Raw genomic sequence first — 109,878 nt, 5'->3', positions numbered from 1 at the left:
GGCGCCCAGGGCGGCCCGCTGATGCACGTGATCGCGGCCAAGGCGGTGTGCTTCAAGGAAGCGCTGGAGCCGGGCTTCAAGGACTACCAGGCGCAGGTGATCCGCAACGCCAAGGCGATGGCCGAGGTGTTCATCGGGCGCGGCTACGACGTGGTTTCCGGTGGCACCGACAACCACCTGATGCTGATCAGCCTGGTGCGCCAGGGCCTGACCGGCAAGGAAGCCGACGCCGCCCTCGGCCGGGTCGGCATCACGGTGAACAAGAACGCCGTGCCGAACGATCCGCAGAGCCCGTTCGTCACCTCCGGCATCCGCATCGGCACCCCGGCCATCACCACCCGCGGGCTGCAGGAAGCGCAGAGCCGCGAACTGGCTGGCTGGATCTGCGACATCCTCGACCACCTCGGCGATGCCGACGTGGAGGCCAAGGTCGCCACCCAGGTCGCCGGTCTCTGCGCGGACTTCCCGGTCTATCGCTGAGCCCCCCCGAAGACGGTCGGGGAGCCCGACGCGCCCCGGCCCAACCCTCTCCGCGGGAGAGGGAGCAACAGTTCAGGAGCATCCACATGCAACGCTACTCCGGCTTCGGCCTGTTAAAGCATTCACTGAGCCATCACGAGAACTGGCAACGCATGTGGCGCACGCCCACGCCGAAGCCGGTCTACGACGTGGTCATCGTCGGCGGCGGCGGGCACGGCCTGGCCACCGCCTACTACCTGGCCAAGGAACACGGCATCAGCAACGTGGCGGTAGTCGAGAAAGGTTGGCTGGGCGGCGGCAACACCGCGCGCAACACCACCATCGTGCGCTCCAACTACCTGTGGGACGAGTCCGCGCTGCTCTACGAACACGCGATGAAGCTGTGGGAGGGCCTGTCCCAGGACCTCAACTACAACGTGATGTTCTCCCAGCGCGGGGTCTACAACCTCTGCCACACCCTCCAGGACATGCGCGACGGCGAGCGCCGGGTCAGCGCCAACCGCCTCAACGGCGTCGACGGCGAATTGTTGAACGCGCAGCAGGTGGCGGAGGAGATTCCCTACCTGGACTGCAGCAAGAACACCCGCTACCCGATCATGGGCGCGACCATCCAGCGTCGCGGCGGCGTCGCCCGCCATGACGCGGTGGCCTGGGGCTTCGCCCGCGCCGCCGATGCCCTCGGCGTGGACCTGATCCAGCAGACCGAAGTCACCGGCTTCCGCAAGCAGGACGGCGCGGTGATCGGCGTCGAGACCAACCGCGGCTTCATCGGCGCGCGCCGTGTCGGAGTGGTCACCGCCGGCAACTCCGGGCACATGGCCAGGCTCGCCGGCTTCCGCCTGCCGCTGGAGTCGCACCCGTTGCAGGCGCTGGTCTCCGAGCCACTGAAGCCGATCATCGACAGCGTGATCATGTCCAACGCCGTGCATGGCTACATCAGCCAGTCGGACAAGGGCGACCTGGTCATCGGCGCCGGCATCGACGGCTACAACGGCTACGGCCAGCGCGGCTCTTACCCGGTGATCGAGCACACCCTGCAAGCCATCGTCGAGATGTTCCCGGTGCTCTCGCGGGTACGCATGAACCGCCAATGGGGCGGCATCGTCGACACCACCCCGGACGCCTGCCCGATCATCGGCAAGACTCCGGTGCAGAACCTGTTCTTCAACTGCGGCTGGGGCACCGGCGGCTTCAAGGCCACTCCCGGCTCCGGAAACGTCTTCGCCGCCACCCTGGCCAAGGGCGAACCGCATCCGCTGGCCGCGCCCTTCTCCATCGAACGCTTCCACAGCGGTGCGCTGATCGACGAGCACGGCGCGGCAGCAGTGGCGCACTGACAAAAGCCGCCCGAAGGGCGAAATCCGCTGCCCCTCGCCCTTCAGGGAGAGGGTGCCGGTCAACCGGCAAGAACAGTTTCCGGAGGCTACAAAATGCTGAATATCTTCTGCCCCCACTGCGGCGAACTGCGTTCCGAAGAGGAATTCCACGCCAAGGGTCAGGCCCACATCCCGCGCCCGCTCGACCCGAACGCCTGCAGCGACGAGGAATGGGGCGACTACATGTTCTTCCGCGACAACCCGCGCGGCCTCCATCACGAGCTGTGGGTGCACGCCGCCGGCTGCCGCAAGTACTTCAACGTCACCCGCCATACGGTGACCTACGAGATCCTCGAGACCTACCTGATCGGCGAGCAGCCCAGCGTCGTCGCCGACGGTGAGAAGAAACCCGCCGTACAAGGGGAACCGGCATGAGCCAGATCAATCGCCTGTCCAGCGGCGGCCGCATCGACCGCAACCGCCCGCTGACCTTCAGCTTCAACGGCCAGCACTACCAGGGCTATGCCGGCGACACCCTGGCCGCCGCGCTGCTGGCCAACGGCGTCGACATCGTCGGCCGCAGCTTCAAGTACTCGCGGGCGCGCGGCATCGTCGCCGCCGGCGCCGAGGAGCCCAACGCGATCCTGCAGATCGGCTCCCGCGAAGCCACCCAGATCCCCAACGTGCGCGCCACCCAGCAGGCCCTCTACGGCGGCCTGGTGGCCACCAGCACCAACGGCTGGCCGAACGTGCAGAACGACCTGATGGGAATCTTCGGCAAGGTCGGCGGCAAGCTGATGCCGCCCGGTTTCTACTACAAGACCTTCATGTACCCGCAGTCGATGTGGATGACCTACGAGAAGTACATCCGCAAGGCCGCCGGCCTGGGCCGCGCGCCGACCGAGGTCGATCCGGACAGCTACGACTGGATGAACCACCACTGCGACGTGCTGGTGGTCGGCGCCGGCCCGGCCGGCCTGGCTGCCGCCCTCGCCGCCGCTCGCAGCGGCGCGCGGGTGATCCTCGCCGACGAGCAGGAAGAGTTCGGCGGCAGCCTGCTGGACACCCGCGAGACCCTCGACGGCAAGCCCGCCGCCGAGTGGGTCGCGGACGCCGTGGCCGAGCTGCAAGGCCTGCCGGAGGTCATCCTGCTGCCGCGCTCCACGGTCAACGGCTACCACGACCACAACTTCCTCACCATCCACGAGCGGCGCACCGACCACCTCGGCGAGGTCGCCCCGCTCGGCCAGGTCCGCCAGCGCGTGCACCGCGTACGCGCCAAGCGCGTGGTACTGGCCGCCGGCGCCCATGAGCGGCCGCTGGTCTACGGCAACAACGACCTGCCCGGCAACATGCTCGCCGGCGCGGTTTCCACCTATGTACGGCGCTACGGCGTGGCACCGGGCAAGAAACTGGTGCTGGCCACCAACAACGACTACGCCTACCGCGTCGCCCTCGACTGGCAGGAAGCCGGCCTGCAAGTGGTGGCCATCGCCGACGCTCGGGCCAATCCGCGCGGCGAGTGGGTCGAGGAAGCACGCCAACGCGGTATGCGGGTGATCACTGGCAGTTCGGTGATCGAGGCTCGCGGCGGCAAGCGGGTCAGCGGCGCCAAGGTCGCCCGGATCGACCTGCAGGCCATGCGCGCCAGCGGCGGCGAATGGCTGGACTGCGACCTGATCGCCAGCTCCGGCGGCTACAGCCCGGTCGTGCACCTGGCCTCGCACCTGGGCGGCAAGCCGGAATGGCGCGAGGAAATCCTCGCCTTCGTCCCCGGCGAAGGCCTGCAGAAGCGCATCTGCGCCGGCGCCGTGAACGGCGTGTTCGGGCTCGCCGAGGTGCTCGCCGACGGCTACCAGGCCGGGAGTCGCGCCGCCCTCGACGCCGGCTACAAGACCGCCGCCGGCAGCCTGCCGAAGGTCCAGCCGCGCCGCGAGGAAGCGTCCGTCGCGCTGTTCCAGGTGCCCCACGAGAAGCCCACGGCACGCGCACCGAAGCAGTTCGTCGATCCGCAGAACGACGTCACCGCCGCCGCCATCGAACTGGCCTGCCGCGAGGGCTTCGAGTCCATCGAGCACGTCAAGCGCTACACCGCGCTGGGCTTCGGCACCGACCAGGGCAAGCTGGGCAACATCAACGGCCTGGCGATCGCCGCGCGGGCCCAGGGCAAGAGCATCGCCGACACCGGCACCACCATGTTCCGTCCGAACTACACCCCGGTGACCTTCGGCGCCGTCGCCGGCCGCCACTGCGGGCACCTGTTCGAACCGGTGCGCTTCACCGCCCTGCACGCCTGGCACGTGAAGAACGGCGCCGAGTTCGAAGACGTCGGCCAGTGGAAGCGGCCGTGGTACTTCCCGCGCCGCGGCGAGGACATGCACGCCGCCGTGGCCCGCGAATGCCGCGCGGTGCGCGAGGCGGTCGGCCTGCTCGACGCCTCGACCCTGGGCAAGATCGACATCCAGGGCCCGGACGCGCGGGAGTTCCTCAACCGGGTCTACACCAACGCCTGGACCAAGCTCGACGTCGGCAAGGCGCGCTACGGCCTGATGTGCAAGGAAGACGGGATGGTCTTCGACGACGGCGTGACCGCTTGCCTGGCCGACAACCACTTCGTCATGACCACCACCACCGGCGGCGCCGCCCGCGTACTGGAGTGGCTGGAGCTGTACCACCAGACCGAATGGCCGGAGCTGAAGGTGTACTTCACCTCGGTCACCGACCACTACGCGACCCTCACCCTGTCCGGCCCGAACAGCCGCAAGCTGCTCGCCGAAGTCACCGACATCGACCTGGACAAGGATGCCTTCCCCTTCATGACCTGGAAGGAAGGCAAGGTCGCCGGGGTGCCGGCGCGGGTGTTCCGCATCTCCTTCACCGGCGAGCTGAGCTACGAGGTGAACGTCCAGGCCGACTACGCCATGGGCGTGCTCGAAGCGCTCGCCGAGCACGGCGCGAAGTACGGCCTGACGCCCTACGGCACCGAGACCATGCACGTCCTGCGCGCCGAGAAGGGCTTCATCATCGTCGGCCAGGACACCGATGCCTCGGTCACCCCGGACGATCTCAACATGGGCTGGGCGGTGGGCCGCAGCAAGCCGTTCTCCTGGATCGGCTGGCGCGGCATGAACCGCGCCGACTGCCTGCGCGAGGATCGCAAGCAACTGGTCGGACTCAGGCCGAGCAACCCGCAGGAGGTACTGCCCGAAGGCGCGCAACTGGTGTTCGACACCCAGCAGGCGATCCCGATGAAGATGGTCGGCCACGTCACCTCCAGCTACATGAGCGCCAGCCTCGGCCACGGCTTCGCCCTGGCGGTGGTGAAAGGCGGCCTCAAGCGCATGGGCCAGAAGGTCTACGCGCCGCTGGCGGACGGCCGCTTCATCGAGGCGGAGATCTGCTCCTCGGTGTTCTACGACCCCAAAGGGGAGCGGCAGAACGTGGATTGACCGGAGAGGGATGCGCTCCTCTCCCCGGCCCTCTTCCCGAAGGGAGAAGGCAGACAGGCTACCAGGGCGCGCGGCGCCCCAAGGTGAAAACGAATGAGCAAGGCAAACGTCTACCAGCAACGCCCCGAACCCGGCGTCCACGCCGAATCGCCGCTGCACCATGCCGAGCTGCACAAGCTCGCCGGCAAGACCGCCGCGAAGGCCGGTATCGTCCTGCGCGAGAAGAAGCTGCTCGGCCACCTGGTGCTGCGCGGCGATGCCGCCGACCCGACCTTCGCCGCCGCCGTGCACCAGGCCCTCGGCCTGGAACTGCCGGTGGCCCTGACGCTGGTCGCCAGCGGCGAGACCTCGCTGCAATGGCTGGCCCCGGACGAATGGTTGCTGATCGTCCCCGGCGGCGAGGAATACGCCGTCGAACAGCGCCTGCGCCAGGCCCTGGGCGAGGAGCTGCACTACGCGGTGGTCAACGTCAGCGGCGGGCAGACGCTGCTCGAACTGAGCGGAGCGAACGTCCGCGAACTGCTGATGAAATCCACCAGCTACGACGTGCATCCGAGCAACTTCCCGGTGGGCAAGGCGGTCGGCAGCATCTTCGCCAAGTCGCAATGCGTGATCCGCCATACCGGCGAGGACACCTGGGAGCTGGTCGTGCGCCGCAGCTTCGCCGACTACTTCTGGCTCTGGTTGCAGGACGCCAGCGCCGAATACGGCCTGCAGGTAGCGGCATGAGCAGCCTTCCCCTCTCCCCGAGAGGGGATACCGGACCCGGAGCCTCGCGATGAGCCGTACCCCCGACACCTGGATCCTCACCGCCGACAGTCCCAGCCTGCTGGGCACCGTCGACGTGGTGACGCGCTACCTCTTCGAGCAGCGCTGCTACGTCACCGAGCACCACTCGTTCGACGACCGCCTGGCGCAACGCTTCTTCATCCGCGTGGAGTTCCGCGCCGGCGACGGCTTCGACGAAGCCTCCTTCCGCGCCGGACTGGCCGAACGGGTGGCACCGTTCGGCATGCGTACCGAGCTGACCGCGCCGGGCTACCGCAGCCAGGTGGCGATCATGGTTTCCAAGGCCGACCACTGCCTGAACGACCTGCTCTACCGCCAGCGCATCGGCCAGTTGCCGATGGACGTGGTGGCGGTGATTTCCAATCACCCGGACCTGGAGCCGCTGGCGCGCTGGCACGGCATTCCCTACCACCACTTCCCGCTCGACCCGAACGACAAGCCGGCCCAGGAAGCCAGGGTCTGGCAGGTGCTCGAAGAGAGTGGCGCCGAGCTGGTGATCCTCGCTCGCTACATGCAGGTGCTGTCGCCGGAACTGTGCCGGCGCCTGGACGGCTGGGCGATCAACATCCATCACTCCCTGCTGCCCGGCTTCAAGGGCGCCAAGCCGTACCACCAGGCCTACCAGAAGGGCGTGAAGCTGGTCGGCGCCACCGCCCACTACATCAACAACGACCTCGACGAAGGGCCGATCATCGCCCAGGGCGTCGAGACGGTCGACCACGCCCACTACCCCGAGGACCTGATCGCCAAGGGCCGCGACATCGAGTGCCTGACCCTGGCGCGGGCGGTGGGCTACCACATCGAGCGGAGGGTATTCCTCAACGCCAATCGGACCGTGGTGCTGTAAGCGCGCCCTCTCTTCCCAACCCTCGCTGAAGGAAGAGGGCCAGGGAGAGGGGCGCTTCCCACGGCCTCGCGACCCGAGCAACACCGACAGCCCGCCGGCTGCCAGCATTCTCCGGCCCTGTCGCGCAACAGACGACTTTCCAGTGCAAAGCCGCGCGGCCGTGGACGCCGCGCATTTGTACCCACAACGACAAAGAGGAAACGCGTATGTCTGGCAATCGTGGTGTGGTCTATCTCGGCCCGGGCAAGGTCGAGGTGCAGAACATTCCCTATCCGAAGATGCAGGACCCGCAGGGCCGGCAGATCGACCACGGGGTGATCCTGCGGGTGGTCTCCACCAACATCTGCGGCTCCGACCAGCACATGGTGCGCGGCCGCACCACCGCGCCGGAAGGCCTGGTGCTTGGCCACGAGATCACCGGCGAGGTGGTGGAGATCGGGCGTGGCGTGGAAACCATGAAGATCGGCGACCTGGTCTCGGTACCGTTCAACGTCGCCTGCGGCCACTGCCGTACCTGCAAGGAACAGCACACCGGCGTCTGCCTGACGGTCAATCCGGCGCGTGCCGGCGGCGCCTACGGCTACGTCGACATGGGTGGCTGGGTCGGCGGCCAGGCCGAATACGTGCTGGTGCCCTACGCCGACTTCAACCTGCTGAAACTGCCCAACCGCGAAGCGGCGATGGAGAAGATCCGCGACCTGACCTGCCTTTCGGACATCCTCCCCACCGGCTACCACGGCGCGGTCACCGCCGGCGTCGGCCCGGGCAGCACGGTCTACATCGCCGGCGCCGGTCCGGTCGGCCTGGCCGCGGCGGCCTCGGCACGCCTGCTCGGCGCGGCGGTGGTGATCGTCGGCGACGTCAACCCGACCCGCCTGGCCCATGCCAAGAAACAGGGCTTCGAGATCGCCGACCTGTCCAAGGACACCCCGCTGCACGAACAGATCGCCGCTCTACTGGGCGAGCCGGAGGTCGACTGCGCGGTCGATGCGGTCGGTTTCGAGGCGCGCGGCCACGGCCATTCGGGCTCGCAGCAGGAAGCCCCGGCCACCGTGCTCAACTCGCTGATGGGCATCACCCGGGTCGCCGGCAAGATCGGCATTCCCGGCCTGTACGTCACCGAAGACCCGGGCGCGGTGGACGCGGCCGCCAAGCACGGCGCCCTGAGCATCCGCTTCGGCCTGGGCTGGGCCAAGTCGCACAGCTTCCATACCGGCCAGACCCCGGTGATGAAGTACAACCGCCAGCTGATGCAGGCGATCATGTGGGACCGGATCAAGATCGCCGACATCGTCGGGGTGGAAGTCATCACCCTCGACGATGCGCCGAAAGGCTATGGCGAGTTCGACGCCGGGGTGCCGAAGAAATTCGTCATCGACCCGCACAACCTGTTCCGCGCGGCCTGAACCACCGGCAACAACCGACGCGGCCCACGGGCCGCGTCGTCGTTGGCGCTATCCGGGGGAACTGCCGGCGATAAAATGGATCGGTGATACTGCTGCCATCCATTCGCGTCCCGGAGACCGCCATGAGCACCGATAGCCCGATCAACCGCGTCGAACAGGTACAGGTCGACGACCTGGCCTGCTGGCGCATCCACACCGCCCATGGCGAGGCGCTGATCGCCCAGCAGGGCGCGCAACTGCTCAGCTACCAGCCCCACGAACAGCCGCCGCTGGTCTGGCTCAGCGACGAGGCCGGCTACCGGCGCGGGCAGTCGGTACGCGGCGGGGTGCCGGTGTGCTGGCCGTGGTTCGGTCCGCTGGAGCGCAACCCGCAGGAAGTCCGCGGCCAGGTGGAAGATGGCCTGAAGGCGCCCGCCCACGGGCTGGTCCGGGCGGTCGACTGGGAAATCGACGACATCGCCGAGGAGGACGGCGACCTCTGCGTCAGCTTCCGCCTCGACGCCCCCGATGGCCTCCCCGGCTGGCCGCACCCGGCGGCGCTGCGCATGCTGTTCCGCTTCGGCGAGCGCCTGACCTTGCGACTCACCAGCGAGAACCTCGGCAGCAAGCCGCTGGTGCTCAGCCAGGCACTGCACACCTACTTCGCGGTCAGCGATAGCCGCGAGATCGCCATCGAGGGCCTGGAAGGCGCGCGCTACATCGAGACCCTGGAGAACTGGGAAGAACGCACTCAGCACGGCGCGGTACGGGTCAAGGGCGAACTGGACCGCATCTACCTCGGTCTCGAACGCGACCTGCTGATCAAGGACCCGCGCTGGGAACGCAGCATCCACCTGCACGCCCTCGACTCGCGCTCGGCGGTGGTCTGGAACCCCTGGGTGGACAAGTCCCGGCGTCTCTCGCAGTTCGCCGACGACGCCTGGCAGCAGATGCTCTGCATCGAGACCGGGCGGGTCTGGGACGACCTCATGGTGGTCGCCCCCGGGCGCAGCGAAAGCTTTGGCGTGCAGATCTGGAGCGAGCCGCTGAAACGACCCTGAGCGGAACGGCGAGCGGACGGGGCGGCTCGCGTCGTCCGCCATGGACCGTTGCGCAGGTGCCGGCCCTACAGGTCCGCTTCCTCCACCACCTTCACCCGCGCCTTGTCGATGGCGTAGGCGGCATCGGCCAGGTCATTGCTCACCTGCTCGATCTTCAGCGTGCCGCTGACCCACAGCGGGGTGTAGATATCGGCCAGCTTCAGCCCCTGTGGATAACGCACCAGGACGATCTGGTTCGGCGGCGGCGGCGGCACGTGGATGCAGGCGCCCGGATAGGGCACCAGGAAGAATTCGGTGACGCGGCCCTTGGCGTCGTTCTCCAGCGGCACCGGGTAGCCGCCGAGGCGGATCGCCTTGCCATCCAGGCTGGCGACGGTCTTGGCCGAATACATCACCGCCGGCATCTTTCGGTCCGACTGCTTCAGGCCACCCTTGCTGGTGAAGGTGCCGGCGGCCTCCGGGGTGTCGTGGACGATGTCGGGCATTTCTTCCAGCGCCTTGCGGTCGGCCGGCGGCATCAGTTCCAGCCAGTCGGTCTCGGGCAGTTCGGCGTGGGCCAGGGGTGAGGACAACAGGGCGAGCAGCAACAGGCGGGCGAACGGGAAGCGGCGCATGATGGCGGGAATACCGGCGAAGTGAGGAAACGCCGGCCCCCGCGGGGGCCGGCCAGAGCCATCAATTCTTCTTGATCAGGCCGTAAATGACCAGCAGTACGACGGCGCCGACCACCGCGCCGATGAAACCGGCCGCCTGGCCAGCCTGGTAGAAGCCGATCGCCTGGCCGCCGTAGGTGGCCAGCAGCGAACCGCCGATGCCGAGCAGGATGGTCATGATCCAGCCCATGCTGTCGTCACCTGGCTTCAGAAAGCGTGCAACGAGACCAACGATCAGTCCGACGATGATGGTTCCGATTAATCCCATGACAGTCCCTCCTTACGGGTGTATGCGCATGTATTGCGCCTGCCATGGGACAGTGTAGAAAAGCCTTGGGTTCAGTGCCGCCCGCCAACCCAAGGATGGGCGGACGGCAATCGCTCACGCCTCGATCAGCGCCTCGACCTCGGCGATGCGCGCCTGCAGCGTCGCCCGGTCGGCACAGCGCAGGGTGGCGTGGCCAACCTTGCGGCCGTTCTTGAAGGCCTTGCCGTAGTGATGCAGGTGGCAATCGGCGACGGCGACCACCTGATCCACCGGGGGCACCGCGCCGATGAAATTGAGCATTGCGCTCTCGCCGACCTTGGCGGTCGAGCCCAGCGGCAGGCCAGCGACGGCGCGCAGGTGGTTCTCGAACTGGCTGCACTCGGCGCCTTCGATGGTCCAGTGCCCGGAGTTGTGCACGCGCGGGGCGATCTCGTTGGCCTTCAGGCCGCCGTCCACCTCGAAGAACTCGAAGGCCAGCACGCCGACGTAGTCGAGCCGGGCCAACACGCGGCCGACGTAGTCCTCGGCCAGCGCCTGCAACGGATGCCCGCTGCTGGCCACGGAGAGCTTGAGGATGCCGCTGTCGTGGGTGTTGTGCACCAGCGGGTAGAAACGCGTCTCGCCATCGCGGGCGCGCACCGCCACCAGCGAGACTTCCCCGGTGAACGGCACGAAGCCCTCGAGGATGCACGGCACGCTGCCCAGTTCGGCGAACGCGCCCTGCACGTCGGCCGGCTGGCGCAGGACCTTCTGGCCCTTGCCGTCGTAGCCCAGGGTGCGGGTCTTGAGCACCGCCGGCAGGCCGATGGCGGCCGCGGCGGCATCGAGGTCGGCCTGGGACTGGACGTCGGCGAAGTCCGGAGTGGGAATGCCGAGGTCCTTGAACATCGACTTCTCGAACCAGCGGTCGCGGGCGATGCGCAGCGACTCGGCGTTCGGGTAGACCGGCACGAACTGGGAGAGGAAGGCCACGGTTTCCGCCGGCACGCTCTCGAACTCGAAGGTCACCAGGTCGACCTCGTCGGCCAGTTGCCGCAGGTGCTCCTGGTCGCCGTAGTCGGCGCGGATGTGCTCGCCCAGGGAGGCCGCGCAGGCGTCCGGCGCCGGGTCGAGGAAAGCGAAGTTCATGCCCAGCGGGGTTCCCGCCAGGGCCAGCATGCGGCCCAGCTGGCCGCCACCGATGACACCGATTTTCATGGTTCGAGCCTTACCTTCTCAGAGCCTGTCTCACGCATCGCGCGGGTCGGGATTGTCCAGCACGGTTTCGGTCTGGTTGGCGCGGAACTGCTTCAGCGCCTCGTGGTACTGCGGGTGCTTGGCGCCGAGGATGCTCGCCGAGAGCAGCGCCGCGTTGACCGCGCCGGCCTTGCCGATGGCCAGGGTGGCGACCGGTACGCCGGCGGGCATCTGCACGATGGAGAGCAGCGAGTCGACACCCGACAGCATCGACGACTGTACCGGCACGCCGAGTACCGGCAGGTGGGTCTTGGCCGCGCACATGCCCGGCAGGTGGGCGGCGCCGCCAGCGCCGGCGATGATCACTTCGAGGCCGCGGCCTTCGGCTTCCTCGGCGTACTGGAAGAGCAGGTCCGGGGTGCGGTGGGCGGAAACCACCTTCACTTCGTAGGGGATGCCCAGCTTGTCCAGCATGTCCGCGGTGTGACTGAGGGTGCTCCAGTCCGATTTGGAACCCATGATCACGCCAACCAGTGCGCTCATCGTCGTGCCTCTCTCAAATGCGCCGTCCGGCGCGTCAGAAACCAACAAGCCACGCTTCGTCGAGGGGCGTGGCTTGTACTGGGCCGAGCCGGCGGGCAGTGCCGGTTCGAAGGCGGCGCAGTATACCGCAAAGGCAGGCCGGGCGCGCGCCGGGGGCTACCGTCCGTCCCGTTTTTTCGCGCCATGGCGGGAAACTTGCCGCAACTCAATGCGCGCCTGCCACGAGCGGCCAGACTGGTTGTCGCGGCGCGCTCCGAGGGAGCGGCGGCCGCGCCGGTTCCGCAGCCTGTCGCGGTGCCCGTCAAAGGCGCCGCGACAGGCGCTCAGCCCCGTCCAAGGAGATGACCATGACCCTGCCACAGACCATGAAAGCCGCGGTCGTGCACGCCTACGGCGCGCCGCTGCGGATCGAGGAAGTCAAGGTTCCGCTGCCCGGCCCCGGGCAGGTACTGGTGAAGATCGAAGCCTCCGGCGTCTGCCACACCGACCTGCATGCCGCCGAGGGCGACTGGCCGGTGAAGCCGCCGTTGCCGTTCATTCCCGGTCACGAAGGCGTCGGCTACGTCGCCGCGGTGGGCAGCGGAGTGACCCGGGTGAAGGAAGGCGACCGGGTCGGCATCCCCTGGCTGTACACCGCCTGCGGCTGCTGCGAGCACTGCCTGACCGGCTGGGAGACCCTCTGCGAGAGCCAGCAGAACACCGGCTACTCGGTGAACGGCGGCTATGCCGAATACGTATTGGCCGACCCGAACTACGTCGGAATTCTGCCGAAAAACGTCGAATTCGCTGAAATCGCGCCGATCCTCTGCGCCGGCGTCACCGTCTACAAGGGGCTCAAGCAGACCAACGCGCGCCCCGGCCAGTGGGTGGCGATCTCCGGCATCGGTGGCCTCGGCCACGTCGCCGTGCAGTACGCCAGGGCCATGGGCCTGCACGTCGCCGCCATCGACATCGACGACGCCAAGCTGGAACTGGCGCGCAAGCTCGGTGCCAGCCTGACGGTCAACGCCCGGCAGGAAGACCCGGTGGAGGTGCTCCAGCGCGACATCGGCGGCGCCCACGGGGTGCTGGTCACCGCGGTATCCAACAGCGCCTTCGGCCAGGCCATCGGCATGGCGCGCCGCGGCGGCACCATCGCCCTGGTCGGCCTGCCGCCGGGTGACTTCCCGACGCCGATCTTCGACGTGGTGCTCAAGGGCCTGCACATCGCCGGCTCAATCGTCGGCACCCGCGCGGACCTTCAGGAAGCCCTCGACTTTGCCGGCGAAGGCCTGGTCAAGGCGACCATCCATCCGGGCAAGCTGGACGACATCAACCAGATCCTCGACCAGATGCGCGCCGGGCAGATCGAGGGGCGCATCGTCCTTGAGATGTGACCTGCGGGGCGGCGTCCCGGCGCCGCCCTTGCCTGTCTACTCGACGCTGCCCAGCCCGCCTTCCAGCTTGCGCCAGAGCAGGCGGATCGCCGCCTTGCGTACCAGCGCGCAGCGGTACAGGCGGATTTCCTGCGGCACGAACCATTGCGGCCCGCCACAGATCGCCAGCTCACCGCGCTCCAGTTCGTTGACCACGCTCAGCCGTGGCACCCAGGCCACGCCCATGCCTTGCAGCGCCATGCTCTTCAGGCTGTCGGCCATCGCCGTCTCGTAGACCGTGGTGTAGCGCAGGTTGCGCTGGCGCAGCAGCAGGTTGACCCCGCGGCCGAGGAAGGCGCTGGCGCTGTAGGCGAGCAGCGGCACGCTCTGGCCGTTCTCCAGGTCGAACAGCGGCTGGCCCTCGGCGTTCACCGCGCAAACCGGCAGCATCTCGGTGCGCCCCAGGTGCAGCGAGGGGAAGATCTCCGGGTCCATCTGCAACGCGGCGTCAGGGTCGTAGAACGCCAGCATCAGGTCGCAGCTACCCTCGCGCAGGGAATGCACCGCCTCGCCGACGTTGGTGGCGATCAGCCGGCTGGCGATGTTCAGCCCCTCGTTGCGCAGCCGCGCGATCCACTGCGGGAAGAAGCCCAGCGCCAGCGAGTGGGCGGCGGCGAACTGCAGCACCTCGCCCTGCCCGCCTTCCAGGTGGTGCAGGTGGCGCACCACCTGGCCGAGCTGCTCGACCACGCTGCGCGCGGTGACCAGGAACAACTGCCCGGCCTCGGTCAGTTCCACCGGCGTGCGCTGGCGATTCACCAGGGTCAGGCCGAGGGCGTCCTCCAGGCTGCGAATGCGCCGGCTGAAGGCCGGCTGGGTGACGAAGCGTTTCTCCGCCGCCTGGGAAAAGCTGCGGGTGCCGGCCAGGGCGATGAAATCCTCCAGCCACTTCAGTTCGAGGTTCACGACGGGAAAGGCTCCGGTAATGCGATGACACGTCCGCCATCATACCAGCGTCACATCCAACATTATGCCGTTTGTGCATGAGGCAGCGTTTAACAGCATTGGCCACGAAATCGTCACATCCTTAGTCTAGTGGGCATCGCGGCACTGGCCGTGTCCCTCTGAGACAAATCCCGTCATGTCCCCCGTTGCATCTTCCCGTATCGAGAAAGACCTGCTCGGCACCCTCGAAGTGCCCGCTGACGCCTACTACGGCATCCAGACCCTGCGCGCCGTGAACAACTTCCGCCTCTCCGGGGTGCCGCTGTCGCACTACCCGAAGCTGGTCGTTGCCCTGGCCATGGTCAAGCAGGCCGCCGCCGACGCCAACCGTCAGCTCGGCCATCTCCCGGAAGACAAGCACGCCGCCATCAGCGAGGCCTGCGCCCGCCTGATCCGCGGCGATTTCCACGAGCAGTTCGTGGTGGACATGATCCAGGGCGGCGCCGGCACCTCCACCAACATGAACGCGAACGAAGTGATCGCGAACATCGCGCTGGAAGCCATGGGCCACACCAAGGGTGAGTACAAGTACCTGCACCCGAACAACGATGTGAACATGGCGCAGTCGACCAACGACGCCTACCCGACCGCCATCCGCCTGGGCCTGCTGCTCGGCCACGACACCCTGCTGGCCAGCCTCGACAGCCTGATCCAGGCCTTCGCCGCCAAGGGCGTCGAATTCGCCGGCGTACTGAAGATGGGCCGCACCCAGTTGCAGGACGCCGTGCCGATGACCCTCGGCCAGGAATTCCACGCTTTCGCCACCACCCTCGGCGAAGACCTCGACCGCCTGCGTCGCCTGGCGCCGGAGCTGCTCACCGAAGTGAACCTCGGTGGCACCGCCATCGGCACCGGCATCAACGCCGACCCCGGCTACCAGAAGCTCGCCGTCGAGCGCCTGGCCGCCATCAGCGGGCAGCCGCTGAAGCCGGCCGCCGACCTGATCGAAGCCACCTCCGACATGGGCGCCTTCGTGCTGTTCTCCGGCATGCTCAAGCGCACCGCGGTCAAGCTGTCGAAGATCTGCAACGACCTGCGCCTGCTCTCCAGCGGCCCGCGCACCGGCATCAACGAGATCAACCTGCCGCCGCGCCAGCCGGGCAGTTCGATCATGCCGGGCAAGGTCAACCCGGTGATCCCGGAAGCGGTCAACCAGGTCGCCTTCGAAGTGATCGGCAACGACCTCGCCCTGACCCTGGCGGCCGAAGGCGGCCAGTTGCAACTGAACGTGATGGAGCCACTGATCGCCTACAAGATCTTCGACTCGATCCGCCTGCTGCAACGCGCCATGGACATGCTCCGCGAGCACTGCATCACCGGCATCACCGCCAACGTCGAGCGCTGCCACGAACTGGTCGAGCACAGCATCGGCCTGGTCACCGCGCTGAACCCGTACATCGGCTACGAGAACTCCACGCGGATCGCCAAGACCGCCCTGGAGAGCGGCCGCGGCGTACTGGAACTGGTACGCGAGGAAAAGCTGCTGGACGAAGCCACCCTGGCCGACATCCTGCTGCCGGAAAACATGATCGCGCCGCGCCTGATTCCACTGCGCGCCTGATCCGATACGAGATCGAGCGCGCCCAGGTCCGGCTATCGACGCAGCCGGGCCGCAGCGCAGCCGATCGAAGAAGGCTCACCGGTAGAGGGGGAGTACTACCCCCTCGACCTTTAGGGATGGATACCCTTCATCCCTTCTTTTATACCCGGCGCCCCGGCCCAGCCGCGGCGCCACGCTCACCGGTCGAGAGGGATACCAACTTTCCCTCTCTACACTCTGAGGGACACGGCGACCTGCGGTGTCCCTTCTTTTTTTCACCGCTCAAGACGGCCCGCAGATCTTCCCCGTTGCCGAGGTGCTGTGTGGCTGCGCTCACCTGTGGATAACGTCCGCGTCATACGTCCTACGAAGGCATATCCCCTCTCAACACCCCGTCAACCCTTGCTCCCGCCGCTCCTCCGGGAAGAAATAGGGCCTCAATACCCGTACCCCGACGCTGTTGCCGGCAAACGCCGCCACCAACCACAACCAGCCATGCAGGCTGCCGGACGCGATCCCGCTGAAATACGCGCCGATGTTGCAGCCATAGGCCAGGCGCGCGCCGTAGCCGAGCAGCAGCCCGCCGATCACCGCCGCCGCCAGCGAACGGCGCGGGATGTCCAGGTTCGGCGCGAAGCGTCCGGCCAGGCCGGCGGCGAGCAGCGCGCCGAGGACGATGCCGATGTCCATCACGCTGGTGATGTCTTCCCACAGCGGCGCGGCCAGCGCCTTGGCGTTCGCCGGCGTCTGCCAGAAGGCCCAGGCGCCGACGTCCAGGCCCACGCCCTGGGCGATCTTCGCGCCCCACAGGGCGAAGGCCGACGTGATGCCCCAGGGGCGTCCGGCGAGGTACAGGGTGAGGAAGTTGAGCAGCGCCAGCGCCAACGCGCCCCAGACCAGCGGCCAGGGGCCGCGGAGGAAGCGCCGCCAACCCCGCCATTCGGCGCTCGGCGGGGTTTCCAGGGTGCCGTGGCGGGCCTTCTCCATGCGTACCGTGACCCCGGCGATGCCGATGAACACCGCCAGGCTCAACACCAGCGCCGGTGCCAGGCCCAGTTCGGCGACCAGCGAGATCGGCGGCAGCGACGGCAGGGCGAACCACCAGCCGACATGCTGGGTGGCGATCAGCGAGCCGAGGATGAAGAACAGCAGGGTCACCAGCATCCGCGCGTTGCCGCCGCCGACGGTGAACAGGGTGCCGGAGGCGCAGCCGCCGCCCAGTTGCATGCCGATGCCGAAAATGAAGGCGCCGACGATCACCGAAGTACCGACCGGCGAGACGAAACCGCTCACCGGCTGGCCGAACAGGCTGCCCGCCGCCAGCGCCGGGAAGAACAGCAGCACCGCCAGCGCCAGCATCACCATCTGCGCGCGCAGCCCGGCGCCGCGCCGTTCGCGGATGAATACCCGCCAGGCGGAGGTGAAGCCGAAGGCGGCGTGGTAGAGGGTCAGGCCCAGGGCGCCGCCGACGATGAAGAGGATGGCCTGGCGCGCGCTGACCGCGTTGAACAGGAACAGCCCGCCGAGCACCAGCAGGGCGAAGGCGATCAGGGGGGCGGCGAGCTTGCGCTCGGGCGCGGCGGAAAGGGCGACACTCATGGCTACTCCTGGGCGCGAGGGTGATCCGGGGGCATTCTAGTCAGTCGCGACGACGGGTCCAACCAGGGCCTCCCGCCGCCAGGCCTTGCGCAACGCCCGCAGCGCCTCATCGATACGCGCCTCGGGTACTGCCGCGAAGCCCAGCACCAGGCCCGCGCGGTCGTCTGGCGCAACGCTGGAGTCGTCCATCCAGTAGTCGCTCAAGGCGCTGACTTCCACCCCGGCGGCTGCCGCCGCGGCGATCAGGGCCCGCTCCCGCGCCAGGCTGTCGACCCGCACGCACAGGTGCAGCCCCGCCTCCACCGCCGGCAACGGCTGGCAACCCGGCGCCTCTGGCCAGCCCCGCAGCAAGGCGTCGCGGCGGGCGCGGGCGGCGCGGCGCATGCGGCGGACGTGGCGCTGGAAATGCCCCTCGGCGATGAAGTCGGCCATGACCCGCTGGGTGCCCACCTCCGAATGGCGTACCTCGATGGCCCGCCGCTGGCGGAAGCGCTCGACCAGCGCCGGCGGGACCACCAGGTAGCCCAGGCGCAACGCCGGGAAGGCGATCTTGCAGAAGGTCCCGACGTAGAGCACCCGGCCCTGTCGGTCCAGCGCGGCCAGCGGCGCCAGCGGCGTACCGCTGTAGCGATACTCGCCGTCGTAGTCGTCCTCGACGATCCAACCGTCGGCGCGCTCGGCCCACTCCAGCAGCTCCAGGCGCCGCGCCAGCGACAGGGTGACGCCGGTGGGGTACTGGTGTGACGGCGTGACATAGGCCAGGCGGCAGCCGGCAATGCCCGCGAGCCGGTCGCTGCGCAGCCCCTCGGCGTCGAGGTCGATCCCGTGCGGTACCGCGCCGGTCGCGGCGAAGGCCAGGCGCGCCGCGCGGTAGCCAGGGTTTTCCACAGCCACCGGATCGCCGTTCTCGAGCAACACCTGGGCGCACAGGCGGATGGCCTGCTGCGCGCCATGGGTGACGATCACCTGTTCCGCCTCGCAGCGCAGGCCGCGCGCGCTGCGCAGGTAGGCGGCGATCAGCTCGCGCAGGCGCGCCTCGCCGGCCGGGTCGCCGTAGCCCAGGCAGTCCGCCGGTGGGTTGCGCCAGAAGCGCGCCTGTAGCCGCGCCCAGGTGTCGAAGGGGAACAGGTCGAAGGCCGGCACGCCGACGCGGAACGCTCGCGGCGCGCCTTCCGGTGGCGGCGCCAGGGCCGCCGGGCCGCGCGGCGCGGGAGCGCTCGGGGCGACGGCGGGGGCCCTGCCTGGGATTTCCTGCAACTCGGCAACGTAGGTGCCGTCGCCTGTGCGCCCGTCGATATAGCCCTCGGCGTGCAACTGTTCATAGGCCCGCACCACGGTGTTGCGCGAGACCTTCAGGGCCTGGGCCAGTTCGCGGCTGGCGGGCATCCGCGTGCGGCTGCCGAGGCGGCCGTCGAGGATCCGTTCGCGCAGCGCGGCGTAGAGCTGGCGGGCCAGGCCCTGGGCGGGGTCGAGGTGGATGCCGGCGGCGTCGAAGGGCAGTACGGTGGCCATGGCGGTCTCGGAGGGAAGAAAGCGCCAGTGTGGATTGGACCTGTGGAATTGACCAGCAATGGATCTTCTAGCGGACCATTTCCCGGCCTAGTCTGGAGGCACCTTTACCCGGACATGGAACCGAGCCATGAGCACGTCCCTGCAGATTCGTCCCGTCGGCGCCGGCGACCACGCCGCCTGGCTGCCGCTGTGGGAGGGCTACCAGCGCTTCTACAAGACCGAGATCGCCGCCGCTACCAGCGACGCCACCTGGCAGCGCTTCCTCGACGCCGACGAACCGATGAACGCCGCCCTCGCCTGGCTCGACGAGCGCGCCGTAGGCCTGGTGCACTGGATCTACCACCGCTCCTGCTGGACCGTCGGCGACTACTGCTACCTGCAGGACCTGTTCGTCGCCGAGGGCCTGCGCGGCGAAGGCATAGGGCGCCGGCTGATCGAGCATGTCTACGCCGAGGCCGGCGCCGCTGGCTGTTCGCGGGTGCACTGGCTGACCCACGAGAGCAACAGCGACGCGATGAAGCTGTACGAGCGCATCGCCGACAAGTCCGGTTTCCTTCAGTACCGCAGGATTCTCTGAGGCCCACCATGCGCGAACCCTTGAACTGGCGCCCCGTCGCCACTCCACCCCACGCCCCGCTCGACGGCCGCTTCGTCAAGCTCGAACCGCTCGATCCGCAACGCCACGGCGACGACCTGTGGGACGCCCTGCAAGGGCCTGGCGCCGACCCGTTGCTGTGGGAATACCTGGCCTACGGCCCGTTCGCCGAGCGCCCGGCGTTCGACGCCTGGCTGGCCGGCCAGGCGGCCAGCCGCGACCCGCTGTTCTTCGCCGTGCGCGAGCGGCGCACGCAGCGCGCCGTCGGCCTGCTCAGCTACCTGCGGATCACGCCGAAGGATGGCGTCATCGAAATCGGCCATATCGCCTTCGGCGCGCCGATGCAGCGCACACCGGGGTCTACCGAGGCGGTCTACCTGCTCGCCGAACTCGCCCTCGGCCGCCTCGGCTACCGCCGCCTGGAGTGGAAGTGCAATGCCGGCAACGCCCGTTCGATGCGCGCCGCCGAGCGCCTGGGCTTCACCTACGAAGGCACCTTCCGCCAGCACATGGTGGTCAAGCAGCGCAACCGCGACACCGCCTGGTTCTCCCTGCTCGACAGCGAATGGCCGGCGCGACAGGCGGCGTTCGAGCGCTGGCTCGATCCTTCCAACTTCGACGCCGAAGGCCGCCAGCGGCAGACGCTGGAGGCGCTGCGCGACTAGCCCCTGGCAGGGACTGCCGGTCGCTCAACGGTACTCCGGCAGCCAGTGCAGGCTGGCCAGGATGTGCGCAACCGCGTTGGCCACGCCGAACAGCAGCACCAGCACGATCGCCGGCGTGCCGCCCCAGGCGCGGAACAGCGGGCTGCCGAAGCGCTTGCGCGAGGCCCGCGCCATCAGCGCCGGAACGATCACCGCCCAGAACGCCGCGGCCAGCCCGGCGAAACCGATGGCGTAGATGAAGCCGTTGGGGAACAGCAGCCCGCCGATGGTCGGTGGGACGAAGGTCAGCAACGCGGTCTTGAAGCGCCCGAAGTGGCTGTCGTCGAACCTGCACAGGTCGGCCAGGTAGTCGAACAGGCCGAGGGTCACGCCGAGGAAGGAGCTGGCCACCGCCAGGTTGGAGAAGGTGGTGAGCAACGCGTTCAGCGAATCCGACGCGGTGATCCGGTGCAGGTATTCCACCAGGGTGCCGACGTTGCTGCCGCCGGCGATGATGCCCTTGAACTGCTCGCGCGGGATGGTGCCCAGGGTGCTGGCCTGCCACAGCAGGTAGATGGCCAGGGCGATCAGGGTGCCGATCCACAGCGAACGGCTGATCCGCTGCGGGTCCTTGCCGTAGTACTTCATCAGGCTCGGCACGTTGCCGTGGTAACCGAAGGAAGTCAGGCAGAACGGTAGGGTCGCCAGCAGGTAGGGCCAGTAGACCGCGTCCGGCTCGCCGCTGTTGAACAGGATCGCCGGCTGGATGCGCCCGAGCAGGCCGCTGATGGAGAGGCCGAAGGTAATGATCATGCCGCCGAGCATCAGCGTGGTGATGCGGTCCACCGCGCGGGTGCTCCACCACACCACCAGCGCCACCGCCAGGGCGAACAGCAGCCCGGCGAGCTTTTCCGGCAGGGTCACGCCGAGGCCGCTGGACAGGGTGTAGCCGATGATCGAGCCGCCGCCGGAGATATAGGCATAGGTGAGGATATAGAGGACGAAGGCGATGCTCAGCCCGTTGACCACATTCCAGCCCTGGCCGAGCAGGTCGCGGGTGATGGTCGAGAAGCTCGAGCCCACCGGGTAGTTGAGGTTGGCTTCGAGGATCATCATCCCCGACAGCAGCATGCAGAACCAGGTGAGCAGGAACACCGCCACCGACCAGCCGAACCAGATGCCGGACATGGCGATGGGCAGGGAGAACATTCCGGCACCGACGGCGGTGCCGGCGATGATCATCGAACCGCCGAGCAGCGAGGGCCGGCGGCTGGGCGTTTGAGCTGGAGAGGACGACACCTGGACTTCCCGATAGTCAGCGCCTGCGGCGCGACGCGCCGTTGGGCAGAGGCGGCATTCTAGGCGGCGCGCGCGCCGGGCGCACCCTGGCAGGGCGAACAGCCGGCCGACGCGGCAACCGATGCCGATAAAAAAAGGGGAGCATCATGCTCCCCCAGGGACTTTAACCGTCTGTCGCGGTCAGCCCGCAATCTCGATCAGGATCTCGCCCGGGTTGACCCGGTCGCCCTTGGCCACGTGGATCGCCTTGACCGTACCGGCGATGCCGGCCTGGACCTCGGTTTCCATCTTCATCGCCTCGGTGATCAACACCGCCTGGCCGGCCTTGACGCTATCGCCTTCCTTCACCAGCACGTCGACGATGTTGCCCGGCATGGTGGTGCTGACGTGGCCCGGCTCGCTGGCATGCTTGCGGCCGCTGGCGGAGCCGGCGACATATTCGTTGAGCGGCTCGAACACCACTTCTTCCGGCATGCCGTCGATGGACAGGTAGAAGTGCCGCTTGTTGTCGCTCTTCACGCCGACCCCGGTGATGTCGACGCGGTAGGTCTCGCCGTGCACGTCGATGACGAACTCGGTCGGGGTGCCTTCCGCGCCAGCGGCGGCGACGCCCTTGCCGGTGGGAATCGGCAGCAGTTCCTCGGGCTTCAGGGTGCCGGCCTCACGCTCTTCGAGGAACTTGCGCCCGATGTCCGGGAACATCGCGTAGGTGAGTACGTCTTCCTCGGACTTGGCCAGGTTGCCGATCTCGCTGCGCAGCTTGTTCAGCTCCGGCTTGATCAGGTCGGCCGGGCGCACGTCGATAACTTCCTCGCTGCCGATGGCCTGGCGCCGCAGTTGCTCGTTGACCTCGCCGGGGGCCTTGCCATAACGGCCCTGCAGGTACAGCTTCACTTCGTTGGTGATGGTCTTGTAGCGCTCGCCGGCGAGCACGTTGAAGAACGCCTGGGTGCCGACGATCTGCGAAGTCGGCGTCACCAGCGGCGGGAAACCGAGGTCGGCGCGGACCCGCGGGATTTCCTCGAGCACCTCGCCCATACGGTTCAGCGCGCCCTGCTCCTTGAGCTGGTTGGCCAGGTTGGAAATCATCCCGCCCGGCACCTGGTTGACCTGCACGCGGGTATCCACGCCGGTGAATTCGCTCTCGAACTGGTGGTACTTCTTGCGCACCGCGTGGAAGTACATGCCGATCTCCTGGATCAGCTCCAGGTCCAGGCCGGTGTCGTAGGGGGTACCGCGCAGCGCCGCGACCATCGACTCGGTACCCGGGTGGCTGGTGCCCCAGGCCATGCTGGAGATCGCCGTGTCGATACGGTCGGCGCCGTTTTCCACGGCCTTCAGCTGGCACATGCTGGCGACACCGGCGGTGTCATGGGAATGCACCACCACGTCCAGCGGCAGGGCGTCCTTCAGGGCCTTGACCAGGTCGCCGGTGGCATAGGGGGTGAGCAGGCCGGCCATGTCCTTGATGGCGATGGAGTCGACGCCCATGTCGGCCATCGCCTTGCCCTGGGCGACGAAGGCCTCGATGGTGTGCACCGGGCTGGTGGTGTAGCAGATGGTGCCCTGGGCGTGCTTGCCGGCGGCCTTCACCGCCTCGATGGAGACGCGCAGGTTACGCACGTCGTTCATCGCGTCGAAGATGCGGAACACGTCGATGCCGTTGACCGCCGCCTTGGCCACGAAGGCGCGCACCACATCGTCGCTGTAGTGGCGGTAGCCGAGCAGGTTCTGCCCGCGCAGGAGCATCTGCAGGCGGGTGTTGGGCAGCGCCGCCTTGAGCTTGCGCAGGCGTTCCCACGGGTCTTCCTTGAGGAAGCGCACGCAGGCGTCGAAGGTGGCGCCGCCCCAGACTTCCAGCGACCAGTAGCCGACGCGGTCGAGCTTGTCGCAGATCGGCAGCATGTCCTCGGTGCGCATGCGGGTCGCCAGCAGCGACTGGTGGGCATCGCGCAGGATGGTATCGGTGACGCCGGTCTTCTTCGCTTGGATGGTGTTGCTCATGTTCTGCTCCTTCCCTTACAGGCCGGCGTGGGCCGCGATGGCGGTGGCGATGGCGATGGCCAGGTGCGACGGGTTGCGCTTGATCGAGTACTGGGTCAGTTCCGGGTGGCTTTCGACGAAGCTGGTGTTGAACTGGCCGCTGCGGAATTCCGGGTTGCGGAGGATTTCCTGGTAGTACGGCGCGGTGGTCTTGACCCCTTGCACGCGCATGTCGTCGAGGGCGCGCAGTCCGCGATCGAGGGCCTCTTCCCAGGTCAGCGCCCAGACGATCAGCTTCAGGCACATCGAGTCGTAGTACGGCGGGATGGTGTAGCCGGTGTAGATCGCCGTGTCGGTACGCACGCCGGGGCCGCCGGGGGCGTAGTAGCGGGTGATCTTGCCGAACGAGGGCAGGAAGTTGTTCTTCGGGTCCTCGGCGTTGATGCGGAACTGCAGGGCGTAGCCGCGATGGACGATGTCGTCCTGCTTGACCGACAGCTCCAGCCCGGAAGCGATGCGGATCTGCTCGCGGACCACGTCGATGCCGGTGATTTCCTCGGTGATGGTGTGCTCCACCTGGACCCGGGTGTTCATCTCCATGAAGTACACCTCGCCGTCGGCGAGCAGGAACTCCACGGTGCCGGCGTTCTCGTAGCCCACCGCCTTGGCCGCGCGCACCGCCAGGTCGCCGATGTAGGCGCGCTGCTCGGGGGTGAGCTGCGGGCTCGGGGCGATCTCGATGAGCTTCTGGTTGCGGCGCTGGATCGAGCAGTCGCGCTCGAACAGGTGCACGGTGTTGCCGAAGGAATCGGCGAGGATCTGCGCCTCGATGTGCTTGGGATTGACGATGCACTTCTCGAGGAATACTTCGGCGCTGCCGAAGGCCTTGGTCGCCTCGGAGATCACCCGCGGGAACGCCTGTTCCAGCTCCTCGCGGCTGTTGCAGCGACGGATGCCACGGCCGCCGCCGCCGGAGGTGGCCTTGAGCATCACCGGGTAGCCGATCCGCTCGGCTTCGCGCAGGGCCTCGGCGAGATCGGCGACGTTACCTTCGGTGCCGGGGGTGCAGGGCACGCCGGCGGCGATCATGCTGCGGCGGGCTTCGGTCTTGTCGCCCATGCGGCGGATCACTTGCGCCGACGGGCCGATGAACTTGATACCGCGCTCGGCGCAGATTTCCGCCAGCTCGGCATTTTCCGAGAGGAAGCCATAACCGGGGTGCAGGGCGTCGCAGCCGCTTTCCACCGCCAGGTTCACCAGGGCGCGCGGGTTGAGGTAGCCGGCCAGCGGGTCCGCGCCGATGCTGTGGGCTTCGTCGGCGCGCTTGACGTGCAGCGCGTGGCGATCGGCCTCGGAGTAGACGGCCACCGAGCGGATGCCCATCTCGGCGCAGGCGCGCACGATGCGGACGGCGATCTCGCCGCGGTTGGCGATCAGGATCTTCTTGATCACGGAGGTCTCCCTCTTCGGGGTTGGGAACCTGGTACGGTCGATCCGGATATTCCGGTCGCTGCATGACCGGCAGGCAGCTCCCGGTCGCGCTTTTACCCTACCCCCGTGAGGGTGATTAACAAAAATCAATAATTATTGGGATAGCCATTAGAAAAGCTTTATAGTCGCCCGACCGATCTCGGTCAGAGTGTGACTGGAATGCGTAAGTCGTTGATGCGTATGACATTACGGCAGCTTCAGGTTTTTCGTGCCGTATGCGAGAGCCGCTCCTACAGCCGGGCGGCGGAGGAAATGGCCCTGACCCAGCCGGCGGTCAGCCTGCAGATCCGCCAACTGGAAGAGCTGGTCGGCCAGCCGCTGTTCGAGTACGTCGGCAAGAAGCTCTACCTGACCGATGCCGCCGAAGCCCTGCTGAAGACCAGCACCGACCTGTTCCAGCGCCTGGAAAGCCTGGACATGCAGCTCTCGGACCTGAAGGGCTCGCTGCAGGGCCAGTTGCGCCTGGCGGTGGAGTCCAGCGCCAAGTACATCACCCCGCACCTGTTCAAGGCGTTCCAGAACCTGCATCCGGAAGTCAGCCTGAGCCTGACGGTGGTCAACCGCACCCAGGTGATCAAGCGCCTGGCCGACAACCGCGACGACCTGGTGATCATGTCCCTGGTACCGCAGGACATGGCCCTGGAGTTCCTGCCCTTCCTGAACAACCCGATCATCGCCGTGGCGCCGCCGGACCATCCGCTGTGCAACGCCGCGAAGCTGGCCCTGAAGGACCTGGAGCCCTTCCCGCTACTGGTCCGCGAACCGGGCTCCGGCACCCGCAAGGCTTGCGAGGAGTTCTTCCAGCAACGCCGCGCGCACTTCTCGCAGATCCAGGAGATCGCCTCGCTGGAGTCCCTGCGCGAAGGGGTGATCGCCGGCCTCGGCCTGGCCCTGCTGCCGCGCCATGCGGCGCACCAGGAACTGGCCAACGGCCTGCTGCGCGAACTACCGGTGGAGGAATTGCCGCTCTATCGCAGCTGGTGCCTGGTGCACGCCAAGGGCAAACGCCTGAGCCCGGTGGCCCAGGCGTTCGTCGCCTTCGTCCGCGAGGAGCGGGCGCTGATCAGCCAGCTCGCTGGGCGCTTCGCCGGCCCTGGCGGTTCGAGCTGAGGTAGGCGGCGGCTACCAGCTCGGGGTAGTCGGCCAGTTCCTGGCGCAGGCGCAGTTCTTCGCAGTGGTCCTCGATCGCCCGACGGAATTGCATGCGCCGCTGGTCTTCGAGCTTGCGGCGGGTTTTCGAATCCACGTGCTGGGCATTGGCATCGCTATGACGGGGCATCTCGCGTCTCCCATGGCCGACTGGCTGGAGTCGCGAGCATCGCGCAGCAATGTGACGGTTTGGCGGCAGGCCGGTGAAGACTGCGTTATGCCTTCCCGGCGGCGCCTCAGGACGGCTCGCCGCGCTCTTCCTGGTTCTTCATCACCTTCGGCGACAGGCGCAGGCTGCGCAGGCTGCGCTTGACGCTCTTGAGGTGGTTGACCAGGTCCGGGCCGCGGGCCATGGCCACGCCCATCGCCAGCACGTCGATCACCACCAGGTGGGCGATGCGCGAGGTCAGCGGGGTGTAGATGTCGGTGTCCTCGTGCACGTCGATCGCCAGGTTGACCGTGGCCAGGTCGGCCAGCGGGGTCTGGCTCGGGCACAGGGTGATCAGCGTGGCGCCGGCCTCGCGCACCAGATTGGCGGTGATCAGCAGGTCCTTCGAGCGACCCGACTGGGAAATGCAGATGGCCACGTCGCTGGGCTTGAGGGTCACCGCCGACATCGCCTGCATGTGCGGGTCGGAGTAGGCCGCCGCCGACAGCAGCAGGCGGAAGAACTTGTGCTGGGCATCCGAGGCCACCGCGCCGGAAGCGCCGAAGCCGTAGAACTCCACGCGCTGGGCGTGGGCGATGGCGGCGATGGCGCGCTCCAGGGCGTGGGTGTCCAGGTGCTCGCGGACTTCCATCAGGCTGTGCAGCGTGGTGTCGAAGATCTTCAGGCTGAAGTCGGCCACCGAGTCGCTCTCATGGATCGAGAACTGGCCGAAGCTGGCGCCGGCCGCCAGGCTCTGCGCCAGCTTCAGCTTGAGGTCCTGGAAGCCGCTGCAGCCGATGGCGCGGCAGAAGCGCACGATGGTCGGCTCGCTGACCCCGACCCCATGGGCCAGTTCGGCCATGGAGCTGTGCATGACCGACGCCGGATCGTTGAGAACGTGATCGGCGACCTTGAGTTCCGACTTGCGGAGCTGTTGGCGGGACTGGGCTATGTGCTGCAGCAGGTTCACAGGCTGGGCTCGATTCTCTGTAGTAACCTTGTAGTTATACTACAAACAGTCAGCCACGCCCAGCCAACGCCGTCGGGAGCTTACCTTGAGTACACCAGCCACTCCAACGTCCTGCGACATCCTGGTCTTCGGCGGTACCGGCGACCTGGCCCTGCACAAGCTGCTGCCGGCGCTCTATCGCCTGCACCGGGAGGACCGCCTGCCGGCCGATACGCGGATCTTCGCCCTCGCCCGCAGCGCGCTGGACAACGCCGCCTTCCTCGCCCTCGCCGAGCGCAACGTCCGCGCGGTGGTGGCGCGCAGCGAGTTCGCCGCCGAACAATGGAAAGGCTTCGCCGCGCGCCTCGACTACCTGGCCATGGACGCCTCGCAGAGCGCCGACTTCGGCCGTCTCGCGCGGCACCTGAAGAGCAGCGAGGGCCGGGTGCTGGTGCACTACCTGGCGACCTCGCCGAGCCTGTTCGCGCCGATCGCGCAGAACCTCTCCATCGCCGGCCTCGCCGGGCCGCAAGCGCGCATCGTGCTGGAAAAACCGCTGGGCCATTCGCTGGACTCGGCGAGGGCGATCAACCAGTCCATCGGCCGGGTGTTCGACGAGTCGCGGGTGTTCCGCATCGACCACTACCTGGGCAAGGAAACCGTGCAGAACCTGATGGCCCTGCGCTTCGCCAATGCGTTGTTCGAGCCGGTCTGGCGCGCGGCGCACATCGACCATGTGCAGATCAGCGTCAACGAGACCCTTGGCGTGGAGAACCGTGGCGGCTACTACGACCACGCCGGGGCGATGCGCGACATGGTGCAGAACCATCTGCTCCAGTTGCTCTGCCTGGTGGCGATGGAGGCGCCGGTGCGTTTCGACGCCGAGGCTGTGCGCAACGAGAAGCTCAAGGTGCTGCAGGCGCTGAAGCCGATCTCCGGGCTCGACGTGCAGGACAAGACGGTACGCGGCCAGTACGCCGCCGGCAGGATCGGCGGCCAGGAGGTGCCGGCGTACTACTTCGAGAAGAACGTCGACAACGACAGCGATACCGAGACCTTCGTCGCGCTCCAGGCCGAGGTCGAGAACTGGCGCTGGGCCGGGGTGCCGTTCTACCTGCGCACCGGCAAGCGCATGGCGCGCAAGTGCTCGGAAATCGTCATCCAGTTCAAGCCGGTGCCGCACAGCCCGATCGACGGCGGCGGCGGGCCGGCCAACCGCCTGTGGATAAGGTTGCAGCCGGAGGAGCGGATCAGCGTGCAACTGATGGCCAAGACCCCGGGCAAGGGCATGCAACTGGAACCGGTGGAGCTGGACCTCAACCTGGCCGAGGCCCTCAGCCGCAACAAGCGGCGCTGGGACGCCTACGAGCGCCTGCTGCTGGACGTGATCGAGGGCGACTCGACGCTGTTCATGCGCCGCGACGAGGTAGAGGCCGCCTGGGGCTGGGTCGACCCGATCCTCGCCGGCTGGCGCGAGCACTACCAGAGCCCGCGGCCCTACCCGGCCGGCAGCAACGGCCCGGAACAGGCGCAACTGCTGCTGGAACTGCAGGGTCGACGCTGGCTGGAATGACGCGGACATTGATCCGGCTCAGGATCGCCCGGCGCGCGCTCGGCTAGAGTCGCGCGCCCACGTCGTTGCGAGCCCGAACCATGACAGCCACCACCCTCCGCCCCGAACTGCTGTGCCCCGCCGGCACCCTGAAAAGCATGCGCTATGCCTTCGCCTACGGCGCCGATGCCGTCTACGCCGGGCAGCCGCGCTACAGCCTGCGGGTGCGCAACAACGATTTCGACCACGCCCAACTGGCCGAAGGCATCGCCGAGGCCCACGCACTTGGCAAGCGCTTCTACGTGGTGGTCAACATCGCCCCGCACAACGCCAAGCTGAAAACCTTCCTGCGCGACCTGGAGCCGGTGGTCGCCATGGGTCCGGATGCGCTGATCATGTCCGATCCCGGCCTGATCATGCTGGTTCGCCAGCATTTCCCGCAGATGCCCATCCACCTGTCGGTGCAGGCCAACGCGGTGAACTGGGCCGCGGTGCAATTCTGGCGGCAGCAGGGCCTGACCCGGGTGATCCTTTCCCGCGAGCTGTCGCTGGAGGAGATCGAGGAAATCCGCCAGCAGGTGCCGGACATGGAGCTGGAAGTGTTCGTCCACGGCGCCTTGTGCATGGCCTATTCCGGGCGCTGCCTGCTGTCCGGCTACATCAACCGCCGCGACCCCAACCAGGGCACCTGCACCAATGCCTGCCGCTGGGAATACAAGGCGGTGGAGGGCCGCGAGGACGAGCTGGGCAACGTGGTGGCGCGGGAGCCGACCCTGGGACGCGGCGCGCCGACCGAGCAGGTGTTCCTCCTCGAGGAAGGCAACCGTCCCGGCGAACCGATGGCCGCCTTCGAGGACGAACACGGCACCTACATCATGAATTCCAAGGACCTCCGCGCCGTGCAGCACGTCGAGCGGCTGGCGCGGATCGGCGTGCACTCGCTGAAGATCGAGGGCCGCACCAAATCCCACTACTACGTGGCGCGCACCGCCCAGGTCTACCGCCAGGCGATCGACGACGCGGCGGCCGGCAAGCCGTTCGACCGCGGCCTGATGGACACCCTGGAGTCCCTCGCCCACCGCGGCTACACCGAGGGCTTCCTGCGCCGCCACGTGCACGACGAGTACCAGAACTACCAGCACGGCCATTCGTTGTCCGAGCGCCAGCAGTTCGTCGGCGAACTCACCGGCGAACGCCGCGACGGACTGGCCGAGGTGGAGGTGAAGAACCGCTTCCAGCGCGGCGACAGCGTCGAACTGATGACTCCGCGAGGCAACCTGAGCCTGCGCGTGGAGGACCTGCGCAACGCCGCCGGCGAGGCCATCGAGGTGGCGCCGGGCAATGGCCACGTGGTCTACCTGGCGCTGCCGGAAGGCCTGGACCTGTGCTACGCGCTACTGATGCGCGATCTCCAGCCCGGCCAGGATACCCGCCAGCCGCAGGCCGAACGCAGCGGCGGGTGTGCCGGCAAGGGCGCTTGCGGCTGCGCTCACTGAGGGTTGAGCAGGAACACCACGTAGCCCCTGAACCAGGGGCTCTTTTCCAGGTAGTCGGGGGCTTGCCAGTCGCCGCCCTGGACCAGGCCGATCCGGTACGGCAGTTGCAGGCGGCTGACCCGCGGGAGGTAGGCGGCGTGGTTGGGAATGCTGTGGCGCCCCTGGTAGGTCTGCACCACCACTTCGTCGACCACGCCCTTGAGCCGGTTGATCGCCGCCGGCTCGGCGTTGCTGCCCCAGTCGAGCAACCCGGTGATGCTCAAGCGGTATTCGCGGGGCAGGCGCCGGCGCAGGTCGCGGAGGAAATCGACGTACTCGTCGAGGTAGCGGGTACGCGCATCGAAGTCGATCTGGATGCCGACCACCGGGTTGCCGGCACGCTTCCAGCGCTGCACCTGGTTCAGCACGGCCTGGTAGATCTGCGGCGTCCAGCGCAGGGTATGGGCGCGGTACACCACCCAGACCTCACCCCGCGCCAGGCGCGGCACCGAGATGCCCTGGGCGATCAGCCGCACGCCCTCGCCGGGGCGCCGGCGCGACTGGCTGATCTGTCCCTGCAGGATGTACAGCGTCTCGGCCCGCGCCAGCACCGGCTGCGGCGCGACGCCGCTCCACAGCCAGAAGGCGCCGTAGTCCTCGGCGCGCACCGCGGCCTCGACGGACGGCAACAGCGGCAGGCCCAGCAACAGGCCCGCCAGCCAGGCTCGCCAGCGCCTCACCAGTAGTACTTCAGTTCCTTGGCCCAGGAGCTGTCGGCGTAGGTCGACTTGAGCGTACGGAACCATTGCTTGCGCTCGGCCTGCGGGATGTCCTGCTGGCCGCAGGTGTTGTAGCCGGCCGGGGCGAAGCAGTTGATCGCGCGGAACAGCGCGTAGGCCTTGTCTTCGCGCGGAGCCTTGGGGTTGTCCATGACCAGGCGATAGCCATCCAGCCGGGAGTACACCTCGCCCTTGAAGCCGCTCGGGGTGCCGCCCAGCTCGTTGGCCTCGGGCTGGCTGTCCAGCGGCATGCCGTCGAGACCGTTGCGCAGGATGAATTCGCCCAGGCAGTTCAGGCCCTTCGGGTCCTTGTCATCGGCGGCCAGCGCCGCAGCCGACTCGGCGATGGCCGGGCAAACGTAGCCGGACTCGGCCTTGTCGCCCTTCCAGCGGAACAGCTCCAGGCTGTTACCGGCGCCGTAGACATAGCCGAGGCTGGTGCCCAGCTTGGTCTGCGAGGGGGTTTCGCCGAGCAGCGCGAAGTCCTTGCCGAAGTCGGCGAAGCGGCTGCGGCGCAGGTCCTTGTAAAGGAGAGTGAACAGCGCGGTATCGCGCTCTTCCGCCGTCGCGCCCTGCTTGGCCTGGCGGCGCAACAGCGCGGCGTCGGCGACGTTGCGCAGGAGGATGCTGCGCAGCAGCGGCTCCTGGACCGGCGAACCTTCGGCGAAGACCTTTTCCAACTGGCCGCTGCGCTCGTAGTTGAGCGCCAGGGCCAGCTGCAACTGGCCCTTCTGGTACGGCTGCGCGGCCTGCGGCAACAGTTCCAGCCAGAGCGCCTCGGCGGCTTTCCAGTCCTTCTGCTGCTCCAGCGCCAGCCCGCGCAGGGTCTGCTGGCTGAAGCCGACGTAGTCGAGGCTGCCGACCTTTTGCGGCAGCGCTTCGAGGGTCTTCGCCGGATCCTGGTCGACATAGAAGCGATAGGCCGCCTGCAGGTAGGCGAACAGTTCGGGATGCGCGGCGAAGCTGGCCTGTTGGGCCTGCAGCGTTTCCCAGGTGAAGCTGCGCGGGGTCGACGGATCGTGGGCGCGCATCTGCACCAGGTCGGCCACCGCCAGCAGCAGCGGAGTCTGGATGTCGCCGAGCTGGATACCGGTCAGGAGCTTGTTGTCGACCTCCTGGACCAGGTCTTCCAGGGCCATGTTGCGCTGCCCTTGCTCGGCTTCGGCGAATTGCGCGGCATAGTCCTGGGCCAGCAGCTTCTGGTCGCCGGCCAGCCAATGCACGCGCCGTTGCAAGCCCTTGGCCGAGGCGGCGTAGAGCCCCTTCGGATACGCCTGCAGGTAGGCCTCGAGGGCGCTGCGGGTCTGTTCCAGGCGAGCCTTGTCGACATTCTGCAGCTCGGGGAAGCCCATGTCGTCGAAGGCGTTCTGCTGGGCGGCGTTGAGCAGGGTGCGCGCCTGCAGGTACAGGGCGGTTTCCTTCAGCCAGGGCTGCGACACGTCCTGCAACGCCTTGAAGCCCTGTTCGGCTTCGTCGAAGCGACCGCTGTAGAAGTTGGCCGCAGCCTCCAGGTACGTGGCGAAGGCCTTGCCTGCGGCCGACTCGACGCCTTGCGCGAGCACACCGCCCAGTTCCTCTTGTTCCCAGCCGCAGGCACCGAGCAGGTCCAGGCGGCTGTTGGCCAGGGCCTTGGTCTCCGCCTCGCCCAGCCCGGCGTCACGCACCTGGCGAAGAAACGCCAGCGCGCTGTCCTGGTCGTTGCTGCGGCAGCGGCTGCCCTCGCCCTCGAAGAATTCGGCGCCGGCGATCTTTTCCGGTAGCGCTTCGGCGCCCATCTGCCGGGCCAGTTCGGCGAGCGGCGAGGGCGCTGGCGCAGGCGGCGGTGTCTCGGCCTCGCTCGCCGCCGGCGGCGCGGGCGGCTGGCTGCCGTCGCCGGGCAGCAGGCGGAACAGGCCGAACGGTACCAGGCCGTAGCCTTCGAGCTTCTCTTCCTCCGACGGCGGCGCCTCCACCAGCCGCCAGTGGCCGGCGTCGGCCAGCAGCAGGCGCAGGTTGGCGCGGGTGTCGTTGCCCGGGGCGAGGAACGGCAGGGTATCGCAGACACCGCCGCCGACCAGCGACCAATCGGGATAGCAGGAGTCGTCGCTGCTGGCCTGGGCCAGCGGGGAGAGACCGGCGCCCACCAGCAGGAGGGCGGGAAGAAGCGGCTTCGAGCGCATGAATCGTCCTTAATTCGTGGGAGTCGAAAGTGCTACAGCATACTCCGCCGGATCGCGTTCAACGAGCCTGGCGCAAACCTTCCTCCAGGGCATGGGCCGGCAACGGCCGGCCGATCAGGTAGCCCTGCAGCTCGTCGCAACGCTGGGCCACCAGGAAGTCCCGCTGTTCGATGGTTTCCACGCCTTCGGCGACCACCTTCAGGTCGAGGCTGTGGGCCATGGCGATGATCGCCCGGATGATCGCCGCATCCTCGCTGTTCTGGGTCAGGTCGCGGACGAACGACTGGTCGATCTTCAGGTAGTCCAGCGGCAGGCGCTTCAGGTAGCTGAGCGAGGAATAGCCGGTGCCGAAGTCGTCGACCGATAGCTTCACCCCCATCTCGCGCAACTGGCGGAAGGTCGCCAGGACACTATCGAGGGCGTCCAGCCACTGGCTTTCGGTCAACTCCAGCTCCAGTTGCGCCGCCGGCAGGCCGCTGTCGGCAAGCGCCGAGCGCACTACGTCGAGCAGGTCGCCCTGGCGCAACTGGTGGACCGAGAGGTTCACCGAGACCCGCAGGTTCAGGCCCCGCTGGCTCCACTCGGCGGCCTGCAGGCAGGCCCGGCGCAGGACGAATTCACCGATCTCGCCGATCAACCCGCACTCCTCGGCGAGGCCGATGAAGGTCGACGGCGGGATCATGCCCTCCTCCGGATGGTGCCAGCGCACCAGCGCCTCGACCGAGTCCGGGCGGGCGCTGGCCAGGCACAGCTTGGGCTGGTAATGCACGTCCAGCTGGCCCTCCTCGACCGCCTTGCGCAACCGGGTTTCCAGGCGCAGGCGTTCGAGGGTGCTGTCCTGCAGGTTGTCGCGGAAGAACTGGAAGGTATTGCCGCCGAGTTGCTTGGCATGTTGCATCGCCAGGTTCGCCTGGCTCATCAGCACGGAGATTTCCCGTGCCTGCTCGGAAAACAGGCTGATCCCCAGCGAGGCGCCGAGGATCAACTCGTGGCCGAGCACGCTCACCGGCTGGCGCAACTGGACCAGCAGGCGTTCGGCCAGGCGCGACAGGGCCGCGGTGCCGGTGCCGCCATCGAGGAGAATGGCGAACTCGTCGCCGGCCAGACGCGCCAGGGTGTTGGCTTCCGGCGCGGTGCGCCGCAGGCGCTGGGCCATCTCCCTGAGCAACTGGTCGGCGACCTCGTGGCCGAGGCTGTCGTTGAGCAGCTTGAAGCGGTCCAGGTCGATCAGCAGCAGGGCCAGCCCGCCCTCCTCCTGGCGCGCCCGCTGGGCCGCCTCGTGCAGCCGCTCGCGGAACAACCGGCGGTTGGCCAGGCCGGTCAGTTCGTCGTAGTGCAGCAGGTGACGCAGGCGCTCCTCGACGTCGCGGCGGGCACTGAGATCGGTGAAGAAACCGACGATGTGGGTCGCCTCGCCATTGCCGTCGCGCAGCAGGTTGAGCTGCAGCCATTGGGGATAGGGATCGCCATTCTTCCGCGTATCCACCAGTTCGCCCTGCCACTGCCCGTGCTGGCGCAGCTCGGCGCGGATCTGCCGGTAGTGGCGCTGGGCCTCGGGGGTATTCACCAGCAGGCTGGCGTTGCGCCCGACCACGTCCTCGCGGCGATAGCCGGTGATGCGACTGAAGGCCTGGTTGACCGCCAGCAGGTTGTAGGCCGGATCGAGGATCACGATGCTCTCGCTGGCCGCCTCGAACACTGTCGCGGCCAGTTGCTGCTGCTCTTCCAGGCGCTTGCGCGCGCTGATGTCGCTGCGCGTGCCGAGCATCCGCGTCACCCGTCCCCGCGGGTCGCGAGCCATGGCCCGGCCACGATCCTCCAGCCAGCGCCAGCCGCCCTCCCGGTCGCGCACGCGGTACTCCACCCGGTATAGCTCGCTGCGCCCCTTGAGATGTTCGGCGAGGGCGCGACGGATGCGCGGCAGGTCGCCGGGGTGGATGCTTTCGATCAGCCTGCGATAGTCCTCGGGACCGTCCCCGGCGTCGCTGAAGACCGCCTCGAGATAGGAATGCTGGACCCGGCCGCTCTCCAGGTCCCAGTCCCACAACCCCAGTTCGCTGGCCTCCAGGGCCATGGCCAGGCGCGCCTCGCTCTGGCTGAGCGCCTGGCTGGTCGCGCCAAGCTCCTCGGTGCGCGCCTCCACCCGGCGCTGCAAGGCATCGCGGGCGGCGCGCAGCTCGCGTTCGACCAGGCGCCGCTGGCCGACCTCCTGGGCGAGCTTGCGATTGAGCGCTTCGGCCTCGGCGTTGACGCGTTCCAGGTGCAGGTTCAGCGCCTGGGTCTGGAAGCGTCGCAGCAGCGCGCCCTGCACCAGCCGGTGGATCTGCCCGGCGACCACCAGCAGCGCCACCAGCAGGATCAGGCCGAGCACGCCCCAGCCCTGCAACAGGCTATGCGGCTGCAACAGCAGGAAAACGATGGATGGCAGCAGGCCCGGCAAGGCGAAGGTGAGGAAGGCCGGCAGGCTCACCGCATAGGCGACGCTGGCGGAGAGGATCGCCGCCGCCACCAGGCCGAACACCAGCACCTGCTGGAGGAAGGCATCGGCCGGGACCAGCATGATCACCGCGAACGCCAGGGTCAGGCCCGAGGCGCCGGCGCCGCACAGGAAGGTCCGCCGCCAGTGGCGGCTGGCCTGGCGACGGCTGTCGGCCTGCTGGAAGGCGGCGACCTGCAGCAGGCGCAGGACGGCGAGCAACACCAGCCAGACCAGCCAGCCACCGAGCAGCCAGCTGCTGACCTTGCCCCACACCAGGCAGGCGCTGGTCACGCCGCCGAGCAGCATGAGCAGGGTCGGCGTGCGCGAGCCGAGATAAAGGAGCCGGGTACGCTCGATGGCAATTTCGCGGGCGTAGAGCCGCAGTACATCGGTGCTGCCGCCCGGCAGCGCCAAGGGCTCGACATGGACGGTCATAGGCGCTTGTTCTTGTAGTGGTTTGCCTTGAAGTGGCCGGAGCATAACCGAGCAGGGGCAGGCTGCCCAAGGCCGGGATAGAGCATTTTTCCGCAGCCAGGCCCGACGCTGCGCCGGCCTGCGCCGAATGGCGGCCCGGTTTGCCCGGCTTTTCCCCGCCCCGGTAGAATGCCGCGATGAACGACGACCTCTCCCTCCTGCTGAACTCCCTCAACGACCCGCAGCGCCAGGCCGTGGCCGCGCCGCTGGGCCGCCAACTGGTCCTCGCCGGCGCCGGCTCGGGCAAGACCCGCGTGCTGGTGCACCGGATCGCCTGGCTGATCCAGGTCGAGCACGCCTCGCCCTACAGCATCCTGTCGGTGACCTTCACCAACAAGGCGGCGGCGGAGATGCGCCACCGCATCGAGCAGTTGCTCGGGATCAATCCGGCGGGCATGTGGGTCGGCACCTTCCACGGCCTCGCCCATCGCCTGCTGCGCGCGCACTGGCGCGAGGCCGGGCTGAGCGAGAACTTCCAGATCCTCGACAGCGACGACCAGCAACGCCTGGTCAAGCGGGTGATCCGCGAACTCGGCCTCGACGAGCAGCGCTGGCCGGCGCGCCAGGCCCAGTGGTTCATCAACGGGCAGAAGGACGAGGGCCTGCGGCCGCAACACATCCAGCCCGGCGGCGACCTGTTCCTCGCCACCATGCTGAAGATCTACGAAGCCTACGAGGCGGCCTGCGCCCGCGCCGGGGTGATCGACTTCTCCGAGCTGCTGCTGCGCGCCCTGGACCTCTGGCGCGACCATCCCGGCGTGCTCGAGCACTACCAGCGGCGCTTCCGCCATATCCTGGTGGACGAGTTCCAGGACACCAACGCCGTGCAGTACGCCTGGCTACGGATTCTCGCCAAGGGCGGCGACAGCCTGATGGTGGTCGGCGACGACGACCAGTCGATCTACGGCTGGCGTGGCGCACGGATCGAGAACATCCAGCAGTTCAGCGACGACTTCGCCGATGCCGAGGTGATCCGCCTGGAGCAGAACTACCGTTCCACCGCGTCGATCCTCAAGGCCGCCAACGCCCTGATCGCCAACAATCAGGGACGCCTGGGCAAGGAGTTGTGGACCGACGGCGAGGACGGCGAGTCGCTGAGCCTGTACGCCGCGTTCAACGAGCACGACGAGGCGCGCTACGTGGTCGAGTCGATCGAGAGCGCGCTCAAGGGCGGCCTGGCGCGCAGCGAGATCGCCATCCTCTACCGCTCCAACGCCCAGTCGCGGGTGCTGGAGGAAGCCCTGCTGCGGGAGAAGATTCCCTACCGCATCTACGGCGGCCAGCGCTTCTTCGAGCGTGCCGAGATCAAGAACGCCATGGCCTACCTGCGCCTGCTCGACGGCCGCGGCAACGACGCGGCGCTGGAACGGGTGGTCAACGTGCCGGCACGCGGCATCGGCGAGAAGACCGTGGAGAGCGTCCGCGAATTCGCCCGCGGCAACGATGTGTCGATGTGGGAGGCGATCCGCCTGATGATCGCCAACAAGGTCCTGCCCGGCCGCGCCGCCAGCGCCCTGACCGGCTTCGTCGAGCTGATCGAGAATCTTTCGGCGAAGGTCATGGACATGCCGCTGCACCTGATGACCCAGACGGTGATCGAGCAGTCCGGACTGATCAGCTACCACAAGGAAGAAAAAGGCGAGAAAGGCCAGGCCCGGGTGGAGAACCTCGAGGAACTGGTCAGCGCCGCCCGCGCCTTCGAGAACAGCGAGGAAGAGGAAGACCTCACCCCGCTGCAGGCCTTCCTCAGCCACGCCTCCCTGGAGGCCGGGGAAACCCAGGCCGACGCCCACGAGGACAGTGTCCAGCTGATGACCCTGCACAGCGCCAAGGGCCTGGAGTTCCCGCTGGTGTTCCTGGTCGGCATGGAGGAAGGGCTGTTCCCGCACAAGATGAGCCTGGAGGAATCCGGCCGCCTGGAAGAGGAACGCCGCCTGGCCTACGTCGGCGTCACCCGCGCCATGCAGCGACTGGTCCTGACCTACGCGGAGACCCGCCGGCTCTACGGTAGCGAGACCTACAACAAGGTTTCGCGCTTCATCCGCGAGATCCCGCCGGCGCTGATCCAGGAAGTGCGCCTGTCCAATACCGTCAGCCGCCCCTACGGCGGCACCTCGCGCAGTGCCGGCGGCAACCTCTTCAGCGGCGCCGGGGTGCCGGAGACGCCCTTCTCCCTCGGCCAGCGGGTGCGCCACGCGCTGTTCGGCGAAGGGACTATCCTCAACTTCGAAGGCGCCGGCGCCCAGGCCCGGGTGCAGGTGAATTTCGAGAGCGAAGGCAGCAAGTGGCTGATGCTCGGCTACGCCAAGCTGGAAGCCCTGTAGCGGCGCAGCCGGTGGAGAAGGCCCGGAGGAGGACGACATGCTGGCATCCTGGGCCTTCTGGGCACTGCTTTCGGCGCTGTTCGCCGCGCTGACCGCGATCTTCGCCAAGATCGGCCTCGACCGGGTCGATTCGGACTTCGCCACCTTCATCCGCACCCTGGTGATCCTCGTCACCCTCGGCGGCATCCTCGCGGTCCTGGGCAAGTTCCAAGCCCCGGGCAGCATCCCGCCGCGCAGCTGGCTGTTCCTGGTGCTCTCCGGGCTGGCCACCGGTGCCTCCTGGATCTGCTATTTCCGCGCCCTCAAGCTCGGCCCGGCGTCGCTGGTGGCGCCGCTGGACAAGTTCAGCGTGGTGCTGGTGGCACTGCTCGGCGTGGCCTTCCTCGGCGAACGCCTGGACCTGCGCCAATGGCTCGGCGTAGCCCTGGTGACAGCGGGCGTGGTGGTCCTGGCAATCCGCCCATAAGCCCGCTGAATGGCGCTTCGACCTTGGTATAAAGGCGAAAAATCGCGGAAACCCTAGACTGGCGGCCTCTAATAATTCGTCGTCTGAGGTTCGTTCCATGTACCGTGATCGCGTGCGCCTGCCCTCCCTGCTCGACAAGGTGATGAGTGCGGCCGAAGCCGCCGACCTGATCCAGGACGGCATGACCGTCGGCATGAGCGGTTTCACCCGCGCCGGCGAGGCCAAAGCCGTACCCCAGGCGCTGGCCATGCGCGCCAAGGAACGTCCGCTGCGTATCAGCCTGATGACCGGCGCCAGCCTCGGCAACGACCTCGACAAGCAGCTCACCGAGGCCGGCGTGCTCGCCCGGCGCATGCCGTTCCAGGTCGACAGCACCCTGCGCAAGGCGATCAACGCCGGCGAAGTGATGTTCATCGACCAGCACCTCTCGGAAACCGTCGAGCAGTTGCGCAACCACCAGCTGAAGCTGCCGGACATCGCCGTCATCGAAGCCGCCGCGATCACCGAGCAGGGCCACATCGTGCCGACCACCTCGGTGGGCAACTCGGCGAGCTTCGCGATCTTCGCCAAGCAGGTCATCGTCGAGATCAACCTGGCCCACAGCACCAACCTGGAAGGCCTGCACGACATCTATATCCCGACCTACCGGCCGACCCGCACGCCGATCCCGCTGACCCGCGTCGACGACCGCATCGGCAGCACGGCGATCCCGATCCCGCCGGAGAAGATCGTCGCCATCGTCATCAACGACCAGCCGGACTCGCCATCCACCGTGCTGCCGCCGGACGGCGAGACCCAGGCCATCGCCAACCACCTGATCGATTTCTTCAAGCGCGAGGTCGACGCCGGGCGCATGAGCAACAGCCTCGGCCCGCTGCAGGCCGGTATCGGCAGCATCGCCAACGCGGTGATGTGCGGCCTGATCGAGTCGCCGTTCGAGAACCTGACCATGTACTCCGAAGTGCTGCAGGACTCGACCTTCGACCTGATCGACGCCGGCAAGCTGCGCTTCGCCTCGGGCAGCTCGATCACCCTGTCGCCGCGGCGCAACGCCGACGTGTTCGGTAACCTGGAGCGCTACAAGGACAAGCTGGTGCTGCGCCCGCAGGAAATCTCCAACCACCCCGAGGTGGTCCGTCGCCTGGGCATCATCGGCATCAATACGGCGCTGGAGTTCGACATCTACGGCAACGTCAACTCGACCCACGTCGGCGGCACCAAGATGATGAACGGCATCGGCGGCTCCGGCGACTTCGCCCGCAACGCGCACCTGGCGATCTTCGTCACCAAGTCGATCGCCAAGGGCGGCAACATTTCCAGCGTGGTGCCGATGGTCAGCCACGTCGACCACACCGAGCACGACGTCGACATCCTCGTCACCGAGCAGGGCCTCGCCGACCTGCGCGGCCTGGCGCCTCGCGAACGGGCCCGGGTGATCATCGAGAACTGTGTCCACCCGTCCTACCAGGCACCGCTGCTGGACTACTTCGAGGCGGCTTGCGCGAAAGGCGGCCACACGCCGCATCTGTTGCGCGAGGCGCTGGCCTGGCACCTGAACCTGGAGGAACGCGGACACATGCTGGCCGGCTGAGGCTGAACCGTTTCATCCGCAACTATTTCCAGCGCCCGGACGATTAATTCTTCCGGGCGTCTGGACAGGGCAGAAAAAACCACGTAAAAACATATTTCGGCGGCCTTTTCTCTTGCCGCCATCGCAACACACCGACCCGGCCCTTCCGCTTTTCCTGCTGTAACACTTCGTTGTTTCTTTCGGTAACGCACCATGACGGTGCAGAGCGGTACAGTTACGCACCGAAACAACCCATACAGTTCGGAAACACACCCCGGTGATCCAACGCAATTCTCCGCAACTGTTCCTATTCTTGTTGACCTGTTAGTCAGATCATATTGCTCAGTTAATCACTAGCAACCTGACTACCCACCACAAGTGGGAAGGATCGACACATCATGGAACGTACCCTCGGTTCCAACACTTTCGACATCGCTCGCTCCAACCGCCGCAGCAGCAGCCTGCTGGGCACCATGAAACTGTGGCAGCGCCGCATCCAGAGCCGTCGCCAGCTGGCCCGCCTGGACTCCCGCCTGCTCGCCGACGCCGGCATCAGCGAAGCCCAGCGCTACGCCGAGCTGAACAAGCCGTTCTGGCGCTAAGCGATACTGTAACGTCCCGGTTCGGCCCAGCCTGAACTGTACCGTAGGCCGCTCCTTACCGAGCGGCCTTTACGTATCTGGAAGAAGCCTTTTCCTCCAGCAGTTCACGGTACAGCTCGCTCCAGCGACGCCCCATCTCTTCGGCGGTGAACAGTTGCCGATAGCGGGCCTCCGCGTTCCTGCCCATTTCCTCCGCCTGCTGCGGATGCTCCCAGAGCCAGCGCATCGCTTGGCGAAACGCGGCCGGCTGGCTGGGCGGCACGACCAGGCCGGTCTCGCCATGGATATTGATGTAGCTGGTGCCAGTGCCGATCTCGCTGGAGATCATCGGCTTGCCGTACATCGCGCCCTCCAGCAGGGAGATACCGAACGCCTCGGAACGCAAGTGTGACGGAAAGACCATGGCGTAGCTGAGTTGCAGCAGGGCGACCTTGTCCTCGTCGTCCACTCGGCCGAGGAAGTGCACGTTGCGCAACCCCAGCGCCGCGGCCTGGGCATACAGCTCGGCCTGCAACGGCCCGGCACCGACGATCACCACCGGGTAATCGGTGCCCTGCAACGCATCAAGCAGGATATGCAGGCCCTTGTAGTAGCGCATCACCCCGACGAACAGGAAGAACCGCGGCCCGAGTTTCTCTCGCCAGTGCTCCAGACGCTGTGCCGCAGGCTTCGGGTAGCAGGCCTTGTCCAGGCCGTAGGTGATCACCCGGGTCTTTTCCCGGTACTGGCGGAGCACGTCGCTGGTGCTGAAGTAGTTGGGCGACGCCACCGCGATCCGATCGACGCTATGAAGGAAGCGCCCCATCAGCGGCCGGTACAGTTTCAACAGGACGCGCTGGCGGATGATGTCCGAATGGTAGGTGACCACGCTCGGCTTGTTCATACCGGTGAGGAAATGCACCAGGTCCATGAACGGCCAGGGGAAGTGGTAGTTGACCACGTCCGCCTCCTCCGCCAGCTCGCGGAACTGCTTGAACACGCTCAGGGAAAACCCGGTGGAAGCGAGCTGCAGGTCGAGCCTGGCGCGATGCACCACATGTCCGCCGAAGGGCACGACAGGCGGATGCGGGTCGCTGCTCAGGGTCAGGACGTGGTTGTCGATCCCCCACGACCCGCTGCTCTCGCAAAGCTGGAAGATCACCTGTTCGATCCCGCCTACCGTTTCGCTCAGGTAGGTCTTGTAGAAGTGCAGTACCCGCATTCAGCCCTCCACGGCACGACGATAGGCTGCAGCGGTGAGATTCGCGCAACGCTTCCAGGAAAACTGCTCCGCCCGTCGCAGGCCGGCTTCCCGGCAGCACTCCCAGTAGACGGTATCCTCGGTCATGCGGACCAGCATGTCAGATAGCCCATTGGCATCATCCGGGTCAATATAGCTGCCCGCCTCGCCGGCCACCTCCGGCATTGCGGAGAGTCGCGTGAGCAATACCGGCGTGCCGCTGGCCATGGCTTCCAGCACAGGCAGGCCGAAGCCTTCGTAGATCGAGGGGAAGACCAGCGCCCGAGCGCCCGACATCAACTCGGCGACCCGCTCGTCCGGCAGGTAGCCGAGCAGCCGCACCGTTCCCGAAGCCAGCGCCTGACGCAGTTCGTCGTCGAGCGAGCGACTTTCCCATCCCGGCATGCCGACGATCATCAGCGGAAAACGCTGGCGGACCGCCGCCGGCAGTTGCCCATGGGCGCGCAGAGCCAGCGACAGGTTCTTGCGCGGTTCGAGGGTTCCTACGCAGAGGAAATACCCGCGCGGCACCAGGCCATGCGCGCGCAAGGGCTCGCGCAGGGACTCCCGGTCCCGCGGACGGAACCGCGCGGCATGGCCGAGGGGCGCCACCACGAAGCGCTCGCGCGGCAGGCCGAAATACGCCTGCGCCTCGTCGGCGATCGCCTGCGAGTCGGTCAGGATCAACCGCGCCTTTTCCATCCCGCGCGCCAGCCGGCGTTCTATTTCGCGCAAGCGGGCGGCGGGTTGCGTCGCCGGATAATGCAGGTGGGTCAGGTCGTGCAGGGTCATCAGCATCGGCCCGTCGAAGTCCAGCGGCCAGAGACTGGGCTCATGGTAGAGATCGACCGGCGGCCGACCGCTATCGAAACGCCGCTGCTCCAGCCAGCGTCGTGCCCGGTAGGCTCCGGGCAGGTTGCGCAGCCAGGGCGACAGACGCGAATAGCCGGGCAGCGCCGCCGCCGGCAGGTCGCCGCTCCAGCCCCAGCCATGGAACAGGGAAAACTCTAAGTCCGCGTGCGCCTGCAACGCACCCAGCAACTCGACCAGGTAATGCCCGATGCCGGTCCGCGGCGCCTGGAGAATCCGCGCGTTAACCGCAATCCGCATGTACTGCCTCGCCATGCGCCGGGGCCTTGCCGAGGGCGAGCAGGATCCGCGCGATCAGTTGCCGACTCGCCTCGTGCCAGCCGATCCAGCGCCATTCGCCGACCGGTCGCTCGGCCGGGAACTCGCCCGTGGCTTCGAAGCGGGTGACCAGGTTCGCCAGGGTCTGCGGATCGGCGAGGTCGAAGTAGGCCATGAATTCGCCGCCGATCTCGCGGAACACCGGGATGTCGCTGCCCATCGCCGGCAGGCCGCGCTGCATGGCCTCCACCAGCGGCAGGCCGAAACCTTCCACATAGGACGGGAAGACCAGCGATGCGGCATGGGAGTATGCGTACTCCAGGCTCTTGTCGGAGAGGTCGTTGAACATGAACAGGCGCTTGTTCAGCTCCGGATGCTGCCGCACCCGTTCCACCAGCGCCTCGCACTTCCAGCCGATGCGTCCGGCGATGCACAACCGCGCCTGCGAACCCTGGGCCCAGGCACGCTCGAAGGCATCCAGCAGGTAACCGTGGTTCTTCCGCGGCTCGATGGTGCTGACCATCAGGAATACCGGCGCCTTGGCCTTGAACATGCGCAGCAGATCGGGCTCGACGGAGGCGCCGTCCTCCACCAGGTCCAGCTCCGAACCCAGGTGGAAATAATCGAACCAGCGTTGCGCGACCTTCTCCGGGCCGATGCGCCGCAGCATCTCCGCGCGCACTTCGTCGCGGATGGTCTCGGAAATCGCGACGTAGCCGTCGGCGGTGGCCGCGATCCAGTCGAACCAGTGGTTGAACACCTTGACCAGTCCGGCATCGCAGAATTGCGGATGGGTCAGGGGAATCAGGTCGTAGATCACCGAGACGATGCCCACGCCCTCGCTCTTGAGGCGTTCCGCCAGCGGGAAGAAATCGGCGTGCCAGGAGGAGTCCAGCAAGACCAGTTGGTCGCCGGCCCGATGTTCGAGCGGGGTCGCGCGCACGGGTGCAGGCTGCTGCTTGCCGAGGATGCGGTCGAGCAGGCGCAGCGGAATGCTGAGGAAGGCGAAGGCGAACAGGCGGCAGGCTACATAGAGAAGGCGCCGGGCCCACGGCGAGGAACGGAACGGGCGGCGCTTTTCCAGGGTGCGCTGGCCCAGCCAGAAGTAGTTGGCGGCTCGCTCCACCAGGATGCGCAGGCGTACCAGCGGCGAATGCGGCCGCGGGTCCAGCGGCGCCAGGCTGTGGACCTGATACAGGGTGCCGTCGAGCATTGCCACCGGGATGCACTCCACCGTCTCGTCGGCTTCCGGCAACTCGCGGATGACGTTGCGCACCACCCGCTGAATACCGGAATTGACCTTGGGATGCTCGAACACATAGGTGCATTCGACCAACAGACGCGTCATGGAGTGCTCTCCGCGGAAGTGGGGTCCAGAGCCGCCTCGCCGGAGCGGCTGATATGGGTTTCGGCGCCCAGCCAGGAGCAACCGACGAAGTCTTCCTGGCGGTTGTTGATGACATGGAAGACCAGGCCGTAGTCGCGCCATTCGAAGTTGCGGTCCAGGTGCGAGTCCAGCCGCGACAGGCTCAGCGCCACCGAGTAGTGCCCCTTGCCCAGGCGCATGTCGAAGGCGAAGCGGTAGGTGATGCGCTCGCCGGCCTTCAGGTCGGTGAGCGCCTTGTCCAGGCGGTGGGTATTGATCCCGTACATCGGCTGGCCGAGGCGGTCCTTGATCATGAAGCCGAGGATCAGCCGCTCGATGTCCTGGCGAACCTCGACCTCGACTTCCAGCGTCACCGCCTGGCCTACCTCGACCACCTCCAGCGCGCGCTGCCGCTGGTCGACCATCCGTACGTCGAGGATCGCTGCCTCGCCGGTGCCGGAAATCGTCCGCACCTGGCCGTCGGCGAGCATTTCCTGGCGCACGGTCTGCCCCTCGCGCTCGGCGAGCAGGGCGTTGTAGTAGTCCATCACCTCTTCCGGCCGCCCGCGCATGGCCATCCGTCCCTGCTCCAGGAGGATCGCGGAGTCGCAGATGGACTGGATCGCCGAGCGGTCATGGGAGACGATCAGCAGGGTGGTGCCGGCCTTGCGGAAACTGCGGATGCGCTCGAAGCTCTTGTGCTGGAAATAGGCATCGCCGACCGACAGGGCCTCGTCGACGATCAGGATGTCCGGCCGCCGGGCAGTCGCCACGCTGAACGCCAGGCGCATCTGCATGCCGCTGGAGTAGGTGCGCACCGGTTGCTCGATGGCCTCGCCGATTTCGGCGAAGGCCTCGATATCCGGCATCAGCGCCTGGATTTCCTCGACCTGCATGCCCAGCAGTTGCCCGGCCATGAAGACGTTCTGCCGGCCGGTGAAGTCCGGGTGGAAGCCCATGCCCAGCTCGAGCAGCGCGGCGACCCGGCCGGCCACGCGGATCTCGCCGCAGGTCGGCTGGGTGGTGCCGGCGATCATCTTCAGCAGGGTGCTCTTGCCGGCGCCGTTGACCCCGACGATGCCGACCGCTTCGCCCGGCTCGATGGTGAACTCGACCTCGCGCAGGATCCAGTGCAGGTGGTGGCGCGGAGGGCTGAAAGGCACCAGCCATTCGAACAACCGGCTCCAGCGATTGGGATACTGCTTGTAGGCCTTGCCGAGGCCGGATACGCGTATCTGTCCCATCAGAGTTCATCCACCATTTCGCCGACCCGCTGGCGGAACAGACGCAGGCCGAGCGCGCACAGCAGCAGCGCCAGCAGGGTGATCGGCAGCAATGAAGGCCAGTCCGGCCATTGCCCGTGGAGGAACAGCTGCTGGTAGCTGCGCATCAGCGCAGTCATCGGATTGAGTTCGATCAGCGAGCGGATACCCTCGGGCAGGATGCCGATCGGATAGACGATCGGCGTCAGCCAGAACCAGAACTGCAGGCAGATGCCGAACAGCTGGCCGACGTCGCGGAAGAACACGTTGAGCACCCCTAGGATCATCCCCAGTCCCGCCGCGAACAGCACCTGGATCGCCAGCAGCGGCACCAGCGCGAGCAATGCCGCGCCCGGCAGGCGCCCGCTGAGGGCGAGAAAGCCGAGGAACAAGGCGAGGATGATGGCGAAATTGACCCCGGCGTTGAGCAGTACGATGACCGGCAGGCAGATGCGCGGGAAGCTGATCTTCTTCAGCAGGTTGGCGTTCTCGATGAACATGCTCTGGCTGCGCGAGGTGATTTCCGCGAACAGGCCCCAGGTCAGCAGGCCGGCGCAGAGATAGACGCTGTAGGCCAGGCCGTCGTCGACCCCCGGCAGGCGCGCGCGCATCACCTGGGAGAAGATCACCGTGTAGACGACGATCATCGACAGCGGATTGAGCACCGTCCACAACGCGCCGAACAGCGACCCGCGGTAGCGCGACTGGAACTCGCGCTTGACGCTGCCGAGAACGAAGCCACGATAGCCCCACAAGGAACGAGACAAGCCAAGAAGCATCAGACCACCCTGCCGTACTGGTCCTCGAAGCGGACGATGTCGTCCTCTCCCAGGTATTCGCCGCTCTGCACCTCGATCATCACCAGGTCGATGACCCCCGGGTTTTCCAGGCGATGCCGGTGGCCCGCGGGAATGTAGGTCGACTCGTTGCTGTTGACCAGCCGCGCGCCATCGCCATTGGTGACCCTGGCCATGCCTTGCACCACGATCCAGTGCTCGCTGCGGTGATGGTGCATCTGCAGCGACAAGCGCTCTCCCGGCCTGACCACGATTCGCTTGATCTTGAAGCGCGGCCCCTCCTCGAGGACGGTATAGCTGCCCCAGGGACGGTTGACGGTCCGATGCAGCCGATAGGCCTCGTGCCGCTCGTCCTTCAGCCGCTGCACCACCCTGCGCACCTCCTGGACCCGGTCGGCGCGGGCGATCAGCAGCGCATCGGAAGTATCCACCACGACCAGGTCGTCGACCCCGACCGTGGCGACCAGGCGCCCGTCGCTCTGCACGAAGGTGTTACGGGTGTCGACGAACAGGGTGTCGCCGCTGCCGCGATTGCCCTCTGCGTCCGCGTCGAGCAGCGCGCTCATCGCGCCCCAGGAACCGATATCGCTCCAGTCGAAGGCCGCCGGCACCACGGCGACCCGCGCGGAGCGCTCCATCAGCGCATAGTCGATGGAAATGTCCGGCAGCGCGGCGAAGGCTTCGCCCGCCAGCTCATGCTGGATGCCATCGGCCATCTTCACCGCCGCACTGGCGGCCAGGCAGGCCCTGGCCTGCTCCAGCAGGGCCGGGGCATGCCGCGCCAGCTCGTCGACCAGGGTCGAGGCCGTGAAACAGAACATCCCGGAGTTCCACAGGAAACCGCCACTTTCCACGTAGCGACGGGCGGTTTCCTCATCGGGTTTCTCGACGAAGCGGCGCACCTTGGCCGCCCCCTGCTCGTCCAGCCGGTCGCCCAGCTCGATATAGCCGAAACCGGTTTCCGCTGCATCCGGCACCACGCCGAAGGTAACCAGGTGCCCGGCGACGGCGAGACGCGCGGCATGCCCCACCGCCTCGCGGAAGGCCTCCTCGTTGCGGATCAGGTGATCCGCCGGCATCACCACCAGTACCGCCGCGTCGCCATGTTCGGCTTGCAGCGCCAGGGCGGCGACGGCAATCGCCGGAGCGGTGTTGCGTCCGGTCGGTTCGAGGATGAAATGTCCCCGATGCCGCCCCAGGCGGGCCGCCTGGAACTGGTCCTTGCTCTGGAAGTAATGCTCGCGGTTGGTCACCGTGACGATTTCGCCATGCCCGGCCAGGAGCCCGGCGGCACGTCGGTAGGTCTTGCCCAGCAGGGTCTGGCCATCGGGCAGGCGCATGAACGGCTTCGGCTGTCCTTCACGCGACACCGGCCAAAGGCGGGTACCGGCGCCGCCGGAAAGCACCACGGGAATCAGCATGGCTTACTCCCGGGAAACGCGTCGCAGGTCCGCCTCGACCATCATCCGGATCAGCTCGTCCAGGCTGGTCCTGGGCTTCCAGCCGAGCACACGCTGGGCCTTGGCCGGATTACCCAGCAGCACGTCGACCTCGGCGGGCCGGAAGAACGCCGGGTCGATCTTGAGGAAGTCGCGGTAGTCCAGGCCCACATGCTCGAAAGCGATCTGGCACATGTCGCGCACGGTGGTAGTGACACCGGTGGCCACCACGTAGTCGTCGGCCTTGTCCTGCTGCAACATCAGCCACATGGCTTCGACGTAGTCCCCGGCAAAGCCCCAGTCGCGCTTGGCGTCGACGTTGCCCAGGCGCAATTCCTGCTGCTTGCCGAGCTTGATGCGGGCCACCGCGTCGGTAACCTTGCGCGTGACGAACTCGATGCCGCGCAGCGGCGATTCGTGGTTGAACAGGATGCCGCTGGAGGCGTGCAGGCCGAAGCTCTCACGATAGTTGACGGTGATCCAGTGGCCATAGAGCTTGGCCACGCCGTAGGGGCTGCGCGGGTAGAACGGCGTGTTCTCGTCCTGGCGCTCGGCCTGGATCAGGCCGAACATCTCGCTGGTGGAGGCCTGGTAGAAGCGCGTTTCCGGGCTGAACTGGCGGATCGCCTCGAGCAGGTGGGTCACGCCCAGGCCGTCGACGACGGCGGTGGTCACCGGCTGGTTCCAGGAAGCCCCGACGAAGCTCTGTGCCGCCAGGTTGTAGACCTCCTGCGGCTGCGCCTTGATCACCGCGCGCTGCACCGAACAGGCATCGGCCATGTCGCCGTCCTCGTACTGGATATCGCCTTCGACCCCCAGTTCGCGCAGGCGCCAGCGCGTGTCGCTGCTGCGCCGCGCCACCAGGCCGTGGACCCGGTAGCCCTTCTCCAGCAGCAGCTTGGCCAGGTACGCTCCGTCCTGACCGGTGATCCCAGTTACCAGTGCACTTCTTGTCATTCTTCTCGTACCCGTGACTCCCAGTCGGACAGGATCGCCCGCAGGGACTGTTTTATGGTTATTTCAGGCTTCCAGCCCGTGGCGTCATGCAGTCGCGCATGGCTGCCGCGAACCCGACGCTGTTCCGCCCGGCGCATCCGGGCAGGGTCCTGAACGATTTCCAGCTCGACCTGGGCGATGTCCGCCAGCAGATCGATCAGCTCGCGAATCTTCTGCTCCTGCCCGGAACAGACGTTATAGACGGCGCCCGCCTCGCCGTGGGAGAGCAGGCGCAGATAGGCTGACAGCACGTCCTGGACATCGAGGAAATCACGGCTGACGTCGATGTCCCCCACTTCCAGCCGATTGGCCTGCAAGCCCTGCTTCATCCGGGCGATCTGCCGCGCGGCGCTGGCGATCACGAAGCTGTCCTTCTGCCCCGGCCCGATATGGTTGAACGGTCGCGCCACCAGCACCCGCCAGCCTTCGGTGATACCCCACTGCAGGCACAGCGACTCGGCCGCCAGCTTGCTGACCGCATAGGGATTGCGCGGGTGGGGGATGAGTTCCTCGTGGATCGGCAACGCCGCCTCGGCCACCTGGCCGTAGACGTCGCCGGAGCTGATGTACAGGAAGGTACCGGAGAAGCCCCGCGCCTTAAGCGCCTGGAGCAGGTTCAGGGTGCCAAGGAGGTTGATCTGCAGGGTCCGCGCAGGATCGCGGAAGGCCTCCGGCACGTAGGTCTGCCCGGCCAGGTGGATGACCGCATCCGGCAGCTCCGGCCAGAGGTCGCCCAGCGAATCCGGCTCCAGCAGGTCGTAACGATGCGGTACGGGAAGGAGCGCCCACGGCGTGTGGGCCGCTGCCAGATAAGCTTGAAGATGCTTGCCTACGAAACCGGAGAGCCCGGTGACGAACAGACGCTGAGTCAAGGAAGCGGGCCTTTTATCTGATGCTACGCTCGGCGACGCTCTTCCTAGGAATACGACGTTCCAGAGGTCATGCCGGATAGCGTGTTGTTCTGATTATCGCGCTCCAATCTGTGCCAAGAATGCGCCGATTTCAACCGCTTATTCGTGACCGGTAGGTTCTCATTCGAACGGCATGACGTTTTCTCCGTCAGCCTTCACGTTTTTGCGAAAGGTATGTTTAGAATGCCTCTCGATTTCGTGCTTGACTGCCTCCTGTTCTGTTGATCGAAGAGGTCGCGGTCGCGATAACAGAACAAGAACACGATGGGTCGACCAGTCCGCCGGGAAGGCTTCCGGACAACGAAGCAGCGCCTGGCCTCGCTCATCACCACCAAGCTGTCGAACGGGCAGTTTCATCACGAGATGCCATGAATTTCATCCTTTACTCGGATATCAACGAGCGCTCGATCGGCCACAACCTCGGTCGCCCCGAATACAGCTACTACTTCGTCCTCAAGGCCTACCGGCCAATCCTCGAATCGCTGGGACAGGTCCACCTGGTACAGAGCACGGACGAAGTCGACCCGCTCTACCGGCAACTGCATGAACAGGGCGAAGACTGCCTGTTCCTCTCCTTCACCCCGCCGCACAAGGCGGCGCGGGGCCTGCAATGCCCGATGCTGTGCGTGGTCGCCTGGGAGTTCGAGTCGATTCCCGACGTGGCGTGGGACGGCGATCCGGCGCAGGACTGGAGCCAGGTCCTGGCCGGCCATGGCGCAGCCATCACCCTCTCCGAGCAGACTGCCCGCGCGGTTCGCCGGGTGCTGGGCGAAGATTTTCCGGTGCTGGCGCTGCCGACGCCGATCTGGGAGGACTTCGCCGCGATCCGCCAGCAAGGCGAACGGAATCCGGTCAAGTCCGGCGAGACCCTGCAACTCAAGGGCTGCGTCATCGACAGCCGCCTGCTGGGCCTTTCCGCCGACGGCCTCATCGCACCGATCAGGGAAGAGACCGAGGACGAGATCCTCGAGGTCCTCCCCGAGACGCCCGCCGAGCCCGAGCCCGAACCGGTCCCTGAGCCAGAACCAGAGCCAGAGCCGGTTCCTCTCGACTGGAGGCGCCGACTGGTCATCAGCAAGCACTACCTGCTGCTGTGGTACCGGGAAGCCGTCAGCGACCTGGTACCCATACCGGTACGCCGCTGGCTGTTCCGTCACCTGCGCCGGCCGCTGCCGCCCCCGCCAACGGCGCTGGAAACGCTGCCGGAGCCATTGGCCCAGGCCATCGAGCCGATACCGCCCGCCGAGCCCGAGCATCCGCCGGCGCTGCTGCCGGACGTCGACCAGCACCAGCAGGTCGTCGTGGACGGGGTGGTCTACGTCTCGGTGTTCAATCCGCTGGACGGGCGCAAGAACTGGCATCACCTGATCACCGCCTTCTGCTGGGCATTCCGCGACACCAGCGATGCCACGCTGGTGCTGAAGATGACCCAGAGCGACCTGACGACCTACCACGTCGAACTGCTCACCCTGCTTTCCCAACTGTCGCCATTCGCCTGCCGGGTCATCGCCCTGCACGGCTATCTCGATGCCGCGGAGTACGCCCGCCTGTACGGAGCCGCCAGCTACTACGTGAACGCCTCGCGCTGCGAGGGCCTGTGCCTGCCGCTGATGGAATTCATGTCCTGCGGCACCCCGGCGATCGCTCCGGACCATTCGGCGATGGCCGACTACATGGACGCCCAGGTGGGCTTCGTGGTCCGCTCCAGCCAGGAGCCCGCGGCCTGGCCGCAGGATTCGCGCCGGTTGTACAGCACCCGGCGCTACCGGCCGAGCTGGGAGTCCCTGAAGGAGGCCTACCTGGAGAGCTACCGGGTAGCCCGGGAACAGCCGGAGCGCTATCGGCAACTGTCCGCCGCGGCCAACCAACGCATGCGCGGCTACTGCGCCGGCGACGTGGTCCGCCAGCGCCTGGAACCCTTCCTTTCCGCCCGCAAGGCAACCCCTGCGCCCGGCGTCGAACTGGCGGCCACCGCCACAGGCAACGTTCCATGCTGATCATCATCCACTCCGAGACCAACAAGACCACCATCCGGCAGAACCTCGGGCGCCCGGAGTACAGCTATTACTTCGTCCTCAAGGAATTCCGTCCGCTGCTGGAAGAGATCGGCCAGGTGGTCGAAGTCAGCGATCCCGACGAACTGGTGGACCGCCTCTACCACGACTGCCGCAAGCGCGGCGAACCCTGCGTCTTCCTCTCCTTCTCGCCGCCCCATCGCACGCCGATCCACCATGCCTGCCCGACCATCCCGGTGTTCGCCTGGGAGTTCAGCACCCTGCCCAGCGAAACCTGGCACGGCGAACCGCGCCACGACTGGCGACATGTGCTGCGCCACAGCGGACGGGCCATCACCCACTCCAGCTTCACGGTCGACGTGGTGCGCGCCGCCATGGGTCGCGACTACCCGGTACTGAGCGTGCCGGCGCCGGTCTGGGATCGCTTCGCCAACCGCGCCTCGCAGCAGGCGGGCCGTCCCGAAGCCCGGGATGTGCGCCTGCGCCTGGACGGCCTGCTGGTGGACAGCCGCCAGCTGGACCTGGCCGTCCATGCCGACCCCGAGCCGTCGGCGGAGGTCCTGGCCCTGCCGGACCGCGCGGCGAAACAGGTCGAGCTGAGCCTCGACGGGGTCATATACACCTCGGTGTTCAACCCCTACGACGGGCGCAAGAACTGGCAGGACATGATCAGCGCGTTCTGCGCCACCTTCCGCGACGAGCCCGACGCCACCCTGGTGCTGAAACTGACCCACCACAACGTCGGCGAAGCGCTGGCCGACATGCTTCACCACCTGTACAAGAACCAGTCCTACCGCTGCCGCATCGTGCTGATCCACGGCTACCTCGCCGACCCGGACTACGAGCGGCTGGTCGAGGCCACCAGCTACGTGGTGAACACCTCCTACGGCGAAGGCCAATGCCTGCCGCTGATGGAATTCATGTCCAGCGGCAAGCCGGCCGTGGCTCCGCGCAATACCGCGATGATCGACTACATCGACGCCGACAACGCCTTCATCGTCGACTCCTCGGAAGAAGCCACCGCCTGGCCCCACGACCCGCGCGCGGCCTACCGCACGCTGCGCTACATCACCGACTGGGAGTCCCTGTGCCGGGCCTACCGGGCCAGTTTCGAGGTCGCTCGCCAGGAGCCGGAGCGCTACGCACGCATGTCCGCGCATGCCAGCGCCAGCCTCGAACGCTTCTGCAGCCGCAAGCTGGCCGTGGAGCGCCTGCGTCGCTTCCTCGACGAAGCGGCACAAGGCGACCCCTCCGCCTTGCAAAGCATCCCGGCATGATCCGCACCCTGCTCCAACGCTGGCGTTCCCGTCCCGCTGCGGCGAGCGAACCGGTGTCGCCACGCATGTGCGGTCTGCGCGATGCGGTGCTGGATGGCTGGTTCCGCAGCGAAACCGGCGAACTGCTCGCCGGCTTCGCCATCGGCGCCCAGGACACCCTGCTCGATCTCGGCTGCGGCGAAGGCGTCGCCACCCTCTTCGCCGCCCGCCAGGGCGCTTCGGTGATCTTCACCGACAGCGAGGAGGACAAGGTGCGGAGCCTGGCGCAGCAGGTCGAGGCGGTGGCCCGGCGGCCCTTCACCGGCCTGGTCAGCGACAGCGACCCGCTGCCGCTGCGCGACGCCTGCGCCGACAAGCTGGTGTGCATGGAAGTGCTCGAACACGTGGCCAACCCAGCGCGGGTGATGGCCGAACTCGTGCGTCTCGGGCGCCCTGGCGCGCAGTACCTGCTGAGCGTGCCGGACCCGGTCGGCGAACACCTGCAGCAGGGCATCGCCCCGGCCGACTACTTCCGGGCGCCCAACCACATCCACATCTTTTCCCGTGACGACTTCGCGCGCCTGGTGCAGGACGCCGGGCTGGTCATCGAGCACCGCCAGGCCAGCGGCTTCTTCTGGGTGATGGGCATGATCTTCTTCTGGGCCAGCGAACGGGCCGCCGGCCGTGAGCTCGGCGGCGCCGTCCGCGACCGTATCCAGCCGCCCTACCCGGCGCTGATGGAAGACTGGGCACGGCTCTGGGAAAACCTCCTGGCCCGTCCCGACGGTCTGGAGATCAAGCACCTGCTCGACCATTTCATGCCCAAGAGCCAGGTGATCATCGCGCGCAAGCCGCTCGACCCCGGATCGTCGCGGACATGAGCGGCAAACGCATCCTCGACATCGAACTGTTGCGCGGGCTGGCCGTGCTCGGCGTGGTATTCCACCATCTGCACGGCAACCTGTTCAGCGGCTCCCCGGCACTGCTGGACGGCATCAACCAGCGCGTCCAGTTCTGGTGGGGCGTGGACCTGTTCTTCGCCATCTCCGGCTTCGTCATCGCCCGCACCCTCATCCCGCAACTGCGCGAGGCGCCCACACGCCAGGCATTCTGGGAACAGGCGCGGTACTTCTGGATCCGCCGCGCCTTCCGCCTGCTGCCCTCGGCCTGGCTGTGGCTGGCGCTGATCCTGGCCTGTTGCCTGCTGCTGAACCGCTCCGGAGCCTTCGGCAGCCTGTCGGCCAACCTCGCGGCGAGCCTCGCCGGTTTCCTCCAGGTCGCCAACTTCCGCTTCGCCGACAGTTTCTACCGCTACGAATACGGTGCCAGCTTCGTCTACTGGAGCCTTTCCCTGGAGGAACAGTTCTACCTCCTGCTGCCGCTGCTGATCCTCTGCCTGCGTCGCTACCTGGGCTGGGCCCTCCTGGCGCTGGTGCTGGTCCAGTTCTTCAGCCTGCGCACGCCGCTGCTGATGGTATTGCGCACCGACGCCCTGGCCATCGGCGTACTGCTCGCCCTCGCCTCCCTGCAGCCTGGCTATGCCCGCTGGAACCCCACCCTGCTGGGCCGCGCCTGGAGCGGGCCGTTGCTGCTGGCCGCCGTGGCCGCGGCCCTGGGCGTGCTGGCCAGCGAAGCGTACAGCCTGGTCACCGTGCGGATCGGCGCCATCGCGCTATTGTGCGGACTGCTGGTGTGGATAGCCTCCTACGACCGCGACTACCTGCTCTCCAACGGGCCGCTGAAGCGCTTGCTGGTCTGGGTCGGCGCGCGCTCCTATGCGATCTACCTGATCCACATCCCGGCGTTCTATCTCAGTCGCGAACTCTGCTTCCGCCTGGGCTGGGACGCCGGCGAGCGGCCCCTGTCGCTGCTCGCCATCAGCCTGGTCCTGATCGTCGTACTCAGCGAGCTCAACTACCGCTTCGTCGAGAGCCCCTGCCGCGACCTGGGCTCCCGCCTGGTCAAGCGCCTGAGCGCCGCCCGCCGCGTCGCCACCACTTCCGGAGCCACCTCATGCTGAACTTCCTCAAGAAGATCGTCTCGCCGCCCAGCCCCGCCACCGAGCCCGTCGCCGCGCCACCCGCACCCGCGCCGGTCGACCCGTACATGCTCGGGTTGCGCGACGCGGTGCTCAGCGGCTGGTTCAACCAGGAGACCGACGAGCTGTTCAGCGGCTTTCCGATTTCCGCCGAGGACACCGTGCTCGACGTGGGGTGCGGCGACGGCGGCAACGTTCATTTCTGCGCCATGCGCGGCGCTCGCATCATCATCGCCGACATCGACGCGGAAAAGATCGCCAGGACCCGCGAGCGCCTGGCCGATACCCCGGCCCGCGAACTGGAATGCCTGGTCAGCGACTGCGACCCGTTGCCCCTGGCTGACGCCACGGCCACCCGGGTGGTCTCCACCGAGGTCATCGAGCACGTCGACGATCCGCGGCAGTTCCTCGCCGAGCTGGTGCGGGTCGGCCAGCCCGGCGCACTCTATCTGCTCAGCGTGCCGCATCCCACGTCGGAAGACCTGCAGAAGGACTTCGCCGCCGACGAATACTTCCGCAAACCCAACCACATCCGCGTGCTCGGCGAGGAGCAGTTCGCCGCACTGGTGCGCGAAGCCGGGCTGGAAATCCTCAGCCACAGCCGCTACGGCTTCTACTGGTCGCTGTGGATGCTGCTGTTCTGGGAGGCCAAGGTCGATTTCGGCAATCCCGACCATCCCCTCCTCGAACACTGGGCCAGGACCTGGCAGGCGCTGCTCGACTCGCCGCGCGGCCCGGCCATCAAGCAGGCCCTGGACGCCGTGGTCGCCAAGAGCCAGGTGATCATCGCGCGCAAGCCCGCCCAGGCGTAGAACCACCGGAACAGTTCCGCTACAGCCGGGCGGAACAGTTGCCGGGGCCACCGAACTGTTCCGTCCAACTCCCGCGTGGTTGCCCCTGAGCAAGCCAGCGGTCCCGGCGCATCATAAGGTTCCACACCCCGCCCCCATCCCCGGGATGGGAAGGAACGCACGATGAGGACATCCCCGCACCCGCACGCCGGGAGTTCCAGCGGTCTCCCGGCCGCCCATCCACATCTCGCCGCCCTGCTGGAAAAATTGAATTCCTGGCGACAAAACGCTCGATCGCGCAAGCATCTTGCGCAAATGTCCGAACACGACCTCGCCGACCTGGCGATCAGCCCGAGCGAACGCTACGTAGAGATTTCGAAACCTTTCTGGCGCTGAGCCGCTGGTGACGTGGCGCACAGTTGGTTAGTCTCAGCGTTGACACGGCCGCGCGGATGCGGCCGTCTACGCTGACTTCGTTCGGAGCAACTCACATGAAACGTCTGCGCCTGATCGGTGCCGCTGCCCTGCTCGCCTGCGCCTCCAGCGCGTTCGCCAGCAGCTTCGTGGTCACCACGGATACCCTGGTCCGCGCCACCGGCATGACCTCCAATGCCACTTCGGACATCACCAATTCCTTCCGCGACGACAAGATCGTCCTCGAAGCGCGCGACGACGCCGCCAGCTTCGTCGCCAGCCAGGGCGACATCCGCGGTTCGCACCTGGAAGCCGCACTGCGCCACATCCGTGGCAAGCTGCCGAGCCTGGCCGCCAACGACATGCAACTGGCCCAGGCGATCCTGACCATCTGAGTCGCCCGCCCCGCCGCCGCAGCCGCCCGGCTGCGGCGATGACCTGGCCGACCGGCCACACTGGCTCCGCGCCGCACATTCCGTTAGCCTTGGCGGCTGTTCCAGTCCTATTCCGCCCAACCCCATGCGTTACCGGTTCTCGTTGCTCTTCTGTTGCCTGCTGGCACCCGCTGCGCACGCCTTCGATACCACGACGGCGTTCACCGCGAAGTCCCTTTACGTCACCAGCAAGCTGACCAGCACGCCGTTCGAGAACAAATTGTTACGCGATGCCCGGGGCGATGCGGCCAGCTTCGTCGCCAGCGATGGCAGCATCCGTGGTGCGCGCCTGGAAGCGGCGCTGCGCTGGTTGCGTGTCGCGCACCCCGAGCTGGCGGCCAGCGATCAGGAACTGGCCGAAGCAATTCTTGCCCAATAGGCGATCACCACCGTTCCGGAGAACCTCCATGCGCCGTAGCTCCATGCGTCATAGCCCCCTGTTCGCCGCCCTGCTGCTGGCGCTCTGCGCCACGGCCGCGGAAGCACGCTCGGTGGTCGCGACCAGCAATATCATCGTCCGCGCCCTCGACCGCAGCATCGACTTCACTTCCGACACCACCACTTCCGTGCGCGACATGAAAGTGGTCACCGAGGCGCGCGACGACGCCGCCAGTTTCGTCGCCAGCGACGGCGCCATTCGCGGCGCCCAGCTGGAAGCCGCGATGCGGACCCTGCGCAGCCGTCTGCCGGAAGCCCGGGAAGCCTCCGACCAGGTACTTGCCGAAGCCATTCTCGCCCTGTGAGGAAGGCCTGCGCCTGGCTGCTGGCGCTGGCCCTCTGCGGAGCCGGCAACGCGACGGCGGCCCTGCGCCTGAAACTCGACGCGCCTGAACTGGACCCTGCGCAGCGCGAGGCCAGCCAGCAACTCTTAGACGAAGCCGCGGACAAGTTGCCGCCGGCCTTCCGCGAACGCCTGGACCGCGAGATCGAGGTCGAGTGGCGCGACGACCTGCCCGCCAACGGCATGGGCCAGGCCCGTGGCCCGCAGCGCATCGCGCTGAACCGCAAGTACCTGGCCGATCTCACCGACGGCAGCGCCGCCAGCCGCCAGACCGGGCGCGTGCACGGCACCGAGCGGCGCGAGCTGCTGGCGACCCTGCTGCACGAGCTGACCCACGTCTACGATCGCGCGCGCCTGTGGTCGGCGGAGGAAAAACGCGAGATCCGCCGCTGCACGCGCCAGGAAGAAACCCTCGGCCGGATCGCCCAGCCCACCGATTGCCGCGGGCAGAGCGGTCGCCGCTTCACGCTCTCCGACGACCCGCGCCTGCTCGATCTCGCCGGCTGGCCGCAACGCGCCGGCAAGCGCGGGCGGCGCGAGGCGCACAATGGCTTCGTACTGCGCAGCCCGGACGTCTACGAGCTGAGCAATCCGCGCGAGTTCGTCGCGGTGAACATGGAGTACTTCCTCCTCGATCCCAGCTACGCCTGCCGCCGCCCGGCGCTCTACCGCTACTACCAGCAACGCTTCGGCTGGGCGCCGGAACACAGTGCCTGTGCGCAGAGCTTCGCCTACCTCAACGCCGGCCGCGACTTCGGCCAGCAGCCGCTGGGCCAGCTCGACCCCGAGCGGGTCTACGAGGTCGACTACCTGCTGGCCGAGGCCAACGACAACCTGGTCAGCCGCTGGGGCCACACCATGCTCCGCCTGGTGATCTGCGCCCCCGGCCGGCCGCGTGGTCCGGACTGCCGGCTGGACCTCGACCAGCATCTCGTGCTGTCCTACCGCGCCTTCGTCGGCGACCTGCAATTGTCCAGCTGGGACGGCCTGACCGGCGCCTATCCGTCGCGCCTGTTCGTCCTGCCGCTGTCGCAGGTGATCGAGGAATACACCAAGGTCGAGCTGCGCAGCCTCGCCTCGGTGCCGCTGAAGCTGGACCGCGAGGAGGTCGCCAGCCTGGTCGAGCGCGCCGCGCAGAGTCACTGGAGCTACGACGGCCAGTACTACTTCATCTCCAACAATTGCGCGGTGGAAACCCTCAAGCTTCTGCGCAGCGGCATCCCCCGGCGACCGCTGCAAAGCCTGGACAGCATCACCCCCTACGGCGTGCTCGAGATGCTGGAGAACCGCAAGCTGGCCGATCCCAGTGTGCTCGACGACCCCAAGGAAGCCCTGCGCCTGGGCTACCGCTTCGACTCCTTCCGCGACCGCTACCAGGCGATGTTCGACGTGCTCAAGCAGCGCCTGCACATTCCCCAGGACAAGGTCGAGGACTGGCTGGCGCTGCCGGCCAGGGAGCGCCAGCCCTGGTTCGCCAAGGCCGACCTGCGCGCCAGCGCGGCGCTGCTGCTGCTCGAGCAGGCCTCGCTGCGGCGCCAGCTGCTGCTCGCCCAGGACGAGTTGAAGCGCCTGTACCTCGGCCACCTGGACAAGCCGGCCGGCGACCAGCGCCTGGAAGTGGCCGGCAAGACCTTCCAGCAGATCCTCGACGACAGCGGCTTCCTCAGTCGTCCGGCGGAACTCCTGGAGGGCGGCTACGGCCTGCCGCAGGCCGCCGAGTGGAAGCACCTGGAAGAGCAGACCCGCGAACGCCAGGCGCGCCTGCGCCGGCTCAGCGACGACCTCGACCGCGAGGTCCGCGCCCTGCTCGATCCCGAGCGCCGCGCCGAGCTGGAAGCCAACGAGGCCAACATCAAGGAGGTCGGCGCGCACCTGCGCGAGCTGCACAAGGCGGCCGGCGGGCTGATGCTGCCCTGAGGGAGGCGCCTGCAGGACGCATGGTCCCGAGCGCTCTTTCAGCGCCTCGCAGACGGCGGATAACGCTCTGCGTTATTCGCCCTACAGGTGCCACCTCCGGTCTTCGCTCACGGGTCGTCCGCTCCGGCGATGAACTCCTCGTCCTCTTCGGGCAACTGCGGGTCGAGGTGTAGCCATGGCAGGCGGCTGCCGACCCAGATGTGCCGGTTGGCGGGGGCGCGCTCGGGATGGTCGAGGCTGGCCACGGTGAAGTCCAGGGTATCGGCGCTGAGCCGGGTGAACAACGCCAGGTTGGCCCCGCAACGCGGGCAGAAGTAGCGCGTGCAGCTGGCCGACGAGGCATATTCCGCCGGTTCGCCCGCCAGCCAGCGGAACGCCGCGCGCGGCACCGTGGCCCAGGTGGTGACGATGCCGCCTGTGGTGCGCCGGCAGATCGAGCAGTGGCAGTGAGCGACATCGTCCAGCGGCGCGGCGACGGCGTAGCGCAGATAGCCGCAATGGCAACCGCCGGTATGGGTCTCGGGCATGGCGAATCCTCCTCGCGGGAGTGCCAGCATAAGCCGGACTTGCCCTGTGCCGCAGCCACCTCGCAAGATGAGCGGATTCCACTATCCGGGGGTGCCCGTGACCGCTCTGCTCTACTCCCTCTGGCCGCTGTTCGCCCTCATCGTCGGCGGTTACGCCCTGCGCCGCTGGGACTTTCCCGGCGAAGCCTTCTGGCCTGCCGCAGAACGCCTGAACTACTTCATCCTGTTTCCCGCGCTGCTGTTCAGCAACCTGGCGACCGCGCCGCTGGACGACCCCGGCCTGGCCCGCCAGGCCCTGGCCGTACTGCTCGGGCTCGGCGTCGCCTGGCTCGCCCTGCTGCTCTGCAAGCGCTGGCGCGGCTGGGACGCCGGGCGCTTCGGCGCCATCGCCCAGGGCGTATTGCGCTTCAACACCTATCTCGGCCTGGCCGCGGTCGGCAGCCTGTACGGCAAGCCGGGCCTGACCCTGGCCGCGCTGATGCTGGCGCTGATGGTGCCGACGGTGAACGTGATGTCGGTCTGGGCGCTGACCGCCGAGCGCGGCATCAGCCTGCGCGCGCTGCTGCTGCCGATCCTGAAGAACCCGCTGATCCTCGCCTGCCTCGCCGGCGCACTGGTCAACCTGGCCGGCGTCGGCCTGCCCGGCGGCAGCGATCGCCTGCTCAACCTGCTGGCGGTGGCCAGCCTGCCGCTGGGCCTGCTGTGCGTCGGCGCGGCGCTGAAACCCCAGGAACTCGGCGGCGAAGTCGCGGCCCTTGGCTGGAACTGCGCGGCGCGGCTGCTGGCGATGCCCCTGCTGGCCTTCGCCATCGCTCGCGGGCTGGGCCTGCCGAGCATGGAAAGCGCCGTGCTGGTACTGTTCTTCGCCCTGCCGACGGCGCCCACCGCCTATGTGCTGACCCGCCAACTGGGCGGCGACGGCCACCTGATGGCGGGCATCATTACCTTGCAAACGCTGCTTTCCGGCGCCACTCTGGTCGGCGTACTCCTCGTGCTGCAAGGAAGCCCATGACGACAGGACGCGTCGCCGCCGCCCTCACGGCGCTCTGCCTGCTCTGCCAACCGGCCTTCGGTTTCATCAAGGTGTTTCCCGAATTCGACGACGAACCCGGCGCCGCCACCTTCTTCTGGGCGGCCGTCACCACCGTCGGCCCGTTCATCGGCAGCACCGTCAGCGCACAGGAGTCCAGCGCTGACGAGGGCGACAAGCTCGTCCAGGCGCGGGACGACGCCGCCAGCTTCGTCGCCAGCGACGGTGCGATCCGTGGCGCGTACCTCCAGGCAGCCTTGCAGGTCCTGCGCCAAGCCCCGGAATACGCCGGGTACAGCGACCTGCAACTGGCCGCGGCGCTCCTCGCGCGGCAGCCCTGATCGACCATATATCCGAAATTACCCGCACGTTTCCCGCCGTTATCCAGCGAAAGCTGCCTGAAAGCTTCCCGCCGTAGCATCCGCCCACCACCGGCAGAAGACCGGACACGACGGCGCGCCCACGAGACGCCCGCTTACCCGTACAAAAACAACAATGGTGATTGCCATGCCCCGTTCCGCACACGCCTACAGCCGCACTCCGTCCGCGCGACGCCACCCGCCCGCCGCCTGCTGACCGCACGCCGCACGCCCGTCCGCCGTCTTCCCCGGAGTGAACCCCTGCTGACCCTGCTCGCCTTCGCCATGGTGGCGACCTTCATGTTCCTGATCATGACCAAGCGCCTGTCCGCGCTGATCGCGCTGATCCTGGTCCCGATCGCCTTCGCCCTGATCGGCGGTTTCGCCGCCGGCCTCGGCCCGATGATGCTCGACGGCATCCGCACCCTGGCGCCGACCGGCGTGATGCTGATGTTCGCGATCCTCTACTTCGCCATCATGATCGACTCCGGGCTGTTCGACCCGGCGGTGCGCAAGATCCTCCGGCTGGTCAAGGGCGACCCGCTGAAGGTCTCGCTGGGCACCGCGGCGCTGGCGATGATCGTCTCCCTCGACGGCGACGGCTCGACCACCTACATGATCTGCGTGGCCGCCGTACTGCCGTTGTACAGCCGCCTGGGCATGAGCCCGCTGGTGATGGCCTGCCTGATCATGCTCTCCAGCGGCGTGCTCAACATGACCCCCTGGGGTGGCCCCACCGCCCGCGCGGCGAGTGCCCTGCACGTCGACCCGGCGGATATCTTCGTGCCGATGATCCCGGCGATGATCGCCGGGCTGCTGGCGATCTTCGCCATCGCCTGGATCTACGGCAAGCGCGAGCGCGCCCGCCTCGGCGAGCTGCACCTGCCCACCGACCATGAGGACCTGGCGGAGATCAGCGTGTCGCAGTATCCGGAGGCGCGCCGGCCCAAGCTGCTGTGGTTCAACGCTATTCTCACCGTGGTCCTGATGGCGACCCTGATCGCCGGCCTGCTGCCGATGCCGGTGCTGTTCATGATCGCCTTCGGCATCGCCATGATCGTCAACTACCCGTGCATCCAGGAGCAGAAGAAGCGCATCGGCGCACACGCCGAGAACATTCTCGCAGTGGTCTCGCTGATCTTCGCCGCCGGGGTGTTCACCGGCATCCTCTCCGGCACCGGGATGGTCGACGCCATGTCCAAGAGCCTGCTGGCGGTGATCCCGCCGGCGCTGGGCCCATACCTGGCGACCATCACCGCGCTGGTGAGCATGCCGTTCACCTTCTTCATGTCCAACGACGCCTTCTACTACGGCGTCCTGCCGATCCTCACCCAGGCCGCCGCCGAATACGGCATCACCCCGGTGGAAATGGCCCGCGCCTCGATCGTCGGCCAGCCGGTGCACCTGCTCAGCCCGCTGGTGCCCTCCACCTACCTGCTGGTGGGGCTGGCCAAGATCGACTTCGGCGACCACCAGCGCTTCACCCTGAAATGGGCCGTGCTGGTGTGCCTGGCAATCCTCGCCATGGCCCTGCTGCTGGGCCTGTTCCCCCTGTTCAGTAACTGACCGAGACGAGTGACCGCTTCATGGAATGGCTGACCAGCCCGGAAATCTGGATTGCGTTCTTCACCCTGACCGCCCTGGAGATCGTCCTCGGCATCGACAACATCATCATGATCTCGATCCTGGTCGGGCGCATGCCGAAGCACCTGCAGCCACGCACCCGCTTCTTCGGCCTGGCCCTGGCGATGGTGACGCGGATCCTGCTGTTGCTGTCGATCACCTGGGTCATGCGCCTGACCGCCGACCTCTTCCACCTGTTCGGCCAGGGCATCTCCGGACGCGACCTGATCCTGTTCTTCGGCGGCCTGTTCCTGCTCTGGAAAAGCAGCTCGGAGATCTACCAGGGCCTGGAAGGCGAGGAAGAAAGCGGCGATGAACCGAAGGGGTCGGCGGGCGGCTTCATCGGCACCATCATCCAGATCGCGATCATCGACATCGTCTTTTCCCTGGACTCGGTGATCACCGCCGTCGGCATGGTCTCCCACGTGCCGGTGATGGTCGCGGCGATCATCGTCGCGGTACTGGTGATGATGCTCTGCGCCGGCGCCATCAGCGACTTCATCGACAAGCACCCGTCGCTGAAGATGCTCGCCCTGTCGTTCCTCATCGTGGTCGGCACGGTGCTGATCGCCGAAGCCTTCGAAGTCCATGTGCCGAAGGGCTACGTCTACTTCGCCATGGCCTTCTCCCTGGCCGTGGAGGCGCTGAACATCCGCATGCGCGGCGCTGCCGCGCGCAAGCGGGGCGAAGAGCCAGTGAAGCTGCGCAAGGAAGTGCTCGGCGACTGAGCCGCTCAGGCCGGCTCGAAACGCTCGCCGCGGAATACCCGGCGAGCCGCGCCGCGACTGATCCGACCGTGGGCCCGGCGGCGCTCCGCGCGCAGCGCGTCGGCCGCGCTGCTCGCCTGGTCCGCGAGGCGCCGGGCGATCAGCAGGATCGCCAGGCGTTTGTTGGCGTGCTGGCTACGCTGGCTCTGCACCCTGACGCTGATGCCGCTGGCCAGGTGGGTGGCGCGCACCGCCGAGTCGCTGGTGTTGACATGCTGGCCGCCGGGGCCGGAAGAGCGCAGGGTCTCGAAACGGATCTCGCCCTCCAGACTGGCCGGCGGCGCGGCGAAGCGCTCCGCGCCGATGAACCAGTTCTTGCGCGCATGCCTTGCCCGGTAGGGGCTGGGGCAGATCCACTGGATACCGCCGCACCAGCGCTCGGCGAGCGCTTCGGCGGCAGTGCCGCGCAGCCCCAGGAGCAGCGAACGCCAGGTGCGCGGACGCTCGCCGGCCACCTCCTCGATTACCTCGACCTCGACGCCGGCTTGCGCCGCCTCGAGGCACAGCCGCTCGAACGCCTTCGCCACCGCCAGGCAGCATTCCGCCGGCCCCTGGGCCGCGGAGAGTTGCAGCAGGATCATCGGCAGCACTCCCCACGGGTCTTGTAGGTCAGCACCGGCTTCAGGCGGGCGACCAGGCGCAGCAGGCCGGCTTCGAGCAGCGCGCCGACCACCGAGTCGATACCCTTGTAGGCTTCCGGCGCTTCCTCGTAGATCAGTTGGCGGTCGCCACAGATCACCCTGCTGCCAAGGCGCGTACGGCCCAACTGGTCGACGCTGAAGCGCGCCGCCAGACGCTCCCGACACTCGCCGCGCTGCCATTTGCGACCGGCGCCGTGGGCCAGGGAGAACAGGCTCTGCGCGCTCGGCACAGGCTCCACCAGGTAGCTGTAGTCGCCGCGCGAGCCGGGGATCACCAGCACGCCCTGGTCGGCCGGGGTGGCGCCCTTGCGGTGCAGCCAGCCGTCGACGCCATCGACCTGTGCCGGCGCCACCAGGTTGTGGTTGATGTCGAGCAGTTCCAGGCCGTCGCAGCGCAAGCGTTCGAGAATGCGCCGGGCGATGAGCTGGCGGTTACCCTCGGCGAAGCGCAGCGCATCGGCGTGGCGCGCCAGGTAGGCGGAAGCTTCCAGGCTGCCGTCGAGCAGGCCGGCGTGGCCATGCAGGCTGACCTGCTCTTGCAGGATCGCCTGGCCGAGACCGCGCGAGCCACTGTGCACCAGCAGTTGCAGGCGGCCGGCATCGAGGCCGAGGGCGTGCAGGGCGGCCTGGTCGAACACGGTCTCGACCTGCTGTAGCTCGGCGAAGTGGTTGCCGCCACCGATCGTGCCGAGCGCGCGCCAGTGCTCGCGGGCCGGTAGATCCAGGGCTTCGATGCAGTCGCTCCAGGTCTCGTCCAGCGGCAGGTCGAGATTGCCCAGGCGCTTTTCCAGTTTGTCCGCCGACAGCTTGCCGGGGGCCAGGCCGGTTTCCCACAGGGCCATGCCACAGCCGATGTCGTTGCCGACCAGCGCCGGATAGAAGCGACCGACGGAGAAGAACGCCGCGCCGACCGGATAGCCGCGGCCGGGATGCAGGTCCGGGAGACCGACGACGCGGCACATGCCGTCCAGTTCGGCGGTGGTTTGCAGTTGCTGGATCGCCTTGCCTTCGATCCAGGTGCTGTCCGAGGCGATCAGTGCGACGCCCGCGGACAAAGGCTTGATGTAGTTGCCCATAATCCAATCCATGTGATTGAAACGGTAGATCCGGGGGGCAGACCGAAGCCGAGCGGGCACTCGCGGAAGGGCGAAGGGCGTCTAACGGAGAAGTGAAAACCTGGGGAGCGGTGACCGCGGCAGCCGATGACCTCTCGCCGGAAGCTTGCGCGGACGCAAGGGCGGGAATCGTTCAGCGGTGCAGGGGGTCGAGCGGTAGGTTTCGGTGGCCGTTAGGCCAGGCGCAGCCTGCAAAGGGTAGAGAACTGAATCATCGATGTAACCTCCTTTGCGGTGCGTAAGTGGGGGAAATGAAGGGCGAATCCTAGGCGTTTCATTCCCACCGCGCAAGCCCCGGAAAGGCTTCGCGATGGAAATGAGCGGCGCATCACTGCGCCGAAAGAGCCTGCACGGCGCCGGGCACCTCGCTGTTCCAGCGCTGGTAGAGCGCCCGCAGCTCGCCGGACGCCGCCATCTGCCGTACCCGCGCGTCGTAGACCTCGCGCAGGAGCCGGCCGCTGGCGCTGTCGGCGAAGGTCATGAAGGACTCCTTGCCGGGCGGCAGTTGCGCGATCGGGTAGGCGTCGGCCGGCAGATGCGCTTCGCTGCGCTGCTTTTCCAGTTCGTCCGGCTCGTCGAGGAAGAAATCCAGCTCGCCGTTCTGGACCTGCTCGGTGCAACGCTCGGGGCGGACGCACTCGACCAGGGTGAAGTCGCGCTGCTCCGCGGGGATCAGGTTGTAGCTGTGGCGCCAGCCGACGCGCTTGCCGGTGAGGCTGGCGCGGCCGGAAAAGGGCGTCTTCGCCGCATGCATCACGCCGTGGTACTCGATGTCGATCGGCAACTGGGCGTACAGCTTGCCCTCAACGCCGGGGATCTCGCCCGGCACGCCATCGACCATGGAGCCCGCGGTCATCAGCTTGTTGGCGCGGTTCCAGGGCATGTTGATGAATTTCACGTCGAGCCCGTAGGGCGCATAGACCTGCTTCAGCAGGTCCCAGTACAGACCGCTGCCGTCGGCGTTGGTATAGCCTTCCCAGGCCGGCGCGGCGAAGGTCGCCTTGCGGATGTGCGCCTGCTCCAGGCTATCGCCCAGCGCATCGGCCTGAACCACCGGCGCTCCCCCTACCCCGAGCGCCAACACCGCTGCCGAGAGGCAGCCACTGATCCCCGAAAATCGCATCCGCACCACTCCTCTGTATCCCTCTAGACCGGGGCTTTTTAAAAGGTGCAAAGGATACCCTTCCTGTCGGCTAATTCCATGGCCTGTGGCGCAAACGCATGCATCGAACGGAAGGCGAAAAAATCCTCGCCGTTTCGCGGCGCGCACGCTTGAATGAAGGGTAGGCGCCCTGCCGCTCGGGCTGCCGAGACGAACTCCCGCGGGGGGCGCCTGTCCAAATATGACGTTCGTGTTACAACTCGCCTGAACGCTGCCTTTCCATCGTGGCCGTTGGCGCCGTTGTCCGGGCTCCGCGGCGCAACGCACGCGGAACCTGGCGCGAGGTTGGCCATTCGTCGTAGTGCCAGGGGGGCCACGCCATGCTGAAACTGCTCGACCTGCTCTCTGCCGTCGCCCTGCTGGTGTGGGGCACGCATATCGTCCGCACCGGAATCCTCCGGGTCTACGGCGCCGACCTGCGGCGCATCCTCAGTCGCAGCGTGGAAAAACGCCCGCTGGCGTTCGCCGCCGGCATCGGCGTCACCGCCCTGGTGCAAAGCAGCAACGCCACCGCCCTGCTGGCCACCTCCTTCGTCGCCCAGGGCCTGATGGCACTGGCGCCGGCCCTGGCGATCATGCTCGGCGCCGATGTCGGCACCGCGCTGATGGCGCGGGTGCTGACCCTCGACCTGTCGTGGCTTTCGCCATTGCTGATCTTCTTCGGCGTGATTTTCTTCCTCAGCCGCAAACAGACCCGCCTCGGCCAGCTCGGCCGGGTATTCATCGGCCTCGGCCTGATCATCCTGGCGCTCCAGCTGATCGTCGCCGCCGCCGAGCCGATGACCCAAGCCAAGGGCGTCAAGGTACTGTTCTCCAGCCTGACCGGCGACATCATGCTCGACGCGCTGACCGGCGCGTTGTTCGCCATGATTTCCTATTCCAGCCTGGCCGCCGTGCTGCTTACCGCGACCCTCGCCGCGTCCAAGGTGATCTCGCTGAAAGTCGCGCTGTGCCTGGTGGTCGGCGCCAACCTCGGCAGCGGCATCCTGGCCATGCTCAGCGCCACCGCGCAAAACGCCGCCGGTCGCCGGGTGGCCCTCGGCAGCCTGTTGTTCAAGGTCGCCGGCTGCCTGCTGGTGCTGCCCCTGGTGGGGCCGCTGGCGGACTGGATGGATCACTGGCAGTTCAGCACAGCCGAACTGGTGATCGCCTTCCACGTGCTCTACAACGCCGCACGCTGCCTCGCCTGCCTGCCGCTGACCAACGCCATGGCCAGCTTCTGCACCCGTGTGATGCCCGACCGTGCCCTTCCCGACGACGTCGCCCGGCCGCGCCATCTCGACCCCGCCGCCCTCGACACGCCGAGCCTGGCGCTGGCCAACGCGGTGCGCGAGACCCTGCGCATGGGCGACACCGTCGAGCAGATGCTGAACAATCTGATGCAGATCATCCGCGGCGGCGATCCGCTGCTCGGCAAGGACATCCGCAAGCTCGACGACGACGTCGACGCCCTCTACACCGCGATCAAGCTGTATCTGGCAAGGATGCCGCGCGAGGACCTGTCCGAACGCGACAGCCGGCGCTGGGCGGAGATCATCGAGCTGGCGATCAACCTGGAGCAGGCCGGCGACATCATCGAGCACATGCTCGCCGCCGTGCAGGACAAGAAGACCTCGCGCAGCCGCTCGTTCTCCGACACCGGCCTGGAAGAGATCGGCACCTTGTACCAGCAGTTGGTCTCCAACCTGCGCCTGGGTCTCTCGGTGTTCCTCAACGGCGACCTCGACAGCGCCAAGCGCCTGCGCCGGGCCAAGCAGCGCTTCCGTCTGCAGGAACGGCGCTACGCCCATGCCCATGTCGACCGCCTGCACCAGCAGGTGGTACAGAGCATCGAGACCAGCTCGCTGCACCTGGACCTGATCAGCGACATGAAGCGTCTCAACTCGCTGTTCTGCGCCATCGCCTACGCCGTGCTGGACAATCCAGACGCGCCGAGCAGCGCGGCCGACGAGGGCACTCGGCGGGACGAGGACGACTGGGCCGACGAAGTCGACGACATGACCTCGGCGCCGCTGGCCGAGCCAGCGCTCGCCGAGGAGCGAGCGGAAACGCGCCGTTCGCGACATTAGCCGTTCTGCGGGTAGGTTCGTCATGAAGCATCCGCTATTCTCGGTATTTTCAGTTCCAGGCTCGGCCCATGCGTTCGTTGTCCACCCTGCTGCTGTTCTGCCTGCTCTGCCCCTGGTCGTACGCCGACCAGCGCAGCGAGGTCGAAGCCTTCCAGCTGGAAAACGGCATGGGCGTGCTGCTCAAGCCCACCGAGCAGCACCGACACGTCTCGATCCGGCTGGTGGTGGGGGTCGGTTTCGCCGACTTCTCGTGCCGTGAAAAGCAGCTGCCACACCTGCTCGAGCACCTGTTCTTCAGCGGCCTGGACGGCGGCGACGAGGCCGACCTGGAAGCCCGCATGCAGGCCCTCGGCGGACAATGGAACGCCTACACCAGCGAAGGCGACACCACCTTCGTCATCGAGGCACCTGCCGCCACCCAGCGGCAGGTCCTAGACCTGCTGCTGGACACCATCACCCGCACCGAACTGGACGAGCCGCGCATCGCCGCCGCCAAGCGAGTGATCGAGCGCGAAGGCGGCGGCCATTACTCGCACCTGCAGCGCTGGCTCGACCGCGAGAACCTGGGCCGTGGCGCCATGGACCAACTGGCGGTGGAACTGGGCCTGGCCTGCTCCCAGCGCGCGCCGCTGGCGCCGCTTGGCGCGGAGCAGCTGGAGCGGCTGCGCAGCGACTGGTACGTACCGGGCAACATGACCCTGATCCTGGTCGGTGACCTCGATCCGCGCCTGCCGGCCTATCTGACCCGGACCTTCGGCACCCTGGAAGACCACGAGCTCCCCGAGCGCCGCGAGCTGCCGGCGGCCAACGGGCATGCCGAGGCCAGGCGCACCCTGATCACCCGGCCATTCGGCGAGGGTGCGATGCTGCACTGGATCTATCCGGAGCCGGACGACGCCGACCCGGACGCCATGGTCCTGCTCCAGGCCTATATGAACGACGCGCTGTACGCCGACCTGCGTGTGCGTCGCGGACTCACCTACGGGCCATCGACCGATCGCCAGGTGTTCGCCAACCAGGGCTTCTTCAGCCTCGACGCGGATGTCGAGCGCAGCGACCTACCCGCCACCGAGGCCGCCCTGCGCGAGTTGCTCGGCGGCATCCGCCAGCATGGCCTGGACCCGGGGCGTTTCAAGCGGGTGCAATTCGCCGAGCGCGCCAGGCTGGCCTGGAGCACCCAGGGCAACGCGGCGCTGGCGGACTATTACTGGGGCTCGCTGGCCGACTACGAGGACGGCCATTTCCCCAATGAGGAGCGCCGCCTGGCGAAGGTCAGCCTGCAACAGGCGAACGCGCTGGCGAAGCGGCTGTTCGACGGCGAAGGCTACCTGCGCATCGAAAAGCCGCTATTCGACGACGACATGCTCTACCCATTGCTGCTCGCCGCCGGTCTCCTGGCCAGCGGCCTGCTCTGGTTCGGCCTGCGCCGCCGGCGCGCCTGACCGGGCTACAGGGCCAGGCGGTGGATGACCTGGGTCGAGTCGTCCGGGTCGCGCTGGCCGACGAAGCCCAGTGCGCAACAAAGGTCGCGCATCGCCCGGTTGGCCGCCGAGTCCACCGAATACATCTGGCGGAAGCCGTTGCGCCGCGCCACGTCGATCAGATGGCGCATCAGCACGGCGTCGAGGCCCAGACCCTGGTAGTCGTCGGCGATGGTTACCGCGCATTCGCACTGCCCTTCCTCGCAGCAGGCGGCGTAGCGGCTGATCCCGACCTCGCGCAGCTCACCGTCCTCGTGCACCAGGGCAACGAAGGCCATGCTCTGCTGGTAGTCGATGTCCATCAGTTGATCGAGCAGCGCCGGGCTGGCTTCCTTGATCTCGCCGAGGAAGCGGAAGTGGCGGGTCGCCGGGGACAGCCGGTTGATGAACTGGCGTTCGCGCTCCCGGTCCTCCTCGCGCAGGGGACGGATCAGCACGTGGCGGCCATCGTCGAGGGACTCGACCCAATGGTCGCCCTCTACCGCCGCGAACGCGGAAGACCGGCTGGCATTTTGTACATTGGACATGATGCGATCTCCAGGAAGGGAAGGAAGTCGGTACAACCACTTCCTTCCTGTCTACGCGGTTTGGCGCAGCTCCGGTTGATCGACATCAACGCCGCCGCCGCAGCCCCGGCGGGAGCCGACGCACGGCATGCGGCGAAACGCCTCAGGCGTTGGCCAGCTCGGCCTCGGCGATCTCCTTGCCGCGCCGGCGGAACAGCACCAGGGTGGCGAGCAGCCCCAGCAGCGCCGCGCCACTGAGCCAGATGCCCGGGGCCGCGCGGTTGTCCAGGGTGTGGATCAGCCAGGTGCAGACCGCCGGGGTGAAACCACCGAAGGTCGCCGTAGCCAGGCTGTAGGCGAGGGAGAAACCGGTAGTGCGCACGTCCGCCGGCATCACCTCGGTCAACGCCACCACCATCGCGCCGTTGTAGCTGCTGTAGAGGAACGACAGCCACAACTCGACGCCGAGCAGGCCGGCGAAACTCGGCTCGCGGACCAGCCAGGACAGCGCCGGGTAGGCGGTCAGCAGTGCCAGCGCGGAGGCACCCAGCAACAATGGCTTGCGCCCGATGCGGTCGGAGAACGCGCCCATCACCGGCAGCCAGATGAAGTTGGACAGGCCGATGCACATGGTCACCAGCAGGCTGTCGAGGTCCGACAGTTGCAGTTCGTTCTTGCCGAAGGTCGGCGTGTAGGCGGTGATCAGGTAGAACGATACGGTGGTCATCACCACCATCGCGGTACCGGCCAGCACTACGCCGAAGTTCTGCCCGATGGAGCGCAGCACCTGCGACAGCGACGGTCGGTGGGTGCGCGCCTCGAACTCCGGCGTTTCCTCCAGCGAGCGACGGATGACGAACAGCGCCGGAACGATCAGGCAGCCGATGAAGAACGGCACGCGCCAGCCCCATTCGCCCATGTCCTGCGGGCTCAGCCACTGGTTGAGGAGCACGCCGAGCAGGCCGGCGAAGACCACCGCGACCTGCTGGCTGGCCGACTGCCAACTGACGAAGAAGCCTTTGCGTCCTGGCGTGGCGATCTCCGACAGGTAGACCGAAACCCCTCCCAGCTCGACGCCGGCGGAAAAACCCTGCAGGAGCCGGCCGAACAGCACCAGCAACGGCGCCGCCACGCCCAGCGTGGCATAGCCGGGAACGAAGGCGATCAGCAGGGTCCCCATGGCCATCAGGCCGAGGGTGATGATCAGGCCCTGGCGGCGGCCGTGGCGATCGATGTAGGCGCCCAGGAACACCGCACCCAGCGGCCGCATCAGGAAGCCGGCGCCAAAGGTGGCGAGGGACAGCATCAGGGAGGCGAACGGGTTGTCGCCGGGGAAGAAGGTCTTGGCGATGGCGGTGGCGTAGAAGCCATACACCATGAAGTCGTACATCTCGAGGAAGTTGCCACTGACCACACGGAAAATGGCGACACCTTTGGATTTATTAGAGGCCATGGGACACACACTCAGGCAGACACGGGGAAGCGGTCCATGGCGGCGTCGATGGCCACGCAGGCGGGTACGTCATCCATCGACCGAGTTGTAACCATATGTGTAAAAACTCCTGTCGAACAATCTAAAATTGCCCGAAAGGTGCGAATTGAAGGGGTTTGAAAGGCTGTCGAAAGCTTCGCGACCATCGGTCGGGAAAGCGACGCCTTTTTCCCTGGTCGACCTCCAGAAAGGAGAGCGGAGCCTCTGTCGGGCGAAGGAAACATTCGCCACGCGGCAGCTGTCCTTCGTTCATACCCAGGAAACCCGGCCGGGGTTATGCTGCGCGCCCCGGCCGGCTGGCCGAGCAGCTCCGATCGAGAACCCGCTGGTCCCCATGCCCAACCAACAACGCCCCGTCCTCAAGGCCCGCCTGGAGCAACTGATCTCCCTGGTCGGCGGCCTGATGGCCCGCTATCCGCGCACCATCGCCCTGTTCGGCTTCTGTTCGGGCGTGTTCAGTTTCATCATGGTCGACCGGCAGAAGGGCTTCGCCCAGGTGCTGGCGATCATCATGCTGGTCAGTTGGGTCTGGTTGATCCTCGAGAACCTCCTGCGGGAGACCTTCGCCCGCCGCTTCGGCTGGGAGATCCCGGCGCCGCTGCTGCGCTACGCGACCCAACTGATCCACCAGGAAAGCCTGTTCTTCGTCCTCCCGTTCTTTCTCATCACCACCACCTGGAACAGCGGCCAGGCGCTGTTCACAGGGACGCTGGCCGCCGCGGCACTGATCTCCATCACCGATCCGCTCTACTATCGCTGGCTGTCCAGGCGTCGCTGGGTGTTCCTCGCCTACCACACCCTGACCCTGTTCGCGGTGTTGCTGACCTCGCTGCCGATCCTGCTGCACCTGACCACCCCGGAAAGCTACCGGTTGTCGCTGGGCATCGCCGTCGTGCTGTCCTTCCCCAGCCTGCTCGTGACCTTCCCGCTACAGCACTGGTGGCGCGGCTTCCTGCTTCTCGGCCTGACCCTGGCGGTGGGCCTGGCCGGATGGTTCGGCCGCACCTGGGTACCGCCGGCCACCCTGTGGCTGACCGAAGTGGCGGTGAGCAGCCAGTTCGACGACCAGAGCCGCACGCCCGGCGACAGCCTGGAGCAGGTCGGCGCCGCCCAGTTGCGCAGCCAGGGCCTGTTCGCCTATACCGCGATCAACGCGCCGCGCGGCCTCGACGAGCGCATCTATCACGTGTGGATGTTCAACGGGAAGGAGTTCGACCGCATCGCCCTGGATATCCACGGCGGCCGCAAGGAGGGCTACCGGGCCTGGACCCACAAGCAGAACTTCCCCGGCGACCCGGTCGGCCACTGGCAGGTGAAGGTACTCACCGAGGCCGGACAGATGATCGGCACCCTGCGCTTCGACGTCACCCAGTGACGTCGAAGCCTGGCGACCTCAGGCGAAGAACCAGTAGCACACGCCGATGGAGGCGATGACCCCGGCCAGGTCCGCGGTCAGCGCGCAGCCCACCGCGTGGCGCGCGCGCTGCAGGCCGACCGAGCCGAAATAGACGGCGAGCACGTAGAAGGTGGTCTCGGTACTGCCCTGCACGGTGGCGGCGACCAGCGCCGGGAAACTGTCGACGCCGTGGGTCTGCATGGTCTCCAGCAGCATCGCCCGCGCCGCGCTGCCGGAGAACGGCTTGACCAGCGCGGTGGGCAGCGCTTCGACGAAGCGGCTGTCCCAACCCAGCCCCTCGACCGCCCAGCGTATCCCGCCGAGTACCACTTCCAGCGCCCCGGAGGCGCGCAACACGCCAACCGCGCAAAGCATTGCGACCAGGTACGGCAACAGGTTCCTGGCGACGTCGAAACCTTCCTTCGCCCCCTCCACGAAGCTCTCGTAGACCGGCACCTTCTTCAGCGCGCCGACGATCAGGAACAGCACGATCAGGCTGAACAGCGTCAGGTTGCCCAGCAGCGAGGACAGCTGCGCCAGCGCGGTGGCCGAGAGCGTGCCGAGCACCGCCATGAAGCCGGCCAGCAGCAACGCGCCGGGGATCAGGTAGGCCAGCACCACCGGGTCCCACAGGCGCAGGCGCTGCATCAGCGCCACCGACAGCAGGCCGGCCAGGGTCGAGGCGCTGGTGGCCAGGAGGATCGGCAGGAATACCAGGGTCGGATCGGCCGCGCCCTGCTGCGCGCGGTACATGAAGATAGTCACCGGCAGCAGGGTCAGGGACGAGGCGTTGAGCACCAGGAAGAGGATCTGCGCATTGCTCGCGGTGGTGCTGCTGGGATTGAGCTCCTGCAACGCCTTCATCGCCTTCAGGCCGATCGGCGTGGCGGCGTTGTCCAGACCCAGGCCATTGGCGGCGAAGTTCAGGGTGATCAGGCCGATCGCCGGATGCCCCGGCGGCACTTCCGGCATCAGCCGGCGGAACAGCGGACCGAGCAGCACCGCCAGGCGCTCCACCAGCCCGGCCTTCTCGGCGATGCGCAGGAAACCGAGCCAGAGCGTCAGGGTGCCGAACAGCAGGACCATCACCTCGACCGCCAGCTTGGCCATGGCGAACAGGCTCTCCACCATCGCCGCGAACACCGTCGCATCGCCGCCGATCAACCAGCGCGCCAGCGCACTCGCCGCCGCCACCAGGAAAAAACCCAACCACAAGCCGTTCAGCATTCAGAATCCCCCGCGTTGCGCGGATGATAGCGGCGCAGGCGGTGCCGGCGCCAGAAACGCCGAGGCCCCGGACGATGCCGGGGCCTCCTGGGCGGGAAGCCGCCTTATTCGAGGGTGGCCTGCTTGCCCTTGGCTTCGCCGACCGCCTGCCGCAGGTGCGGCAGCGAATCCCAGTAGCGCTGGCCCTTGGCCGCGTCGTACATGCCTTCCCACTTGGAGATGACCAGCACCGCGAGGGCATTGCCGATCACGTTGAGGGCGGTGCGCGCCATGTCCATGATGCGGTCCACGCCGGCGATGAAGGCCAGGCCCTCGAGCGGGATGCCGACGCTGCCCAGGGTGGCGAGCAGCACCACGAAGGATACGCCCGGCACGCCGGCGATACCCTTGGAGGTCACCATCAGGGTCAGCACCAGCATGATCTGCTGGCCGATGGACAGGTCGATGCCGTAGAGCTGCGCGATGAAGATCGCCGCGATGCTCTGGTACAGGGTCGAGCCATCGAGGTTGAAGGAGTAGCCGGTGGGCACCACGAAGCTGCTGATCGCCTTCGGCGCGCCGTAGGCTTCCATTTTCTCGATGATGCGCGGCAGCACGGTTTCCGAGCTGGCGGTGGAATAGGCGAGGACCAGGTCGTCCTTGAAGATGCGGATCAGGCGCATGATCGAGAAGCCGAACATCCGCGCGATCAGGCCCAGCACCACCAGGGCGAAGAAGACGATGGCCACGTAGACCAGGATCACCAACTTGGCCAGCGGCAGCAGCGAGGCGAAGCCGAAGTTGGCGACGGTCACCGCGATCAGGGCGAAGACACCGATAGGGGCGTACTTCATGATCATGTGGGTGACCTTGAACATGGTCTCGGAAACGCCCTGGAACACCTTCACCAGCGGCTCGCGCAGGTCGTTGGGCAGGCTCGACAGGCCGAGGCCGAACATCACCGAGAAGAAGATGATCGGCAGCATCTCGCCACGGGCGATGGCGGCGAAGACGTTGGAGGGAATCAGGTTGAGGATGGTCGCGATGAACGCATGGTCATGCTGCACTTCCTGGGTGGTCTTCTGGTACTGGGAAATGTCCACGGTACCCAGGGTGCTCATGTCGATGCCGGTGCCGGGCTGGAACAGGTTGGCCAGCAGCAGGCCGACGACGATGGCGACGGTGGTGACGATCTCGAAGTAGATGATGGTCTTCAGGCCGATGCGGCCAAGCTTCTTCGCGTCGCCGACGCCGGCGATGCCGACCACCAGCGAGGAAATCACGATCGGCACCACGATCATCTTGATCAGACGGATGAAGATGTCGCCGGCCGGTTGCAGCACGTTGGCGATCCACCAGGCCTTTTCGGCGCTGAAATGGTTGAGCACTGCGCCGACGGCGATACCGAGTGCCAGACCGATCACGATCTGCCAGGCGAGGCTTAGCTTGGCTTTACCCATGTTTCGTCACCCTTAATTCTTGTGGAAGTCGGGAGTCGCTCCAACGGGAGAGTCGCTCCCGACAGGCGAAAGGGCGCAATGATTCATGCGCTCCCCTACCCCGTCTAATGCCGTAAGTGACTGCCCCATGCCGAATCGGCATGAGAAATCACTAATGAAACGTCCGTCCCACAGGAAATTGCCCTTGATTTTCGTACAAGAACAGGGAGCGGAAGGCACTCCGTGCAAGGCCCGGGAGCCTCGTGCCCATCCTGGGAAGTTGAAAGTCGCTCATCATCGCTGCGATGGATGGTCGCAGGACACGCAAGGCCGTCCGGCACGCCATCGCTGGCTGTGGATAAGCGGCATTCTGTGGATAACCGCGCGGTAAAGCCCTTCTGGGAGGGCGCCTCGGAACGCGCGGGCGGTCGATTGTAAAACGACTCCGCCATCCACAGGCATTGATCGATATCAGGGAAGTTCGCGGAGTATCGCTGCGGAAGCCGACGCTCCGCCGGACGGCGGAGCATCGTACCCCTTCTATATATAGAAGCGCGCCGGAAGGCAGCGAGACATCGGTGGCTCCCCTCCGGCGCGTTTTCGCCTGGCCCGACCCCGAAGGAGGTACTCCCTGTACCCCTGGAACCCGCCGGATCGACCTCACCCAGCGCATCCCGGTCCCCTGGCCATGCCCCGCTGCGGGCGGGGCGGTGTCACGCAAGCCCGTTCCGCCTCAGTACCAGTTCGGATCGGCCTTGAGTTGTTCGTCGAGGATCTTCTGTACCGCCGGTTCCGGCTTGCCCAGCCAGCGGAAGCTGGCGTGCTTGCTCGGCGACTTGTCCTGCGGCAGCCCTTCGGGCACCTGCACGTAGAGCCCGTAGGCATGACTCTTGTCCCAATCGAAGGCGACCAGCAGGCGCTGGCCCTTGCAATCGGACTTCTCGCAGAGACCGCCAACCAGATACTTGTCGCCCTGGTCGTCGACGGCATGCATCGGCGTAGCGGTTCCCGAGAGATTCATCACCCAGTCGGGCAAGCGGCTCTCGTCTTCCACCAGGTTCTGCCAGGCCTTGCGGTATCCGGCATCGGTGCTCTGCAGTTCGTTCAAGCGGTATTCGCCGTCCCTGTCGGCCGCCACCGCCAGCGAACTGGCGGCGGCACCGAGCAGCAGTGCGTTCATCAGGTTACGCATGAGTCGCATCGCTTTCTCCTTGGCATCCGGCTAGCCGCGACGGCGTCCGAAGAAGAACGAGACCACGAAGAGCACCAGGAACAGCACGAAGAGGATCTTCGCGATTCCGGTGGCGGCACCTGCGATGCCACCAAACCCGAGGACGGCAGCGATGATGGCGATGATCAGAAAGGTGATAGCCCAACTAAGCATGATGTTTTCTCCTGTGTGCCTTCGGAACTGTCGGTACCGCCTCGGGGCCAGGCCCATCGGGGTAGCGAACCGGCCTGTGTCCATTTTTTCTTCAGGGAGACCGTGACTACCTCATTGCACGCCGCATGCCAGCCTTTCTGAAAAATAAAAACACTTTTAATTCAATAAGTTATAAAACAACCCAGGTAGTCTGCGCAGTTCATCCTGCACGACGCGACAAATTATTCCGGGCGTTTTGCACGATCGGCGCGGTACGCTGTCACATGCAACAGGGAAGCGACCCGGCACCTGCTACCCGGAGCCATCCGTGAAGCCGCCACGGCTTCCCGAAAACCCAAGAACAGACATCGGCAGGTTGCACGCCGCCCTGGCCGCCCGGATGGGCGGCGGGGCGCTCTGCAACTTGCATGGGCTTTCCGGGGACTAACCCAGAAGCCGAATGGCAGTGAATTCCCTAGAGGATAAAAAGCAACGATGGAAACCACTTCCGAAAAACAGGGGCGCATCCTGCTGGTCGATGACGAGTCGGCGATCCTGCGCACTTTCCGTTATTGCCTCGAAGACGAAGGCTACAGCGTGGCCACCGCCAGCAGCGCGCCGCAGGCGGAGGCCCTGTTGCAGCGCCAGGTATTCGACCTGTGCTTCCTCGACCTGCGCCTGGGCGAAGACAACGGGCTCGACGTTCTCGCCCAGATGCGCGTCCAGGCGCCATGGATGCGCGTGGTGATCGTCACCGCGCATTCGGCGGTGGATACCGCGGTCGATGCCATGCAGGCCGGCGCGGTGGATTACCTGGTCAAGCCCTGCAGCCCGGACCAACTGCGCCTGGCCGCCGCCAAGCAACTGGAGGTGCGCCAACTGACCGCGCGCCTGGAGGCCCTGGAGGACGAAGTGCGCCGCCAGGGCGACGGCCTGGAATCGCACAGCCCGGCCATGGCCGCGGTACTGGAGACCGCGCGCCAGGTAGCGGCGACCGACGCCAACATCCTCATCCTCGGCGAATCCGGCTCCGGCAAGGGCGAACTGGCACGCGCCATCCACACCTGGAGCAAACGCGCGAAGAAGCCCCAGGTCACCATCAACTGCCCGTCGCTGACCGCCGAACTGATGGAAAGCGAACTGTTCGGGCACAGTCGCGGCGCCTTCACCGGTGCCACCGAAAGCACCCTGGGCAGGGTCAGCCAGGCTGACGGCGGCACCCTGTTCCTCGACGAGATCGGCGACTTCCCGCTGACCTTGCAACCCAAGCTGCTGCGCTTCATCCAGGACAAGGAATACGAACGCGTCGGCGATCCGGTGACCCGCCGCGCCGACGTACGCATCCTTGCCGCGACCAACCGCGACCTGGGCGCGATGGTCGCCCAGGGCCAGTTCCGCGAGGACCTGCTCTACCGCCTCAACGTGATCGTGCTCAACCTGCCTCCCCTGCGCGAACGCGCCGAGGATATCCTCGGCCTGGCCGAACGTTTCCTCGCCCGCTTCGTCAAGGACTACGGCCGCCCCGCCCGCGGCTTCAGCGAAGCCGCCCGCGAGGCCATGCGGCAATACCCCTGGCCGGGCAACGTACGCGAGCTACGCAACGTGATCGAACGCGCCAGCATCATCTGCAACCAGGAACTGGTGGATGTCGACCACCTCGGTTTCAGCGCTGCGCAATCTGCCAGCAGCGCGCCGCGGATCGGCGAATCGCTGAGCCTGGAAGACCTGGAGAAAGCCCATATCACGGCGGTGATGGCCTCCAGCGCGACCCTCGACCAGGCCGCCAAGACCCTCGGTATCGATGCCTCGACCCTGTACCGGAAGCGCAAGCAGTACGGCCTATGAGCATGCCGCTGCCGATGAAGCTCCGGACCCGGTTGTTCCTCAGCATTTCCGCGCTGATCACCGTCTCGCTGTTCGGCCTGCTGCTCGGGCTGTTCAGCGTGATGCAGCTCGGCCGCGCCCAGGAACAACGGATGTCGCACCACTACGCGACCATCGAGGTGAGCCAGCAACTGCGCCAGTTGCTCGGCGACCAGCTGGTCATACTGCTCCGCGAACCCCCCGACGGGCAGGCCCTGGAGCGCTCGCAAAACGACTTCCGACGAGTCCTGGAACAGGGCCGGGCGAATACCGTCGACAGCGCCGAGCAGGCCGCCCTGGATGGCGTTCGCGACGCCTACCTGCAACTGCAGGCGCACACCCCGGCCCTGCTCAAGGCGCCCATGGCCGACAACGACGGCTTCAGCGAAGCCTTCAATACCCTGCGCCTACGCCTGCAGGACCTGCAGCAACTGGCGCTGGCCGGCATCAGCGACGCCGAGACCAGCGCCCGCCACCGTGCCTACCTGGTCGCCGGCCTGCTTGGCCTGGTGGGCGTCGCCATCCTGCTGATCGGTTTCGTCACCGCCCACAGCATCGCCCGGCGCTTCGGCGCGCCGATCGAAACCCTGGCGCGGGCGGCGGACAGGATCGGCGAAGGCGATTTCGACGTGACCCTGCCGATGACCAACGTCGCCGAGGTCGGCCAGTTGACCCGGCGTTTCGGCCTGATGGCCGAGGCCCTGCGGCAGTATCGCAAGACCAGCGTCGAAGAGGTGCTTTCCGGCGAGCGGCGCCTGCAGGCGGTACTCGACAGCATCGACGACGGCCTGGTGATCTTCGACAACCAGGGACGCATCGAACACGCCAACCCGGTCGCGATCCGCCAGCTGTTCGTCTCCAACGACCCCCATGGCAAGCGGATCGACGAAATACTCAGCGATGTCGATGTCCAGGAGGCGGTGGAAAAGGCCCTGCTCGGCGAAGTCCAGGACGAGGCGATGCCCGACCTGGTGGTGGACGTCGCCGGCGAGTCGCGCCTGCTGGCCTGGTCGCTGTATCCGGTCACCCATCCCGGCGGGCATAGCGTCGGCGCGGTGCTGGTGGTCCGCGACGTGACCGAGCAGCGCGCCTTCGAACGGGTCCGCAGCGAATTCGTCCTGCGTGCCTCCCACGAACTGCGTACGCCGGTGACCGGCATGCAGATGGCCTTCAGCCTGCTCCGCGAACGTCTGGACTTCCCCGCGGAGTCACGGGAAGCGGACCTGATCCAGACGGTGGACGAAGAGATGTCGCGGCTGGTCCTGCTGATCAACGACCTGTTGAACTTCTCGCGCTACCAGACCGGCATGCAGAAGCTCGAACTGGCTTCCTGCGACCTCGTCGACCTGCTCACCCAGGCGCAGCAGCGTTTCATTCCCAAGGGCGAGGCCCGCCGGGTCTCGCTGCAACTGGAGCTGGGCGATGAGCTGCCGCGCCTGCAGCTCGATCGCCTGCAGATCGAGCGGGTGATCGACAACCTGCTGGAAAACGCCCTGCGCCATAGCAGCGAAGGCGGGCAGATCCACCTGCAGGCCCGGCGCCAGGGCGACCGGGTGCTGATCGCGGTGGAAGACAATGGCGAAGGCATTCCCTTCAGCCAGCAAGGACGGATCTTCGAGCCTTTCGTCCAGGTCGGACGCAAGAAGGGCGGCGCCGGCCTCGGCCTGGCGCTGTGCAAGGAAATCATCCAGCTGCATGGCGGGCGCATCGCGGTGCGCTCGCAACCGGGCCAGGGCGCGCGCTTCTACATGCTGCTGCCGGTGTGACCGGGGCCGCTCCCGGCAGGCTTTTCCACAGGCCTCAGGAAGTCGGCACCGCCAGCAGCAGGGCGGCGGTTTCCAGGTCCGGCTCGCCATCGAAGCGGGCCGGACGGTATTTCATCTGGAAAGCGCCGATGACGTCGCGGGTGTCCTTCTCCAGCTCGCCGGTCTGCGGCACCAGGTAACCGTGCCGCGCCAACTGCTGCTGGAACCAGCGCACATCCGGCAGCTGGCCGTTCAGTTCGGCGAGCCGGCGCGCCAATTCGCCGGGCTTCGGCCAGGGCACCAGGCCGGCGTCGGCGAGGCGCTTCCAGGGGAACAGCGGACCCGGATCGACCTTGCGGCCCGGCGCGATATCGCTGTGTCCGATGATCCGGTCCGGGGTGATGCCGTGGCGCTTGGCGATGTCCTTCAACAGGGGGATCAGCGCCTGGATCTGCGCTTCGCTGAACGGATACCAGACCCGCCCCTGGGGTGTATCGCGATAGCCCTGGTTGACGATCTCGATGCCGATCGAGGTGGCGTTCAGCCAGGTCCGGCCCTGCCATTCACTGACCCCGGCGTGCCAGGCGCGGCGGTTCTCATCCACCAGGCGGTAGACGGTGGCCGGCTCGTCGTCGCCGATCAGGTAGTGCGCGCTGACGCCGCCGTGGGTGAGGATGCCCAGCGAATGCGGCAGATCGGTGGAGGTGTAGTGGAGGACGATGAACTGGACGCGGCTGTCCTGGTTCGCCGAGGTGTAGTCGGTGTTCAGGCGCGGGCCGCTGGAGCAGCCGGCCAGCAGCGACAGGGTGAAAGCCAGTAGAACGAACGAACGCATGATGACTCCGAAAGATAGGCAGCGTGGTCAGGCGGCGATGTGCAACACGCTGCGCAGGTTGTCCAACAGCATATCGACGCTGAGCATGATCAGCAGCATGCCGGCCAGCCGCTCGATGGCGGTCAGCCCGCGCGGGCCGAGGAAACGCTGGAGGAACGCCGCCTGCAGCAGGATCAGCGCAGTAGCGGCCCAGGCCAGCACCACCGCCAGGTAAAGCTCCCACAGCGGACCGTCGAAGGTGGTGCGCAGGGTGATCAGCATCGCCAGCGCCGAGGGCCCGGCCACCGCCGGGGTGGCCAGGGGTACCAGCAGCGGCTCGCCGTCGGGCACTTCGCCGAGCAGCCCTTGGGGCGACGGGAAGATCAGGCGCATGGCGATCACGAACAGGATGATGCCACCCGCGATCCCGGTCGCCTCGCGGGACAGGCCGAGGCCGCTGAGGATGTGCTCGCCGAGGGTGAGGAAGAGCAGCAGCAGACCCAGGGCGAAGGCCAGCTCGCGAAACGCCACGCGCAGGCGGCGCCCAGGTGCGACGCCTTTCAGCGCGGCGAGGAACACGGCGATGTTGCCGAAGGGGTCGGTGACCAGAAAGATCAGGACGGCGACGCCGAACATATCCATGGGAGTTTCCAGAGCGGGACAGCCGGTCATTCTACCGGGCGGGACCATTCTAGCGAGCCGCGGCAACACCTGCAGGCGAGCCCGTCCCGAGTCGTCGGAATGTGCGCTGGTCGCCCTTCAGGCCACTTCCAGGCGGTCCCGGCCGGCGCGCTTGGCTCGATACAGCGCCTGGTCGGCACGCTCGAAAACCGCTTCGCCGGCCTCGTTGCCTTCGAACGCGGTGATGCCGGCGGAACAGGTGATGCTCAGGGGCTCGCCCTTGAAATGGAACGGACAGGCGGCGATCGCCGCGCGCAGCCGTTCGAGCAGTTGCCGGCCGGCTTCCAGGGACGTGGCCGGGAGCAGGACGACGAACTCCTCGCCGCCGAAACGGGCGATGAAATCGGCCTGGCGCAACCGTTTGCGCAATTCGCCGGCAATGATCTTCAGCACCTTGTCCCCGGCCAGGTGGCCGAAGTCGTCGTTGATCCGCTTGAAGTGGTCGATGTCCAGCACCGCCAGCAGCAGATCGCCGCCGTCCCGGTGCCGGCGCGCCACTTCCTGTTCCAGGCGCTCGCTGAGCGCCGCGCGGTTGGGCAGGCCGGTCAGCGGATCGGTCAGGGCTTTCTGTCGCTGGTCCTCCAGGTGGCTGTGGAACGCCTTGGCATCCTGCTCCATGCTGTTGACCCGCTCCATCAGCGCCTGCAGGCGGCCGGACACCTCCTGTTCGTGCTCGGCCTGTTCGCGCTGGTGTTCGTCCATGGAGGCAAGCAGGCCGTTCAGCCGGCTGTCCACCGCCAGCTTGAGGCTGTTCAGGTCGGTCGCCTGCTGCACGCTGGCCTGCAGGCCACTGACCTGCTCACGCAGCGATTGGTCGAAGCCGCGCGCGTTGTCCAGCACGTCGGTATAGCCGGCGTGGGCGTCGCCCAGGTGGCCGAGGAAGCTTTCCAGGCGCTCGTTGAGTTGCCGCAGGTATTCCTCGAAGTCGCGCTGGCCACTGTCCGCCAGGGACAGCACCAGCACCGCCAGGTCGTCGAGTACCGGCACCAGCTCATACCAGTTCAGGCTGCCATCGATCCGCTCCCGCAGCGCCTCGGCCTGGGGCTGGTGGCTGCTCGGCAGGGACAGGCCGTCGAGCAGCCGCAGCAGGCTGGCCTCGATGTGCGGCGCCACCGCGCTGTAGCCGGGCTCCGGTATCGGCGGCGGCAGTTCGTAGGCCTCGTCTACCGCCTGCCCGTCGAGGTTATCCACAGGGGTGGCCGGAGCTTCGGGCGCGCTTTCAACGTCCGCCGGCATTGCGGGCGACGGCTCCGCACCCGCTTCTTCCAGCGTCTCGCTAAAGCTCAGGCCGGCCGGTAGCGGCAGGCTGTCGAGCCAGATTTCCCGGGCCTCATCCAGCAGGATCTGGTTCGGCTCGCCACGCTCGGCGACCCCGACCCAACCCGCTGGCGCGCTTTCGATGGCGGCGACCGTGCAGGCGGGCAACGGCTGCGGCGGACCGCCTGGCGCCTCGTCGTGCTCGGCGACCGGCAGGGACGGCGCGGCCGCCGCCGGTTGGATCGGTGTATTGCTTGCCGCCACAACGGACGGCACCGATGCGCTCGGCTCCGCGGCGGTTTCCGACTCCTTGCCGCCGAACAGGCGTTGCAACAGGCTCGGGCGACCGTCTTCGGCATCGCCGCCCTTGCGCTCGGCCAGCGCCTGGCGTTGCAGCCTGCTCAGCTCGCTGAGCAGGATCGGAATCTCGCGCGACTGCCGGGCGCGCTCCTCGATATCGCGGGCGAACTGCTTCAGCGGCTTGCGCAGTTCCCGCGGCAGGTCCAGGGCCAGCAACTGCTGGGCCAGTTCGCCGAGAGCATCGATGTTCTGCTGGGTGCGTTGCTGGCGGCGCTGTTCGGAGTCGAGCACGGCCTTTTCCAGGCGCGGAATCAGGCCCGACAGGCCGGCGTCCATGTCGTCGCGACGGAGGATCTCGCGCAGCTCCTTCATGCACTGGTCGACCGCCTTGTCGCTGCCTTCGGCCGCCAGACTGCTACGCACCAGGCCGCGACGCAGCAGGTCGATGCGGGCATCCCAGCGCCGTTGCAGGCGCTCCTGCTGCTCGATGTTCTCCAGGTACTTGTCTTTCCAGCGCTGGACGTCGTCGCGACTCATGGCGGACTCCCGGCATCCCCGCGCACGACCAAGGCCTTGTCGCGCAGGTTGTCCGGCAGGCGAATCTCCACCGATACCGGCAGATGGTCGGAGATCGGCTGGTCGAGCACGTCGACCCGCTCGAGAGCGAGATCGGAACTGAGCAGGATGTGATCGAGATTGCGCTGCGGCCGCCAGCTGGGAAACGTCGCCTCGACCTGCGGCGCCATCAGGCCGAGGTCGCGCAGGGGCGAGTTTTCCAGAAGATCGACGGCGTGGGTGTTCATGTCGCCCATCAGCACCTGGTGGCGGTAGTCGCCGATCAGCTCGCGGATATAGGCGAGCTGGCGGGTGCGGGTGCGAGCGCCGAGAGCGAGATGCATCATCACTACCACCAGCGCGTCGGCGCCTTCGCCAAAGCGCACGAAGATCGCGCCGCGTCCCGGCGGACCGGGCAACGGATGATCTTCCAGCAGGGTCGGCCGCCAGCGGCTGAGCAGGCCGTTGCTGTGCTGGGCGATACGCCCGAGGTTGCGGTTGAGCTGCTGGTACCAGTAGGGGAACGCCCCCAACTGGGCCAAGTGCTCGACCTGATTGACGTAGCCGGAACGCAGGCTGCCGCCGTCGGCTTCCTGGAGGGCGACGAGGTCGTAGTCGGCGAGCAGTTCGCCGATCCGCTTCAGGTTGGTCGCCCGCCCCGCGTGGGGCAGCAGGTGCTGCCAACCGCGGGTCAGGTAGTGGCGGTAGCGCTCGGTGCTGATACCGACCTGGATGTTGAAGCTGAGAAGGCGCAGGCGGCCGTCGTCGGGCAGCTCCCGCGAATCGTCACAGGAGGGGTTCACTCGCGGGTCGCAGCTACCTGCGACCCGAGGTTCACGCTGCCAGCGGCGCAACATGCCGAATCACCTTGCCTACTTCTTGGCCGCTGCGCGCTCTTTCTCGATCAGGTAGTCGGCCAGCTTGAGGGTTTCCTCCGGACCACCGGCGGAGCCGATGTCGAAGCGGTATTTGCCATTGACCACCATGGTCGGTACGCCGGTGACCTGGTAGGCCATCGCCAGCTTCTTGGCCTTTTCCATCTGGCCCTTGATGGCAAAGGAATTATAGGTGCTCAGGAATTTTTCCTTGTCCACGCCCTTGCCGGCGAGGAAATCGGCCATTTCTTCCGGAGTGGCGAGCTTCTTGTGCTCCTTGTGGATCGCCTCGAACACGGCGTTGTGTACGTCATGCTCGACACCCATGCTTTCCAGGGTCAGGAACATCTGCCCATGGACGTTCCAGATACCGCCGAACAGGGCAGGCAGGCGCACGAAATGGACATCTGCCGGCAGCTTCTCGCTCCACGGCACGATGGTCGGCTCGAACGCGTAGCAATGCGGGCAGCCATACCAGAACAGTTCCACCACTTCGATCTTGCCCGGCTGGGACACCGGCACCGGGCTGCTCAGCTCGACGTATTCCTTGCCGGCGGTATAGTCGTCGGCCTGGGCGGCCATGCCGAACAGGCTGGCCATGGCCAGCATGGCGGTGAGAATCAGGTTACGCATCGTTCACTCCTAGGCGAGGTCAGTGCCGCTCTCCGGCCGGGTTCGGCCCGGTCAGTTCGACCGGGGGGAGCGGTCACGGGTTCCAGCATTGTAGCGATGGCGGACGCAAAAAAGGGCAGCCGAGGCCACCCTTTTTCATACATCTTTTTTGCCGTGCTACGCAGCGATCAGTGCAGACCCTGGATGTAGCTGGAAATCGCGGCGATGTCCTTGTTCGACAGCTTGGCGGCGATGGACTGCATGATCTTGGTGTCGCCGTCGTTGGTGCGGGTGCCTTCGCGGAAGTCGGTCAGCTGCTTGGCCACGTAGGTCGCGTGCTGGCCGCCCAGGTGCGGGAAACCGGCGGTTGCGATGCCGACGCCGCTCGGGGAATGGCAACCGGTGCAGGCCGGCATGCCTTCGGCGATCTTGCCGCCGCGGAACAGCGCTTCGCCCTGGGCCACCAGGTTCGGATCGGCCATGCCGACGCTCATCTTCTGGCTGGCGAAGTAGGCGGCGATGTCGGCCAGGTCCTGGTCGCTGAGGTTGGTCAGCAGCCCGGTCATTTCCAGCACGGTACGCTTGCCGTCCTTGATGTCATGCATCTGCTTGAGCAGGTAACGCTCGCCCTGGCCGGCCAGTTTCGGGAAGTTCGGCGCCGGGCTGTTGCCATCCGCACCGTGACAGGCGCCGCACACCGCGGCTTTCGCCTGGCCCGCGGCGGCATCGCCAGCGGCATGGGCAAGGCCGGTCAGACCCAGGGTCAACAGCAGACTCACGAGAAGTTTGTTCATCAGCTAATCCAATTACGGCTAAGGGTGAAAGATAGTGGGCTTCGGCTACTTCTTCACCATCCACTGGATGGTTGCCTGGTAGTCTTCGGCACTGCAGTCGGTGCACAGGCCGCGGGGCGGCATGGCGTTGAATCCGTTGGTCACATGCTGGACCAGGGTCGGCATGCCCTTGGCCAGCCGCGGCTCCCAGGCGGCATGGTCGCCCTTTTTCGGCGCCATCGGCAGCTGGCCGTCGTGACACGCGCCACAGGTCCGGTTGAACACTGCTTCCGGGTCCTGCGCCGCCTGCGCCGTAACGGCCACCGCAACGACTGTCGCTGCGAGCAGCAGTTTCTTCATGATCGTCCTCATCAGGGGGAACGCCCGCGTTCTACCGCGCGGAAAATGCTCTGTCCGTTCCCGCGCGCGCTCGACCCTGGGGGATAAAGCGCACACAAAATCCGCGGCATTATATACTTCCGATACCGAAACGGAAACGAAACAGCCCCCCGCGACACCGAGTCGCACCCCTGTGGATAACCCATGTCAGAGAAGAACCCCATCGTCGGCCTGTGCCAGAAGGCCAGCTTTCTCATCAGTGCCGCCCAGGTCGACCAGTGCCCCCCCGACGAAGGCCTGGAAGTCGCTTTCGCCGGGCGCTCCAATGCCGGCAAGTCGAGCGCGCTGAACACCCTCACCCACGCCAACCTGGCGCGCACCTCGAAAACCCCGGGACGTACCCAACTGCTCAATTTCTTCGCCCTGGACGACTCGCGGCGCCTGGTGGACCTGCCCGGCTACGGCTACGCGAAGGTGCCGATCCCCCTGAAGCAGCACTGGCAGCGCCACCTGGAAGCCTACCTGAGCAGCCGCGCAAGCCTGGCCGGGGTGTTCCTGATGATGGACATCCGCCACCCGCTCACCGACTTCGACCGACTGATGCTGGATTGGGCCCAGGCCAGCCAGCTACCGATCCATGTACTGATGACCAAGGCCGACAAGCTGGCCTTCGGCGCGGCCAAGAACGCCCTGCTCAAGGTACGCCGGGAAGTCCAGCAAGGCTGGGGCGACGTCGCCACCCTGCAACTGTTCTCCGCGCCCAAGCGCCAGGGCGTCGACGAGGCGCAAATGGTCCTGGCGCAATGGCTGGGCCTGCTGGACGAGGAACAAGAGGCGTTCGAGGAAGCCTGAATTCCAGGCAAAAAAAACCCCGAGCTTCGTATGGGGAGGGGGAAGTTCGGGGTTCAAGTCCGGACCGCTAGGGCGGGGTCCAGGAATCTGCCAACACTAAACACTGCAAAGGAGCATCGAAGGGCTCAAGAAGCCATTCGTGTGTTCTGACTGTCGGCAAAACGGGAAAGTTCAGCGCACCGCGAAAAACTTTTCCACGGCACCCTCACCGGGCACTCCGGACCTGCTCGCAAGGCCCGCCACACGGGCCTCGCAACCGTTCATCAGTGGGCTTCGTCCCAGTTCGAACCGACACCCGCCTCGACCACCAGCGGTACGTCCAGGGTCGCCGCTCCGCTCATCAGCGGGCGGATTCCCTCGCACACCTGCTCGACCAGCTCCTCGCGCACTTCCAGCACCAGTTCGTCGTGCACCTGGAGGATCACCCGGGCATCGAGGCCGCTTTCCTGCAGCCAGTTATCCACAGCGACCATGGCGCGCTTCATGATGTCCGCCGCCGTGCCCTGCATCGGCGCGTTGATCGCGGTGCGCTCGGCGGCCTTGCGCATGGCGCCGTTCTTCGAATGGATCTCCGGCAGGTACAGGCGACGGCCGAACAGGGTTTCGACGAAGCCCTGCTCCGCGGCCTGGGCGCGGGTCCGTTCCATGTACGCCAGGACGCCGGGGTAGCGGGCGAAGTAACGGTCGATGTAGGCCTGGGCCTCCTTGCGCTCGACACCGATCTGCTTGGCCAGGCCGAAGGCGCTCATGCCGTAGATCAATCCGAAGTTGATCGCCTTGGCGCTGCGTCGCTGGTCGCCGCTGACGTCTTCCAGCGGCACGCCGAAGACTTCCGCCGCGGTGGCGCGGTGTACGTCCAGGTCGTGGCGGAAGGCATCCAGCAGGCCATCGTCCTTGGCCAGGTGGGCCATGATCCGCAGCTCGATCTGCGAGTAGTCCGCGGCCAATAGCTTGTAGCCCTGCGGCGCGACGAACGCCTGGCGGATGCGCCGGCCCTCCGCGGTACGGATCGGGATGTTCTGCAGGTTCGGGTCGCTCGACGACAGCCGCCCGGTAGCCGCCACCGCCTGGTGGTATGAGGTATGGATGCGTCCGGTACGCGGGTTGATCTGCTCGGGCAGGCGGTCGGTGTAGGTGCTCTTGAGCTTGCTCATGGAGCGGTACTGCATGATCACCTTGGGCAGCTCGAAGTCCTGCTCGGCCAGTTCGGCGAGCACTGCCTCGGCGGTGGACGGCTGGCCGGTCGCGGTCTTGCTCAGAACCGGCAGGCCGAGCTTGTCGTAGAGGATCGCGCCGAGCTGCTTGGGCGAGCCGAGGTTGAATTCCTGCCCTGCCAGGTCGTATGCCTGGCGCTCCAGGGCGACCATCTTCTCGCCCAGTTCGCGGCTCTGGATGCCCAGCAGGTTGGCGTCGACCAGCGCGCCGTTGCGCTCGATCCGCGCCAGCACCGGTACCAACGGCATCTCGATGTCGGTCAGGACCCTGGCCAGGGACGGGATCGCCTCCAGCTTCTGCCACAGGGCCTGGTGCAGGCGCAGGGTCACGTCGGCGTCCTCCGCCGCATAGGGCCCGGCCTGTTCGATGGCGATCTGGTCGAAGGTCAGTTGCTTGGCGCCCTTGCCGGCGATGTCCTCGAAACGGATGGTGCTGTGGCCGAGGTACTTCAGGGCCAGGCTGTCCATGTCGTGGCGAGTGGCGGTGGAGTCCAGCACATAGGACTCGAGCATGGTGTCGTAGGCTACGCCCCGCAGCGCGATGGGGGTGCTGGCATTGGCCAGGACATTGATGTCGTACTTGGCATGCTGGCCGACCTTGAGCTTCTTCGGATCCTCCAGCAGCGGTTTCAACGCACGCAGCACCGCGTCACGGTCCAGTTGCTCGGGAACGCCCATGTAGCTGTGGGCCAGCGGCACGTAGGCGGCCTCGCCCTCCTTCACGGCGAAGGACACCCCCACCACCTGCGCCTGCTGGGCGTCGATGCTGGTGGTCTCGGTATCGAAGGCGATCAGCTCGGCCTCCTCCAGCTTCTTCAGCCAGGCGTCGAATCCGGCCTGGTCGAGCACCACGTCGTAGTCGACCTCGGCCTGGATAGGCGTTTCCGCCTCGCCGTTCTCGCCGGCCTCCTTGGCCTCGCGCAGGAGGTCGTCCAGCCAGTTCTTGAACTCCAGCTCGCGGTACAGGGCGATCAGCGCTTCGCGCTGCGGCTCGCCGGGATACAGCTTGTCGATCTCCACGTCCAGTTCGACGTCGGTCTTGATGGTCGCCAGTTGATAGGACAGGAACGCCTGCTCGCGATTTTCCTCGAGCTTCGCCGGCAAGCCCTTGGCGCCGCGGATCGGTAGCTCGGGCACCTTGTCCAGGCTGGCGTAGAGCACCTCCAGGCCGCCACCGACACCGGTCAGCAGGCCCAGCGCGGTTTTCTCGCCGACACCCGGAACGCCGGGGATGTTGTCGACCTTGTCGCCCATCAGGGCGAGGAAATCGATGATCAGCTCAGGACCGACGCCGAATTTCTCTTTCACGCCATCCACGTCGAGGCGGCTACCGGTCATGGTGTTGACCAGCGTAATGTGCCCGTCGACCAGTTGCGCCATGTCCTTGTCGCCGGTGGAAATCACCACCGGGCGGTCAGCCGCGGCGCTGCTGCGCGCCAGGGTGCCGATCACGTCGTCGGCCTCGACCCCCTCCACGCACAGCAGCGGCAGGCCAAGGGCGCGGACGCTGGCATGCAGCGGCTCGACCTGGACCCGCAGGTCGTCGGGCATCGACGGCCGGTTGGCCTTGTACTCGGCGAATAGCTCGTCGCGGAAGGTCGGGCCCTTGGCGTCGAAGACCACCGCGAACGGGCTGTCCGGGTACTGCTTGCGCAGGCTCAGGAGCATGTTCAGCACGCCCTTCACCGCACCGGTGGGCTTGCCGGTCGAGGTGGTCAGCGGCGGCAGGGCATGGAAGGCGCGGTACAGGTACGAGGAACCGTCCACCAGGACGAGGGGCGCTTGGCTCATGAGGGGAATCAACCTTTTCCGGAGACCAGGGCGTGTAGAATGAACCCTGGACGATTCGATAAAGGAGCAAGGTTACCATGCGTACGCTGAACCGCTTGATGCTCGCCGGACTGCTGGCGTTCGCCCCGCTCGTCGCGATGGCGGCGGATGACGACGCGCCCTCCGGCGAGCCCGACGTAACCATCCGCCAGGAGGGCGACAAGACCATCCAGGAATACCGCGTGAATGGCTTCCTCTACGCCATCAAGGTGGTTCCCAAGCATGGCAAACCCTATTTCCTGGTCCGCGCCGACGGCAGCGATGGCAACTTCATTCGCTCCGACCAGCCGGACAAGCTGATTCCACAATGGGAGATCTTCAGCTGGTGATGTGCATTTCCAACCTGGCGAGGCCGCGCTGACATGTCGGTGTTCACCCCACTCGAACGCTCGACCCTGGAAGCCTTCCTCGCCCCCTACGACCTGGGCCGCCTGCGGGATTTCCGTGGCATCGCCGAAGGCTCCGAGAACAGCAACTTCTTCGTCAGCCTGGAACACGGCGAGTTCGTCCTGACCCTGGTCGAGCGCGGCCCGGTGCAGGACCTGCCGTTCTTCATCGAACTGCTCGACGTGCTCCACGAGGACGGCCTGCCGGTGCCCTACGCCCTGCGCACCCGCGACGGCGAGGCCCTGCGCCGTCTCGAAGGCAAGCCGGCGCTGCTGCAACCGCGCCTGGCCGGCCGCCACGAGCGGCAGCCGAACGCCCACCACTGCCAGGAAGTGGGCGATCTGCTCGGCCACCTTCACGCCGCCACCCGCGGGCGCATCCTCGAACGCCCGAGCGACCGTGGCCTGCCCTGGATGCTGGAACAAGGTGCCAACCTCGCCCCGCGACTACCGGAACAGGCCCGCGCCCTGCTCGCCCCGGCCCTGGCGGAGATCGCCGCGCTGGATGCCGAGCGTCCAGCGCTGCCGCGCGCCAACCTGCATGCCGACCTGTTCCGCGACAACGTGCTGTTCGACGGCCCGCACCTGGCCGGCCTGATCGACTTCTACAACGCCTGCTCCGGCTGGATGCTCTACGACCTGGCGATCACCCTGAACGACTGGTGCTCCAATACCGACGGCAGCCTGGACCCGGCCCGCGCCCGCGCCCTGCTCGCCGCCTACGCCAACCGCCGGCCGTTCACCGCGCTGGAAGCCGAGCACTGGCCGAGCATGCTGCGGGTCGCCTGCGTGCGCTTCTGGCTGTCGCGACTGATCGCCGCCGAGGCGTTCGCCGGACAGGACGTGCTGATCCATGATCCGGCGGAGTTCGAGATGCGCCTGGCGCAACGGCAGAACGTGGAGATTCATTTGCCGTTTGCGTTGTAGGCAGGAACCACAGGAGCACAGCCGTCCTGCGGCCGTTCGCCCTTCAAAAACCATGCGGTTCGGCGTCTTGGAGTGAGGCCGAGCCGACATCCTGTCGAGGCTTCGTCGTTCAGCCCACCCCCGGCCCGGCCATCCTGGCCGGTCGTTCGCCCTTCAAAACGCATGCGGTTTGGCGTCTGGGGTGAAGCCGAGCCGACATCCTGTCGAGGCTTCGTCGTTCAGCCCACCCCGGCCCGGCCATCCTGGCCGGTCGTTCGCCCTTCAAAACGCATGCGGTTCGGCGTCTTGGGTGAGGCCGAGCCGACATCCTGTCGAGGCCTCGTCGTTCAGCCCACCCCCGGCCCGGCCATCCTGGCCGGTCGTTCGCCCGTTCAAAACGCATGCGTTTTGAACGGGCTCACCCACATTTCGAGTGTCCGCAGTTGAGGCAGGTGGCGCAGCCGTCCATCTGTACCACCGCCATGCTGTTGCACTTGCCGCACAGTTGCGCGCCGGCGGGGAAGCCTTCGCCCGGCTCGACCTTGCTGGTGCCCTGGGCGGCCTCGTAGGCGGCGCGTTTTTCCGCGAGGAAAAGACGCTGTTCCTCGTCCAGTTCAGGGCCACGCAACAGGCCGATGGCCGTCAGGTGGCGCTCCAGCACGCCGCCGATCTCGGCGACGATGGAAGGCATGTAGATGCCGCCTTTCTTCAGGTAGCCCCCGCGCGGGTCGAATACCGCCTTGAGTTCCTCGACAAGGAAGGTACAGTCGCCGCCCTTGCGGAAAACCGCGGACATGATGCGGGTAAGTGCGACGATCCACTGGAAATGATCCATGTTCTTCGAGTTGATGAAGATCTCGAAGGGACGCCGCTGCTCGTGCGCCGTGCCCGCATTGAGGACCATGTCGTTGATGGTCACGTAGAGCGCGTGCTCGAACAGCGGCGACTTGATCTTGTAGGTGGCGCCGATCAGGGTATCCGGGCGCTCCAGGGTCTCGTCCATCTGCACCACCGACGCGGCTTCCGCGGCGGCGGCAAGGGCCTGCTCCTCGGCTTCGTTGACGACCTTGAAGCCCTTGATCTTCTGCGTGATCTTGACTGCTGACATATCGATTCCCCCGGCCTCAGTACTTGCCGTAATAGCCTTCTTTCAAGGCGTCGAAGAGGTTGGCGGCGGTATGGATCTCACCGTCGTACTCGACCTGCTCGTTGCCCTTGAACTCCACCACGCTGCCGTCCTCCAGTTCGAAGCGGTAGCGGGTCTTCTCCAGGTCGGACTCCTTGACCAGCACGCCCTGGAACGCCTCGGGATTGAAGCGGAAGGTGGTGCAGCCCTTGAGTCCCTGGTGCCAGGCGTAGCGGTAGATGTCCTTGAAGTCCTCGAACGGGTAGTCGGTGGGCACGTTGGCGGTCTTGGAGATCGACGAATCGACCCACTTCTGCGCCGCCGCCTGGATGTCCACGTGCTGCGCCGGGGTGACGCTGTCGGCGGTGATGAAGTAGTCCGGCAGGCGTCGCGCCGGGTCGTCGCTGTCCGGCAGGGCCTGGGCGTTGACCAGGGTCCGGTAGGCCAGCAGCTCGTAGCTGTAGACCTCGACCTTTTCCTTGGTCTTGCGGCCTTCGCGGATAAGGTTGCGCGAATAATGGTGGGCGAAGCTCGGCTCGATACCGTTGGAGGCATTGTTGGCCAGGCTCAGGCTGATGGTCCCGGTCGGCGCGATGGAGCTGTGGTGGGTGAAGCGCGCGCCGGTTTCAGCCAACGCCTCGATCAGTTCCGGAGCATGTTCGGCGACCCGCTGCATGTAGCGGGAATACTTGGCGTGAAGCACGCTGCCGCGGATGCGGTCGCCGGCCTTATAGCCATCGGCGGCCATTTCCGGACGCTTGCGAAGCATTTCCGCAGTGACTTCGTAGTCCTGCGCCAGGATCGGCGCCGGGCCCTTCTCCCTGGCCAGCTCCAGGGCCACTTCCCAGCCCACCAGGGCCATTTCCCGCGCCACTTCCTCGGTGAATACGCAGGCCTCGGGACTGCCGTAGCGCAGCTTGAGCAGGGTCAGGGTCGAGCCCAGGCCGAGGAAGCCCATGCCATGCCGGCGCTTGCCAAGGATTTCCTGGCGTTGCTGTTCCAGCGGCAGGCCGTTGATTTCCACCACGTTGTCGAGCATCCGGGTAAACACCCGCACCACTTCGCGGAAACGGTCCCAGTCGAAGCGCGCCTCGTCGCCAAATGGCTGCTCGACGAAGCAGGTGAGGTTGACCGAGCCGAGCAGACACGAGCCGTACGGCGGCAGAGGCTGCTCGCCGCAGGGGTTGGTGGCGCGGATCGCCTCGCACCACCAGTTGTTGTTCAGTTCGTTGACCCGGTCGATGAGGATGAAGCCCGGCTCCGCATAGTCGTAGGTGGAGACCATGATCATGTCCCACAGGTGGCGGGCGCGGACCTGGCCGTAGACCTTGCAGGCGACCAGCCCGTCGGCGCGCTGGACGTAGTCGTCCTGGATCGGCCATTCGCGCCAGACCACCGCGTTGGGGTCGTCGAGGTCGATCTCGTCGCGCTCCTTCACGTGCACCGGGAATACCAGCGGCCAGTCGGCGTCCTGTTCCACCGCCTGCATGAACTGGTCGGTGATCAGCAGGCTCAGGTTGAACTGGCGCAAGCGCCCGTCCTCGCGCTTGGCGCGGATGAATTCGCGGACGTCCGGGTGGCTGACATCGAAGGTGCCCATCTGCGCGCCGCGGCGGCCGCCGGCGGAGCTGACGGTGAAGCACATCTTGTCGTAGATGTCCATGAACGACAGCGGCCCGCTGGTGTAGGCACCGGCACCGGAAACGTAGGCGCCGCGCGGGCGCAGGGTGCTGAACTCATAGCCGATGCCGCAGCCGGCCTTGAGCGTCAGGCCGGCCTCGTGGACTTTCTCGAGGATGTTGTCCATGGAGTCCTGGATGGTTCCGGACACGGTGCAGTTGATAGTCGAGGTGGCCGGCTTGTGCCCCAGGGCGCCGGCGTTGGAGATGATCCGGCCGGCCGGGATGGCGCCGTTGCGCAGGGCCCAGAGGAAGCGCCCGTACCAGTGTTCGCGGGAGGCCTTGTCCTCGACATCGGCAAGGGCGCGGGCGACGCGTTGCCAGGTACCGTCGACGCTGGCATCCACCGGCGTACCGTCCTTGCTCTTGAGCCGGTACTTCTTGTCCCAGATATCCTGCGACGCGTCCTGCAGGGCGATGGTCCCGCGTTCGGTGCGGGGACTGCGTGCGTCTGTCTTGGCCATCCGCTGATTAACCTCCCGATGGTTGTTGGGGCGTCCGAAGCCGGCCACCGTACGCAACATCTAGTTATCCGTACCTGACGGGAATCAATATCTTGTGTCAGGCAGCAACAGACAACCTTAGTCATCGGGACGCCGCGCGCAAGAGGGCGCGGCCATCAGTCACGGGTTTTCAGAGCTTTTCCAGACAGCCGGCAAATTCGCCTGCCAGGTTGTTCAGAAGATTCTCATAGCCGTTGGCGTCCACGCTCACGTTCACGCCCAGGTCGTCCAGTTCGGCCAGGCGCACCGGCAGGCCTTCGCTGAGGGTGTCGGCCAGCCGCGGTCGAAGCGGCGGCTCGCTGAAGATGCAGGCCGGACCGGCGGCCTTCAGTTGGGCGCGCATGGCGGCGACATGGCGTGCTCCCGGCTGGACCTCCGCGGATACCGCGAACACGCCGGTATGGCGCAACCCGTAGGCTTCCTCGAAATAGTCGAAGGCTTCATGGAAGACGAAGAAAGGCTTGCCGGCAAGCTTGCCCAGGCGTTCGCGGAGTTTGCCGTCGAGCCCGCCGAGGCGCTCCTCGAAGGCCTTCAGGTTGGCCCGGTAGCGCCCGGCGTTGGCCGGGTCGACCTGGGCCAGGTCCTCGGCCATCCGCGCGGCGATGGTGCGGGCGTTGGCCGGCAACAGCCAGAGGTGGGCGTCGAGCATGCCGGGACGATGGTCATGGTCGTGCTCGTCGTGCCCGGCATGCTCCTCTTCCTCGAAATTGACGAACTTGCGCAGGTGCATGCCCGGCAGGTCCTGCACCGCGACGCTGGCGCCCTGGCGGCCGGCGAGCACCTTGGGCAGGAAGTTTTCCAGGTCCGGGCCGATCCAGTAGAACAATTGCACCTCGCGCAGCCGCCGTACGTCGGAAGGACGCAGGGCGTACTGGTGCGGCGAGGCGCCCGGCGGCAGCAGTACGTCCGGCTGGCCGACGCCGTCCTGGATGGCCGCGGCGACCAGTTGCAGCGGTTTGATGCTGGTCATCACGCTGACCTCGGCGCGCGCCGGCGAAGCCAGCAGGAACAGGGCGAAGCAGGCGGACAGCAGGGCAAAGGGACGCAGGGTCACGGCGGCACTCACATGAAAGGTGGTTAGCGGGTAATATAATAACGTCTCTACCCTCGAGCGTCGCAGCCCATGTACAAGATTGCGCCCAAGACCCCGCTGGCCTGCCAGCCCCATGACCACAGCCAGTGCGTCAGCACCGCGCTGGCCGAGGCCGATGCGCTGTGCGCGCGCCAGGGCGTACGCCTGACCGAATTGCGGCGGCGCGTGCTGGAGCTGGTCTGGCAGAGCCACAAGCCGCTGGGGGCCTACGATATCCTCGCGGTGCTCAGCGAAACCGACGGCCGCCGCGCCGCGCCGCCGACCGTCTACCGCGCGCTGGACTTCCTCCAGGAGAACGGCCTGGTGCACCGCATCGCCTCGCTCAACGCGTTCGTCGGCTGCAACAACCCGGAGCACAGCCACCAGGGCCAGTTCCTCATCTGCCGCACCTGCCACACCGCGATCGAGCTGGAACAGCCGGATATCAGCCGGGCCATCGTCGCCGGAGCGAACAGCGTCGGCTTCGCCGTTGAAAGCCAGACCGTCGAGGTGGTCGGCCTCTGCGGCACCTGCCGGGACCAGAAGGACGCCTGATGGACAACGCGCTGGTGCGGCTGACCCAGGTCGGCGTGTCCTTCAACGGCCAGGCGGTGCTGAGCGATGTCGACCTGGCCATCGAGCCCGGCCAGATCGTCACCCTGATCGGCCCCAACGGCGCCGGCAAGACCACCCTGGTACGCAGCGTGCTCGGCCTGCTCAAGCCGCACGTCGGCGAGGTCTGGCGACGGCCGCGGCTGACCATCGGCTACATGCCGCAGAAACTCCACGTCGACGCCACCCTGCCGCTCAGCGTACTGCGCTTCCTCCGCCTGGTACCCGGGGTCAGGCGCGAGCAGGCGCTGGCGGCGTTGCGCGAGGTCGGCGCGGCGCACGTGCTGGAGCGCCCGCTGCAAAGCATTTCCGGTGGCGAACTGCAACGCGTGCTGCTGGCCCGCGCCCTGCTGCGCAAGCCCGAGCTACTGGTGCTCGACGAGCCGGTGCAGGGCGTCGACGTCGCCGGCCAGGCCGAACTCTACCGCCTCATCGGCAAACTGCGCGACCGCTACGGCTGCGGTGTGCTGATGGTCTCCCACGACCTGCACCTGGTGATGAGCGCCACCGACCAGGTGGTCTGCCTGAACCGCCATGTCTGCTGCTCAGGGCACCCCGAGCAGGTCAGCGGCGACCCGGCCTTCGTCGAGCTGTTCGGCCAGGACGCTCGCAGCCTGGCGATCTACCACCACCATCACGACCACGCCCACGACCTCCACGGCGAGGTGGTCAAGGCCGGTCCCGGCGCCTTGCCTCCAGGCACCCGCTTCACTCCTGTCCACAAGCACGGCCCCGACTGCAACCATGGCTGACTTCCTGCTCAACGCCCTCCTCGCCGGCCTCGCCCTGGCCCTGGTGGCTGGCCCCCTGGGCTCCTTCGTGGTCTGGCGGCGGATGGCCTATTTCGGCGATACCCTGTCCCACGCCGCACTGCTCGGGGTAGCCCTGGGTTTCCTCCTCGATGTCAGCCCGACCCTGGCTGTGACCGTCGGCTGCGTGCTGCTCGCAGTGCTGCTGGTGACCCTGCAGCAGCGCCAGCCGCTGGCCGCCGACACCCTGCTGGGCATCCTCGCCCACAGCACCCTGTCGCTGGGCCTGGTCACCCTGAGCTTCATGAAGGAAGTGCGGGTCGACCTGATGGCTTACCTGTTCGGCGATCTGCTGGCGGTAAGCGCCAGCGACCTGCTGTGGATAATCGCCGGCAGCGCGCTGGTCCTGGCACTGATCTGCTTCCTCTGGCGGCCGCTGCTGGCGATCACCGTGCACGAGGAACTGGCGAAGGTGGAAGGCCTGCCGGTCGGAGCGATCCGCCTGGCGCTGATGTTGCTGATCGCCATCGTCATCGCCGTGGCGATGAAGATCGTCGGCGTACTGCTGATCACCTCGCTGCTGATCATTCCCGCCGCCGCCGCCCAGCGCCATGCCCGCAGTCCCGAGCAGATGGCGGTCGGCGCCAGCCTGCTGGGACTGGTCGCGGTGTGCGCCGGCCTGGCCCTGTCCTGGTTCAAGGATACCCCCGCCGGCCCCTCAATCGTGGTCAGCGCCGCCGGCCTGTTCCTGCTGAGTTTTGTCCTGCCCCGCCGCACGGTGTAGAATCTGGCGATTTTTTGACCAAACGAGAACCCGCAGGAATGATGTCGTCCTTCTTTCGCCTGCTGTCCGTCCTGGCGGCGGCGCTGCTGGTCAGCGCCTGCCAGGGCAATGCGTCGTCGCAACCGACGCCGGTGGTCGCGCCCCAGGCGCAGCCCGCCGATCCCTATGCCGAACTGCAGCAAACCCTGGCCGCCGGCAAGCTCGAACAGGCCGAGCAACAATGGCTGGCCCTGCGCAGCGCAGCCGCCGGCGACGAGCGCGTCGAAGCGTTCCGCCGCCAGTTGGCCGAGGCCTACATGCAGCGCGGGGAAACCGCGCTGCGTCAAGGAGACCTCAACACCGCCACCAGCGCCCTCGGCCATGCCCGCGGACTGATGCCCAAAGCGCCGGCGCTGACCGCCGGGCTGGACGGTGCGATCAACCGCGCCAAGGTCGATCCCGCCCGCGCCGAGCAGGCCCGACGCATGCAGCAGGCGGCCCAGCAGCAGATGCAGCAGATCATCCAGACGCCGCCCGGCGGCGAGCTGAAGCCGCTGCCCGGCGCTCCCCACCTGATCGATCCGCAAGCGGCCAGCAGCGCCGTGCCCCTGCCGATGCTCGACGGCACCGGCCAGGGCGGCCTCGGTGCGGTGCTCGACGCGGTGGCCGCGGATGTCGTCGCCTACCGTTGCAGGGTGCATATCGAAGTGCGCCGGGACAGCGACTATCCGCTAGTTTCCGACCAGCTCCTGGCGCGGGTGAAGAAGCTCTCACCCGATTTCGACCTGCATCTCAGCCATGTCGTACAGGCCGACAAGCCAACCCGATTGATACTTACCCCCCGGAATTGAGACCGGTCCTGCCCCGGCCGCAGCAGAAAGCGCTTGTCGGGAGCGCACCAGACGCTTATTCCATTTTAATGATTTTTCATCACCAATAAATATTAATAATGCATAAGAAAGCAAGGTAAAATGCTCGGTTTAGCTGACCGCCCATGCTTCCCGCCAAGCCCGTGCTCCAGCCGTAACAGCATCGCCGCACCCACAAGGTTCGCCCAGTGATCGAATTCCACGACGTCCACAAGACCTATCGAGTTGCCGGTCGGGAAATCCCCGCCTTGCAACCGACCCGCCTGAACATCCAGGCCGGGCAGATTTTCGGCCTGATCGGCCATTCCGGTGCCGGCAAGAGCACCCTGCTGCGCCTGATCAACCGCCTCGAGGAGCCCAGCGGCGGCCGCATCCTGGTCGAGGGCGAAGACGTCACCGCCCTCGACGCCGAAGGCCTGCGCCGTTTCCGCCAGCGCGTCGGGATGATCTTCCAGCACTTCAACCTGCTGTCCTCGAAGACCGTCGCCGACAACATCGCCATGCCCCTGCGCCTGGCCGGCGGCTTCAGCCGTGCCGAAGTCGATGCGCGGGTCTCCGAGCTGCTCGCGCGGGTCGGCCTGTCCGACCACGCGCGCAAGTATCCGGCCCAGCTCTCCGGCGGACAGAAACAGCGCGTCGGCATCGCTCGCGCCCTGGCCTGCCGGCCGAGCATCCTGCTCTGCGACGAGGCCACCAGCGCCCTCGATCCGCAGACCACCGCCTCGGTCCTGCAACTGCTGGCGGAAATCAATCGCGAGCTGAAGCTGACCATCGTCCTCATCACCCACGAGATGGACGTGATCCGCCGTGTCTGCGACCAGGTCGCGGTCATGGACGGCGGCGCCATCGTCGAGCAGGGCGATGTCGCCGATGTCTTCCTCCATCCGCAGCACCCGACCACCCGCCGCTTCGTGTTCGAGGCCGAACGAGTCGACGAGGACGAGCGCCACGACGATTTCGCCCACGTGCCGGGTCTCATCCTGCGCCTGACCTTCCGCGGCGAAGCCACCTATGCGCCGCTGCTGGGCACCGTGGCGCGGCAGACCGGGGTCGACTACAGCATCCTTTCCGGACGCATCGACCGCATCAAGGACACGCCCTACGGCCAGTTGACCCTGGCCCTGGTCGGCGGTGACCTGGAAGCCGCCATGAGCCAGTTGAACGCCGCTGACGTACATGTGGAGGTACTGCGCTGATGGACTTCTTCGAAACCATGAGCTTCGCCAACATCGACTGGTACGAAATCTGGCTGGCCAGCGTCGACACCTTCTGGATGCTCGGCGGTTCGCTGCTGTTCACAGTGGTCCTCGGCCTGCCCCTCGGCGTCCTGCTGTTCCTTACCGGGCCACGGCAGATGTTCGAGCAGAAGGCGGTCTACACCCTGCTCTCGCTAGTGGTGAACATCCTCCGTTCGTTGCCGTTCATCATCCTGCTGATCGTGATGATCCCGCTGACCGTACTGATCACCGGTACCTCGCTGGGCGTCGCCGGGGCCATCCCGCCGCTGGTGGTGGGTGCCACGCCGTTCTTCGCGCGCCTGGTGGAAACCGCGCTGCGCGAGGTCGACAAGGGCATCATCGAGGCAACCCAGGCGATGGGCGCCAGCACCCGGCAGATCATCTGGAACGCCCTGCTGCCGGAAGCCCGGCCGGGCATCATCGCCGCCATCACCGTCACCGCCATCACCCTGGTCTCGTACACCGCGATGGCCGGAGTGGTCGGCGCCGGCGGGCTGGGCGACCTGGCGATCCGCTTCGGCTATCAGCGCTTCCAGACCGACGTGATGGTGGTCACGGTGGTGATGCTGCTGATCCTCGTCCAGATTCTGCAAACCGTGGGCGACAAGCTGGTGGTGCACTTCTCGCGCAAGTAAGCTTGCCGGCCAAGCCCAAAACCCTGAGCGCCGCGGTTATCCACAGCCGCCAGGAACACCTCGAAAGGAGTTGAAGATGAAAAAACTGCTTGCTGCTTTCTCCGCTGTCGCGGCGCTCGGCCTCACCGCCGCCCAGGCCGCCGAGTCCCTCACCGTCGCGGCCACCCCGGTGCCGCACGCGGAGATCCTCAACGTGGTCAAGCCGCTGCTGGCCAAGGAAGGCGTGGACCTGAAGATCAAGGAGTTCACCGACTACGTGCAGCCGAACGTGCAGGTCTCGGAAAAGCGCCTGGACGCCAACTTCTTCCAGCACCAGCCGTACCTCGATGAGTTCAACAAGGCCAAGGGCACCGACCTGGTCGCCGTGACCGGCGTACACATCGAGCCGCTGGGCGCCTACTCGAGCAAGTACAAGAAGCTCGACGAACTGCCTTCCGGCGCTACCGTGGTGATTCCCAACGACGCCACCAACGGCGGCCGCGCCCTGCTCCTGCTGGACAAGGCCGGGGTGATCAAGCTCAAGGACAACAAGAGCATCACCGCCACGCCGAAGGACATCGTCGACAATCCGAAGAACATCAAGATCCGCGAACTGGAAGCCGCGACCCTGCCGCGCGTGCTGACCCAGGTCGACATGGCGCTGATCAATACCAACTACGCCCTGGAAGCCAAGCTGAACCCGACCAAGGATGCGCTGGCCATCGAAGGCAGCGACTCGCCCTACGTGAACATCCTCGTCGCGCGGCCGGACAACAAGGACAGCGACGCCATGCAGAAGCTGGCCAAGGCCCTGCACAGCGCCGAGGTCAAGCAGTTCATCCAGGAGAAATACAAAGGCGCGGTGGTACCGGCGTTCTGAGCCAAGCCGCGTAACCGCCCCTGGAAAAAGCCCGGTCTTCGACCGGGCTTTTTCGTTTCCGTCCCCGCCGTACGTCTGCCTGCCGTACCACAACAGAGGTCATTCGGCCGTTTGCGGGAAATGTAGTGAAAAAAACATTCCGTCACATATTGAACAATCTGAAAAATTCACTACACAATCGACCCACCTTCGAGGATGCCCCATGCAAGAACTAAAACAACGCCTGGCCTCCCCGCCCGCCGAACTGACGCCCGCGGAGCGCAAGGTAGTGCGTGCCCTGCTCGATGACTACCCGCGCCTCGGCCTCGGTCCGATGACGCGCCTGGCCCGGCACGCCGGAGTCAGCGACCCGACGATCATGCGCCTGGTGAAAAAGCTCGGCTTCGCCGGCTACGGCGACTTCCAGGAAGCGCTGCTGGCCGACGTCGACGACCGCCTGCGCTCGCCACGCACCCTGCTCGCCGAACGCCGCGAGCGGATGGGCCGCGACGACACCTGGGCGCGCTACCTCGACCAGGCTGGCCAGAGCCTGCAACAGACCCTCGGCCTGACCCGCCCCGATGACATCCAGCGCCTCGCCGACTGGCTGCTCGACAGCCGCCTGCGCGTGCACTGCCACGGCGGACGCTTCAGCCGTTTCCTCGCCGGCTACCTGGTCACCCATCTGCGCCTGCTGCGCCCGCAGTGCCGATTGCTCGACGACGGCGCCCTGCTCCCCGACCAGCTCTACGACCTCGGCCGCCAGGACCTGCTGGTCCTGTTCGACTATCGCCGCTACCAGAGCCAGGCCCAGCACGTGGCCCAGGCCGCCAAGGCACGCGGCACACGGCTGGTGCTGTTCACCGACATCTACGCCTCGCCGCTGCGCGAACACGCCGACCTGATCGTCAGTTCGCCAGTGGAATCCGCCTCGCCCTTCGACTCGCTGGTGCCGGCCATGGCCCAGGTCGAGGCACTGGTAGCGACCCTGGTGGCGCGCATGGGCGCGCCGCTCGACGAACGCCTGGAGGGCATCGACCAGCTCCGCAACGCGTTCAGCAGTCATATTCTGGAGGAATGACCCGATGTTCAGCCTGCCCCACCACTCGCCGCGCGACCTGCCATTCGGCCGCCGGCAGACCGCCATCCTGTTCGTCGACATGCAGCGTGCCTGGGTCGAGCCGGGGCGCGACCCGCACGTCGATCCGCAGGCAGCCGGTTACTTCTACGAGCGCGTGCAGAACCAGGTGATCCCCAACCAGCAGCGCCTGCTCAGGGCCATGCGCGCAGTGGACGAGAACGTCCTGCACACCGTCATCGAGAGCCTCACCGCCGATGGTCGCGACCGCTCGCTGGATCACAAGCTGTCGGAGATGCACCTGCCCAAGGGCAGCCCGGACGCCAGGGTGATCGACGCCCTGGAGCCGACCGCCAACGAGATCGTGCTGCCGAAGACTTCTTCCGGCGTTTTCAACTCCACCGCCATCGACTACGTACTGCGCAACCTCGGCACCCGCCACCTGATCGTCTGCGGGGTGGTCACCGACCAGTGCGTGGACATGGCCGTGCGCGATGCCGCCGACCGCGGTTACCTGGTCACCCTGGTCGAGGATGCCTGCGCCACCCATACCCCGGAACGCCACCAGGCCTGCCTGGAAGCGATCAAGGGCTACTGCTGGATCAGCGACACCGAGACCGTCCTGCAACGCATCGCCGCCCTCGGCCGGAGCAACCTGTGAACCGCCTGCAGCCGGTACGCCTGGTCAGCTTCGTCACCACCGACCTGGCCGGCATCACCCGCGGGCGTTCGCTGCCCCTGGCGACCCTGGAGGAGCAATTGGCCAGCGGTTGCGGCTGGGTACCGGCGAACAGCTCGCTGACCCCGCAGGACCTGATCGACGAGAGCAGCCCCTGGGGCAGCCACGGCGACCTGCGCCTGCTGCCCGACCCGAACAGCCGGGTGCGCGTCGAGCAGGGTCCCGACGCCGCTGCGCCGGCGCTCGACTACCTGCACGGCAACCTGGTGGAAACCGACGGCACGCCGTGGCCGGCCTGCCCGCGCAGCCTGCTGCGGGCCGAGGTGGAACGCTATCGCGACAGCGGCCTGCAGGTCATCGCGGCGTTCGAACACGAATTCAGCCTGCTCGGCCTGCCCGGTGAGCGTCCGGCCGCGGCGTTTTCGCTGCAGGCCCAGCGTGCCGCCGGGCAGTTCCCCGGCTGGCTGGTCAGCGCCCTGGCCCAGGCTGGCACCGAGCCGGAGATGTTCCTCCCCGAATACGGCCAGCGCCAGTACGAGGTCACCTGCCGCCCGGCGCAGGGCGTGGCCGCCGCCGACCGCGCGGTGAACGTCCGCGAGGTCACTCGCGAAGTGGCGCGGCAGATGGGCCTGCGTACCTGCTTCGCACCGCTGCCGGCACCCGGCGCGGTGACCAACGGGGTGCACCTGCACCTGAGCCTGCAACATGCCGACGGCAGCCCGCTGCTGTACGAGCCCGGTCGACCCAACGATCTCTCCGAACTCGGCGAGCACTGGGCCGCCGGCGTGCTCGCGCACCTGCCAGCGCTGTGCGCGCTGACCGCGCCTACCGCCGCCTCCTACCTGCGCCTGAAACCCCACCACTGGAGCGCCGCCTACGCCTGCCTGGGACTGCGCAACCGCGAAGCGGCGCTGCGCATCTGCCCGGTGGTGAGCGTCGGCGGCAAGCCGCTGGGCAAGCAGTACAACCTGGAATTCCGGCCGATGGACGCCACCGCCTGTCCGCACCTGGCGATGGCCGCGGTGCTGATCGCCGGCCGCCTGGGCATCGAACGACGCCTGCCGCTGCGCGCCCTGGCCGATGTCGATCCGCACGGCCTCAGCGACGAAGAGCGCCAGGCCCGCGGCATCCAGGCCCTGCCGGCGACCCTCGGCGATGCGCTCGACTGCCTGCAACGCGACGAGGCGCTCTGTGCCGAGCTGCCAAAGCCGCTGCTGGACACCTACCTCGCCATGAAGCGCCACGAACTGGCGCTGACGGCGGGCCTTTCCGACGACGACCTGTGCCGCCACTATGCCGAGCTCTACTGACAACCCCGAACTCGGCATCTACCAGCTGCCGCCCTACCACCTGCTCAATCCCCAAGGGCGCAGCCCGGTGGTCCTGGTCTGCGAGCATGCCAGCCGGCACATTCCGCTGGAGTTGCAGCGCCTCGGCCTGGACCAGGCCGCGGCGGAAGAACACATCGCCTGGGATATCGGCGCCCTGGCGCTGGCCGAAGAGCTTTCCCGGCGACTCGACGCGCCATTGCTGGCGGCCGGCTACTCGCGTCTGCTGATCGACCTGAACCGACCGCTGGAGGCGCCCGACAGCATTCCGCCACACAGCGAGGTCTACCCCGTTCCCGGCAACCGCGAGCTGTCCGAGACGGTGCGCCGCTATCGCCAGGATTGCCTGTTCCATCCGTTCCACCAGCGCCTGACGCAACTGCTCGACGAGCGCCAGGCCGCCGGCGTGCCGACCCGTGTGGTCGGCGTGCACAGTTTTACCCCGGTGTACCACGGCAGACCCCGCCCGCTGGTTGCCGGGGTGCTTTATCGCAACGCCGGCGCCTACGCCAGGCGCATCCTCGACGGTTTGCGCCGGCACGGCCTGGAAGTCGCCGGCAACCAGCCCTATGCGATCGACCCGGCGGAAGACACTACCGTTCCGGTGCATGGCGACGCACGCGGTCTGGAAGCGGTGCTGCTGGAGATCCGCAACGATGGATTGCGCACGCCGGATGCGGTGTACGCCTGGGCCGAGCGTCTGTATCCCTGGCTCTGATGCGATGACCGGCACCGCCGGTCGCCAACAACGAGAAAGAGGCCCGCTTCGCGTGCGGCGCCGATAACGACAATACGCTGCCTTTTCCCGAGGAGCCCGTCATGGCCATCGAACAGTTCGGATACCGGCAACAGCTGCGCCGCAGCCTGTCCCTGAGCGACCTGATCATCTACGGGATGATCTTCATGATCCCCATCGCCCCGTTCGGGGTCTACGGCTGGGTCCATGCCGACGCCCACGGCATGGTGCCGATGGCCTACCTGGTGGGCATGCTGGCGATGCTCTTCACCGCCCTCAGCTACGGAGCCATGGCCAAGGCCTTTCCGATTGCCGGCTCGGTGTATTCCTACGCCCAGCGCGGCATCCACCCCCATGTCGGCTTCATCGCCGGCTGGGTGCTGCTGCTCGACTACCTGCTGATCCCGCCGCTGCTCTACGTGTTCAGCGCGCTGGCGCTGAACCACTTGTTCCCGGCGATCCCCAAGCTGGCCTGGATGCTGCTGTTCCTGGTCTCGGCGACCCTGGTCAACCTGCGCGGCATCACCTTCGCCGCCCGCGCCAACCTGTTGTTCCTGATCGGAGAGCTGGTGGTCCTGGCGATCTTCCTGGTGGTCGGCTACCAGGCGCTGGAAGGCGGCCTGGGCAACGGCCGGCTGACCCTCGAACCGCTGTATCGCCCGGAAGCCTTCGATCTCGGCCTGGTGATGAAGGCCGCCTCGATCGCCGTACTGTCGTTCCTCGGCTTCGACGCCATCTCCACCCTCGCCGAGGAGGTCAAGGGCGATCCCGCCCGGCAGATCGGCCGCGCCGCGCTGATCGCGCTGTTCATCATGGGCGGCATCTTCATCGCGCAGACCTGGCTGGCCACCGACCTCGCCGCCGGGATGAACTTCAAGTCGGCGGACACCGCCTTCTACGAGATCGCCGAAGCGGCCGGTGGCCAGTGGCTGTCGATGCTGACCGCGGTAGCCACCGCGCTGGCCTGGGGTGTCACCGTGTCGATCACCTCGCAGGCAGCGGTCTCGCGCCTGCTCTACTCGATGGCCCGCGACGGCAGGCTGCCGCGCGCGCTGGCCAGGGTCCATCCGCGCTACCAGACGCCGCACGTCAGCCTGTACCTGGTGGCGGTGCTGTCGCTGGGAATCGGCTGGGCCTTCCTCGACGCACCGGACGTACTCACCTCACTGGTGAACTTCGGTGCCCTCACCGGCTTCTGCCTGCTGCACCTGAGCGTGATCAACCACTACTACCGCCGCCAGCGCTCCGGCCAGTGGTTGCGGCATCTACTGTTCCCGCTGGTGGGCCTGGCGATCATCGCCTACGTGCTGTACAGCATGAGCCTCGACGCACAGTTGCTCGGACTGGCCTGGATCGCGGTGGGGCTGGTCTACCTGGCGTTGCTGCAACGCGGCGGGCGCCAGGCGCCAACGGAGTTGGCGAAGGATCTCTGACGTCTCGCGAGGGCTGGTTCAGGCCGGCTCTTCGCCGACGAAATCGCTGCGGCTGAGGCCATGCCGCAGCATCTTTTCGTTGAGTGTCCGGCGCGGCAGTTGCAGCAACTCCATCACCGCCTTGATGTCCCCGCGGCACTGGCCGAGCGCCTGGCGCAGGCACTCCGCCTCGAAGGCTTCCATGCGTTCCGCCAGCCCCGAGGTGAGGCCGCCGCCTTCCTCCGCGTCCCCACGCTCCAGGCCGAGGACATGACGCTCGGCGGCGTTGGCCAGCTCGCGTACATTGCCCGGCCAGTCGTGGGCCATCAGCCGCGCCAGTTCCGCCGGCGCGGCGGGCTGCGGCTCGCGGCCGAGGCGCTGGCTGGCAACGCTGGCGAAATGTTCGAAGAGCAGCGGGATGTCCTCGCGACGCTCGCGGATCGGCGGCAGGCGCAGCTCGGCGACGTTCAGGCGATACACCAGGTCCTCGCGGAAGCGTCCGGCGCGTGCTTCGGCCAGCAGGTCGGGCTTGGTCGCGGCAATCACCCGCAGGTCGACGTGGATACTCTGGTTCGAGCCGAGCCGCTCCAGTTGCTGCTCCTGCAGGACGCGCAGCAGCTTGACCTGCTGCGCCAACGGCATGCTTTCGATCTCGTCGAGGAACAGGGTGCCGCCATGGGCATGCTCGAGCTTGCCGATGCGCTTGCCCTGCGCGCCGGTGAAGGCGCCGCTCTCATGACCGAACAGCTCGCTCTCGAACAGTTGCTCGGGAATCGCCGCGCAGTTCAGCGCCACGAACGGCTTGTCGGCGCGCGGCCCGAAGTCGTGCAGGCAGCGGGCAACCAGTTCCTTGCCGCTGCCGGTCTCGCCACGGATCAGGACGTTCACCGGGGTCGGCGCCAGGGCCAGAACCTGCCGGCGCAACGCTTCCATCGGCTTGGACACGCCGAGCAGACGCGCATCGACCTGGTCCTTGAGACTGGCCTGCTCCTTCAGGCGCCGGTTCTCCAGCACCAGGCGGCGCTTTTCCAGCGCGCGCCGCAAACTGCCGAGCAGGCGCTCGGGCGTGAAGGGTTTCTCGATGAAGTCGTAGGCACCCTGGCGCATGGCCTCCACCGCCATCGGCACGTCGCCGTGCCCGGTGACCATGATCACCGGCAGGTCGCGATCGACCGCCTGCAGGTTGGCGAGCAGTTGCAGGCCGTCCATGCCGGGCATGCGCACATCGCTGATGACCACCCCGGCGAAGGACTTGTCCAACGCTCCCAGGCATTCCTCGGCGCGCAGGCACAGGCGCACCTCGAAGCCGGACAGCTCCAGCCATTGCTGCACCGCTTCGCGGATCGTCGCTTCGTCGTCGACGAAGATCACCTGGTCGCTCATGTCGTTACGCTCGTGTCATCGGGGGCCGCCGGCAGGATCAGGCTGAACACCGCTCCCGCCTCGGCATTGGCGACCTGCAGGCGGCCGCCGAGTTCGTGGACGATCCCATAGGATACCGCC

Annotated in this window: 98 protein-coding genes and 1 pseudogene (1 of these 99 only partly in view); 53 read left to right on the top strand and 46 right to left on the bottom strand. The window is 67.0% G+C overall.

Going from position 1 to position 109,878, the window contains the following annotated elements:
• The 8 genes and pseudogenes from glyA to ACTJJX_RS13990 form a co-directional block, all read left to right on the top strand.
• Window positions 1-480, top strand: a pseudogene (glyA, locus tag ACTJJX_RS14025) (serine hydroxymethyltransferase); the annotation flags it as partial.
• Between the two features lie 86 nt (window positions 481-566).
• On the top strand, window positions 567-1,817 hold the full coding sequence (locus tag ACTJJX_RS14020) for a sarcosine oxidase subunit beta (protein ID WP_003096779.1): 1,251 nt from the start codon (window positions 567-569) through the stop codon (window positions 1,815-1,817).
• A 93-nt stretch (window positions 1,818-1,910) separates the two neighbouring features.
• Window positions 1,911-2,231: a sarcosine oxidase subunit delta gene (locus ACTJJX_RS14015; RefSeq protein WP_003096781.1), complete on the top strand. Its 321-nt coding sequence runs from the start codon at window positions 1,911-1,913 to the stop codon at window positions 2,229-2,231.
• Window positions 2,228-5,245 carry a sarcosine oxidase subunit alpha gene (locus tag ACTJJX_RS14010; protein ID WP_003142077.1) on the top strand — a complete coding sequence of 1,006 codons (3,018 nt, stop codon included), beginning with the start codon at window positions 2,228-2,230 and terminating at the stop codon, window positions 5,243-5,245. The genes ACTJJX_RS14015 and ACTJJX_RS14010 overlap by 4 nt, the downstream gene beginning before the upstream one ends.
• A 93-nt stretch (window positions 5,246-5,338) precedes the next feature.
• On the top strand, window positions 5,339-5,974 hold the full coding sequence (locus ACTJJX_RS14005) for a sarcosine oxidase subunit gamma (protein WP_012614698.1): 636 nt from the start codon (window positions 5,339-5,341) through the stop codon (window positions 5,972-5,974).
• A gap of 49 nt (window positions 5,975-6,023) precedes the next feature.
• Window positions 6,024-6,881, top strand: coding sequence for a formyltetrahydrofolate deformylase (locus ACTJJX_RS14000; RefSeq protein WP_003096786.1), 858 nt, complete (start codon window positions 6,024-6,026; stop codon window positions 6,879-6,881).
• A gap of 206 nt (window positions 6,882-7,087) precedes the next feature.
• Entirely contained in the window at window positions 7,088-8,287 is a 1,200-nt protein-coding gene (gene fdhA / locus ACTJJX_RS13995) for a formaldehyde dehydrogenase, glutathione-independent (RefSeq protein ID WP_003096788.1), read from the top strand.
• 83 nt (window positions 8,288-8,370) lie between these two features.
• A complete protein-coding gene (locus tag ACTJJX_RS13990) occupies window positions 8,371-9,327 on the top strand; it encodes a D-hexose-6-phosphate mutarotase (RefSeq protein ID WP_016852274.1) in 957 nt (318 codons plus the stop codon).
• Between the two features lie 65 nt (window positions 9,328-9,392).
• On the opposite strand, the gene ACTJJX_RS13985 is transcribed toward ACTJJX_RS13990, so the two are convergent.
• The 4 genes from ACTJJX_RS13985 to purE form a co-directional block, all read right to left on the bottom strand.
• Window positions 9,393-9,941 carry a DUF3299 domain-containing protein gene (locus ACTJJX_RS13985; protein WP_016852275.1) on the bottom strand — a complete coding sequence of 183 codons (549 nt, stop codon included), beginning with the start codon at window positions 9,939-9,941 and terminating at the stop codon, window positions 9,393-9,395.
• A 61-nt stretch (window positions 9,942-10,002) separates the two neighbouring features.
• Window positions 10,003-10,248, bottom strand: a complete 246-nt coding sequence (locus ACTJJX_RS13980; protein WP_003096795.1) for a GlsB/YeaQ/YmgE family stress response membrane protein — start codon at window positions 10,246-10,248, stop codon at window positions 10,003-10,005.
• A gap of 114 nt (window positions 10,249-10,362) precedes the next feature.
• The gene (locus ACTJJX_RS13975) at window positions 10,363-11,445 is read right to left on the bottom strand and encodes a 5-(carboxyamino)imidazole ribonucleotide synthase (protein WP_003142082.1); all 1,083 of its coding nucleotides are present in this window, start codon (window positions 11,443-11,445) and stop codon (window positions 10,363-10,365) included.
• A 30-nt stretch (window positions 11,446-11,475) separates the two neighbouring features.
• A complete protein-coding gene (purE, locus tag ACTJJX_RS13970; protein WP_003106314.1) occupies window positions 11,476-11,967 on the bottom strand; it encodes a 5-(carboxyamino)imidazole ribonucleotide mutase in 492 nt (163 codons plus the stop codon).
• A gap of 347 nt (window positions 11,968-12,314) precedes the next feature.
• Here purE and adhP point away from each other — a divergent pair, with 347 nt between their 5' ends.
• Complete coding sequence (adhP, locus tag ACTJJX_RS13965) at window positions 12,315-13,343, top strand: alcohol dehydrogenase AdhP (protein ID WP_003096816.1); 1,029 nt, start codon at window positions 12,315-12,317, stop codon at window positions 13,341-13,343.
• 36 nt (window positions 13,344-13,379) lie between these two features.
• On the opposite strand, the gene ACTJJX_RS13960 is transcribed toward adhP, so the two are convergent.
• Window positions 13,380-14,288, bottom strand: coding sequence for a LysR substrate-binding domain-containing protein (locus ACTJJX_RS13960; RefSeq protein WP_003096819.1), 909 nt, complete (start codon window positions 14,286-14,288; stop codon window positions 13,380-13,382).
• A 175-nt stretch (window positions 14,289-14,463) separates the two neighbouring features.
• Here ACTJJX_RS13960 and aspA point away from each other — a divergent pair, with 175 nt between their 5' ends.
• Entirely contained in the window at window positions 14,464-15,888 is a 1,425-nt protein-coding gene (aspA, locus tag ACTJJX_RS13955; protein ID WP_003096822.1) for an aspartate ammonia-lyase, read from the top strand.
• Between the two features lie 363 nt (window positions 15,889-16,251).
• On the opposite strand, the gene ACTJJX_RS13950 is transcribed toward aspA, so the two are convergent.
• Entirely contained in the window at window positions 16,252-17,466 is a 1,215-nt protein-coding gene (locus tag ACTJJX_RS13950) for a YeeE/YedE family protein (RefSeq protein WP_003106317.1), read from the bottom strand.
• 36 nt (window positions 17,467-17,502) lie between these two features.
• Window positions 17,503-18,978, bottom strand: coding sequence for a MocR-like pyridoxine biosynthesis transcription factor PdxR (pdxR, locus tag ACTJJX_RS13945; protein ID WP_003136388.1), 1,476 nt, complete (start codon window positions 18,976-18,978; stop codon window positions 17,503-17,505).
• A gap of 127 nt (window positions 18,979-19,105) precedes the next feature.
• On the opposite strand from pdxR, the gene ACTJJX_RS13940 reads away from it, so the two are divergent.
• Both ACTJJX_RS13940 and ACTJJX_RS13935 read left to right on the top strand, forming a co-directional pair.
• Window positions 19,106-19,555: a GNAT family N-acetyltransferase gene (locus ACTJJX_RS13940; RefSeq protein ID WP_003096834.1), complete on the top strand. Its 450-nt coding sequence runs from the start codon at window positions 19,106-19,108 to the stop codon at window positions 19,553-19,555.
• A gap of 8 nt (window positions 19,556-19,563) precedes the next feature.
• Window positions 19,564-20,238: a GNAT family N-acetyltransferase gene (locus ACTJJX_RS13935; protein WP_003096837.1), complete on the top strand. Its 675-nt coding sequence runs from the start codon at window positions 19,564-19,566 to the stop codon at window positions 20,236-20,238.
• A gap of 24 nt (window positions 20,239-20,262) precedes the next feature.
• Here the strand turns inward: ACTJJX_RS13935 and mtr are convergent, their stop codons facing one another.
• The 3 genes from mtr to ACTJJX_RS13920 all read right to left on the bottom strand — a co-directional run bounded on the left by mtr (window position 20,263) and on the right by ACTJJX_RS13920 (window position 24,951).
• On the bottom strand, window positions 20,263-21,516 hold the full coding sequence (mtr, locus tag ACTJJX_RS13930) for a tryptophan permease (protein WP_003096841.1): 1,254 nt from the start codon (window positions 21,514-21,516) through the stop codon (window positions 20,263-20,265).
• Window positions 21,517-21,696: 180 nt separating this feature from the next.
• Window positions 21,697-23,520, bottom strand: coding sequence for a sodium-extruding oxaloacetate decarboxylase subunit alpha (gene oadA, locus ACTJJX_RS13925; protein WP_003105555.1), 1,824 nt, complete (start codon window positions 23,518-23,520; stop codon window positions 21,697-21,699).
• Window positions 23,521-23,535: 15 nt separating this feature from the next.
• A complete protein-coding gene (locus ACTJJX_RS13920; protein WP_003096848.1) occupies window positions 23,536-24,951 on the bottom strand; it encodes an acetyl-CoA carboxylase biotin carboxylase subunit in 1,416 nt (471 codons plus the stop codon).
• Between the two features lie 213 nt (window positions 24,952-25,164).
• Here ACTJJX_RS13920 and pycR point away from each other — a divergent pair, with 213 nt between their 5' ends.
• Window positions 25,165-26,100 (top strand): LysR family transcriptional regulator PycR, encoded by a 936-nt coding sequence (pycR, locus tag ACTJJX_RS13915; RefSeq protein ID WP_003121355.1) that lies wholly within the window; start codon window positions 25,165-25,167, stop codon window positions 26,098-26,100.
• On the opposite strand, the gene ACTJJX_RS13910 is transcribed toward pycR, so the two are convergent.
• On the bottom strand, window positions 26,054-26,269 hold the full coding sequence (locus ACTJJX_RS13910; protein WP_003105559.1) for a PA3496 family putative envelope integrity protein: 216 nt from the start codon (window positions 26,267-26,269) through the stop codon (window positions 26,054-26,056). The genes pycR and ACTJJX_RS13910 overlap by 47 nt on opposite strands.
• 106 nt (window positions 26,270-26,375) lie before the next feature.
• Window positions 26,376-27,257 carry a transcriptional regulator HexR gene (gene hexR, locus ACTJJX_RS13905; protein ID WP_003096857.1) on the bottom strand — a complete coding sequence of 294 codons (882 nt, stop codon included), beginning with the start codon at window positions 27,255-27,257 and terminating at the stop codon, window positions 26,376-26,378.
• A gap of 85 nt (window positions 27,258-27,342) precedes the next feature.
• On the opposite strand from hexR, the gene zwf reads away from it, so the two are divergent.
• Both zwf and trhP read left to right on the top strand, forming a co-directional pair.
• The gene (gene zwf, locus ACTJJX_RS13900; RefSeq protein ID WP_016852276.1) at window positions 27,343-28,809 is read left to right on the top strand and encodes a glucose-6-phosphate dehydrogenase; all 1,467 of its coding nucleotides are present in this window, start codon (window positions 27,343-27,345) and stop codon (window positions 28,807-28,809) included.
• 80 nt (window positions 28,810-28,889) lie between these two features.
• Window positions 28,890-30,284, top strand: a complete 1,395-nt coding sequence (trhP, locus tag ACTJJX_RS13895) for a prephenate-dependent tRNA uridine(34) hydroxylase TrhP (protein WP_003105560.1) — start codon at window positions 28,890-28,892, stop codon at window positions 30,282-30,284.
• Here the strand turns inward: trhP and ACTJJX_RS13890 are convergent.
• The 3 genes from ACTJJX_RS13890 to ACTJJX_RS13880 are packed head-to-tail and all read right to left on the bottom strand — an operon-like array spanning window position 30,278 to window position 36,115.
• Window positions 30,278-31,003 (bottom strand): DUF3142 domain-containing protein, encoded by a 726-nt coding sequence (locus tag ACTJJX_RS13890; RefSeq protein WP_003096864.1) that lies wholly within the window; start codon window positions 31,001-31,003, stop codon window positions 30,278-30,280. The genes trhP and ACTJJX_RS13890 overlap by 7 nt on opposite strands.
• Complete coding sequence (locus ACTJJX_RS13885; protein ID WP_003158567.1) at window positions 31,000-33,201, bottom strand: hypothetical protein; 2,202 nt, start codon at window positions 33,199-33,201, stop codon at window positions 31,000-31,002. Before ACTJJX_RS13885 ends, ACTJJX_RS13890 begins: the two co-directional genes overlap by 4 nt.
• A gap of 58 nt (window positions 33,202-33,259) precedes the next feature.
• Window positions 33,260-36,115: a putative bifunctional diguanylate cyclase/phosphodiesterase gene (locus ACTJJX_RS13880; protein WP_003096868.1), complete on the bottom strand. Its 2,856-nt coding sequence runs from the start codon at window positions 36,113-36,115 to the stop codon at window positions 33,260-33,262.
• A gap of 176 nt (window positions 36,116-36,291) precedes the next feature.
• Here ACTJJX_RS13880 and uvrD point away from each other — a divergent pair, with 176 nt between their 5' ends.
• From uvrD to ACTJJX_RS13860, 4 genes are all read left to right on the top strand, one after another.
• Window positions 36,292-38,478 carry a DNA helicase II gene (uvrD, locus tag ACTJJX_RS13875; protein WP_320535509.1) on the top strand — a complete coding sequence of 729 codons (2,187 nt, stop codon included), beginning with the start codon at window positions 36,292-36,294 and terminating at the stop codon, window positions 38,476-38,478.
• Between the two features lie 37 nt (window positions 38,479-38,515).
• Window positions 38,516-38,944: an EamA family transporter gene (locus tag ACTJJX_RS13870; RefSeq protein ID WP_003096873.1), complete on the top strand. Its 429-nt coding sequence runs from the start codon at window positions 38,516-38,518 to the stop codon at window positions 38,942-38,944.
• 97 nt (window positions 38,945-39,041) lie between these two features.
• On the top strand, window positions 39,042-40,535 hold the full coding sequence (locus ACTJJX_RS13865; protein ID WP_003096875.1) for an acetyl-CoA hydrolase/transferase family protein: 1,494 nt from the start codon (window positions 39,042-39,044) through the stop codon (window positions 40,533-40,535).
• A gap of 377 nt (window positions 40,536-40,912) precedes the next feature.
• Window positions 40,913-41,116: a DUF1127 domain-containing protein gene (locus ACTJJX_RS13860; RefSeq protein ID WP_003096877.1), complete on the top strand. Its 204-nt coding sequence runs from the start codon at window positions 40,913-40,915 to the stop codon at window positions 41,114-41,116.
• A 55-nt stretch (window positions 41,117-41,171) separates the two neighbouring features.
• Here ACTJJX_RS13860 and wbpZ read toward each other — a convergent pair whose 3' ends face one another.
• Genes wbpZ through rmd form a run of 8 tightly spaced genes read right to left on the bottom strand, consistent with a single transcriptional unit; the run spans window position 41,172 to window position 50,195 of the window.
• On the bottom strand, window positions 41,172-42,317 hold the full coding sequence (gene wbpZ, locus ACTJJX_RS13855; protein ID WP_016852278.1) for a D-rhamnosyltransferase WbpZ: 1,146 nt from the start codon (window positions 42,315-42,317) through the stop codon (window positions 41,172-41,174).
• Entirely contained in the window at window positions 42,318-43,445 is a 1,128-nt protein-coding gene (locus tag ACTJJX_RS13850) for a glycosyltransferase family 4 protein (RefSeq protein ID WP_003122346.1), read from the bottom strand.
• Window positions 43,429-44,811, bottom strand: coding sequence for a glycosyltransferase family 4 protein (locus tag ACTJJX_RS13845; protein WP_003096882.1), 1,383 nt, complete (start codon window positions 44,809-44,811; stop codon window positions 43,429-43,431). Before ACTJJX_RS13845 ends, ACTJJX_RS13850 begins: the two co-directional genes overlap by 17 nt.
• The gene (locus ACTJJX_RS13840) at window positions 44,808-46,073 is read right to left on the bottom strand and encodes an ABC transporter ATP-binding protein (protein WP_003096884.1); all 1,266 of its coding nucleotides are present in this window, start codon (window positions 46,071-46,073) and stop codon (window positions 44,808-44,810) included. The genes ACTJJX_RS13845 and ACTJJX_RS13840 overlap by 4 nt, the downstream gene beginning before the upstream one ends.
• On the bottom strand, window positions 46,073-46,870 hold the full coding sequence (locus ACTJJX_RS13835; RefSeq protein ID WP_003096887.1) for an ABC transporter permease: 798 nt from the start codon (window positions 46,868-46,870) through the stop codon (window positions 46,073-46,075). Before ACTJJX_RS13835 ends, ACTJJX_RS13840 begins: the two co-directional genes overlap by 1 nt.
• Window positions 46,870-48,309 carry a mannose-1-phosphate guanylyltransferase/mannose-6-phosphate isomerase gene (locus ACTJJX_RS13830; protein ID WP_003162699.1) on the bottom strand — a complete coding sequence of 480 codons (1,440 nt, stop codon included), beginning with the start codon at window positions 48,307-48,309 and terminating at the stop codon, window positions 46,870-46,872. The genes ACTJJX_RS13835 and ACTJJX_RS13830 overlap by 1 nt, the downstream gene beginning before the upstream one ends.
• 3 nt (window positions 48,310-48,312) lie before the next feature.
• Entirely contained in the window at window positions 48,313-49,284 is a 972-nt protein-coding gene (gene gmd, locus ACTJJX_RS13825) for a GDP-mannose 4,6-dehydratase (RefSeq protein WP_016852279.1), read from the bottom strand.
• Window positions 49,281-50,195, bottom strand: coding sequence for a GDP-6-deoxy-D-mannose reductase (gene rmd / locus ACTJJX_RS13820; protein WP_016852280.1), 915 nt, complete (start codon window positions 50,193-50,195; stop codon window positions 49,281-49,283). The genes gmd and rmd overlap by 4 nt, the downstream gene beginning before the upstream one ends.
• Window positions 50,196-50,602: 407 nt before the next feature.
• Here rmd and ACTJJX_RS13815 point away from each other — a divergent pair, with 407 nt between their 5' ends.
• From ACTJJX_RS13815 to ACTJJX_RS13770, 10 genes are all read left to right on the top strand, one after another.
• Window positions 50,603-52,231 carry a glycosyltransferase gene (locus ACTJJX_RS13815; protein WP_016852281.1) on the top strand — a complete coding sequence of 543 codons (1,629 nt, stop codon included), beginning with the start codon at window positions 50,603-50,605 and terminating at the stop codon, window positions 52,229-52,231.
• The gene (locus tag ACTJJX_RS13810) at window positions 52,225-53,526 is read left to right on the top strand and encodes a glycosyltransferase (protein ID WP_003161107.1); all 1,302 of its coding nucleotides are present in this window, start codon (window positions 52,225-52,227) and stop codon (window positions 53,524-53,526) included. The genes ACTJJX_RS13815 and ACTJJX_RS13810 overlap by 7 nt, the downstream gene beginning before the upstream one ends.
• Entirely contained in the window at window positions 53,523-54,386 is an 864-nt protein-coding gene (locus tag ACTJJX_RS13805; RefSeq protein WP_016852282.1) for a class I SAM-dependent methyltransferase, read from the top strand. Before ACTJJX_RS13810 ends, ACTJJX_RS13805 begins: the two co-directional genes overlap by 4 nt.
• Window positions 54,383-55,525 (top strand): acyltransferase family protein, encoded by a 1,143-nt coding sequence (locus tag ACTJJX_RS13800; RefSeq protein WP_003146824.1) that lies wholly within the window; start codon window positions 54,383-54,385, stop codon window positions 55,523-55,525. Before ACTJJX_RS13805 ends, ACTJJX_RS13800 begins: the two co-directional genes overlap by 4 nt.
• The gene (locus tag ACTJJX_RS13795) at window positions 55,519-56,355 is read left to right on the top strand and encodes a class I SAM-dependent methyltransferase (RefSeq protein WP_003096902.1); all 837 of its coding nucleotides are present in this window, start codon (window positions 55,519-55,521) and stop codon (window positions 56,353-56,355) included. The genes ACTJJX_RS13800 and ACTJJX_RS13795 overlap by 7 nt, the downstream gene beginning before the upstream one ends.
• Window positions 56,356-56,517: 162 nt before the next feature.
• Complete coding sequence (locus ACTJJX_RS13790; RefSeq protein ID WP_003096905.1) at window positions 56,518-56,730, top strand: DUF1127 domain-containing protein; 213 nt, start codon at window positions 56,518-56,520, stop codon at window positions 56,728-56,730.
• A 95-nt stretch (window positions 56,731-56,825) separates the two neighbouring features.
• On the top strand, window positions 56,826-57,143 hold the full coding sequence (locus tag ACTJJX_RS13785; RefSeq protein WP_003096907.1) for a DUF2388 domain-containing protein: 318 nt from the start codon (window positions 56,826-56,828) through the stop codon (window positions 57,141-57,143).
• A 124-nt stretch (window positions 57,144-57,267) separates the two neighbouring features.
• A complete protein-coding gene (locus ACTJJX_RS13780) occupies window positions 57,268-57,561 on the top strand; it encodes a DUF2388 domain-containing protein (protein ID WP_003096909.1) in 294 nt (97 codons plus the stop codon).
• 43 nt (window positions 57,562-57,604) lie between these two features.
• A complete protein-coding gene (locus tag ACTJJX_RS13775) occupies window positions 57,605-57,925 on the top strand; it encodes a DUF2388 domain-containing protein (protein ID WP_003114112.1) in 321 nt (106 codons plus the stop codon).
• Complete coding sequence (locus tag ACTJJX_RS13770; RefSeq protein ID WP_016852283.1) at window positions 57,922-59,880, top strand: DUF7844 domain-containing protein; 1,959 nt, start codon at window positions 57,922-57,924, stop codon at window positions 59,878-59,880. Before ACTJJX_RS13775 ends, ACTJJX_RS13770 begins: the two co-directional genes overlap by 4 nt.
• A gap of 107 nt (window positions 59,881-59,987) precedes the next feature.
• On the opposite strand, the gene ACTJJX_RS13765 is transcribed toward ACTJJX_RS13770, so the two are convergent.
• Window positions 59,988-60,407 carry a GFA family protein gene (locus tag ACTJJX_RS13765; protein WP_003102545.1) on the bottom strand — a complete coding sequence of 140 codons (420 nt, stop codon included), beginning with the start codon at window positions 60,405-60,407 and terminating at the stop codon, window positions 59,988-59,990.
• 67 nt (window positions 60,408-60,474) lie between these two features.
• On the opposite strand from ACTJJX_RS13765, the gene ACTJJX_RS13760 reads away from it, so the two are divergent.
• The 4 genes from ACTJJX_RS13760 (at window position 60,475) to ACTJJX_RS13745 (ending at window position 64,147) form a co-directional block, all read left to right on the top strand.
• Window positions 60,475-61,419: an AEC family transporter gene (locus ACTJJX_RS13760; RefSeq protein WP_003096914.1), complete on the top strand. Its 945-nt coding sequence runs from the start codon at window positions 60,475-60,477 to the stop codon at window positions 61,417-61,419.
• Entirely contained in the window at window positions 61,416-61,778 is a 363-nt protein-coding gene (locus ACTJJX_RS13755) for a DUF2388 domain-containing protein (protein ID WP_003102543.1), read from the top strand. The genes ACTJJX_RS13760 and ACTJJX_RS13755 overlap by 4 nt, the downstream gene beginning before the upstream one ends.
• A gap of 279 nt (window positions 61,779-62,057) precedes the next feature.
• Window positions 62,058-63,362 (top strand): CitMHS family transporter, encoded by a 1,305-nt coding sequence (locus ACTJJX_RS13750; protein WP_003096918.1) that lies wholly within the window; start codon window positions 62,058-62,060, stop codon window positions 63,360-63,362.
• 20 nt (window positions 63,363-63,382) lie between these two features.
• Window positions 63,383-64,147, top strand: coding sequence for a TerC family protein (locus ACTJJX_RS13745; protein ID WP_003096920.1), 765 nt, complete (start codon window positions 63,383-63,385; stop codon window positions 64,145-64,147).
• 5 nt (window positions 64,148-64,152) lie between these two features.
• On the opposite strand, the gene prfH is transcribed toward ACTJJX_RS13745, so the two are convergent.
• From prfH to ACTJJX_RS13730, 3 genes are all read right to left on the bottom strand, one after another.
• The gene (gene prfH / locus ACTJJX_RS13740) at window positions 64,153-64,767 is read right to left on the bottom strand and encodes a peptide chain release factor H (protein WP_016852284.1); all 615 of its coding nucleotides are present in this window, start codon (window positions 64,765-64,767) and stop codon (window positions 64,153-64,155) included.
• A complete protein-coding gene (locus ACTJJX_RS13735) occupies window positions 64,764-65,903 on the bottom strand; it encodes an RNA ligase RtcB family protein (protein WP_003121369.1) in 1,140 nt (379 codons plus the stop codon). The genes prfH and ACTJJX_RS13735 overlap by 4 nt, the downstream gene beginning before the upstream one ends.
• Before the next feature lie 367 nt (window positions 65,904-66,270).
• Complete coding sequence (locus ACTJJX_RS13730) at window positions 66,271-67,071, bottom strand: substrate-binding periplasmic protein (RefSeq protein ID WP_003121370.1); 801 nt, start codon at window positions 67,069-67,071, stop codon at window positions 66,271-66,273.
• A 353-nt stretch (window positions 67,072-67,424) separates the two neighbouring features.
• On the opposite strand from ACTJJX_RS13730, the gene ACTJJX_RS13725 reads away from it, so the two are divergent.
• Both ACTJJX_RS13725 and ACTJJX_RS13720 read left to right on the top strand, forming a co-directional pair.
• A complete protein-coding gene (locus tag ACTJJX_RS13725; RefSeq protein WP_003096931.1) occupies window positions 67,425-69,173 on the top strand; it encodes a Na/Pi cotransporter family protein in 1,749 nt (582 codons plus the stop codon).
• Between the two features lie 68 nt (window positions 69,174-69,241).
• Window positions 69,242-70,615 carry a M16 family metallopeptidase gene (locus ACTJJX_RS13720; RefSeq protein WP_003121371.1) on the top strand — a complete coding sequence of 458 codons (1,374 nt, stop codon included), beginning with the start codon at window positions 69,242-69,244 and terminating at the stop codon, window positions 70,613-70,615.
• 5 nt (window positions 70,616-70,620) lie between these two features.
• Here the strand turns inward: ACTJJX_RS13720 and ACTJJX_RS13715 are convergent, their stop codons facing one another.
• Together ACTJJX_RS13715 and ACTJJX_RS13710 are read right to left on the bottom strand one after the other, a co-directional pair.
• Window positions 70,621-71,181 carry a GNAT family N-acetyltransferase gene (locus ACTJJX_RS13715; RefSeq protein WP_003096934.1) on the bottom strand — a complete coding sequence of 187 codons (561 nt, stop codon included), beginning with the start codon at window positions 71,179-71,181 and terminating at the stop codon, window positions 70,621-70,623.
• 142 nt (window positions 71,182-71,323) lie between these two features.
• Window positions 71,324-72,613 (bottom strand): MFS transporter, encoded by a 1,290-nt coding sequence (locus ACTJJX_RS13710; protein WP_003096941.1) that lies wholly within the window; start codon window positions 72,611-72,613, stop codon window positions 71,324-71,326.
• A gap of 373 nt (window positions 72,614-72,986) precedes the next feature.
• On the opposite strand from ACTJJX_RS13710, the gene ACTJJX_RS13705 reads away from it, so the two are divergent.
• The gene (locus ACTJJX_RS13705; protein WP_016852286.1) at window positions 72,987-74,027 is read left to right on the top strand and encodes a DUF5924 family protein; all 1,041 of its coding nucleotides are present in this window, start codon (window positions 72,987-72,989) and stop codon (window positions 74,025-74,027) included.
• Between the two features lie 18 nt (window positions 74,028-74,045).
• On the opposite strand, the gene ACTJJX_RS13700 is transcribed toward ACTJJX_RS13705, so the two are convergent.
• From ACTJJX_RS13700 to ACTJJX_RS13685, 4 genes are all read right to left on the bottom strand, one after another.
• Complete coding sequence (locus ACTJJX_RS13700; RefSeq protein WP_003096953.1) at window positions 74,046-75,275, bottom strand: nucleoside recognition domain-containing protein; 1,230 nt, start codon at window positions 75,273-75,275, stop codon at window positions 74,046-74,048.
• A gap of 104 nt (window positions 75,276-75,379) precedes the next feature.
• On the bottom strand, window positions 75,380-76,714 hold the full coding sequence (gltP, locus tag ACTJJX_RS13695; protein ID WP_003096956.1) for a glutamate/aspartate:proton symporter GltP: 1,335 nt from the start codon (window positions 76,712-76,714) through the stop codon (window positions 75,380-75,382).
• 712 nt (window positions 76,715-77,426) lie between these two features.
• The gene (locus ACTJJX_RS13690; protein WP_003114119.1) at window positions 77,427-77,894 is read right to left on the bottom strand and encodes an inhibitor of vertebrate lysozyme family protein; all 468 of its coding nucleotides are present in this window, start codon (window positions 77,892-77,894) and stop codon (window positions 77,427-77,429) included.
• A 21-nt stretch (window positions 77,895-77,915) separates the two neighbouring features.
• On the bottom strand, window positions 77,916-78,077 hold the full coding sequence (locus ACTJJX_RS13685; RefSeq protein ID WP_003096961.1) for a DUF1328 domain-containing protein: 162 nt from the start codon (window positions 78,075-78,077) through the stop codon (window positions 77,916-77,918).
• A gap of 474 nt (window positions 78,078-78,551) precedes the next feature.
• Between ACTJJX_RS13685 and algB the strand changes: the two genes are divergently transcribed.
• Both algB and ACTJJX_RS13675 read left to right on the top strand, forming a co-directional pair.
• A complete protein-coding gene (gene algB, locus ACTJJX_RS13680) occupies window positions 78,552-79,901 on the top strand; it encodes a sigma-54-dependent response regulator transcription factor AlgB (protein WP_003102840.1) in 1,350 nt (449 codons plus the stop codon).
• Window positions 79,898-81,685 (top strand): KinB sensor domain-containing domain, encoded by a 1,788-nt coding sequence (locus tag ACTJJX_RS13675; RefSeq protein WP_023082783.1) that lies wholly within the window; start codon window positions 79,898-79,900, stop codon window positions 81,683-81,685. Before algB ends, ACTJJX_RS13675 begins: the two co-directional genes overlap by 4 nt.
• Window positions 81,686-81,719: 34 nt before the next feature.
• On the opposite strand, the gene ampDh2 is transcribed toward ACTJJX_RS13675, so the two are convergent.
• The 7 genes from ampDh2 to ACTJJX_RS13640 all read right to left on the bottom strand — a co-directional run bounded on the left by ampDh2 (window position 81,720) and on the right by ACTJJX_RS13640 (window position 87,891).
• Window positions 81,720-82,499, bottom strand: a complete 780-nt coding sequence (ampDh2, locus tag ACTJJX_RS13670; protein WP_003096970.1) for an N-acetylmuramoyl-L-alanine amidase AmpDh2 — start codon at window positions 82,497-82,499, stop codon at window positions 81,720-81,722.
• Window positions 82,500-82,526: 27 nt separating this feature from the next.
• A complete protein-coding gene (locus ACTJJX_RS13665) occupies window positions 82,527-83,120 on the bottom strand; it encodes a MarC family protein (protein ID WP_003102836.1) in 594 nt (197 codons plus the stop codon).
• Between the two features lie 117 nt (window positions 83,121-83,237).
• Window positions 83,238-85,253, bottom strand: coding sequence for a diguanylate cyclase DgcP (gene dgcP / locus ACTJJX_RS13660; RefSeq protein ID WP_016852288.1), 2,016 nt, complete (start codon window positions 85,251-85,253; stop codon window positions 83,238-83,240).
• Window positions 85,250-86,128 (bottom strand): endonuclease/exonuclease/phosphatase family protein, encoded by an 879-nt coding sequence (locus ACTJJX_RS13655; RefSeq protein ID WP_003096975.1) that lies wholly within the window; start codon window positions 86,126-86,128, stop codon window positions 85,250-85,252. The genes dgcP and ACTJJX_RS13655 overlap by 4 nt, the downstream gene beginning before the upstream one ends.
• Window positions 86,129-86,143: 15 nt before the next feature.
• Window positions 86,144-86,779, bottom strand: a complete 636-nt coding sequence (gene dsbA / locus ACTJJX_RS13650; protein WP_003096976.1) for a thiol:disulfide interchange protein DsbA — start codon at window positions 86,777-86,779, stop codon at window positions 86,144-86,146.
• Window positions 86,780-86,946: 167 nt separating this feature from the next.
• Window positions 86,947-87,552: a c-type cytochrome gene (locus ACTJJX_RS13645; protein ID WP_003102831.1), complete on the bottom strand. Its 606-nt coding sequence runs from the start codon at window positions 87,550-87,552 to the stop codon at window positions 86,947-86,949.
• A gap of 45 nt (window positions 87,553-87,597) precedes the next feature.
• On the bottom strand, window positions 87,598-87,891 hold the full coding sequence (locus ACTJJX_RS13640; protein WP_003096979.1) for a c-type cytochrome: 294 nt from the start codon (window positions 87,889-87,891) through the stop codon (window positions 87,598-87,600).
• Between the two features lie 183 nt (window positions 87,892-88,074).
• Here ACTJJX_RS13640 and yihA point away from each other — a divergent pair, with 183 nt between their 5' ends.
• Window positions 88,075-88,722 (top strand): ribosome biogenesis GTP-binding protein YihA/YsxC, encoded by a 648-nt coding sequence (yihA, locus tag ACTJJX_RS13635; protein ID WP_003096980.1) that lies wholly within the window; start codon window positions 88,075-88,077, stop codon window positions 88,720-88,722.
• A gap of 263 nt (window positions 88,723-88,985) precedes the next feature.
• On the opposite strand, the gene polA is transcribed toward yihA, so the two are convergent.
• Window positions 88,986-91,727 carry a DNA polymerase I gene (polA, locus tag ACTJJX_RS13630; RefSeq protein ID WP_003118455.1) on the bottom strand — a complete coding sequence of 914 codons (2,742 nt, stop codon included), beginning with the start codon at window positions 91,725-91,727 and terminating at the stop codon, window positions 88,986-88,988.
• Between the two features lie 77 nt (window positions 91,728-91,804).
• Between polA and ACTJJX_RS13625 the strand changes: the two genes are divergently transcribed.
• Both ACTJJX_RS13625 and ACTJJX_RS13620 read left to right on the top strand, forming a co-directional pair.
• Window positions 91,805-92,095, top strand: a complete 291-nt coding sequence (locus ACTJJX_RS13625; RefSeq protein WP_003096984.1) for a DUF2782 domain-containing protein — start codon at window positions 91,805-91,807, stop codon at window positions 92,093-92,095.
• Between the two features lie 33 nt (window positions 92,096-92,128).
• Window positions 92,129-93,079 (top strand): homoserine kinase, encoded by a 951-nt coding sequence (locus ACTJJX_RS13620; RefSeq protein WP_003102827.1) that lies wholly within the window; start codon window positions 92,129-92,131, stop codon window positions 93,077-93,079.
• A 397-nt stretch (window positions 93,080-93,476) separates the two neighbouring features.
• Here ACTJJX_RS13620 and ACTJJX_RS13615 read toward each other — a convergent pair whose 3' ends face one another.
• The 3 genes from ACTJJX_RS13615 to ACTJJX_RS13605 all read right to left on the bottom strand — a co-directional run bounded on the left by ACTJJX_RS13615 (window position 93,477) and on the right by ACTJJX_RS13605 (window position 97,420).
• Window positions 93,477-94,166 carry a TSCPD domain-containing protein gene (locus ACTJJX_RS13615; RefSeq protein ID WP_003096987.1) on the bottom strand — a complete coding sequence of 230 codons (690 nt, stop codon included), beginning with the start codon at window positions 94,164-94,166 and terminating at the stop codon, window positions 93,477-93,479.
• A gap of 16 nt (window positions 94,167-94,182) precedes the next feature.
• Window positions 94,183-96,387: an adenosylcobalamin-dependent ribonucleoside-diphosphate reductase gene (locus ACTJJX_RS13610; RefSeq protein WP_003122328.1), complete on the bottom strand. Its 2,205-nt coding sequence runs from the start codon at window positions 96,385-96,387 to the stop codon at window positions 94,183-94,185.
• 109 nt (window positions 96,388-96,496) lie between these two features.
• Entirely contained in the window at window positions 96,497-97,420 is a 924-nt protein-coding gene (locus tag ACTJJX_RS13605) for a zinc ABC transporter substrate-binding protein (protein WP_003118453.1), read from the bottom strand.
• A gap of 69 nt (window positions 97,421-97,489) precedes the next feature.
• Here ACTJJX_RS13605 and zur point away from each other — a divergent pair, with 69 nt between their 5' ends.
• The 12 genes from zur to ACTJJX_RS13545 all read left to right on the top strand — a co-directional run bounded on the left by zur (window position 97,490) and on the right by ACTJJX_RS13545 (window position 108,396).
• A complete protein-coding gene (gene zur / locus ACTJJX_RS13600; protein WP_003096992.1) occupies window positions 97,490-97,993 on the top strand; it encodes a zinc uptake transcriptional repressor Zur in 504 nt (167 codons plus the stop codon).
• Entirely contained in the window at window positions 97,993-98,802 is an 810-nt protein-coding gene (gene znuC, locus ACTJJX_RS13595; RefSeq protein ID WP_003099732.1) for a zinc ABC transporter ATP-binding protein ZnuC, read from the top strand. The genes zur and znuC overlap by 1 nt, the downstream gene beginning before the upstream one ends.
• On the top strand, window positions 98,795-99,583 hold the full coding sequence (gene znuB, locus ACTJJX_RS13590; RefSeq protein WP_003096998.1) for a zinc ABC transporter permease subunit ZnuB: 789 nt from the start codon (window positions 98,795-98,797) through the stop codon (window positions 99,581-99,583). The genes znuC and znuB overlap by 8 nt, the downstream gene beginning before the upstream one ends.
• 41 nt (window positions 99,584-99,624) lie before the next feature.
• On the top strand, window positions 99,625-100,413 hold the full coding sequence (locus ACTJJX_RS13585) for a PA5502 family lipoprotein (protein WP_003122325.1): 789 nt from the start codon (window positions 99,625-99,627) through the stop codon (window positions 100,411-100,413).
• Between the two features lie 206 nt (window positions 100,414-100,619).
• Complete coding sequence (locus ACTJJX_RS13580; RefSeq protein WP_003097002.1) at window positions 100,620-101,627, top strand: methionine ABC transporter ATP-binding protein; 1,008 nt, start codon at window positions 100,620-100,622, stop codon at window positions 101,625-101,627.
• Complete coding sequence (locus tag ACTJJX_RS13575; protein WP_003097004.1) at window positions 101,627-102,304, top strand: methionine ABC transporter permease; 678 nt, start codon at window positions 101,627-101,629, stop codon at window positions 102,302-102,304. The genes ACTJJX_RS13580 and ACTJJX_RS13575 overlap by 1 nt, the downstream gene beginning before the upstream one ends.
• 76 nt (window positions 102,305-102,380) lie before the next feature.
• On the top strand, window positions 102,381-103,163 hold the full coding sequence (locus tag ACTJJX_RS13570; protein ID WP_003097007.1) for a MetQ/NlpA family ABC transporter substrate-binding protein: 783 nt from the start codon (window positions 102,381-102,383) through the stop codon (window positions 103,161-103,163).
• A 202-nt stretch (window positions 103,164-103,365) separates the two neighbouring features.
• Window positions 103,366-104,223, top strand: a complete 858-nt coding sequence (gene qapR / locus ACTJJX_RS13565; protein ID WP_003099726.1) for a transcriptional repressor QapR — start codon at window positions 103,366-103,368, stop codon at window positions 104,221-104,223.
• A 4-nt stretch (window positions 104,224-104,227) separates the two neighbouring features.
• Window positions 104,228-104,881, top strand: a complete 654-nt coding sequence (locus ACTJJX_RS13560; RefSeq protein WP_003099724.1) for an isochorismatase family cysteine hydrolase — start codon at window positions 104,228-104,230, stop codon at window positions 104,879-104,881.
• Complete coding sequence (locus ACTJJX_RS13555; RefSeq protein WP_003099720.1) at window positions 104,878-106,209, top strand: glutamine synthetase family protein; 1,332 nt, start codon at window positions 104,878-104,880, stop codon at window positions 106,207-106,209. The genes ACTJJX_RS13560 and ACTJJX_RS13555 overlap by 4 nt, the downstream gene beginning before the upstream one ends.
• A 67-nt stretch (window positions 106,210-106,276) precedes the next feature.
• Entirely contained in the window at window positions 106,277-106,945 is a 669-nt protein-coding gene (locus tag ACTJJX_RS13550) for an N-formylglutamate amidohydrolase (RefSeq protein WP_003122323.1), read from the top strand.
• 101 nt (window positions 106,946-107,046) lie between these two features.
• Window positions 107,047-108,396: an APC family permease gene (locus tag ACTJJX_RS13545; protein ID WP_003099715.1), complete on the top strand. Its 1,350-nt coding sequence runs from the start codon at window positions 107,047-107,049 to the stop codon at window positions 108,394-108,396.
• Window positions 108,397-108,414: 18 nt separating this feature from the next.
• Here ACTJJX_RS13545 and ACTJJX_RS13540 read toward each other — a convergent pair whose 3' ends face one another.
• Both ACTJJX_RS13540 and ACTJJX_RS13535 read right to left on the bottom strand, forming a co-directional pair.
• On the bottom strand, window positions 108,415-109,758 hold the full coding sequence (locus tag ACTJJX_RS13540) for a sigma-54-dependent transcriptional regulator (protein WP_003099712.1): 1,344 nt from the start codon (window positions 109,756-109,758) through the stop codon (window positions 108,415-108,417).
• Window positions 109,755-109,878, bottom strand: partial view of a sensor histidine kinase gene (locus ACTJJX_RS13535; protein ID WP_003114131.1) — the final stretch only. Its footprint extends 1,643 nt past the window's final position; only the last 124 of its 1,767 coding nucleotides appear in the window; its start codon lies beyond the right edge, outside the window — the gene reads right to left on this strand; the stop codon is at window positions 109,755-109,757. The genes ACTJJX_RS13540 and ACTJJX_RS13535 overlap by 4 nt, the downstream gene beginning before the upstream one ends.

It is taken from the genome of Pseudomonas sp. 22490, from assembly GCF_052044465.1.
Lineage (GTDB): Bacteria > Pseudomonadota > Gammaproteobacteria > Pseudomonadales > Pseudomonadaceae > Pseudomonas > Pseudomonas aeruginosa.
The sequence above is the reverse complement of the archived record's forward strand: the minus strand, read 5'-3'. Positions and strand labels throughout refer to the sequence as shown.

Bases quoted from the DNA above. Each gene is read 5' to 3' on its own strand.
- pycR (WP_003121355.1), top strand. From the start codon at position 25,165: ATGCGTATGACATTACGGCAGCTTCAGGTTTTTCGTGCCGTATGCGAG.
- znuC (WP_003099732.1), top strand. From the start codon at position 97,993: ATGGACAACGCGCTGGTGCGGCTGACCCAGGTCGGCGTGTCCTTCAAC.
- ACTJJX_RS13880 (WP_003096868.1), bottom strand. From the start codon at position 36,115: ATGACCGTCCATGTCGAGCCCTTGGCGCTGCCGGGCGGCAGCACCGAT.
- ACTJJX_RS13865 (WP_003096875.1), top strand. From the start codon at position 39,042: ATGTACCGTGATCGCGTGCGCCTGCCCTCCCTGCTCGACAAGGTGATG.
- ACTJJX_RS13545 (WP_003099715.1), top strand. From the start codon at position 107,047: ATGGCCATCGAACAGTTCGGATACCGGCAACAGCTGCGCCGCAGCCTG.
- ACTJJX_RS14015 (WP_003096781.1), top strand. From the start codon at position 1,911: ATGCTGAATATCTTCTGCCCCCACTGCGGCGAACTGCGTTCCGAAGAG.
- ACTJJX_RS13830 (WP_003162699.1), bottom strand. From the start codon at position 48,309: ATGCTGATTCCCGTGGTGCTTTCCGGCGGCGCCGGTACCCGCCTTTGG.
- znuB (WP_003096998.1), top strand. From the start codon at position 98,795: ATGGCTGACTTCCTGCTCAACGCCCTCCTCGCCGGCCTCGCCCTGGCC.
- ACTJJX_RS13745 (WP_003096920.1), top strand. From the start codon at position 63,383: ATGGAATGGCTGACCAGCCCGGAAATCTGGATTGCGTTCTTCACCCTG.
- polA (WP_003118455.1), bottom strand. From the start codon at position 91,727: ATGAGCCAAGCGCCCCTCGTCCTGGTGGACGGTTCCTCGTACCTGTAC.
- ACTJJX_RS13795 (WP_003096902.1), top strand. From the start codon at position 55,519: ATGCTGAACTTCCTCAAGAAGATCGTCTCGCCGCCCAGCCCCGCCACC.
- ACTJJX_RS13815 (WP_016852281.1), top strand. From the start codon at position 50,603: ATGAATTTCATCCTTTACTCGGATATCAACGAGCGCTCGATCGGCCAC.
- ACTJJX_RS13620 (WP_003102827.1), top strand. From the start codon at position 92,129: ATGTCGGTGTTCACCCCACTCGAACGCTCGACCCTGGAAGCCTTCCTC.
- algB (WP_003102840.1), top strand. From the start codon at position 78,552: ATGGAAACCACTTCCGAAAAACAGGGGCGCATCCTGCTGGTCGATGAC.
- ACTJJX_RS13835 (WP_003096887.1), bottom strand. From the start codon at position 46,870: ATGCTTCTTGGCTTGTCTCGTTCCTTGTGGGGCTATCGTGGCTTCGTT.
- ACTJJX_RS13700 (WP_003096953.1), bottom strand. From the start codon at position 75,275: ATGCTGAACGGCTTGTGGTTGGGTTTTTTCCTGGTGGCGGCGGCGAGT.
- ACTJJX_RS13560 (WP_003099724.1), top strand. From the start codon at position 104,228: ATGTTCAGCCTGCCCCACCACTCGCCGCGCGACCTGCCATTCGGCCGC.
- ACTJJX_RS13760 (WP_003096914.1), top strand. From the start codon at position 60,475: ATGAGCGGATTCCACTATCCGGGGGTGCCCGTGACCGCTCTGCTCTAC.
- wbpZ (WP_016852278.1), bottom strand. From the start codon at position 42,317: ATGCGGGTACTGCACTTCTACAAGACCTACCTGAGCGAAACGGTAGGC.
- ACTJJX_RS13645 (WP_003102831.1), bottom strand. From the start codon at position 87,552: ATGAACAAACTTCTCGTGAGTCTGCTGTTGACCCTGGGTCTGACCGGC.
- ACTJJX_RS13775 (WP_003114112.1), top strand. From the start codon at position 57,605: ATGCGTCATAGCCCCCTGTTCGCCGCCCTGCTGCTGGCGCTCTGCGCC.
- pdxR (WP_003136388.1), bottom strand. From the start codon at position 18,978: ATGGCCACCGTACTGCCCTTCGACGCCGCCGGCATCCACCTCGACCCC.
- ACTJJX_RS13850 (WP_003122346.1), bottom strand. From the start codon at position 43,445: ATGCGGATTGCGGTTAACGCGCGGATTCTCCAGGCGCCGCGGACCGGC.
- ACTJJX_RS13785 (WP_003096907.1), top strand. From the start codon at position 56,826: ATGAAACGTCTGCGCCTGATCGGTGCCGCTGCCCTGCTCGCCTGCGCC.
- ACTJJX_RS13720 (WP_003121371.1), top strand. From the start codon at position 69,242: ATGCGTTCGTTGTCCACCCTGCTGCTGTTCTGCCTGCTCTGCCCCTGG.
- ACTJJX_RS13610 (WP_003122328.1), bottom strand. From the start codon at position 96,387: ATGTTGCGTACGGTGGCCGGCTTCGGACGCCCCAACAACCATCGGGAG.
- ACTJJX_RS13705 (WP_016852286.1), top strand. From the start codon at position 72,987: ATGCCCAACCAACAACGCCCCGTCCTCAAGGCCCGCCTGGAGCAACTG.
- aspA (WP_003096822.1), top strand. From the start codon at position 14,464: ATGTCCCCCGTTGCATCTTCCCGTATCGAGAAAGACCTGCTCGGCACC.
- ACTJJX_RS13870 (WP_003096873.1), top strand. From the start codon at position 38,516: ATGCTGGCATCCTGGGCCTTCTGGGCACTGCTTTCGGCGCTGTTCGCC.
- ACTJJX_RS14010 (WP_003142077.1), top strand. From the start codon at position 2,228: ATGAGCCAGATCAATCGCCTGTCCAGCGGCGGCCGCATCGACCGCAAC.
- ACTJJX_RS13765 (WP_003102545.1), bottom strand. From the start codon at position 60,407: ATGCCCGAGACCCATACCGGCGGTTGCCATTGCGGCTATCTGCGCTAC.
- trhP (WP_003105560.1), top strand. From the start codon at position 28,890: ATGACAGCCACCACCCTCCGCCCCGAACTGCTGTGCCCCGCCGGCACC.
- ACTJJX_RS13935 (WP_003096837.1), top strand. From the start codon at position 19,564: ATGCGCGAACCCTTGAACTGGCGCCCCGTCGCCACTCCACCCCACGCC.
- gmd (WP_016852279.1), bottom strand. From the start codon at position 49,284: ATGACAAGAAGTGCACTGGTAACTGGGATCACCGGTCAGGACGGAGCG.
- ACTJJX_RS13840 (WP_003096884.1), bottom strand. From the start codon at position 46,073: ATGGGACAGATACGCGTATCCGGCCTCGGCAAGGCCTACAAGCAGTAT.
- ACTJJX_RS13860 (WP_003096877.1), top strand. From the start codon at position 40,913: ATGGAACGTACCCTCGGTTCCAACACTTTCGACATCGCTCGCTCCAAC.
- ACTJJX_RS13755 (WP_003102543.1), top strand. From the start codon at position 61,416: ATGACGACAGGACGCGTCGCCGCCGCCCTCACGGCGCTCTGCCTGCTC.
- ACTJJX_RS13910 (WP_003105559.1), bottom strand. From the start codon at position 26,269: ATGCCCCGTCATAGCGATGCCAATGCCCAGCACGTGGATTCGAAAACC.
- ACTJJX_RS13735 (WP_003121369.1), bottom strand. From the start codon at position 65,903: ATGGGCAACTACATCAAGCCTTTGTCCGCGGGCGTCGCACTGATCGCC.
- ACTJJX_RS13575 (WP_003097004.1), top strand. From the start codon at position 101,627: ATGGACTTCTTCGAAACCATGAGCTTCGCCAACATCGACTGGTACGAA.
- ACTJJX_RS13715 (WP_003096934.1), bottom strand. From the start codon at position 71,181: ATGTCCAATGTACAAAATGCCAGCCGGTCTTCCGCGTTCGCGGCGGTA.
- ACTJJX_RS13940 (WP_003096834.1), top strand. From the start codon at position 19,106: ATGAGCACGTCCCTGCAGATTCGTCCCGTCGGCGCCGGCGACCACGCC.
- ACTJJX_RS13625 (WP_003096984.1), top strand. From the start codon at position 91,805: ATGCGTACGCTGAACCGCTTGATGCTCGCCGGACTGCTGGCGTTCGCC.
- ACTJJX_RS13790 (WP_003096905.1), top strand. From the start codon at position 56,518: ATGAGGACATCCCCGCACCCGCACGCCGGGAGTTCCAGCGGTCTCCCG.
- ACTJJX_RS14000 (WP_003096786.1), top strand. From the start codon at position 6,024: ATGAGCCGTACCCCCGACACCTGGATCCTCACCGCCGACAGTCCCAGC.
- ACTJJX_RS13710 (WP_003096941.1), bottom strand. From the start codon at position 72,613: ATGGCCTCTAATAAATCCAAAGGTGTCGCCATTTTCCGTGTGGTCAGT.
- fdhA (WP_003096788.1), top strand. From the start codon at position 7,088: ATGTCTGGCAATCGTGGTGTGGTCTATCTCGGCCCGGGCAAGGTCGAG.
- ACTJJX_RS13975 (WP_003142082.1), bottom strand. From the start codon at position 11,445: ATGAAAATCGGTGTCATCGGTGGCGGCCAGCTGGGCCGCATGCTGGCC.
- ACTJJX_RS13665 (WP_003102836.1), bottom strand. From the start codon at position 83,120: ATGGATATGTTCGGCGTCGCCGTCCTGATCTTTCTGGTCACCGACCCC.
- qapR (WP_003099726.1), top strand. From the start codon at position 103,366: ATGCAAGAACTAAAACAACGCCTGGCCTCCCCGCCCGCCGAACTGACG.
- ACTJJX_RS13845 (WP_003096882.1), bottom strand. From the start codon at position 44,811: ATGACGCGTCTGTTGGTCGAATGCACCTATGTGTTCGAGCATCCCAAG.
- ACTJJX_RS13980 (WP_003096795.1), bottom strand. From the start codon at position 10,248: ATGGGATTAATCGGAACCATCATCGTCGGACTGATCGTTGGTCTCGTT.
- ACTJJX_RS13675 (WP_023082783.1), top strand. From the start codon at position 79,898: ATGAGCATGCCGCTGCCGATGAAGCTCCGGACCCGGTTGTTCCTCAGC.
- ACTJJX_RS13780 (WP_003096909.1), top strand. From the start codon at position 57,268: ATGCGTTACCGGTTCTCGTTGCTCTTCTGTTGCCTGCTGGCACCCGCT.
- ACTJJX_RS13725 (WP_003096931.1), top strand. From the start codon at position 67,425: ATGCTGAAACTGCTCGACCTGCTCTCTGCCGTCGCCCTGCTGGTGTGG.
- ACTJJX_RS14005 (WP_012614698.1), top strand. From the start codon at position 5,339: ATGAGCAAGGCAAACGTCTACCAGCAACGCCCCGAACCCGGCGTCCAC.
- prfH (WP_016852284.1), bottom strand. From the start codon at position 64,767: ATGATCCTGCTGCAACTCTCCGCGGCCCAGGGGCCGGCGGAATGCTGC.
- oadA (WP_003105555.1), bottom strand. From the start codon at position 23,520: ATGAGCAACACCATCCAAGCGAAGAAGACCGGCGTCACCGATACCATC.
- ACTJJX_RS13690 (WP_003114119.1), bottom strand. From the start codon at position 77,894: ATGCGACTCATGCGTAACCTGATGAACGCACTGCTGCTCGGTGCCGCC.
- purE (WP_003106314.1), bottom strand. From the start codon at position 11,967: ATGAGCGCACTGGTTGGCGTGATCATGGGTTCCAAATCGGACTGGAGC.
- ACTJJX_RS14020 (WP_003096779.1), top strand. From the start codon at position 567: ATGCAACGCTACTCCGGCTTCGGCCTGTTAAAGCATTCACTGAGCCAT.
- ACTJJX_RS13805 (WP_016852282.1), top strand. From the start codon at position 53,523: ATGATCCGCACCCTGCTCCAACGCTGGCGTTCCCGTCCCGCTGCGGCG.
- ACTJJX_RS13615 (WP_003096987.1), bottom strand. From the start codon at position 94,166: ATGTCAGCAGTCAAGATCACGCAGAAGATCAAGGGCTTCAAGGTCGTC.
- yihA (WP_003096980.1), top strand. From the start codon at position 88,075: ATGTCAGAGAAGAACCCCATCGTCGGCCTGTGCCAGAAGGCCAGCTTT.
- dsbA (WP_003096976.1), bottom strand. From the start codon at position 86,779: ATGCGTAACCTGATTCTCACCGCCATGCTGGCCATGGCCAGCCTGTTC.
- ampDh2 (WP_003096970.1), bottom strand. From the start codon at position 82,499: ATGCGTTCGTTCGTTCTACTGGCTTTCACCCTGTCGCTGCTGGCCGGC.
- ACTJJX_RS13685 (WP_003096961.1), bottom strand. From the start codon at position 78,077: ATGCTTAGTTGGGCTATCACCTTTCTGATCATCGCCATCATCGCTGCC.
- adhP (WP_003096816.1), top strand. From the start codon at position 12,315: ATGACCCTGCCACAGACCATGAAAGCCGCGGTCGTGCACGCCTACGGC.
- zur (WP_003096992.1), top strand. From the start codon at position 97,490: ATGTACAAGATTGCGCCCAAGACCCCGCTGGCCTGCCAGCCCCATGAC.
- ACTJJX_RS13885 (WP_003158567.1), bottom strand. From the start codon at position 33,201: ATGCGCTCGAAGCCGCTTCTTCCCGCCCTCCTGCTGGTGGGCGCCGGT.
- ACTJJX_RS13810 (WP_003161107.1), top strand. From the start codon at position 52,225: ATGCTGATCATCATCCACTCCGAGACCAACAAGACCACCATCCGGCAG.
- ACTJJX_RS13985 (WP_016852275.1), bottom strand. From the start codon at position 9,941: ATGCGCCGCTTCCCGTTCGCCCGCCTGTTGCTGCTCGCCCTGTTGTCC.
- dgcP (WP_016852288.1), bottom strand. From the start codon at position 85,253: ATGAGTCGCGACGACGTCCAGCGCTGGAAAGACAAGTACCTGGAGAAC.
- ACTJJX_RS13655 (WP_003096975.1), bottom strand. From the start codon at position 86,128: ATGTTGCGCCGCTGGCAGCGTGAACCTCGGGTCGCAGGTAGCTGCGAC.
- ACTJJX_RS13540 (WP_003099712.1), bottom strand. From the start codon at position 109,758: ATGAGCGACCAGGTGATCTTCGTCGACGACGAAGCGACGATCCGCGAA.
- ACTJJX_RS13585 (WP_003122325.1), top strand. From the start codon at position 99,625: ATGTCGTCCTTCTTTCGCCTGCTGTCCGTCCTGGCGGCGGCGCTGCTG.
- gltP (WP_003096956.1), bottom strand. From the start codon at position 76,714: ATGGGTAAAGCCAAGCTAAGCCTCGCCTGGCAGATCGTGATCGGTCTG.
- ACTJJX_RS13950 (WP_003106317.1), bottom strand. From the start codon at position 17,466: ATGAGTGTCGCCCTTTCCGCCGCGCCCGAGCGCAAGCTCGCCGCCCCC.
- ACTJJX_RS13570 (WP_003097007.1), top strand. From the start codon at position 102,381: ATGAAAAAACTGCTTGCTGCTTTCTCCGCTGTCGCGGCGCTCGGCCTC.
- ACTJJX_RS13800 (WP_003146824.1), top strand. From the start codon at position 54,383: ATGAGCGGCAAACGCATCCTCGACATCGAACTGTTGCGCGGGCTGGCC.
- uvrD (WP_320535509.1), top strand. From the start codon at position 36,292: ATGAACGACGACCTCTCCCTCCTGCTGAACTCCCTCAACGACCCGCAG.
- ACTJJX_RS13640 (WP_003096979.1), bottom strand. From the start codon at position 87,891: ATGAAGAAACTGCTGCTCGCAGCGACAGTCGTTGCGGTGGCCGTTACG.